Origin of the sequence: Cellulomonas fimi (assembly GCF_012952065.1) — a bacterium.
GTDB classification, from domain to species: Bacteria; Actinomycetota; Actinomycetes; order Actinomycetales; family Cellulomonadaceae; genus Pengzhenrongella; species Pengzhenrongella fimi_A.
Genome location: NZ_JABCJJ010000014.1, coordinates 1 through 85,206, shown reverse-complemented (window position 1 = coordinate 85,206; position 85,206 = coordinate 1). Strand labels below are relative to the sequence as shown.

General features: G+C 74.0%; 81 protein-coding genes and 1 pseudogene. 61 read left to right on the top strand and 21 right to left on the bottom strand.

Translation table 11 applies throughout. From position 1 onward, the window contains the following. A pseudogene (locus HIR71_RS10490) lies at positions 1 to 218 on the top strand (IS5/IS1182 family transposase); the annotation flags it as partial. A gap of 154 nt (positions 219 to 372) precedes the next feature. On the opposite strand, the gene lexA reads toward HIR71_RS10490, so the two are convergent. After that, positions 373 to 1,155 carry a transcriptional repressor LexA gene (gene lexA, locus HIR71_RS10485; protein WP_311836216.1) on the bottom strand — a complete coding sequence of 261 codons (783 nt, stop codon included), beginning with the start codon at positions 1,153 to 1,155 and terminating at the stop codon, positions 373 to 375. A gap of 225 nt (positions 1,156 to 1,380) precedes the next feature. Here lexA and HIR71_RS10480 point away from each other — a divergent pair, with 225 nt between their 5' ends. Both HIR71_RS10480 and nrdR read left to right on the top strand, forming a co-directional pair. After that, positions 1,381 to 1,725 (top strand): LysM peptidoglycan-binding domain-containing protein, encoded by a 345-nt coding sequence (locus HIR71_RS10480; protein ID WP_169325006.1) that lies wholly within the window; start codon positions 1,381 to 1,383, stop codon positions 1,723 to 1,725. Between the two features lie 166 nt (positions 1,726 to 1,891). Beyond that, entirely contained in the window at positions 1,892 to 2,398 is a 507-nt protein-coding gene (gene nrdR, locus HIR71_RS10475; protein ID WP_169325005.1) for a transcriptional regulator NrdR, read from the top strand. Between the two features lie 97 nt (positions 2,399 to 2,495). Here the strand turns inward: nrdR and HIR71_RS10470 are convergent, their stop codons facing one another. The 3 genes from HIR71_RS10470 to mgrA all read right to left on the bottom strand — a co-directional run bounded on the left by HIR71_RS10470 (position 2,496) and on the right by mgrA (position 5,496). Next, positions 2,496 to 2,732: a hypothetical protein gene (locus HIR71_RS10470; RefSeq protein WP_169325004.1), complete on the bottom strand. Its 237-nt coding sequence runs from the start codon at positions 2,730 to 2,732 to the stop codon at positions 2,496 to 2,498. Between the two features lie 133 nt (positions 2,733 to 2,865). Beyond that, complete coding sequence (locus HIR71_RS10465) at positions 2,866 to 4,326, bottom strand: serine hydrolase domain-containing protein (RefSeq protein WP_169325003.1); 1,461 nt, start codon at positions 4,324 to 4,326, stop codon at positions 2,866 to 2,868. Positions 4,327 to 4,446: 120 nt separating this feature from the next. Next, complete coding sequence (gene mgrA / locus HIR71_RS10460) at positions 4,447 to 5,496, bottom strand: L-glyceraldehyde 3-phosphate reductase (RefSeq protein WP_169325002.1); 1,050 nt, start codon at positions 5,494 to 5,496, stop codon at positions 4,447 to 4,449. A 62-nt stretch (positions 5,497 to 5,558) separates the two neighbouring features. On the opposite strand from mgrA, the gene HIR71_RS10455 reads away from it, so the two are divergent. Together HIR71_RS10455 and HIR71_RS10450 are read left to right on the top strand one after the other, a co-directional pair. Next, positions 5,559 to 6,356 (top strand): HAD hydrolase-like protein, encoded by a 798-nt coding sequence (locus HIR71_RS10455; RefSeq protein ID WP_211374028.1) that lies wholly within the window; start codon positions 5,559 to 5,561, stop codon positions 6,354 to 6,356. Then, the gene (locus HIR71_RS10450) at positions 6,353 to 6,553 is read left to right on the top strand and encodes a DUF5302 domain-containing protein (RefSeq protein WP_169325001.1); all 201 of its coding nucleotides are present in this window, start codon (positions 6,353 to 6,355) and stop codon (positions 6,551 to 6,553) included. Before HIR71_RS10455 ends, HIR71_RS10450 begins: the two co-directional genes overlap by 4 nt. A 15-nt stretch (positions 6,554 to 6,568) precedes the next feature. Here the strand turns inward: HIR71_RS10450 and serA are convergent, their stop codons facing one another. Both serA and HIR71_RS17690 read right to left on the bottom strand, forming a co-directional pair. Continuing rightward, positions 6,569 to 7,765, bottom strand: a complete 1,197-nt coding sequence (serA, locus tag HIR71_RS10445) for a phosphoglycerate dehydrogenase (RefSeq protein ID WP_169325000.1) — start codon at positions 7,763 to 7,765, stop codon at positions 6,569 to 6,571. A gap of 106 nt (positions 7,766 to 7,871) precedes the next feature. Beyond that, positions 7,872 to 10,121 (bottom strand): HelD family protein, encoded by a 2,250-nt coding sequence (locus tag HIR71_RS17690; protein ID WP_169324999.1) that lies wholly within the window; start codon positions 10,119 to 10,121, stop codon positions 7,872 to 7,874. Positions 10,122 to 10,412: 291 nt separating this feature from the next. On the opposite strand from HIR71_RS17690, the gene HIR71_RS10435 reads away from it, so the two are divergent. The 5 genes from HIR71_RS10435 (at position 10,413) to HIR71_RS10415 (ending at position 15,188) form a co-directional block, all read left to right on the top strand. Next, entirely contained in the window at positions 10,413 to 11,570 is a 1,158-nt protein-coding gene (locus tag HIR71_RS10435) for a PP2C family protein-serine/threonine phosphatase (RefSeq protein ID WP_311836215.1), read from the top strand. Beyond that, on the top strand, positions 11,570 to 13,207 hold the full coding sequence (locus HIR71_RS10430; protein WP_169324998.1) for a sensor histidine kinase: 1,638 nt from the start codon (positions 11,570 to 11,572) through the stop codon (positions 13,205 to 13,207). Before HIR71_RS10435 ends, HIR71_RS10430 begins: the two co-directional genes overlap by 1 nt. Positions 13,208 to 13,217: 10 nt before the next feature. Next, positions 13,218 to 13,658 (top strand): response regulator, encoded by a 441-nt coding sequence (locus HIR71_RS10425; protein ID WP_169324997.1) that lies wholly within the window; start codon positions 13,218 to 13,220, stop codon positions 13,656 to 13,658. 99 nt (positions 13,659 to 13,757) lie between these two features. Next, positions 13,758 to 14,699 carry a proteasome assembly chaperone family protein gene (locus HIR71_RS10420; protein ID WP_169324996.1) on the top strand — a complete coding sequence of 314 codons (942 nt, stop codon included), beginning with the start codon at positions 13,758 to 13,760 and terminating at the stop codon, positions 14,697 to 14,699. Positions 14,700 to 14,984: 285 nt separating this feature from the next. Further along, a complete protein-coding gene (locus HIR71_RS10415; RefSeq protein ID WP_169324995.1) occupies positions 14,985 to 15,188 on the top strand; it encodes a cold-shock protein in 204 nt (67 codons plus the stop codon). Positions 15,189 to 15,437: 249 nt separating this feature from the next. On the opposite strand, the gene HIR71_RS10410 is transcribed toward HIR71_RS10415, so the two are convergent. Beyond that, the gene (locus HIR71_RS10410) at positions 15,438 to 16,346 is read right to left on the bottom strand and encodes a spermidine synthase (protein ID WP_169324994.1); all 909 of its coding nucleotides are present in this window, start codon (positions 16,344 to 16,346) and stop codon (positions 15,438 to 15,440) included. Between the two features lie 94 nt (positions 16,347 to 16,440). Between HIR71_RS10410 and HIR71_RS10405 the strand changes: the two genes are divergently transcribed. The 3 genes from HIR71_RS10405 to HIR71_RS10395 are packed head-to-tail and all read left to right on the top strand — an operon-like array spanning position 16,441 to position 18,691. Beyond that, positions 16,441 to 16,923, top strand: coding sequence for an SAV_6107 family HEPN domain-containing protein (locus HIR71_RS10405; RefSeq protein ID WP_169324993.1), 483 nt, complete (start codon positions 16,441 to 16,443; stop codon positions 16,921 to 16,923). Between the two features lie 10 nt (positions 16,924 to 16,933). Then, positions 16,934 to 18,229, top strand: coding sequence for a DNA polymerase IV (locus HIR71_RS10400; protein WP_169324992.1), 1,296 nt, complete (start codon positions 16,934 to 16,936; stop codon positions 18,227 to 18,229). Positions 18,230 to 18,265: 36 nt separating this feature from the next. Next, on the top strand, positions 18,266 to 18,691 hold the full coding sequence (locus HIR71_RS10395; RefSeq protein WP_169324991.1) for a DUF3040 domain-containing protein: 426 nt from the start codon (positions 18,266 to 18,268) through the stop codon (positions 18,689 to 18,691). A 51-nt stretch (positions 18,692 to 18,742) separates the two neighbouring features. On the opposite strand, the gene HIR71_RS10390 is transcribed toward HIR71_RS10395, so the two are convergent. Genes HIR71_RS10390 through HIR71_RS10380 form a run of 3 tightly spaced genes read right to left on the bottom strand, consistent with a single transcriptional unit; the run spans position 18,743 to position 23,266 of the window. Further along, positions 18,743 to 20,923 carry a transglutaminase TgpA family protein gene (locus HIR71_RS10390; protein WP_169324990.1) on the bottom strand — a complete coding sequence of 727 codons (2,181 nt, stop codon included), beginning with the start codon at positions 20,921 to 20,923 and terminating at the stop codon, positions 18,743 to 18,745. Further along, positions 20,920 to 22,251: a DUF58 domain-containing protein gene (locus HIR71_RS10385; RefSeq protein ID WP_169324989.1), complete on the bottom strand. Its 1,332-nt coding sequence runs from the start codon at positions 22,249 to 22,251 to the stop codon at positions 20,920 to 20,922. The genes HIR71_RS10390 and HIR71_RS10385 overlap by 4 nt, the downstream gene beginning before the upstream one ends. A gap of 13 nt (positions 22,252 to 22,264) precedes the next feature. Beyond that, on the bottom strand, positions 22,265 to 23,266 hold the full coding sequence (locus HIR71_RS10380; RefSeq protein ID WP_169324988.1) for an AAA family ATPase: 1,002 nt from the start codon (positions 23,264 to 23,266) through the stop codon (positions 22,265 to 22,267). A gap of 451 nt (positions 23,267 to 23,717) precedes the next feature. On the opposite strand from HIR71_RS10380, the gene mraZ reads away from it, so the two are divergent. The 22 genes from mraZ to HIR71_RS10270 all read left to right on the top strand — a co-directional run bounded on the left by mraZ (position 23,718) and on the right by HIR71_RS10270 (position 48,849). Beyond that, entirely contained in the window at positions 23,718 to 24,152 is a 435-nt protein-coding gene (mraZ, locus tag HIR71_RS10375) for a division/cell wall cluster transcriptional repressor MraZ (protein WP_169325017.1), read from the top strand. Positions 24,153 to 24,432: 280 nt separating this feature from the next. After that, positions 24,433 to 25,428, top strand: coding sequence for a 16S rRNA (cytosine(1402)-N(4))-methyltransferase RsmH (gene rsmH / locus HIR71_RS10370; RefSeq protein WP_169324987.1), 996 nt, complete (start codon positions 24,433 to 24,435; stop codon positions 25,426 to 25,428). Then, a complete protein-coding gene (ftsL, locus tag HIR71_RS10365; RefSeq protein ID WP_169324986.1) occupies positions 25,425 to 25,847 on the top strand; it encodes a cell division protein FtsL in 423 nt (140 codons plus the stop codon). The genes rsmH and ftsL overlap by 4 nt, the downstream gene beginning before the upstream one ends. Further along, entirely contained in the window at positions 25,844 to 27,832 is a 1,989-nt protein-coding gene (locus HIR71_RS10360; protein ID WP_169324985.1) for a peptidoglycan D,D-transpeptidase FtsI family protein, read from the top strand. Before ftsL ends, HIR71_RS10360 begins: the two co-directional genes overlap by 4 nt. 44 nt (positions 27,833 to 27,876) lie before the next feature. Beyond that, on the top strand, positions 27,877 to 29,511 hold the full coding sequence (locus tag HIR71_RS10355) for a UDP-N-acetylmuramoyl-L-alanyl-D-glutamate--2,6-diaminopimelate ligase (protein ID WP_169324984.1): 1,635 nt from the start codon (positions 27,877 to 27,879) through the stop codon (positions 29,509 to 29,511). Further along, positions 29,508 to 30,995, top strand: a complete 1,488-nt coding sequence (locus tag HIR71_RS10350) for a UDP-N-acetylmuramoyl-tripeptide--D-alanyl-D-alanine ligase (protein WP_169324983.1) — start codon at positions 29,508 to 29,510, stop codon at positions 30,993 to 30,995. The genes HIR71_RS10355 and HIR71_RS10350 overlap by 4 nt, the downstream gene beginning before the upstream one ends. Next, the gene (gene mraY, locus HIR71_RS10345; RefSeq protein ID WP_169324982.1) at positions 30,992 to 32,074 is read left to right on the top strand and encodes a phospho-N-acetylmuramoyl-pentapeptide-transferase; all 1,083 of its coding nucleotides are present in this window, start codon (positions 30,992 to 30,994) and stop codon (positions 32,072 to 32,074) included. Before HIR71_RS10350 ends, mraY begins: the two co-directional genes overlap by 4 nt. After that, positions 32,074 to 33,525 carry a UDP-N-acetylmuramoyl-L-alanine--D-glutamate ligase gene (gene murD / locus HIR71_RS10340; protein ID WP_169324981.1) on the top strand — a complete coding sequence of 484 codons (1,452 nt, stop codon included), beginning with the start codon at positions 32,074 to 32,076 and terminating at the stop codon, positions 33,523 to 33,525. The genes mraY and murD overlap by 1 nt, the downstream gene beginning before the upstream one ends. Continuing rightward, positions 33,522 to 34,940: a putative lipid II flippase FtsW gene (gene ftsW / locus HIR71_RS10335; RefSeq protein ID WP_211374027.1), complete on the top strand. Its 1,419-nt coding sequence runs from the start codon at positions 33,522 to 33,524 to the stop codon at positions 34,938 to 34,940. Before murD ends, ftsW begins: the two co-directional genes overlap by 4 nt. Before the next feature lie 4 nt (positions 34,941 to 34,944). Beyond that, a complete protein-coding gene (gene murG / locus HIR71_RS10330; RefSeq protein WP_311836214.1) occupies positions 34,945 to 36,132 on the top strand; it encodes an undecaprenyldiphospho-muramoylpentapeptide beta-N-acetylglucosaminyltransferase in 1,188 nt (395 codons plus the stop codon). Then, positions 36,129 to 37,622: a UDP-N-acetylmuramate--L-alanine ligase gene (gene murC / locus HIR71_RS10325; RefSeq protein ID WP_169324980.1), complete on the top strand. Its 1,494-nt coding sequence runs from the start codon at positions 36,129 to 36,131 to the stop codon at positions 37,620 to 37,622. The genes murG and murC overlap by 4 nt, the downstream gene beginning before the upstream one ends. Before the next feature lie 137 nt (positions 37,623 to 37,759). Continuing rightward, a complete protein-coding gene (locus HIR71_RS10320; protein ID WP_311836213.1) occupies positions 37,760 to 38,632 on the top strand; it encodes a cell division protein FtsQ/DivIB in 873 nt (290 codons plus the stop codon). 163 nt (positions 38,633 to 38,795) lie between these two features. Continuing rightward, positions 38,796 to 40,079, top strand: coding sequence for a cell division protein FtsZ (ftsZ, locus tag HIR71_RS10315; protein WP_169324978.1), 1,284 nt, complete (start codon positions 38,796 to 38,798; stop codon positions 40,077 to 40,079). A gap of 31 nt (positions 40,080 to 40,110) precedes the next feature. Next, positions 40,111 to 40,902, top strand: a complete 792-nt coding sequence (gene pgeF / locus HIR71_RS10310; protein ID WP_311836211.1) for a peptidoglycan editing factor PgeF — start codon at positions 40,111 to 40,113, stop codon at positions 40,900 to 40,902. A 37-nt stretch (positions 40,903 to 40,939) separates the two neighbouring features. Further along, a complete protein-coding gene (locus tag HIR71_RS10305) occupies positions 40,940 to 41,425 on the top strand; it encodes a cell division protein SepF (protein WP_169324977.1) in 486 nt (161 codons plus the stop codon). A gap of 3 nt (positions 41,426 to 41,428) precedes the next feature. Further along, complete coding sequence (locus HIR71_RS10300) at positions 41,429 to 41,713, top strand: YggT family protein (protein WP_169324976.1); 285 nt, start codon at positions 41,429 to 41,431, stop codon at positions 41,711 to 41,713. Between the two features lie 104 nt (positions 41,714 to 41,817). Further along, entirely contained in the window at positions 41,818 to 42,477 is a 660-nt protein-coding gene (locus HIR71_RS10295) for a DivIVA domain-containing protein (RefSeq protein WP_211374026.1), read from the top strand. Positions 42,478 to 42,593: 116 nt separating this feature from the next. After that, the gene (locus HIR71_RS10290) at positions 42,594 to 43,052 is read left to right on the top strand and encodes a TraR/DksA family transcriptional regulator (RefSeq protein WP_169324974.1); all 459 of its coding nucleotides are present in this window, start codon (positions 42,594 to 42,596) and stop codon (positions 43,050 to 43,052) included. A 47-nt stretch (positions 43,053 to 43,099) separates the two neighbouring features. Further along, on the top strand, positions 43,100 to 43,780 hold the full coding sequence (locus tag HIR71_RS10285; RefSeq protein WP_169324973.1) for a signal peptidase II: 681 nt from the start codon (positions 43,100 to 43,102) through the stop codon (positions 43,778 to 43,780). Further along, positions 43,773 to 44,717 carry an RluA family pseudouridine synthase gene (locus HIR71_RS10280; protein ID WP_169324972.1) on the top strand — a complete coding sequence of 315 codons (945 nt, stop codon included), beginning with the start codon at positions 43,773 to 43,775 and terminating at the stop codon, positions 44,715 to 44,717. The genes HIR71_RS10285 and HIR71_RS10280 overlap by 8 nt, the downstream gene beginning before the upstream one ends. A 108-nt stretch (positions 44,718 to 44,825) precedes the next feature. Next, complete coding sequence (gene dnaE, locus HIR71_RS10275; protein WP_169324971.1) at positions 44,826 to 48,368, top strand: DNA polymerase III subunit alpha; 3,543 nt, start codon at positions 44,826 to 44,828, stop codon at positions 48,366 to 48,368. A gap of 82 nt (positions 48,369 to 48,450) precedes the next feature. After that, positions 48,451 to 48,849: a pyridoxamine 5'-phosphate oxidase family protein gene (locus HIR71_RS10270; protein WP_169324970.1), complete on the top strand. Its 399-nt coding sequence runs from the start codon at positions 48,451 to 48,453 to the stop codon at positions 48,847 to 48,849. Between the two features lie 75 nt (positions 48,850 to 48,924). On the opposite strand, the gene HIR71_RS10265 is transcribed toward HIR71_RS10270, so the two are convergent. Continuing rightward, positions 48,925 to 49,158, bottom strand: coding sequence for an RNA-binding S4 domain-containing protein (locus HIR71_RS10265; protein ID WP_169324969.1), 234 nt, complete (start codon positions 49,156 to 49,158; stop codon positions 48,925 to 48,927). An 84-nt stretch (positions 49,159 to 49,242) separates the two neighbouring features. Here HIR71_RS10265 and hisD point away from each other — a divergent pair, with 84 nt between their 5' ends. Continuing rightward, a complete protein-coding gene (gene hisD / locus HIR71_RS10260; RefSeq protein ID WP_169324968.1) occupies positions 49,243 to 50,565 on the top strand; it encodes a histidinol dehydrogenase in 1,323 nt (440 codons plus the stop codon). A 101-nt stretch (positions 50,566 to 50,666) separates the two neighbouring features. Here hisD and HIR71_RS10255 read toward each other — a convergent pair whose 3' ends face one another. Continuing rightward, entirely contained in the window at positions 50,667 to 52,934 is a 2,268-nt protein-coding gene (locus tag HIR71_RS10255) for a RecQ family ATP-dependent DNA helicase (protein WP_169324967.1), read from the bottom strand. Between the two features lie 82 nt (positions 52,935 to 53,016). Then, the gene (locus tag HIR71_RS10250; protein ID WP_249051759.1) at positions 53,017 to 54,033 is read right to left on the bottom strand and encodes a zinc-binding dehydrogenase; all 1,017 of its coding nucleotides are present in this window, start codon (positions 54,031 to 54,033) and stop codon (positions 53,017 to 53,019) included. A 119-nt stretch (positions 54,034 to 54,152) separates the two neighbouring features. Between HIR71_RS10250 and HIR71_RS10245 the strand changes: the two genes are divergently transcribed. Genes HIR71_RS10245 through HIR71_RS10220 form a run of 6 tightly spaced genes read left to right on the top strand, consistent with a single transcriptional unit; the run spans position 54,153 to position 58,688 of the window. Beyond that, the gene (locus HIR71_RS10245; protein WP_169324965.1) at positions 54,153 to 55,265 is read left to right on the top strand and encodes a histidinol-phosphate transaminase; all 1,113 of its coding nucleotides are present in this window, start codon (positions 54,153 to 54,155) and stop codon (positions 55,263 to 55,265) included. Between the two features lie 44 nt (positions 55,266 to 55,309). Continuing rightward, complete coding sequence (gene hisB / locus HIR71_RS10240; protein ID WP_169325013.1) at positions 55,310 to 55,909, top strand: imidazoleglycerol-phosphate dehydratase HisB; 600 nt, start codon at positions 55,310 to 55,312, stop codon at positions 55,907 to 55,909. Continuing rightward, positions 55,906 to 56,391: a hypothetical protein gene (locus tag HIR71_RS10235; RefSeq protein ID WP_169324964.1), complete on the top strand. Its 486-nt coding sequence runs from the start codon at positions 55,906 to 55,908 to the stop codon at positions 56,389 to 56,391. The genes hisB and HIR71_RS10235 overlap by 4 nt, the downstream gene beginning before the upstream one ends. Positions 56,392 to 56,428: 37 nt before the next feature. Beyond that, complete coding sequence (gene hisH, locus HIR71_RS10230; RefSeq protein WP_169324963.1) at positions 56,429 to 57,067, top strand: imidazole glycerol phosphate synthase subunit HisH; 639 nt, start codon at positions 56,429 to 56,431, stop codon at positions 57,065 to 57,067. Between the two features lie 60 nt (positions 57,068 to 57,127). Next, entirely contained in the window at positions 57,128 to 57,925 is a 798-nt protein-coding gene (gene priA / locus HIR71_RS10225; protein ID WP_169324962.1) for a bifunctional 1-(5-phosphoribosyl)-5-((5-phosphoribosylamino)methylideneamino)imidazole-4-carboxamide isomerase/phosphoribosylanthranilate isomerase PriA, read from the top strand. 10 nt (positions 57,926 to 57,935) lie between these two features. Beyond that, positions 57,936 to 58,688 (top strand): SseB family protein, encoded by a 753-nt coding sequence (locus HIR71_RS10220; protein ID WP_169324961.1) that lies wholly within the window; start codon positions 57,936 to 57,938, stop codon positions 58,686 to 58,688. 118 nt (positions 58,689 to 58,806) lie between these two features. Here the strand turns inward: HIR71_RS10220 and HIR71_RS10215 are convergent, their stop codons facing one another. Genes HIR71_RS10215 through HIR71_RS10205 form a run of 3 tightly spaced genes read right to left on the bottom strand, consistent with a single transcriptional unit; the run spans position 58,807 to position 60,719 of the window. Next, positions 58,807 to 59,262, bottom strand: coding sequence for a spore germination protein GerW family protein (locus HIR71_RS10215; RefSeq protein WP_169324960.1), 456 nt, complete (start codon positions 59,260 to 59,262; stop codon positions 58,807 to 58,809). Positions 59,263 to 59,298: 36 nt separating this feature from the next. Further along, positions 59,299 to 60,048, bottom strand: coding sequence for a S1 family peptidase (locus HIR71_RS10210; RefSeq protein ID WP_169324959.1), 750 nt, complete (start codon positions 60,046 to 60,048; stop codon positions 59,299 to 59,301). Beyond that, a complete protein-coding gene (locus HIR71_RS10205) occupies positions 60,045 to 60,719 on the bottom strand; it encodes a hypothetical protein (RefSeq protein WP_249051753.1) in 675 nt (224 codons plus the stop codon). The genes HIR71_RS10210 and HIR71_RS10205 overlap by 4 nt, the downstream gene beginning before the upstream one ends. Positions 60,720 to 60,793: 74 nt before the next feature. Here HIR71_RS10205 and HIR71_RS10200 point away from each other — a divergent pair, with 74 nt between their 5' ends. Continuing rightward, positions 60,794 to 60,970, top strand: a complete 177-nt coding sequence (locus tag HIR71_RS10200) for a hypothetical protein (protein WP_169324958.1) — start codon at positions 60,794 to 60,796, stop codon at positions 60,968 to 60,970. A 40-nt stretch (positions 60,971 to 61,010) separates the two neighbouring features. Here the strand turns inward: HIR71_RS10200 and HIR71_RS10195 are convergent, their stop codons facing one another. From HIR71_RS10195 to HIR71_RS10185, 3 genes are all read right to left on the bottom strand, one after another. After that, positions 61,011 to 61,400 (bottom strand): DUF1844 domain-containing protein, encoded by a 390-nt coding sequence (locus HIR71_RS10195; RefSeq protein WP_169324957.1) that lies wholly within the window; start codon positions 61,398 to 61,400, stop codon positions 61,011 to 61,013. 159 nt (positions 61,401 to 61,559) lie between these two features. Beyond that, complete coding sequence (locus HIR71_RS10190) at positions 61,560 to 63,065, bottom strand: catalase (protein ID WP_169324956.1); 1,506 nt, start codon at positions 63,063 to 63,065, stop codon at positions 61,560 to 61,562. A 94-nt stretch (positions 63,066 to 63,159) separates the two neighbouring features. Then, entirely contained in the window at positions 63,160 to 63,573 is a 414-nt protein-coding gene (locus tag HIR71_RS10185; protein ID WP_169324955.1) for a Fur family transcriptional regulator, read from the bottom strand. A gap of 406 nt (positions 63,574 to 63,979) precedes the next feature. Here HIR71_RS10185 and infC point away from each other — a divergent pair, with 406 nt between their 5' ends. The 7 genes from infC to pheT all read left to right on the top strand — a co-directional run bounded on the left by infC (position 63,980) and on the right by pheT (position 71,397). Beyond that, positions 63,980 to 65,053: a translation initiation factor IF-3 gene (gene infC, locus HIR71_RS10180; protein ID WP_169325011.1), complete on the top strand. Its 1,074-nt coding sequence runs from the start codon at positions 63,980 to 63,982 to the stop codon at positions 65,051 to 65,053. A 126-nt stretch (positions 65,054 to 65,179) separates the two neighbouring features. Beyond that, the gene (gene rpmI, locus HIR71_RS10175; protein ID WP_169324954.1) at positions 65,180 to 65,374 is read left to right on the top strand and encodes a 50S ribosomal protein L35; all 195 of its coding nucleotides are present in this window, start codon (positions 65,180 to 65,182) and stop codon (positions 65,372 to 65,374) included. A gap of 64 nt (positions 65,375 to 65,438) precedes the next feature. Beyond that, positions 65,439 to 65,825 carry a 50S ribosomal protein L20 gene (gene rplT, locus HIR71_RS10170; RefSeq protein WP_169324953.1) on the top strand — a complete coding sequence of 129 codons (387 nt, stop codon included), beginning with the start codon at positions 65,439 to 65,441 and terminating at the stop codon, positions 65,823 to 65,825. A 173-nt stretch (positions 65,826 to 65,998) separates the two neighbouring features. Beyond that, a complete protein-coding gene (locus HIR71_RS10165; RefSeq protein ID WP_169324952.1) occupies positions 65,999 to 66,874 on the top strand; it encodes a TrmH family RNA methyltransferase in 876 nt (291 codons plus the stop codon). Positions 66,875 to 66,904: 30 nt separating this feature from the next. Next, on the top strand, positions 66,905 to 67,564 hold the full coding sequence (gene thpR / locus HIR71_RS10160; RefSeq protein ID WP_169324951.1) for an RNA 2',3'-cyclic phosphodiesterase: 660 nt from the start codon (positions 66,905 to 66,907) through the stop codon (positions 67,562 to 67,564). 186 nt (positions 67,565 to 67,750) lie between these two features. After that, positions 67,751 to 68,824 carry a phenylalanine--tRNA ligase subunit alpha gene (gene pheS / locus HIR71_RS10155; RefSeq protein ID WP_169324950.1) on the top strand — a complete coding sequence of 358 codons (1,074 nt, stop codon included), beginning with the start codon at positions 67,751 to 67,753 and terminating at the stop codon, positions 68,822 to 68,824. Next, positions 68,824 to 71,397: a phenylalanine--tRNA ligase subunit beta gene (pheT, locus tag HIR71_RS10150; RefSeq protein WP_169324949.1), complete on the top strand. Its 2,574-nt coding sequence runs from the start codon at positions 68,824 to 68,826 to the stop codon at positions 71,395 to 71,397. Before pheS ends, pheT begins: the two co-directional genes overlap by 1 nt. Before the next feature lie 45 nt (positions 71,398 to 71,442). Here the strand turns inward: pheT and HIR71_RS10145 are convergent, their stop codons facing one another. Beyond that, positions 71,443 to 72,000 (bottom strand): GNAT family N-acetyltransferase, encoded by a 558-nt coding sequence (locus tag HIR71_RS10145; protein ID WP_169324948.1) that lies wholly within the window; start codon positions 71,998 to 72,000, stop codon positions 71,443 to 71,445. Further along, positions 71,997 to 72,980: a quinone oxidoreductase family protein gene (locus HIR71_RS10140; protein WP_169324947.1), complete on the bottom strand. Its 984-nt coding sequence runs from the start codon at positions 72,978 to 72,980 to the stop codon at positions 71,997 to 71,999. The genes HIR71_RS10145 and HIR71_RS10140 overlap by 4 nt, the downstream gene beginning before the upstream one ends. A 91-nt stretch (positions 72,981 to 73,071) precedes the next feature. On the opposite strand from HIR71_RS10140, the gene argC reads away from it, so the two are divergent. The 11 genes from argC (at position 73,072) to tyrS (ending at position 84,701) form a co-directional block, all read left to right on the top strand. After that, positions 73,072 to 74,142 (top strand): N-acetyl-gamma-glutamyl-phosphate reductase, encoded by a 1,071-nt coding sequence (gene argC / locus HIR71_RS10135; protein ID WP_211374025.1) that lies wholly within the window; start codon positions 73,072 to 73,074, stop codon positions 74,140 to 74,142. Then, complete coding sequence (argJ, locus tag HIR71_RS10130) at positions 74,139 to 75,302, top strand: bifunctional glutamate N-acetyltransferase/amino-acid acetyltransferase ArgJ (protein ID WP_169324945.1); 1,164 nt, start codon at positions 74,139 to 74,141, stop codon at positions 75,300 to 75,302. Before argC ends, argJ begins: the two co-directional genes overlap by 4 nt. After that, entirely contained in the window at positions 75,299 to 76,309 is a 1,011-nt protein-coding gene (gene argB, locus HIR71_RS10125; RefSeq protein WP_169324944.1) for an acetylglutamate kinase, read from the top strand. The genes argJ and argB overlap by 4 nt, the downstream gene beginning before the upstream one ends. Further along, a complete protein-coding gene (locus HIR71_RS10120; RefSeq protein ID WP_169324943.1) occupies positions 76,306 to 77,610 on the top strand; it encodes an acetylornithine transaminase in 1,305 nt (434 codons plus the stop codon). The genes argB and HIR71_RS10120 overlap by 4 nt, the downstream gene beginning before the upstream one ends. A 20-nt stretch (positions 77,611 to 77,630) precedes the next feature. Then, positions 77,631 to 78,572, top strand: a complete 942-nt coding sequence (gene argF / locus HIR71_RS10115; RefSeq protein WP_169325010.1) for an ornithine carbamoyltransferase — start codon at positions 77,631 to 77,633, stop codon at positions 78,570 to 78,572. After that, positions 78,569 to 79,186: an arginine repressor gene (locus HIR71_RS10110; protein WP_249051751.1), complete on the top strand. Its 618-nt coding sequence runs from the start codon at positions 78,569 to 78,571 to the stop codon at positions 79,184 to 79,186. Before argF ends, HIR71_RS10110 begins: the two co-directional genes overlap by 4 nt. Continuing rightward, the gene (locus HIR71_RS10105) at positions 79,186 to 80,442 is read left to right on the top strand and encodes an argininosuccinate synthase (RefSeq protein ID WP_169324942.1); all 1,257 of its coding nucleotides are present in this window, start codon (positions 79,186 to 79,188) and stop codon (positions 80,440 to 80,442) included. Before HIR71_RS10110 ends, HIR71_RS10105 begins: the two co-directional genes overlap by 1 nt. After that, a complete protein-coding gene (gene argH / locus HIR71_RS10100) occupies positions 80,432 to 81,910 on the top strand; it encodes an argininosuccinate lyase (protein ID WP_169324941.1) in 1,479 nt (492 codons plus the stop codon). Before HIR71_RS10105 ends, argH begins: the two co-directional genes overlap by 11 nt. Then, positions 81,883 to 82,656 carry a uridine kinase family protein gene (locus tag HIR71_RS10095; protein ID WP_311836210.1) on the top strand — a complete coding sequence of 258 codons (774 nt, stop codon included), beginning with the start codon at positions 81,883 to 81,885 and terminating at the stop codon, positions 82,654 to 82,656. The genes argH and HIR71_RS10095 overlap by 28 nt, the downstream gene beginning before the upstream one ends. Beyond that, the gene (locus HIR71_RS10090) at positions 82,653 to 83,342 is read left to right on the top strand and encodes a DNA-3-methyladenine glycosylase (protein ID WP_169324940.1); all 690 of its coding nucleotides are present in this window, start codon (positions 82,653 to 82,655) and stop codon (positions 83,340 to 83,342) included. The genes HIR71_RS10095 and HIR71_RS10090 overlap by 4 nt, the downstream gene beginning before the upstream one ends. Before the next feature lie 96 nt (positions 83,343 to 83,438). Then, positions 83,439 to 84,701 (top strand): tyrosine--tRNA ligase, encoded by a 1,263-nt coding sequence (gene tyrS, locus HIR71_RS10085; RefSeq protein ID WP_169324939.1) that lies wholly within the window; start codon positions 83,439 to 83,441, stop codon positions 84,699 to 84,701. The last annotated feature ends 505 nt before the right edge of the window (positions 84,702 to 85,206 follow it).

Sequence of the window (85,206 nt, the reverse complement as noted above, 5' to 3'; positions counted from 1 at the left end):
AGAAGAGCGACCAGATCGCGGCTCGAAAACGCCGCGGCGCCAAGGGCGGACGCCCACCGACGTTCGACAAGAACGCCTACCGCGGCCGCAACGTCGTCGAACGCTCCTTCGTCCACGCCAAGCAGTGGCGCGCCCTGGCCACCCGCTACGACAAGCTCGCCATCACCTACCGCGCCGGCGCCACCCTCAGCGCCTGCCTCACCTGGCTACGCGCATAAGGGAGACACGCCCTAGTCCCGCACGAGCGTCGGGGGACGCTCCACCGGCACCCGTGTGCCGCGGCGCCGGCCGGGCCGTGCGCGGGCGGCCCGCGGCTGACCGGCGATCGCAGCGGTTCGGTGGTCCGCCCGCCCACCCGACGGTGCGCTCGGGTCAGAGGCTGCGCAGCACCGTGACGACGCGGCCGAGGATCTGTGCCTGGTCACCCGGGATGGGCGAGAAGGCGGCGTTGTGCGGCAGGAGCCAGACGTGGCCGTCCGTGCGCTTGAACGTCTTCACGGTGGCCTCGCCGTCGATCATCGCCGCGACGATCTCGCCGTTCTCCGCGACCGGCTGACGGCGGACCACGACCCAGTCGCCGTCGCAGATGGCTGCGTCGATCATCGAGTCGCCCGCGACCTTGAGGAGGAAGAGCTCGCCGTCGCCCACGAGCTGCCGGGGGAGCGGGAAGACGTCTTCGACGACCTGCTCCGCGAGGATCGGCCCACCGGCCGCGATCCGGCCGACGACGGGCACGTAGGACGGGGTCGGAGCGCCGTCACCCGCCGCGAGGTGCTCTTCGCCGAAGCCCGACGTCGCCGCAGCGGCGTCGTCATCGGAGCGGGCCCGCCAGCGCTGGATCGCGCGGGAGTCGTCAGGGTGCACGACCTCGATCGCGCGCGGCCTGTGGGGGTCCCGGCGCAGGTAGCCCTTGCGCTCGAGGGCGGTCAGCTGGTGCTTGACGCTCGACGGGCTCGTGAGGCCGACGGCCTCGCCGATCTCCCGCATGCTGGGCGGGTAGCCACGCTGCTCGACGGCTGACCGGATCGTCTCGAGCACGAGGCGCTGGCGCGCGGTCAGGCCGTCGCCGTCAGGAGCGCCGTCGGGCAAGGAGTGCACCGACGCGAGCGACGCCGCGTCCTGGGATCCCCGCGGGGTGTTCCCCTCAGCTGCCACCGTTCCTCCTCCTCGTCGGCCGGCCGCCCGAGACCACCGTGTCAGTGGCTCGTGGTGCGCTGTGCCTCGTCCCTGCAGCGTAGGAGCAGCAGGGCCGCGATTCAAACATCTGTTCGAGCGTGTCTCGACAGACCGCGCAAGGCGTGCTAGAAATCGTACAGGCGTTTGACGAACACCTGTTCGACCTTTCGCCAGGGACGGCACGCACGAGGGAAGGAGCAGGACATGAGTGCAGCGGTGATCCACCCCGAGGGCATCCGGTTTGGTTCTGCCGGCGCGGGCCCGCTGACCCTGACGGCGCGCGGTCGCCGGGTGCTGAGCCTCGTGGCCGTGCTCCTCGCCCTGGCCGTCGTCCTCTTCGGCGGGCGCGCCGTCGCCAGTGCGCCGGCCGGGCCCGTGGCCGTCGACACCTACACGGTCGGGGCCGGTGAGACGCTCTGGTCGATCGCGGGTGGGTACACCGCACCGGGTGAGGACGTCCGCGACACCGTCGCCGAGCTCGTCCGGCTCAACGGCATGGACGACGGGGGGCTGCGCGCCGGCGCGCAGATCCTCGTCCCGGCGGGGTGACGCGGCACTTCTGGCGCGCGTGGCGGCGCGGCTCTCGGTTCTCCAGATCTCTAGGTTTCCCAGATATAGTGCGCGCGCGGCGAGGCGCTCCCCAGATCTCGTCGTCCTCGGACCTGGTCCTCTTCGGGTGCGGGCGCCTACGCCGGGAAGCTGAGAGGGGATCGCCGTGCATTGTCCGTTCTGCCGCCACTCCGACTCGCGCGTCGTCGATTCCCGGACCTCTGACGACGGCGCCTCAATCCGGCGCCGGAGGCAGTGCCCGCAGTGCAACCGACGGTTCACGACGGTCGAGACGGCAAGCCTCTCCGTCGTCAAGCGATCGGGTGCGACCGAGCCGTTCAGCCGCGAGAAGATCATCAACGGGGTGCGCAAGGCGTGTCAGGGGCGGCCGGTCAGCGAGGACGACCTCGCCCTTCTCGCGCAGCGGGTCGAGGAGAGCATCCGCAGCACGGGCAGCGCCGAGCTGGACGCGTACGAGATCGGTCTGACGATCCTGGGGCCGCTCCGGGACCTCGACGAGGTCGCCTACCTGCGGTTCGCGAGCGTCTACCAGGCCTTCAGCTCGCTCGAGGACTTCGAGGCCGCGATCACGGTCCTCCGCGCCGAACGGGACTCGGCGGAGGACCACACCGACCAGGAGCTCACCGAGTCGGCGGAGTCCGCACAGTCATGAGCCGGTCCTGCCGTGGGCAGGTGACGGCAGATCGGGACCCGCAGGACGTGACGTGAGGGTGATGCGCGGTCTGGATCCGGCCCGGGTCAGGACCTCGTCAGAGCACCTCGAGCTTCGCGCTGTCGAGTGCGACGCGACGGCGGTCGCCGCCTCCGAAGTCGACGATGACGGCGCGGTCGCCGTCGAGGGCGACGACTCGACCGAGCCCGTGGCGCTCGTGCGAGACACGCGCTCCCACGGGGATCGGCTCGATCGCCGCATCGGCTGCTTCACGGGCGGCGTTGAACGGACTGTTGGGCAGGTGCCGGCGGAGACCGGTGGGTTGAGAAGGCATCGCCCCCATCATCCACCCCTGGAGGCGGAAGCGGAACCGGTTCGCGTTCCGGCTCGCCCGGTCGGCCCTGCTCCGGTCGATCCGGACGGGGGACCGGACCGCACAGCGACGTCGGGGGAGAGGCTCTCGGGCCTCAGGCCCGCACGCCGCCCCGGGAGACGCGCGGTTCGCGTCCGAGCGCAGCGAGGTACGCCTGCGCCGGGTACATCGTCTGGCCGCTGTCGGCACGGATGGAGGTGACGGTCCCGTCGGGTGCCCGCGTGTAGCGGAACGCCTCTCCGTAGCTGCCGTATCCCGTGCCGCCACCGATGCGGAGCCTCGAGTCGTCCTCGACGGTCAGGTGGACCGGGTGCTCGGTCGGCTCGGGGGATCCGGGGTCGAGCGCGTAGAGCCGCCCGCCCAGCCGGACGACATCGAGCCTTCCCCAGAGGTTCGCGAAGTGACCGGTGAACCGGTCGAGGTCGGGCGCGTCGTCGTCGGCGGGGACCTCGGCGGCGAGATTCACCAGGCGGACCACACCGGTGGCGAGGGCCGACGCCGGGCCGTCGATCGCGTTGGTGAGCACACTGACGGCGAACCTGTCGACGGGATCGACCATCGTGCGGGAGATGTGCCCCGGGAACCCCCCGCTGTGCCCGACCGTGCGTCGACCGCCGACCGCCGTGATGATGAGGCCGAGCCCGTAGTCCTCGCGATCGCGGCCGCTGGGCCACTCGGCCCGCTGCATCCGGCGCTTGGACGCGTCGCTGAGCAGTCGCTCGTCGCCCAGGTAGTGCGCCGCGGCGAAGCAAACCAGGTCCTCTGCGGTCGAGTACACGCCGGTCGCGGGCGCGAGCGCGCCCGTCTCCACGGGGTGGATCGTGAGCGGACCGGCGCCGTCCGCCGACGTCGCCCAGCCGGTGTGGCCCGTCGCGTACTCGGCCGCGCGCGCCGCGTCCCACTCGCCGCCGGTGTCGGCGAGCCCGAGGGGCTCCGCGATGCGCGTCGCGAGGTAGCGCGCGAACGACATCCCGCTCGCCTGCTCCACGACCAGGCCCAGGAGTCCGTAGCCGAGGTTCGAGTACTTGAAGCGCTCGGCGACGGGTCGCACGCCCGCCCCCGAGCCGAGGCCGGTCATCCGACGCAGCTCGCCGGCATCCGGGAACGGGTCGAACAGCTGCCAGAAGTCGCCGTCGTCCGAGTCCCGGCTCACCCCTGCACCGTGCGCAAGGAGGTCACGGAGGGTCGCCGTGCCGAGCTCCGTGCCGACGAGGTGGTCGAGCCACGCGTCGACGCGGTCGTCGAGTCGCAGGTGACCGCTCTCGACGAGCTGCAGCACCGCCGTCGCTGCGAACCACTTCGAGTGCGACGCGACCCGGAACAGGTGCTGAGGCGTCAGCGGGGTTCGGGAGCCGGCGTCGGCCACCCCGTAGGCCCGGGAGAGCACGAGCTCGCCGTCGTGCTCGACCGCGAGCTGGACCCCGGGCACGCGCTGGAGGCCGCGCTGCACCTCGACCCAGTGCGCGGCGTACCGCGCGGCGTCCGTGACCGCCGCGCCGATCGACGGGTCACGCCCGGTGGTCGCGCGGGCTGCGGGATCGGGCCGGGAGGTCATCGCAGCACGCTAGCCGGTCGGCTCGGCGTGCGGGGCGGCAGTGCCCAGGGTCGCCCGACCCCGTCGCAGCACCGGCGGGCCCGTCCGCGATCGCTCGCCTGCCGGAGGTCGCCCGACGCGTCAGAGGTCGCTGGATCGTGCGGCCCAGAGGTTCACCCCCGCGTCGACCGCGTGCTGGTCGATCAGAGCAAGCTCGTCATCCGAGAACTCGAGGTTCTCGAGGGCTGTCAGGTTCTCGTCGAGCTGGGCGACGCTGCTCGCCCCGAGCAGGGCCGAGGTCACGCGCGGGTCGCGCAGGGCCCAGGAGATCGCCATCTGCGCGAGCGACTGGCCGCGCGACGACGCGATCGCGGCCAGGGCACGGACGCGTGCGAGGTTGTCCTCGGTGAGGAACTCCTGGCGGAGCGACCCGCCGCGCGCCGCACGCGAGTCGGCCGGGACCCCGTCGAGGTACTTGGACGTGAGCATCCCCTGGGCGAGCGGCGAGAACACGATCGTCCCGAGCCCGTTCTCGCCGAGGACGTCGAGCAGCGAGCTGCCGTCCGCCCGCTCGTCGGGGCGCTCGACCCACCGGTTGAGCATCGAGTAGGACGGCTGGTGGATCGTCAGCGTCAGCCCGATCGTCCGCGCGACCTCGAGCGCCTCGAGCGTGCGGTGGGCGTTGTACGACGAGATGCCCGCGTAGAGGGCACGCCCGGAGTCCACTGCGGTCTTGAGCGCGCCGAGCGTCTCCTCGAGAGGCGTCGTCGGGTCGAACCGGTGGCTGTAGAAGATGTCGACGTAGTCGAGCCCCATGCGTGCGAGCGACTGGTCGAGCGAGGCGAGGAGGTACTTGCGGGACCCGCCGACGCCGTACGGACCCGGCCACATGTCGTACCCCGCCTTGGTGGAGATCACGAGCTCGTCCCGGTACGGCCGCAGGTCGGAGGTCACGATGCGGCCGAAGTTCTCCTCCGTGGAGCCGGGCGGCGGCCCGTAGTTGTTGGCCAGGTCGAGGTGCGTGACCCCCCGGTCGAACGCATGCAGGACGATCTCGCGCTGACGGTCGAGCGGGTCGCCCCCGCCGAAGTTCTGCCAGAGCCCGAGCGAGACGGCGGGCAGGTCGAGGCCGCTGCGACCGGTCCGGCGGTAGGGGAGGACGTCGTAGCGGTCAGGGTTCGCGAGGTGCATGGGTCGACGCTAACCCGCGGAGCCGTCGTGGCGGCAGTCGGGCGCCCCGGTACGCTCGCCGGGTGGCTGATCCGACTCGCACCCTCTTGTCGGACCCCTCCGACGCAACGGAGGGGTCCCGGTCCGCCGACGCACCGCCGTTCGACGTCGTGCTCTTCGATCTCGACGGCACGCTCACCGACCCGGCGATCGGCATCACGTCGTCCTACCGGCACGCGCTCGCCGCCGTGGGCCGCCACGCGGCCGACGACGCCGACCTCACCTGGGTGATCGGCCCACCGATCCAGGAGAACCTCGCGCTGCTGGGCGTGACCGCCGAGGAGCTGCCTCTCGCCGTCGGCGCCTATCGCGGGCGGCACGGCGAGGTGGGGCTCTACGAGGCCGAGGTGGTCCCCGGGATCCCCGAGCTGCTGGGTCGGCTGCGCTCGGCCGGCGTCCGGCTCGCGCTCGCCACCGCGAAGCCCACGGGTGAGGGAGCACGCACTCTCGAGCACTTCGGGCTGTCGGAGCACTTCGCCGTCGTGTCCGGGAACCGGCCGGACGGCTCGCTCACCAAGGCCGACGTCGTCGCGGCGGCGCTGCGCGAGCTCGGCGGGCCCGACCCGGGGCGAGCCGCGATGGTGGGCGACCGCCGCCACGACGTGCACGGCGCCGCCACGCACGGGCTGACCTCGGTCGGCGTGCGCTGGGGCTTCGCCTCGGTGGACGAGCTCGAGGAGGCCGGCGCCCAGCACGTCGTGACGACGGTTGACGAGCTCGGCGCGGTGCTCGGCCTCGCCGGCGAGCACCCCCCGAGCAGCAGCGCGCACCGCCCTGGTCCGCGCAGGACAGGGCACGACCGAGCGGGAGGACCACCATGACGCAGCAGGACCACGACGAGCCGGCCGAGGCAGGCGTGAGCGACGACGCCAAGGCGAGGTTCCGTGAGGCGCTCGACCGCAAGAAGGCCGCGCAGCACCGGACCGCCAAGGGACAGGCGAACACCGGCAACGTCCACGGGTCGGAGACGGCCGGACCGACGCAGCGGACGTTCCGCCGCCGCTCGGGCTCGTCCTGACCAGGACAGGTCGCGTCAGGACAGGACGCGCAGCCGGATGGTCTGCGGCATCTCGCGCAGCGCCTCGACGGACTCCCGGTCCAGCCCCGAGCCGATGTCGCTCACGACGTATCCCGTCTCCCCGCGCGTGGCGAGCAGCTGGCCCTCGATGTTGACGCCGTGCTCCGCGAGCGTCGCGTTCACCGCCGCGAGCACGCCGGGCGTGTTGCGGTGCAGGTGGGCGAGACGGTGGCTGCCGGTGGACTGGACGAGGGCGAGGTTGGGCAGGTTGACGCTGAGCGTCGTCGTGCCCGTGGTCAGGTAGTCGCGCAGCTTGTGCGAGACGAACTGGCCGATCGCCTCCTGCGCCTCCTCGGTCGACCCGCCGACGTGCGGCGTGAGGATGACGTTGGGCAGCCCGCGGAGCTCGGACTCGAACGCGTCCCCACGCCGCTTGGGCTCGACCGGGAAGACGTCGACGGCGGCGCCCGCGACGTGTCCGGCCAGGATCGACTCGCGCAGCGCGGCGTAGTCGACGACGAAGCCGCGCGACAGGTTGAGGAAGATCGAGCCGGGCCGCATGCGGGCGAGCTGCTTGGCGCCGAACAGGCCCGCGTTGCCGCTGCGGCCGTCCACGTGCAGCGTGACGACGTCCGCCGTCTCGAGCAGCTCGTCGAGCGTCTCCATCCGGCGCGCGTTGCCGAGCGCGAGCTTCTCGGCGGTGTCGTAGAACACCACCGACATCCCGAGGTTCTCGGCGAGCACCGACAGCTGGGTCCCGATGTTGCCGTAGCCGATGATCCCCAGCGTCCGCCCGCGGATCTCGTGCGAACCCTCGGACGTCTTCTCCCAGGTCCCGTCGTGCATCGCGCGGTCGAGCACGGTGAGCCGTCGGGTCAGCGCGATGATCTCCCCGAGGGCGATCTCGACGACCGAGCGCGTGTTCGAGAACGGCGCGTTGAACGCCGCGACGCCGCGCTTGGCCGCTGCCGCGAGGTCGATCTGGTTCGTCCCGATGCAGTACGCGCCGATCGCGAGCAGGTCGGGCGCGTTCGCGACCACCTTCTCCGTGACCTGGGTCTTGGACCGGATCCCGAGCAGGTGCACGCCGTCGAGCGCCTCGACGAGCTCGGACTCGTCGAGCGCACCCGCGCGCGTGGTCACCTCGATCCCGTGGGCCGCGAGGATCGACGCGGCGAGCGGATGGAGGTTCTCGAGGAGGAGGGCGCGCACGCCCCTATGGTGCGCCCCGGTCGACGTGCGCCCAAAGCGGTCCCGCCCCTCGGACGCGGGGGGGGGGGCGTCGCTGTGGCCTGGCGCCGGTCGCCCACCGGCGGTCTCAGACCTCGAAGCCGTCCGGGAGCGGCGCGTGGTGCACCACGCGGAGCTGCTGCGTCGGCCGGGTCATGGCCACGTACAGGTCACCCGCGCTCCCGGCCCCCACCTCGGCAGGTTCGACCAGGACCACGACGTCGAACTCGAGCCCCTTCGTCTCGCGGGGGGTGAGGAGCGTGAGCGGGGCGTCGAGCGCCGTCGGGCCCGCTCCGAGCGCCCCGGCCACGCCGGTCGACTCGACGGCCGCGCGGAGCGCGCGCACCCGGCCCGACGCCGCGACGACGGCCACGCGGCCGCCGTCGCCCCCTGCGAGCGACTCGAGCGCGACGGCGGCGTGCCCCGCCGCGGACGCCACGAGCGCCGGGTCGTCGTGCACCCGGTCGACCACGAGCGAGTCGGCCACGTCGCGTGCGGAGGTCAGCGGGCTCACGGGCAGGCCGGCCGCACGGGCGACGCGCTGCGCGGCGTCCGCGACCGCGGCGGGCGTCCGGTAGTTCACCGTGAGCTCCGCGAGCCGCCAGCTCGAGCCCAGCACCGGGTCGAGCGTCGGGTGCCACGACCGGGCGCCGCCACGGGCGCTCGTCTGGGCGACGTCACCCACGATCGTCATCGAGCGCGTCGGGACCCGCCGGAGCAGCATGCGCCACGCCATCGGCGAGAGCTCCTGGGCCTCGTCCACCACGACGTGCGCGTACGTCCACGTCCGGTCGGCGGCGGCACGCTCCGCCGTCGTCAGGCGCGGCCCGCCGCTCGCGAAGCGGTCCGCGAGGAGCTCGGCCGAGACGAGGCCCTCGTTGCCCGACGACTGCAGCACGCGGCGCGCGTAGTCGAGCTCGGCCGCCCGGTTCTCCGCGTCGACGCGCTGCTGCGCCCGCGCGGCCTGGTCGTCCTCGCCGAGCAGCTCGGCCGCCTCGTCGAGCAGCGGCACGTCGGCCGGGGTCCACGGGGCGCCGGGCTCGCGCGCGAGGAGGCGCCGCTCGGCGGGGGTGAGCTCGGGTGCGGCCGCCTCGAGGCGCGCCGGCCTGGCGTAGAGGTCCTCGAGCAGCTTCTGCGGCGTCGTCGGCATCCACGCGAGGTTGAGCGCGATCCGTACCTCGCGGTGCGAGCGCAGCTCCTCGTGGATCTCGCCGCGCTCGTCGGGCGGCAGCGGGTACCCGAGCTGCTCGACGTACTGGTCCCCGAGGCGCGCGAGCATCTCGCGGACGAACGTGACCCGAGCGAGGTTGTGCGGCCGGTGGTTGCGGCGTGCGCGCGCGATCGACTCGCCGACGTCGTGCGGTGTGACGACGACGGTCCGGCCCTCGACGCGGATCTCCTGGGGACGTGCCGGCACCCGCTGCCGCTGCCGCACCGCGCGGGCGACCACCCCGGCGAGGGCGGGGCGGCCCTTGAGCTCCGCGACGGCGTCGTCCTCGGCGCCGGTCGCCACGAGGCGCGGGTAGAGCTCGGCGATCGTCGTGGTCACGACGCCCGTCTCGCCCAGGGAGGGGAGCACCTGGTCGATGTAGCGCAGGAACACCCTGCTCGGGCCGACCAGGAGGACGCCCGACCGCTCGAGCAGCCGACGGTGCGCGTAGAGCAGGTAGGCGGCGCGGTGCAGCGCGACGGCCGTCTTCCCGGTCCCGGGGCCGCCCTGGACCACGAGGGCGCCCGACAGCTCGGAGCGGATGATCGCGTCCTGCTCCGCCTGGATGGTCGCGACGATGTCCCCCATCCGGCCCGTCCGGCCGGCGGCGAGCGCGGCGAGCAGCGCGCCCTCTCCCGTGAGGCCGGCGGCGACGTCCGCCCCGCCCGGCGTCCCGGCACCGATCGCGTCGAGGTCGAGCACCTCGTCCTCGAGGCCGGTGACCGACCGGCCGCGGGTCACGAGGTGCCGACGACGCACGACGCCGTCGGGGTGCGCGGCTGTCGCGCGGTAGAACGCCTGCGCCGCCGGGGCGCGCCAGTCCGTGAGCATCGTCGAGTGGTCGGCGTCCGTGAGGCCGATCCGGCCCACGTACCGGCGGTCGCCGTCGCGCAGGTCCAGGCGCCCGAAGGCGAGCCGGTCCTCGACCGCCTCGAGCTGCGCGACCCGGTCCTCGTAGAGCGTCGCGAACGCGTCCCGCTCGCTCCGGTTCTGCGGCGACCCGGACGGACCGTCACGGCGGACGTCCCGCAGGCGTTCTCGGGTCTGCGCCCGGAGAGCGTCGAGCCGGTCGTAGAGCGCGTCGACGACCTTCTGCTCGCCGCTCAGCTCTGACTCGCGCCCCGCCATCGTGTGCTCCCGCCCCAGACCTCCCGGCCGTGCGGCCGGTCGCCGCCCGTGCGGGCGGCCGTCCATTATCCGCACTGCGGGGGACGCGTGCACGCCCCGTCCGGAGAGGCGCGCCGGGCGTGCCTGCGTGCGGGTGATCTTCGCCGGGCGGACGGGCTCGCGGTTCCGCACGTTCGGCGACGTGCTCGGCCGGGCACCTAGGATCCAGGTCGGCGCCTGCGATCCGTGCGGGGGCCGGGCACCGGCAGACCGTGTCCGTCGAGGGGACGGCCGAGGAGGAGGGGGACCCCTGTGACGGGCAGCATGACCCGGGTGTCGACGATGCGGGTCCTCCTGGTGGAGGACGACGACGGCGACGCGATCCTGGTGGAGGCGCTCTTCGAGGACGCGGGGCTCGAGGTCGAGCTCGTCCGGGTGCGGACGATCGACGAGGCCGTGCACGCGCTCGACGTCGACTGCGTCCTGCTGGACCTGGGGCTGCCCGACGCCGTGGGCCTCGACGCGCTCAACCACCTGCTCGAGGCGGGCGCGCCGGCCGTCGTCGTCCTGACGGGGCTCAGCGGAGCGGACGTCGGTCTCCAGGCCGTCGCGGCCGGCGCCCAGGACTACCTGGTGAAGGGTGAGGCCGACGCCGAGCTCCTCGGTCGCGCGGTCCGGTACGCGATCCAGCGTCGGCGGTCCGAGGCGACCGAGCGCGAGCTCTACCGCAGCCAGGTACAGGCCGTGGAGAACGCCCGTCTCGAGCGTGCCCTGCTGCCGACCCCCGTGGTCGTGGACGCGCGGCTGGAGGTCGGGGTGGGGTACCGCGCGGGACGCGAGGGCGTTCTCGGCGGGGACTTCTACGACGTGGTCGAGCGGCCCGACGGCACGGTCCTCGCCCTTGTGGGCGACGTCTGCGGCCACGGCGCCGACGCCGCCGCGCTCGGTGCCACCCTCAGGACCGCCTGGCGCACGCTCGTGCTCGCGGACACCGAGGTCGGCGCGATCCTCCCGCTCCTCGAGCGTGTGCTGTACTCGGAGCGCTGGGCGCCCGAGATCTTCACGACCGTGAGCCAGCTCGCCGTCGCACCCGACCGGGTCCACGCCGACCTCTACGTCGCGGGCCACCCGCTCCCGCTCCTGCTCGGCCGGCCGAGTCACGTCCTGCCCACGCAGGCGCGCGGGAGAGCGCTCGGCGTGCCGGTGCCCGGGGAGTGGGAGCCGCAGCGGCTCGAGCTGGGCGACTCCTGGCGGGTGCTGATGTACACGGACGGACTCATCGAGGCGACGGTCGGCGGCGGCCGTGAGCGGCTCGGCAAGGGCGGGCTGATCGAGGTGGTCGACGCCGCCCGCGAGGGCCGCGCCTCGAGCCTGGTCGACGAGGTGATCGGGCAGGTATGCCTCCGGCACGGCGGCCCGCTCACCGACGACGCCGCGGCGGTCGTCATCGGCTGGGACGGAGGAGCGTGATGAGCGCGCTCGAGCCGAGCTCCGTGCGCGCGGCGGCACCGGCGGGCTCGCTGCCGGGGGCGATGACCCTGAGCAAGCGGCTGACCCGCACGCTGGTGGCGACGGGGGTGCTCCTCGGCCTCGTCGGCGCGACGGCCGTCGTCGCGACCGTCCAGGTCGTGGAGCGTCAGCGCGACGTGACGACGGTCTACTTCCAGGCGCTCACGGCCGCGGAGTCGACGTTCATCCAGCTGGTCGACGCCGAGACGGCCATCCGTGGGTACGCCCAGACCGGAGACCCCGTGCTGCTCGAGAGCTATGAGCGGGTGATGGAGAGCAGCGTCGACGACCGGTGGTCGGAGGTCGAGGCCCGGGTCGGCGCAGACTCGCCGCTCGCGCGGTCACGGGAGGCCGCGATCGAGGACCTTCAGCACTGGTTCCGCACCGTCGCACTGCCCACCATCGAGAAGGTCGGCGCCGAGGGCGCGGACTCGGTCAGTCCTGCGGAGCTCGCCGCCGGCGCCGAGACGTTCGCCGTCTCGCGCGAGTCGGTCAGCGAGTACCTGGGCGAGCTGCGCGACGCCCGGCACGATGCCGTCCGGGGCCTCCAGCGCTGGACGCAGGTCCTCGTGGCCGCGATCGCGGTGCTCATCGGCGCCGCCGTGGTCGTCGGCGTGCTGATCTCCCTCGCCCTGCGTCGCTGGGTCGTGCGCCCGCTGGACTCGCTCGCGCACGACGCCCGCGTCGTCAGCTCAGGGCACCTGACCCACCCGATCACCGTGACCGGGCCGGGCGAGATCGCGGTGCTGGCCCGCGACATGGAGTCCATGCGCCGGGACCTCGTCCGGCAGGTCGACCAGCTCGCGGTGTCCTCGGCGGAGCTCGCCGCGACGCACCAGCAGCTGACCGAGCAGGCCGAGGACCTGCGTCGCTCGAACCGCGACCTCGAGCAGTTCGCGTACGTCGCGTCGCACGACCTGCAGGAGCCGCTGCGCAAGGTGGCGAGCTTCACCCAGCTGCTCCAGAAGCGGTACGGCGGACAGCTGGACGAGCGGGCGGACCAGTACATCGAGTTCGCCGTGGACGGCGCCAAACGCATGCAGCGGCTCATCCAGGACCTCCTCGGGTTCTCCCGCGTCGGCCGCGTGGGCGGGGAGACAGTCGACGTCGACATGGCCTCGGCGCTCGACGAGGCGTTGTCGAACCTCCACGAGGCCGTCACCGAGTCGGGCGCCGTCGTCACGCATGGTGAGCTCCCGGTGGTCCCCGGGGAGCGGGCGCTGCTGGTGCAGCTGCTGCAGAACCTCGTCGGGAACGGCATCAAGTTCCGCGACCCGGACCGCGCGCCCCGGGTGCACGTCGAGGCCCGGCGCGTGGGAGAATCGTGGGAGTTCGTCTGCCGGGACAACGGCATCGGCATCGATGCGCAGTACGCCGAGCGGGTGTTCGTGATCTTCCAGCGGCTCCACCCGAAGGACGTGTACGAGGGGACGGGGATCGGCCTGTCCCTCTGCAAGAGGATCGTCGAGTACCACGGCGGTCACATCTGGGTCGACGCGCACGCGGACGGGGCCCGCGGCACCAGCGTCCGCTGGGCGCTTCCCGCGGCCCGTCCGGCCGACCCCACCGAGGCGACGGTCCCCGCCGTCGCGCACTGAGAGGACACCCATGCCTGTGAGCCACAAGGTGATCGACGTGCTGCTGGTCGAGGACGACCCGGGTGACGTCCTCATGACCCAGGAGGCGTTCGCGGACAACAAGGTCGCCAACCGGCTGTCGGTCGTGAGCGACGGGGTCAGTGCGCTCGAGTACCTGCGCAAGGAGGGCCAGTACGCCGACGCCACCACGCCGGACCTCGTGCTGCTCGACCTGAACCTGCCGCGGATGGACGGGCGCGAGGTTTTGCAGGCGCTCAAGCAGGACGACGAGCTCCGCAGCATCCCGGTCGTCGTGCTGACGACCTCGGAGGCCGAGGAGGACGTGGTGCGCAGCTACTCGCTGCACGCGAACGCGTACGTCACCAAGCCGGTGGACTTCGACCGGTTCATCGACGTCGTGCGTCAGATCGACGAGTTCTTCGTCTCGGTGGTGCGGCTGCCGGGCCGCTGAGGGAAGGATCGGCGCCGCTCCCGCGTTGAACGAGTGGTCGGACGGACCGGCGGGAACCGGCGGGAGCCGGTCGGCCATCGACGGACGGAAGAGGACGACATGCTGGACCCGAGCGAGATCTACGACATCGAGCCGGACACCGCCGAGCAGCTCGACGCCGTGAGGGACGGGTCGAGCGGCTCCGGTCCGGTCCTGCTGCACGCCGTGCGCGGCTTCGTGGACGCCGGCAGCGCGGGCGCGCTCGCGGCCGAGCACCTGGCCGAGGAGCTCCCGACCACCCGCCTGGCGACGTTCGACGTCGACCAGCTCCTGGACTACCGCTCGCGCCGCCCCGCGATGACGTTCGACTCCACGACGTGGAGCGAGTACGCCGAGCCCGAGCTCGTGGTCGATCTCGTGCGCGACACCGCGGGTGTGCCCTTCCTCCTGCTCCACGGGCTCGAGCCGGACGTCCAGTGGGAGCGTTACGCGGCCGCGGTGCGCCGGCTGGTCGAGCGGTTCGACGTCCCCCTGACCATCGGGATCCACGGCATACCCATGGGCGTCCCGCACACGCGGCCGCTCACGGTGACGGCGCACGCGACGCGACCCGAGCTGGTCGCCCACCACACCTCGTGGTTCGGCGCGGTCCAGGTGCCGGGCAGCGCCAGCTCGCTGCTCGAGTACCGGCTCGGTCAGTCGGGGCACGACGCGATGGGGTTCGCGGTGCACGTCCCGCACTACCTCGCGCAGTCGCCGTTCCCGCACGCGAGCATCACGGCGCTGGAGAGCGTCGAGAAGGCGAGCGGGCTCGACCTGCGTGTCGCCGCCCTCACCGAGGCAGCCGGCGAGGCCCTGGCGGAGGTGAACCGCCAGGTCGAGTCCTCCGAAGAGGTCGCGGCGGTCGTGCGCGCGCTCGAGGAGCAGTACGACAGCTTCACGCGCTCGATCGGTCGGACGAACCTGCTGGCCGAGACGTCGGCGATCCCGACCGCCGACGAGCTCGGCGAGGAGTTCGAGCGCTTCCTCGCGCAGCAGGGCGGGGACGGTCCTCCGCGCTGAGGCCGGTCGAGTGACGGTGCCGTGACCTGGCTGTGACCGAAACGTTGCAGAACTGGCCGGGTGAGACTGGCGCAAGTCGTGGCGGAGGCCAGGGCGCCGTGAGACGATCTGCGCGTTGCAGTGGCGTACGACGCTTGACCCGGCGCCGGCGGACCTCCGTCGGCACCACCGGCCGGAAGTGACCGGTCGGTCCACCCGGAGCAAGGACGTGGACGAGGCATTGCGGCAGGACGACCGGACGCAGGGTTCGGTCGCAAGTCCCCGGATGGACAGAAGGACAGAAATATGGCACAGGGTGCTGTGAAGTGGTTCAACGCTGAGAAGGGCTTCGGGTTCATCGCCCAGGACGGCGGCGGCGCCGACGTCTTCGTCCACTACTCGGCGATCGAGACCCAGGGCTACCGCTCGCTCGACGAGGGTCAGCGCGTCGAGTTCGAGATCACCCAGGGGCCGAAGGGCCCGCAGGCCGAGCAGGTTCGACCGCTCTGAGACGTCCGGCCGGGTCTCCCGGTCGAACGACGAGGCCCCGCCCGACGTCGGGCGGGGCCTCGTCGCGGCTGGAGGCACGCGCGCCGTGCCGGGCGAGGTCCGCCGCGTCCGCGGCGCTCCGTACCGCCCGGTGCCCCGCGGACAGCGGCGGGCGGGTCTGCGTCGGGCGGGCGGGATGGTCTGCCCTCTCGCGGTCGAGCGCCGTCCCGTCCGGCCGGGTCACGTCAGGCCGGGTCACGTGAGGCCCGGTCAGCTCGGCCCGGAAGCGTCCGGCTCGGGCGGGTCCCGGCGGGCGCCGGCCGCCCCGACGAACGCGCGCAGCTCGTCCGAGCGCAGGAGCCGGGTGGGCGCGGGAAGCGACCGGACGGCGCGTTCCAGCCCGGGCGCGTCCAGCAGGTCCGTGCGCTCGGTCCCGACCAGCACGACGTTGCCGTAGCGGCGTCCGCGCAGCTGCGCCGGCTCCGCCATCGCGACGACCTCCCGGAACACGGCCCCCACGGTGGCCGCCTCGGAGCGTGCGACGTCGAGCGGTGGGCGGTCCGCGCAGTTCGCGAGGTAGACCCCACCGGGGACGAGCACGCGGGCGACCTCCGCGGTGAACTCGCGCGTGGTGACGTGGCGCGGCGTCACCGAGCCGGCGAAGACGTCGCGGATCACGACGTCGGCGCTCGCCGTCGCCAGGCGGGAGAGCTCGGCCCGCGCGTCGCCCGTCCGGATGCGCAGCAGCGGCGACCTGGGCAGCCCGAACCAGGTCCGCACCAGCTCGGCGAGCGTGGAGTCGAGCTCGATCGCGAGCTGGTGCGATCCGGGCCTGGTCGCCTGGACGTACCGGGCCATCGTGCAGCCGGCTGCGCCGAGGTGGACCACGCGGAGCGGCTCACCGGGCGGCGCGACGCGGTCGACGACCGCTGCCATCTGCTGCATGTACTCGAAGTCGAGCCTCGTCGGGTCCTGGAGGTCGAGGTGCGAGCTCGGGACGCCGTTGAGCACCAGCGTCACGCCGTTCGGGTCGTCGGGGTCACGGCGCAGCTCGACCGTCCCGGTCGCGACCGGGACCGGACCGTCGGGCAGCGTGCCGATCGTCCCGGGTCGGGCGCGTGTGGGTGGCCGGTGAGACGCTGAGCGAGCACCTCGGGACGAGCTCGCGCGACCGGCCACCGCACCACCGTAGGGGAGTCGGCGGGCGGGACGCCGAGCCCGAGGTTGACGTCGTCGAACACCTGTTCGATGATGAGGACGGGAGGTGATCCAGATGAACCCGACGGCCCACGCCGCGCCCCTGCCGCCGACGGCGGTCGATCTGCTCCGCCGAGCCGACGCGGAGCTGCTCGCCGCCCAGTTCTCCTCCGAGGCCGGAGAGCGCTTCGTCCACGCGCACCTCGCGGCGCTGCGCGCCGCTGCCGCGGTCCTCGCCGTGCACCCGGCGCCCAAGAGCCGGCGCACCCCACGGACCGTGTGGGAGCTCCTGGCGGGCGCGGCCCCCGAGCTCGAGTCGTGGTCGCTGTACTTCGCGGCCGGCGCAGGCCTGCGGCAAGCGGTCGAGGCGGGTCGCACCGACGCCGTCGACGCCGCGCGCGCGGAGGAGCTGCTGTGCGCCTCGGAGGACTTTCTCCACGAGGCGCGCGGGCTGCTCGTGCGCGGTCGGCGTGACGCCTCCGAACCGGTCGACCACCGACCCGGGGCCGCGCACGGCTCTGTCGGGCGCCGTCAGCTGTTGGCGGTGCGTGCCTCGTGAGCGGCCCGCCGTGAGCCGGGCGCCGCGGCCGTCAGGCGCCCGTCGCGACTGGGGCACGGACGAGGACGGCTGCTCGATCCTCCACGTGGACATGGACGCGTTCTTCGCATCCGTGGAGCTGGCCCGTCGCCCGCAGCTGCGAGGTCGACCCGTGATCGTCGGCGGCTCCGAGCGCGCCGTCGTCCTGGCAGCGACGTACGAGGCCCGTGCCTTCGGCGTGCACTCGGCGATGCCGATGCAGGTGGCGCGACGCATGTGCCCCCAGGCGGTGGTCATCGAACCAGACCACCAGGCGTACCGCGCGGTCTCCGCGCGCGTCATGGAGATCGTCGGAGAGGTGACCACGCTCGTCGAGCAGGTGAGCGTCGACGAGGCGTTCCTCGACGTGTCGGGGGCACGGCGCCGACTAGGCCCTCCGACGGTGATCGCCGCCATGATCCGCGAGCGGGTGCGGGTGGCGCACGGGATCACCTGCTCGGTCGGGATCGCAGGCACCAAGTTCGTGGCCAAGCTGGCGTCCGGGCTCGCCAAGCCCGACGGTGTGCTCCTGATCCCGCGCGACGCGACGGTCGAGTTCCTCCGCACCCTTCCCGTCGGGTCGTTGTGGGGCGTGGGAGAGCGGACGGAGGCGGCGCTGGCGCGGTGGGGCCTGCGAACCGTCGCGGACGTGGCAGACAGCGACGTCGCGACGATCCAGCGCGCTGTCGGCAAGGTGGCCGGCGCGCATCTTCACGACCTGGCCTGGGGCCGCGACCCCCGGCCCGTGACGCCGGGTCGGGTCGAGAAGAGCATCGGGGCGGAGACCACCTTCCCCGCCGACGTGGCCGACCTCGAGCTCGTGCAGGCCAAGGCTCAGGACCTCGCCCAGCACTGTGCGTCGCGCCTGCGGTCGGAGGGCCTCGTCACGCGAACCGTCAGCATCAAGGTGCGCACCTCGGACTTCCGGACGCTCACGCGCGCCCGTACGCTCACCACCCCGACGGACATCGGCCGGGAGATCTACCTCGTCGCCCGCGAGCTGCTCGCCGGAGTGGAGCTGGGGGGGCTGCCGGTCCGCCTCGTCGGCGTGCGCGCGGAGGGGCTCTCACCCGCCACGAGCACGGCCGTCCAGCCGACCCTCGAGCAGGCGGTGGACGAGATGTCTGAGCGCTCTCGGCGCGCGGACGCGGAGCGGGCGATGGACGTCGTCCGCGGACGATTCGGGCGCGCCGCGATCCAGTCGGCGTCGGCGCCTTCCGTCCGCGTCCGTTCGGGGAGTGGTCAGGGGACCCCAACTACCGCGAGTGCTCACGGCGATCTATCCTGAGGTCGACCAGACCCACCGGGACGTTCGGAGGTAGTGATGCCTCTCTCCGAGTACGAGCAGCGCGTACTGGAGCAGATGGAGCGACAGCTCACGTCTGACGACCCGCGCCTGGCGAGCACGCTGCAATCACGCGGACGGCGCGGCATCGGTCGATGGGTCATCGCCGGTGCTGGCCTGCTCGTCGGGCTGCTTCTTCTCGTCGCCGGAGCCGCCGGCTCGCAGCTCTGGGTCGGTGTGATCGGGTTCGTCCTCATGCTCGCCTCGGCGGTGTTCGCCTTCGCGGCACCGCGCCCGTCCGGCCCGACGGGGATCGTGGACGCCAAGGGCGGCGTCGGGCCGCGGCCCACCAGCAACCGGCCCACCGGCAACCGGCCCACCGGCAAGGCGAGGAAGCAGCGCGGCGGGTTCCTCCAGCGGTTCGAGGACCGGTGGGACCGGCGCCGCGAGGACCGCGGGCACTGAACCGTACGTGACGCACCGACCTCCGACGCCTACGGCACCTCGACCGACTCCCTACGGCACCTCGACGCGAGTCGGGCTCGTCACCTCACGGAGCACGGCGCCCACCCGGTTCTCGAGCTCACCGTGCTCCCAGTCCCGGGGGTCGGGCGCGTAGCGGTCGTCCTGCACCGCGAACGCCAGCTCCCGGAGCGCGATCTCGGCCTCGGGTCGCATCGGTGACCCGTTCCGCCGGGCGAGCTCCGCGGACACGAGTGCGACGACCTGAGCCGGAGTACGAGCATCGCTCCAGGTGATGCCTGCCGACGCGAGCCTCGTGCGCAGGTGCTGCCAGGCCACCTCGGGGCTGAGGTCTCCCGCGCGCGCCGAGCGACGGCGCCGCACGACCCACACCGCCCCGGCGAGGGCCAGGACTGAGGCTGCCGCGGCGGCTGCCATGGTCGACCCGCGGTCGGCCTGCTGCGCTCCGCCGGCGGGCGCGGACTGCGGCGCCTGCGTCGCGGCCGTGCTGGGAAGTGCACCCGGACCCTCCGGGTTCGCCTCCCGGGTCGGCGCGGCCCCGGCGCCCGCGAACGGGTCTGCCCAGCGGGGCGGCGCTCCCGACTGGACTGCCGGCGTCGGCTCGAAGCGGATCCAGCCCAGGTCGGGGTAGTACAGCTCGGGCCACGCGTGCGAGTCACGGCCGGTCACGACGTACTGGCCCGCGTCGGTGAGCGATCCGGGCAGGAACCCGACCGCGAGACGAGCGGGGATGCCGAGCGTGCGGGCCATGACGGTCATCGCGGTCGCGAACTGGACGCAGTAGCCGGTGCGGCTCCCGAGGAAGTCCCAGACGCCGTCGTCGCTGCGGGCCGCCGGGACGTCGGTGTCGTAGGTGAAGTTCTGCGAGCTCCGGAAGTAGGACTGGAGCGCGAGCGCCTGCTCGTACCGGTTGTCGGCCGAGGCGGTCACCTCCGCCGCCGTGAGCGCGACCTCGTCGGCGCGCGAGGTCTGGGGAACCGCGAGGTACCGCTCCATGTCCGCGGGGTCGTCGCCGTCGCTCGCCCGCAGCCCGTCAGCCGTCAGCTCCAGGAGCTGGACCTCCATCGTGTAGACCATCCCGGGCCGCGTCACGCCGACCCGCACGACCTCGTCCCGCGCGGCGTCGTAGGTCCACCGGCCGTCGGCCTCGACGGTGCGAGGCATCACCGGGACCGGGAGCCGCTCCTCACGGAGGCCGCCGACCTCGACGGTGACCGTGCTGACGGTCGGTACCGCCTCGCCGGCCGGGCGCTGGAGGTCCCGAGCGGGCCACAGCACGTCGTCGTCGGGGGCGACGTCGCTCGCGTCGTCGTCACGCGACCACCTCATGCCGTCGAAGTCCCGGAGCGTGAAGAGGCGGAGGGGACCGACGGGGACCGGGTCCGCCTGGTACGTGAGCACCACCTCGTCGGAGCGCGCGCCGAGGCTCTCGCTCATGTCGAGGTCGTCGGCCAGCTGGAGCGATCCTCCGGTGACGGTGCCGAGCTGGGGCAGCCGGATCGTCGACCAGCCAGGCGCGGCGCCGGCGACCGGGCCCAGCACCATGGCCGTGACCGTGACCGCGGCGGCACCCGCGAGCGCCGCACCCACACGCCGCCGGGCGTCGCCACGGCCACGCCCGCCCCGGGTGCCCGGAGCGGGTGCCGCCGCCACCGCCAGGAGGAGGAGGTAGGCGGCGGCCGTCCCGACGAACGCCCATCCGCTGCCGGGGCGGTCGAGCGCCACGCCAGGGATCCACAGCGCCAGCAGCCCGAGACCCGACCAGGCGGGCGACGCCAGGCCGAGCGCGACGAGGTCGGTCACGAGCAGGACGAGCAGCGCCCCGCCGACGACGAGGAGCTCGAGCGGCACCGTGCCGTCGACCGGCGGACGCGACCCGTTGACGTACTCCATGCCGACCCGGACGATGTCACCGAGGCGGCCGAGCGAGTCGGTCGACGGAACCAGCTGGAACCGGCCGGGCGGGCTGGCGAACACCGCGAGCACCGCGACGCCGGCGACGACGGTGCCCGCGAGCGTCGGGGCCCACCACGCGCGTGTCAGCGCGCGGACGCCGATCAGGACGGCGGCCAGGCAGAGGACCCACACCACAGCCGCGGGCAACCATCGGCCGGCAGAGATCAGCCCGGTCAGCGCGTGGAGGCTGGCCACGACCGCGGCGGCGCACAGCGCACCGGCGACCACCGTGCGGGTCCCGCGTGGCAGCTCGTTCATCGTTCCGTCCTCAGCAGCCGGAGCCAACAGGTGTGGAGGTCCTCACCGGGGGTCGCGGGGCAGGCACGCCAGCCGGCCCGCCGGAGCGCGGCGATCGTGTGCTCCGCTTCCCGCCGCGCGACGCCGGCCCCGCTCGGCACGCGCACGACGGCGAGGGCGTCGCACAGGTCACCCACCGGCGCGAGCGTGTTGCGGGCCGCCGCGGAGAGCGGTCCGAGGACCCCCAGCACGAGCGCCGACCCGGACCCGGCCGCGGTGAGCTCGTGGGCGGCGGCGAGCAGGTCGGCGTCGGCGTCGGCCGGGGTGCGGCCCGGTTCCAGGTCGACGGTCAGGTCGAGCAGCGCGGCGCGTCCCGTCTGACCCGCACCCTCGCGCAGGTGGCGGAGGCGGACGGCCGGGTCGACCGTTGCGGCGCCCTCGCCCGCACGCGCGCCGAGCAGCCGGACGGGATGCCCGGCGGTCAGCAGCGCGATGCCCATCGAGGCCGCCAGCGAGATGCTCCACTCGATCCCCGCACGGTCCTGCGGCAGGTCGAGCAGGACGCTCGCAGGCAGCATGCCGGCGCGCTCGTCGCTCCGGACGAGCAGCTGTCCGCGGCGGGCCGAGCTGGCCCAGTGCACCCGCCGGAGGTCGTCACCGACCCGGTAGTCGCGCAGCGCGGCGTCGTCAGGGGACGGCGTCCGGGCACCGAGCGCGACCCGGTCGGGCTCGCCGACGAGCGCGCCACCGGGAAGCAGGAGGTCGACCACCTCCGGCCACACGGCGACCTCGGCCTGCTGGCCGAGCGCGGCGCGGGTCCGCATCACGCCGAACGGGTCGGCACGCCGCACCACGAGCGGGCCGAGCGGCCAACGCCCACGGCGGATCGGCTGGATCGGGTAGCTCAGCGTGATCTGTCCGGGGGACCGGACGACGCGCGCACGGAGCGTCAGCCCGCCGGACAGCTGGGTCGCCGCCTGCTCGCCCAGGACCAGCTCGGCAAGGCGGGCACGTCCGGACGGGTCGCCCGCGCGGACCTCGACCCGCGCGGTGGCGGTCCCGTGCACGGGCACAGGGTTGGGGTGCACCGCGCGCACGACGCGCAGCGGGTGGCGACCGCGGGTGGGGTCCACCAGCAGCAACCAGACCGCGCCCACGAGCACGACCAGCGGTCCGACGAGGCCGAGCCGGATCAGGTCGGTCGAGCCGAGGCCCAGGCCGAGCCCCGCGAGCACGAGGCCGCCGAGGCCGGTTCCCCACCCGCGCGCCGTCGGCCGCAGCCGGCGGAGCGCGGCGAACCGTGCGGCGCGGGCGCCGGCGCCTCTGATGCGTCTGATGCGCGGTGTCATCACGGCCTTCGCGTCACCCGGTCGCGAGCCGCGGACGTGAGCCGACCTCGACCGCCGGGATCGCCGTGCGGCCGACGATCGCCTCGAGCACGTCGCCCGTGGACCGGCCGGAGAGCCGCGACTCGGTGCTTGCGAGCAGCCGATGGGCCAGCACGGGCTGGAGGAGCGCCTGCACGTCGTCGGGCAGCACGTGGTCGCGCCCCGACATCGCAGCGAGGGCCTTCGTCGCGCGGAGCAGCTGGATCGCAGCGCGGGGCGATGCCCCGAGCCGGAGCCCCGCGTCCTGCCGGCTCGCGCCCACGAGGTCGACGACGTACTGCTTGATCGCCGGGGCCGCGTAGAGTCGGCGGGCCGTGGCGACGAGCCGGGCGACCTCCACGGCGGACGTGATCGGCTCGAGCACGGCGAACGGGTCGACGACCTCCTGCCGGTCGAGCATCTCGACCTCGGACCCCGGATCGGGGTACCCGACCGTCAGCCGGGCCATGAAGCGGTCGCGCTGCGCCTCGGGGAGCGGGTACGTGCCCTCCATCTCGACGGGGTTCTGGGTCGCGATGACGAGGAACGGCCGCGGGAGGGGGTAGGTGACGCCGTCGACGGTCGCCTGCGCCTCCTGCATGCACTCGAGCAGGGCCGACTGGGTCTTCGGCGAGGCGCGGTTGATCTCGTCGCCGATGACGATGTTCGCGAACACCGGACCAGGGCGGAACTCGAACTCGTGCGTCTGGGCCCGGAAGATGTTGACGCCCGTGAGGTCGCTCGGCAGCAGGTCCGGGGTGAACTGGATGCGGCCCACCGTGCAGTCGATCGTGCGCGCGAGGGCCTTCGCCAGGGTCGTCTTGCCGACTCCGGGCACGTCCTCGAGGAGCAGGTGACCCTCGGCGAGCAGGACCGCCACCGTGATCCGCACGAGGTCGGGCCGGCCGGTGACGACCTGCTCCACGCCGGCCCGGATCTTCTCGGTCACGTCGACCAGCTCGTCGAGCTCGGTCGAGGACGGCACAGCCTGCAGCATGTCGACTCCCTCGGCGGACTGTCCTGAGCCTAGGCGACGTCGCCAGGCTCGGCGATCAACCGGGTGGCGCAAATCTCGGTCCCCGACCCGGGGCTCGGACGGTGCGTCCGGAGACCGGCCCACCTCTCGGCCCAGGCGCCCCACTTCGCTCCACCCCGGGCGGCACGCGCCCTGCCGGCGCCGGTGCTGCGCCGCGTGCAGCGGCCGGGCCTGCGCGGCACCGGCGCACCAGCCCTCGGCAGCGCCTCAGCGTCAGAGCGCGGGCGCGCGATCTCCCTCCACTCCGCTCCACCGGCTCCGACCTGCGCCGACGGTCCGCTGCACGGGTGAATGCGCGCAGGGAACCGTTGACGGTGGAGGGAAGTGGAGTACCGTGGAGGCACTTGGTGATATCTGGCGCGCGAGGGGAGGGCGACCGGACATGAGCGACCTCCTCGGGGGCGGGCACGCGATGTTCCTGGGCACCTACACGCCGCGCCTCGACGACAAGGGGCGGCTGATCCTCCCGGCGAAGTTCCGCGGACAGCTCGCGCCGGGGCTCGTGATGACGCGCGGGCAGGAGCGCTGCCTCTTCCTCCTGCCGCTCGACGAGTTCCGCCGGATGCACGACCAGATCCGGCAGGCCCCCGTGACCAGCAAGCAGGCGCGCGACTACCTCCGCGTCTTCCTCTCGGGCGCCACGGACGAGCTTCCCGACAAGCAGGGCCGGATCTCGATCCCCGCACCCCTGCGGACCTACGCGGGTCTGGACCGGGACGTCGCCGTGATCGGCGCCGGCACCCGGGTCGAGATCTGGGACCTCGCGGCCTGGGAGGCCTATCTGGCCGAGCAGGAGGCCGGGTACGCCGACACCGCCGAGGAGGTGTTCCCGAACGGACCGTTCTGAGCGGGGCTGAGCGTGGTTCCGCACCACGCCGTCCGACGAGGTCTCCTCCCGCCCGCTCTGGCGCACTTCCCCGGTGCCAGAGGGTCGGAGGGGGACCTGGTCGGACGGCGGAGTGGCTGCCCGGCCAGCCACTCACCTCTACCTCATCGATCACGAGCCATCAGCCCACCAGCCCGCCAGCCACCGCCCCGCGAGTCACCAGCCCGCACGCCCACCAGCCCCACGCCCATCAGCCCGCACGCCCGCCAGGCAGCACGCGCCGGCACAGCAAGGAGTACCGATGACCGAACCGCGCGACGCGGCGGAGCGGCACACCCCGGTGATGCTCGCGCGCTGCGTGGAGCTGCTCGCGCCCGCGCTGACCTCTCCCGGGGCCGTGCTGGTCGACTCGACGCTCGGCATGGGGGGGCATTCCGAGGCGGTGCTGCGCGCGTTCCCCGAGGTGCGTGTCGTGGGCATCGACCGGGACGAGCAGGCGCTGGAGATCGCGGGCCGGCGACTCGGCGCGTTCGGCGACCGCTTCACGCCGGTCCACGCCGTGTACGACGAGATCGAGGACATCGTGCACGACCGCCTCGGGCTCGCCGCGGTCCAGGGCGTCCTCATGGACCTCGGCGTCTCCTCGCTCCAGCTCGACGAGGTCGAGCGCGGCTTCTCGTACGCGCAGGACGCGCCGCTCGACATGCGCATGGACCGCGCGACGGGCCGCACCGCCGCGGACGTGCTCAACACGTACGAGGAGCGCGAGCTGGTCCGGATCCTGCGTGAGTACGGCGAGGAGCGCTTCGCCCAGCGGATCGCACGGAACGTCGTCGCGCAGCGCGAACGCGTCCCCCTGACGCGGACCGGCGAGCTGGTCCAGCTCCTGCGTGCCAGCATCCCGGCCGCGACCCGGAAGACGGGCGGTCACCCCGGCAAGCGCACGTTCCAGGCGCTGCGGATCGAGGTCAACGGCGAGCTCGAGGTCCTCGAGCGCGCGGTCCCGGCCTCGATCGAGGTGCTCGCCGTGGGCGGCCGGATCGTCGTCGAGTCCTACCACTCGCTCGAGGACCGCCTGGTGAAGCGCGCGTTCGCCGCCGGGGCGACGTCGAGCGCTCCGGCCGGCCTCCCGGTCGAGCCCGAGACCCACAAGCCCTACCTCCGGCTGCTCACGCGGGGCGCCGAGGAGGCGTCCGCCGAGGAACGCGAGACGAACCCCCGATCGCAGTCCGTGCGGCTCCGTGCCGCCGAGCGCCTGCGTCGCACACCCGACCACCTGCGAAGGAGGGCCGCATGAGCGCGCTGCCGCAGTCCTACGTCCCCACGCCGCGTCACGCTCCGGCGGGCGCTCCCGACCGCTCGCGGGACGCCGAACCGCGACTCCTCCTCGTCCGGGCCCCCCAGCACACCCGGACCCGTGCGCCGTTCGTGCTGCTGTGCATCGCGATCCTCGCGTCGTCGCTGCTCGGCGCGCTGCTGCTCAACACGTCGATGGCGCGGGGCTCGTACGAGGCGCACGACCTCCAGATCGAGGCCGCGCAGCTCGCGCGCGTCGAGCAGCAGCTGAGCACCGACCTGCTCGCGAACAAGGCCCCCGGGCAGCTCGCCGGCGTCGCGCGGGCACTCGGGATGGTGCCCGCGCCCGAGCTGGCCTTCCTCCGGCTGTCCGACGGCGCGGTCCTCGGTTCACCGACCCCCGCAGGGGCCGAGGGATGACCGGGCGCACCCCGCCGCGCGCGGGCTCGTCGCGCATCCCCACGACGACCGCACGCACCACCCGGCCTCGCGCCGCCCGGCCGCGCGCTGCCCAGCCGCGCGCCGCCCAGCAACGCTCCACCGAGCGGCGCGCCGCCGAGCCGCGCCACGGTGCCCTGTCAGCCCTGAGCGGTGGGGGCCGTGCGGGCCGCGGGACCGGCCCGGGCCGGATCGTCCGCCCGCCTGCCGCACGGGCAGCCGCCGTCGGGCACACCGGCCGGCGGCACGACGCCGCCCTGGCCCTCGTGCTGGTCCTGCTCGTGGTCTTCGCGGGCCGGCTCGTCTACGTCCAGGGCCTGCGCGGCGAGGCGGTCGCCGCGGTCGCGCTCGAGGAGCGCATGAGCACGGCCCGGCTCACCGCCGACCGCGGCGACATCACGGACGCCAACGGCGTCGTGCTCGCCACCTCGGTCGAGCGTTACACGATCTGGGCCGATCAGGCCCAGGTCGCGACCTGGAAGCGCACGTCCGGCGGCGCGGTCGTGGCGCAGGGCGCGGCCGACGCCGCCCAGGAGATCGCACCCCTGCTCGAGCTGGACCCCGCCGAGCTGGGCGCGCAGCTGAACGGCGACACGACCTACGTGGTGCTCAAGCGCGAGGTGCTGCCCGAGGTCTGGCGGGCGATCCGCGACCTGCGCATCGCGGGCATCAACGGTGACATGGTGCCGCAGCGGGTCTACCCCGCCGGCAACGTGGGCGGCAACGTCATCGGCTTCGTCAACCGCGACGGCGTGGGCCAGGAGGGGCTCGAGGGCGCGCTCGACGAGTCGCTCACCGGCACCGACGGCCTCTACCGCTACGAGCGCGGCCTCGGCGGGCAGGAGATCCCGGGCGGCCAGCGCGAGGAGACCCCCGCCGTGCCGGGCGAGGACGTCCGGCTCACCATCCTGCGGGACCTGCAGTGGAAGGCCCAGGACGAGCTGGACAAGACGGTCGCCGCGACGGGTGCGGACTCGGGTGCGCTCGTCGCCATCGACATCCCGACCGGGGAGATCCTCGCGCTCGCCGACTCCGGGACCGTCGACCCGAACGACCCGGGCGCGTCCCCGGCCGACTCGCGGGGCTCCAGCGCCATCTCCGACGTGTTCGAGCCCGGGTCGACCGCCAAGGTCATCACGATGGCGGCGGCGATCGAGACGGGCGTCACGACGCCGCTCGGCCGCTGGGAGGTGCCTTACCAGTACACGACCGAGAACGGGCAGACCTTCAAGGACTCGTCCGTGCACGGCGGGCTGCAGCTGACCACGACGGGCGTGCTCGCCAAGTCGTCCAACACCGGCACCGTCATGATCGGCCAGAACATCCCGCAGCAGGTCCGGTACGACTACCTCAGGAAGTTCGGCTTCGGCGCGCGCACGGGACTCGAGCTGGCGGGTGAGTCCCCGGGCATCCTCCATCCCGCCGAGGCCTGGGACGGGCGCACGAAGTACGCCGTCCTGTTCGGACAGGGCGTCTCGGTCAACGCCGTCCAGGCGACCCAGGTGTTCGCGACGATCGCGAACGGGGGGCTTCAGGTGCAGCCGCACCTCATCAAGGGACGGACCGACGCCGCCGGGACGTTCCGGCCCGCCGAGCTCACGCCGCCGACCCAGGTGGTCTCGCCCGAGACCGCGGCGACCGTGCTCACCATGATGGAGAGCGCCGTGGACGAGGGCACCGGGTCCAACGCAGCCATCCCCGGCTACCGCGTCGCGGGCAAGACCGGCACGTCCCAGATCTGGGCGTCCGACGGCTCGGTGGGCATCACGGCGTCGTTCATCGGCGTCGCGCCGGCCGACGACCCCCGCATCGCGGTGAGCGTGATCGTGAACAACCCGCGCACCTCCGAGTGGGGCGGCACGGTCGCGGCGCCCGTCTTCAGCGAGGTCACCGGGTACGCGCTCCAGATGCTCAAGGTCGCCCCGAGCGGCTCCGAGCCGCAGCTCTTCCCGACGACGTACGAGTGAGCGGCGAGCGGGCGACAGGTCCGGTCCGCGGTAGATTCTCCTCCATGACGTCCCCGCAGGGTCGGATGCGCCCGACGCATCCCACCGCCCACGGGATCGCCGACCTCATCCGCACCTTCGGTCTACGCACGGCCGGTCCCGACGCGTCCCGCGCGGACCAGGAGGTCGCCGCACCGCGCACCCCGGCGCCGTCGGGCACGGCGGTCACGGGCGTGACCGTCGCGAGCTCGGCGGTCGAGCCGGGTGACCTTTTCGTCGCGCTGCACGGTCTCACGGCGCACGGTGCCCGGTTCGCCCGCGACGCCGTCGCCGCCGGCGCGGTCGCCGTGCTCACCGACGACGACGGCGCGCGCCTGTGCGCGGACGTGACCCCGCCGCTCGGGGTGCCGGTCCTCGTGGCGGACGACCCGCGCGCGCTGGTCGGCGACGTGGCGGCGTGGGTGTACGACCACCCGACGCGCGAGCTGCTGACCGTGGGGATCACCGGGACGAACGGCAAGACCACCACGACCTACCTCGTCGACGCCGCCCTCGCCGCCGCCCACCCGGTGCGGGCCGTCCTCGGCACGGTCGAGCTGCGGATCGGCGACGACGCCATCGAGAGCCCGCGCACGACGGTCGAGGCACCCGCGCTGCACGCGCTCCTCGCGCTCGCCCGGGAGCGCGGCGCGACCGCCGCGACCATGGAGGCGTCGAGCCACGCGCTCGCGCTGGGTCGGCTGCACGGGCTCACGTTCGACGTCGTCGGTTTCACGAACCTCCAGCGCGACCACCTGGACTTCCACGGCGACATGGACGGCTACTTCGCGGACAAGGCACGCCTGTTCGCGCCCGCCCAGGCGAAGCGCGGCGTCGTCGTGGTCGACGACGCGTGGGGACGCCGGCTGGTCGCCGAGGCCCCGATCCCCGTGGAGTCGGTCTCGACGCACCTCGACGGGCCGGCCGCCGGGACGGCCGACTGGGCCGTGGTCGAGGCGGACGTCGGCCTCGACGGCGTCGGGTCGACGTTCACGCTCCGCGGGCCCGACGGTGCGCACCACCGGGCCGTGAGCCCGCTGCCGGGCCTCGTCAACGTGTCGAACGCCGCCCTGGCGATCGTCCTGGCGCACCGTGCCGGGATCGCGATGGGTGCGGCGATCGAACGCATCGGTGCGGCGCCCGCCATCCCGGGCCGTATGGAGCGCGTGATCGAGCGGGGCGGCGGCCGGCCGCTCGCCCTGGTGGACTACGCCCACACGCCGGACGCGCTCGTGCTCGCGCTCGAGTCGGTCCGGCCCATCACGCCCGGTCGTCTGATCCTGGTCTTCGGCTCCGACGGCGACCGCGACCAGGGCAAGCGCCCGATCATGGGCGAGATCGCCGCCCACCTGGCCGACGTCGTCGTGGTCACGGACGAGAACCCGCGCTCCGAGGTGCCCGAGCAGATCCGCGCCGCGATCCTCGCGGGCGTGCGCTCGGTGCGCCCCGACGGCGGCGACGTCCACGAGGCGACCTCCCGCGCCGCCGCCATCCGTACCGCACTCACGCTCGCCGACCCCGAGGACACGATCATCATCACCGGCAAGGGCCACGAACCGACCCAGGAGATCGCCGGGGTGTTCCACCGGTACAACGACCGGGACGTGCTGCGTGCGGCCGTCGCCGAGGCCACCCTCGCGGGACCGGGGTCCGCGGAGTGATCGCGCTCACGGCGGCCGAGGTGCTGGCCGCGACCGGTGGTCGCCTGCACCCGGCCGACCTCGACCCGGCGCGCGTCGTGCACGGGCCGGTGGTCGTCGACTCGCGCCGGGTCGCACCCGGCTCGCTCTTCGTCGCGCTCCCCGGGGAACGCTCGGACGGGCACGACCACGCCGCCGCGGCGGTCGACGCCGGGGCGTCGCTCGTGCTCGCCGCGCGCGAGGTGCAGGGGCCCGACGGTCCCGTGCCGTCCGTGGTCGTGCCCGACGTCGAGCGGGCCCTGGGCGATCTCGCGCGCACGGTGCTCCTCCGGCTGCGGACCGACGACGAGCCGGGGGCCACGCGGCTCAACGTGATCGGGGTGACCGGGTCGGTCGGCAAGACGACGACCAAGGACCTGCTCGCGCAGGTGCTCACCCCGTCGGGACCGACGGTCGCGCCGGTCGCCTCGTTCAACAACGAGATCGGCCTCCCGCTCACCGTGCTGCGCGCCGACGAGAGCACCCGCTTCCTCGTCCTCGAGATGGGGGCGAGCGGGCTGGGCCACCTCACCTACCTCACCGACATCGCGCCGCCCGACGTCGCGGCCGTGCTCGTGGTGGGGAGCGCGCACCTGGGCGAGTTCGGCGGCATCGAGGCGGTCGCGCGCGCGAAGTCGGAGATCGTCGAGGGGCTCGCGCCGGGCGGGGTCGCGGTGCTCAACGCCGACGACCCGCGCGTCGCGGCGATGGCGAGCAAGGCCCCCGGTGACGTCGTGACGTTCGGCAGCACCACGGGGGCCGACGTGCGTTCGACCGACGTCCGGGTCGACCGCGCCGGGCGGGCCTCCTTCACGCTCGCGACCGCAGGGCAGAGCCATCCGGTGACGCTGCGGCTCGTCGGTGAGCACCACGTGCACAACGCGCTCGCCGCGGCCACGGTCGCGCTCCGGCTCGGGATCGAGCCGGCCGAGGTCGCCGAGCGGCTGTCGGTGGCCGACGCGCTGAGCCCGCACCGCATGCACGTGGTCGACCGCCCCGACGGCGTCACCGTGATCGACGACTCCTACAACGCCAACCCGGACTCGATGCGCGCCGCGCTCAAGGCGCTCGCCACCGTCGCGGGCCGGGACCGACGCTCGATCGCGGTGCTCGGCGAGATGCTCGAGCTGGGACCGGACTCGCGCGCCGCGCACGAGGCTCTCGGCCTGATGGTCGTCCGGCTCAACGTGGCGCTCACGGTGGTGGTCGGTGCCGGTGCCCACGCGATCGCGGACGGCGCCAACCGCGAGGGCTCGTGGGGCGACGAGGTGGTCGTCGCCGACGACGTCGACGCCGCGGGCGACTTCCTCGAGTCCGAGCTCGCGTCCGGCGACGTCGTGCTGGTGAAGTCCTCGTACGGTGCGGGCCTGTGGCGGCTGGGCGACCGCCTGGTCGCCGCCGAGGCGCCGCCGGCGAGGCGGCACCTGGACGACCCGAGGGGACCCGGAGCGGAGCCGCTCACGTGAGGGCGGTCCTGATCTCGGGCGGCATCTCGCTGCTGCTCGCGCTGCTCGGCACGCCGCTGTTCATCCGCTTCCTCGTGCACCGGCAGTACGGCCAGTTCATCCGGCAGGACGGCCCGACGGCGCACTTCACCAAGCGTGGGACGCCCACCATGGGCGGCGTCGTCATCATCCTCGCGACCCTGCTGGGGTGGGCCGCGGCGAGCCTCGTCACGGGATACGTGCCCAGCGCGTCCGCGGTCCTGGTGCTGTTCCTCATGACGGGGCTGGGGGTCGTCGGGTTCCTCGACGACTTCATCAAGATCTCGCGCCAGCGCAGCCTCGGGCTCAGCGCCCGCTCCAAGATCATCGGGCAGGGGCTCGTGGGCGTGACCTTCGCGGTCGCGGCCCTGCAGTTCCCCAACAGCAACTTCCGGACGCCGGCCTCGACCCGGATCTCGTTCATCCGCGACACGGGGCTCGACCTCGCGTTCGCGGGTGCCACCCTCGGGCTGATCCTGTTCGTGCTCTGGGCCAACTTCCTCATCACCGCCTGGTCGAACGCGGTGAACCTGACCGACGGGTTGGACGGGCTCGCGACCGGCGCGTCGCTGATCGTCTTCGGCGCCTACGTCATCGTCTGCGTCTGGCAGTCCAACCAGACCTGCCAGTCGATCGTCTCCGCGGGGCCCCGGTGCTACGAGACGCGGGACCCGCTCGACCTCGCCGTGGTGGCGGCCGCGATCACGGGCGCGTGCTTCGGCTTCCTGTGGTGGAACGCCAGCCCGGCCAAGATCTTCATGGGGGACACCGGCTCTCTGGCGCTCGGCGGCGCGCTCGCGGGCCTGTCGATCCTCTCGCGCACGGAGATCCTCGGCGCGATCATCGGCGGGCTCTTCGTCGTGATCGTGCTCTCGGACGTCATCCAGATCGGCTTCTTCAAGATGACCCGGAGACGGGTGTTCAAGATGGCGCCGCTGCACCACCATTTCGAGCTCTCCGGCTGGGGCGAGGTCACCATCGTGATCCGGTTCTGGATCATCGCCGGCCTCTTCGTCGCGGTCGGGGTCGGGGTCTTCTACGCCGAGTGGGTCGTGGGCTAGTGGACGCCGCCACCGACCTTGCGGGTCGACGCGTCGTCGTCGCAGGCCTCGGTGTCTCCGGCCGGGCCGCCGCGGAGGCGCTCGCCGAGCGGGGCGCCCGGCTCGAGACGGTCGATGCCGCGGACCCCGCCGCCGACGCCGCCGACGCCGGTGCCTTCGTGGCCGCCCGTGGGCTGGACGGCGTCGCGCTGGTCGTGGCGTCGCCCGGCTGGGCTCCGGCAAACCCGCTGCTCGCGGGTGCCGTCGCGCGGGGCGTGCCGGTGTGGAGCGAGGTCGAGCTCGCGTGGCGGCTGCGCGCCGAGCGGGCGGACGGCTCGGGGCCCGCGCCGTGGCTGGCCGTCACCGGCACCAACGGCAAGACGACGACCGTCGGGATGCTCGAGTCGATCCTGCGGGCCGACGGGGCGCACACGCTCGCGGTCGGCAACGTCGGCACGCCGGTGCTGCAGGCGGCGACCGACCCGACTCTCGACGTGCTGGCCGTCGAGCTCTCGAGCTTCCAGCTGCACTTCACGCACTCGATGTCCGCGCAGGCGGCGGCGGTCCTCAACGTGGCCCCGGACCACCTCGACTGGCACGGCACCTTCGAGGCCTACGCGGCCGACAAGGGGCGCATCTACGAGCGGGCGCAGGTGGCGTGCGTCTACAACGCCGCCGACCCGCGCACCGAGCGGCTCGTCCGGGACGCGGACGTGGTCGACGGCGCGCTCGCTGTCGGCTTCACCCTGGCGATGCCGACCGTGGGACAGCTCGGGCTCGTCGAGGACGTCCTCGTCGACCGCGGGTTCATGACGCGACGGCACACGCACGCGGCCGAGCTGGCGACGCTGGCCGACCTCGCGCACCTGGGCAGCGCCGACGCGGCCGACCCACGGACCGGTTCGGTCCCGCCGCACGTGGTGGCGGACGCGTTGGCCGCGGCCGCGCTGGCCCTCGCCCACGGCGTCCGCCCGGCCGCCGTCGCCCCCGGCCTGCGGGCCTACGCCCCCGGCGCGCACCGGATCACCACCGTCGCGCAGCTCGGCGGGGTCTCGTACGTGGACGACTCCAAGGCGACCAACGCGCACGCCGCGGCGGCGTCGCTCGGGGCCTTCGGCCCCGGTTCGGTCGTGTGGGTCGCCGGCGGGCTCGCGAAGGGCGCACAGTTCGACGACCTCGTGCAGGCCCGCCGGGACCGGCTGCGCGCCGTCGTGCTCATCGGGGTCGACCAGGAGCCGTTGCGCGAGGCGCTCACCCGACACGCGCCGGAGGTTCCCGTCGCCGCGGTCGATCCCGGTGACACTGGGTCGGTGATGACCCGCGCCCTGATCGCCGCGCGCCGCCTCGCCCGCCCGGGTGACACGGTGCTGCTGGCTCCCGCGTGCGCGTCGATGGACCAGTTCGCCTCGTACGCCGAGCGCGGCGACGCCTTCGCCGCAGCCGCCCGCTCGCTCGCGGAGGCCGGTCGATGACCCAGACCACCGGGTCCGGCCGCACGACCGGCCGCAGCTCCACCAGCCGCAGCTCCACCACCCGCAGCTCCACCCGACCCGGCGCGGTGCCCCAGCCACGCCCGGCCGGCCCGCCCTCGCGTGCGGCGGCCTCTGCGCGGCCGGCCCTCCCGGGCACGTCCACGGCCACGCCGGCCACGCACCCGGCGCCCGGGCCGGGGGCGCGCCTGGGGCAGTGGAACAGCGCCGTCACGAGCTACTACCTGCTCGCGGGTGCGACCGCGATCCTCGTCGTGCTCGGGCTCGTGATGGTGCTGTCGAGCTCGAGCGTCGAGTCGCTGGCCGGCGGCCAGTCGCCGTACGTGGAGTTCGTGTCGCAGGCGCAGTTCGCGCTCATCGGCCTGCCGGTGCTGCTGGTCGCGTCGCGGCTGCCGGTCCGGTTCTACCGTGCGGTCGCGTGGCCCGGGCTCGGCGTGGCGGCGCTGCTCCAGCTCCTCGTGTTCACCCCGCTCGGGATCGAGGTCAACGGCAACCGCAACTGGCTGGCTGTCGGGTCCGTCGTCGTGCAGCCCTCCGAGGTGGTGAAGGTCGCGCTGGCACTCTGGCTCGGCGCGGTCCTCGCGCGCAAGCGTCCGCTGCTGCACGAGTGGAAGCACGCGCTCGTCCCGGTCGTCCCGGTCGCGGGCGTGGTGATCGGCCTGGTGCTGCTCGGGCGCGACCTCGGCACGGCGCTCGTGCTGATGCTGATCGTCGCCGGCGCGATGTTCCTGGCCGGCGTCCCGGGGCGGATCTTCGCGGTGGCGGGGCTCGCCGCGGCACTCGGTGTGGCCGTCCTGGCCAAGGCGAGCGACAACCGGATGACGCGCATCTTCTCGTGGCTCAGCGGCGACTGCGACGTCACCAAGGAGTGCTACCAGCCGCTGCACGGCACCTGGGCGCTCGCGACGGGAGGCTGGTGGGGGCTGGGCCTGGGGGAGAGCCGCGAGAAGTGGTCCTACCTGCCCGAGGCGCAGAACGACTTCATCTTCGCGATCCTCGGCGAGGAGCTCGGCCTCGTCGGCACGCTGCTCGTGCTCGTCCTGTTCGGGCTCGTCGCGCTCGCCATGAGCCGGGTCGTCCGCCGGCACACCGACCCGTTCATCACGATCACGACGGCGGCGATCGCGGTCTGGGTGATCGGCCAGGCGCTCGTCAACATCGCGGTGGTCATCGGGCTCGCACCGGTGATCGGCATCCCTCTCCCGCTCGTGTCGGCGGGCGGGTCGGCGCTCATCATGACGATGGCGGCGCTCGGCGTCGTCATCTCGTTCGCGCGCGCCGAGCCGGGCGCGGCTGAGGCGCTCAGGGCGCGCGGCGGCGTCGTGCGCCGGTCGCTCGCCGTCGTCGGCCGGTCGCGTGGCGCGGCGCGTGCCCCTCGTCCCGTCGCGCGGCGATGACCCGGTGAACGCGTCCACCGGACCTCGGAGCCCTGCGCCGGGCAGCGTCGGCGGCCCGAGCCCCCTCGGCTCGGTGCTGCTCGCGGGCGGCGGCACGGCCGGCCACGTCAACCCGCTGCTCGCCGTGGCCGAGGAGCTCGCGCGGCGGGACGGCGCGACCCGGCTGACCGTCCTCGGCACGGCGACCGGCCTCGAGGCGGAGCTCGTGCCGGCGCGCGGGCTGCCGCTCGTCCTCGTCCCGCGCGTGCCGCTCCCGCGTCGCCCCACCCCCGACTGGTTCCGACTGCCGGGCCGGCTCCTCGCCGCGGTCCGTGCGGCCGAGCAGGCCATCGAGTCCTCGGGGGCCCGCGTCGTCGTCGGCTTCGGGGGCTACGTCGCGACGCCCGCGTACCTGGCGGCCCGGCGCCGGGGCATCCCTGTCGTCGTGCACGAGGCGAACGCGCGGCCCGGGCTGGCGAACCGAGCGGGAGCCCGTTGGGCGGCCGCCGTCGGGGTGACGTTCCCGGGGACGCCGCTGCCGCGCGCGCAGGTGGTCGGCATGCCCTTGCGGGCCGCGATCGCGGGCCTCGTGGACCGTCTGGTGACCGAGCCGGCCGCGACCCGGAGCTCGGCGCTGGTCGCGCTGGGGCTGGCACCCGACCGCCCGGTCGTGCTCGTCACGGGTGGCAGCCTCGGCGCCCTGCGGCTCAACTCCGCGGTCGCCGACGTGGGTGGGGACCTCGTGGCCGCCGGTGCCCAGGTGCTGCACCTCACCGGTGCGGGCAAGGCGGGCCCGGTCCGCGCGTTCGTCGACGCGCAGCCCGCCGACGTCCGCGCCCACTACCACGTCCGCGAGTACCTGACCGAGATGGAGCAGGCGTACGCGGCCGCGGCGCTCGTCGTGTGCCGGTCGGGCGCGGCGACGGTGAGCGAGCTCGCCGCGCTCGGCCTGCCGGCGGTGTACGTCCCGCTGCCGATCGGGAACGGCGAGCAGCGGCTCAACGCGGCGCCCGTGGTGAGCGCCGGCGGTGGGCTGCTGGTCGACGACGCGGACCTGACCCCCGGCTGGCTGCGCACCTACCTGCTGCCGCTCCTGGCCGACGGCGTCGCGCTCGCGACGATGGGGCGCGCGGCCGCGTCGGTCGGGGTGCGCGACGGCGCCGCGCGGGTCGCGGACCTCGTCGAGGACGCCGCGCGAGGAGTGCCCCGATGAGCGCGCTCGCCTCGTTCGGCCGCACGCACCTGATCGGCGTCGGTGGCGCGGGGATGTCGGCCGTGGCGCTGCTCCTCGCGGCGCGCGGACTCGAGGTGACCGGGTCCGACGCGCGCGACGGCGTCGTGCTCGACGGGCTGCGGTCGGCGGGCGTGACCGTGTGGGTCGGGCACGACGCGGCGCACGTCGAGGGGGCGCGGACGGTCGTCGTCTCGACCGCCGTGCGCGCGTCCAACCCCGAGCTGGCGCGGGCTCGTGAGCTGGGCCTCACGGTGCTCCACCGCTCGCAGGCGCTCGCCGCCCTCATGTCCGACCGTCGGGCGATCGCGGTCGCCGGCGCCCACGGCAAGACCACGACCTCCGCGATGGTGGCGGCCGCGCTCGCCGCGGCAGGCCTGGACCCCTCGTACGCGATCGGCGGGACCGTGCTCGCGCAGCCGGAGGCCGTGGGCGGTGCCCATGACGGGTCGGGCGACGTCTTCGTCGCGGAGGCCGACGAGTCCGACGGCTCGTTCCTCGCCTACGCGCCGACCGTCGCGGTCGTGACGAACGTCGAGCCCGACCACCTCGACCACTACGGGTCGCAGGAGGCGTTCGAGCGCGCGTTCGAGGAGTTCGTCGGCCGCGTCGTCGACGGCGGGGCGCTCGTCGCGTGCGCGGACGACGACGGCGCCCGCCGTCTGGTCGAGGCGGTGGGCCCGGACCTCGGGGCACGCGGTGCGCGCGTCCTCACCTACGGCCGGACCCCGGGAGCCGACGTCGTGGTGAGCGGGTACCGGGCGCAGGACGGCGGCTCGACGTGCACGCTGCGCACGGCGCATCCGGCCCTGCACGACGCCGCGGGTGCCGCACCGCTCGAGCTGCACCTCGCGCTGACGGTACCCGGGTCGCACAACGCCCTGAACGCCGCCGCGGCGTGGGTGGCCGCCCGACTGGTCGGAGCCGGGGCGCAGGCCGCGGCCGACGGGCTGGCGGGGTTCCGGGGGACCGGCCGCCGGTTCGAGGATCGCGGGACCGTCGCCGGGGTCCGCGTCGTGGACGACTACGCGCACCACCCGACCGAGGTCGCGGCGCTGCTGCGGGCCGCGCGCCCGGTCGCGCGCGGGGGGCGCCTGCTCGTGCTGTTCCAGCCGCACCTGTACTCGCGGACGCGCGCGTTCGCGGCGCAGTTCGCCGCGGCACTCGACCTCGCGGACGCCGTCGTGGTGACCGACGTCTACGCGGCTCGTGAGGATCCCGACCCGTCGGTCACGGGCGCGCTCGTGACCGAGCGCGTCCGGACGCCCGGCAAGGCCGAGCTCGTGCCGGACCGCGTCGAGGCGGCCCGGCGGATCGCCGCACGCGCCCGGCCCGGGGACCTCCTGCTCACCGTGGGGGCGGGTGACGTCACCGAGCTCGGCGCCGTCGTGCTCGAGACGCTCGCCGCGGCCGCCACCGGCGGGGTCGACGGGGCGGAGGCCACCGGGACGCCGCCGAGGTCTGCGCGATGACCCCGGCACGACCCCCGCAGCCCGTCCCGCCGCGCCGCCCGCCGCGACCCGGGCGCGCGAGCGGTGGGAGCGGTGGGAGCGGAGACGGCCGGGGGACCGCGACGCCTCCACCGGCGCGGCCGACGGTCGACCCCGACGTGCGCCGGCAGCCCGACCCCGCGGCGGTCGACGGCTCGGCCGTGACGACGTACACGACCGGCCGTCGGGCGCTCGGGCTGCCGGCCCGACCGTCGGTGGTCTCCACGGGTTCGGCGGAGCGGTTCGCCGAGCGGGCCGCCGCCCGTCGCCGGGTCCTGCGTCAGAAGGTCTACCTGACCGTGGCCGGTGTCGCTCTGGTGCTCGGCCTGGCCTGGCTCCTGCTCGTGTCGCCGGTGCTGGCGCTGGACGCCGCCGAGGTCGAGGTCACCGGCGCAGGGACGGTCGTGGCCGTGGACGACGTGCTCGGCGTGGTCCACGAGGTGGCCGGCACCCCGATGCCGAGGCTCGACACGATCGGGCTGCGTGACCGGATCCTCGAGGTGCCCGGCGTGCGCGAGGCCAAGGTGACGAGGCTGTGGCCGCGCGGGCTGGCGGTGTCGCTGGTCTCCCGCGAGCCCGTCGCCGCCGTGCCAGAGAACCGGGCCCTCGCGGGCCCGTCGACCGACGGTGCACCGACGGGCTTCACGCTGCTCGACACGGAGGGGTACCAGGTCGGCTGGAGCGAGGTGCCGCCCGAGGGGCTGCCGGTCGTCTCGGTGCCCGTGGACGGGGACAACACGCGCACGCTCACCGCGGTGCTCACCGTGCTCGACGCGTTGCCGGAGCCGTTGCGCGCCGAGGTGGCGACCGTCTCGGCGTCGACCCAGGACACCGTGGAGATGGGACTGCGCGACGGGACGACGGTGCGCTGGGGGAGCGCGAACGACGCGACCCTCAAGGTCGCCGTCCTGCAGGCGTTGCGCGCCGCACCCGCGACCGCGGGTGCCACGCAGATCGACGTCTCGGCACCGACCTTGCCCGTCACGCGCTGACGACATCGGGGAAGTCCGCGACACGCGCGGCGTGGTCGTTGCCCGGGGGACCTCGCCCGCCTAGCGTCACGGCTCAGAACTACTTGACATAACTCTAACCTTCTACCTCAAGGTGAAGGTTTCTACGCAGCACGGCACCGAACGCAGAACGAGAGGCAACGACGTGGCAGCTCCGCAGAACTACCTGGCGGTCATCAAGGTGGTCGGGATCGGCGGCGGTGGCGTCAACGCCGTCAACCGGATGATCGAGGTCGGGCTCAAGGGCGTCGAGTTCATCGCGATCAACACCGACGCCCAGGCACTCCTCATGTCGGACGCCGACGTCAAGCTCGACGTGGGCCGTGAGCTCACGCGCGGGCTCGGCGCCGGCGCGGACCCCGAGGTCGGCAAGAAGGCCGCGGAGGACCACGCGGAGGAGATCGAGGACGTCCTGCGCGGCGCCGACATGGTGTTCGTGACCGCGGGCGAGGGCGGCGGGACCGGCACCGGCGGCGCGCCGGTCGTCGCCCGCATCGCCCGGTCGCTCGGCGCGCTGACGATCGGCGTCGTGACGCGCCCGTTCACCTTCGAGGGTCGGCGCCGGTCGGTCCAGGCCGACTCGGGCATCGACAACCTGCGTGCCGAGGTCGACACGCTGATCGTCATCCCGAACGACCGGCTGCTGTCGATCTCCGACCGCTCGGTCTCCGTGCTCGACGCCTTCCACTCGGCGGACCAGGTCCTGCTGTCCGGCGTGCAGGGCATCACCGACCTGATCACGACCCCAGGTCTGATCAACCTCGACTTCGCGGACGTCAAGTCCGTGATGCAGGGGGCGGGGAGCGCCCTCATGGGCATCGGGTCCGCCCGGGGCGAGGACCGCGCGGTCCAGGCGGCCGAGCTGGCGATCTCCTCCCCGCTGCTCGAGGCGAGCATCGACGGCGCGCACGGGGTGCTGCTCAGCATCCAGGGTGGCAGCGACCTCGGGCTGTTCGAGATCAACGAGGCGGCCCGCCTGGTCCAGGAGGCCGCGCATGCCGAGGCGAACATCATCTTCGGTGCTGTGATCGACGACGCGCTGGGAGACGAGGTCCGCGTCACGGTGATCGCCGCGGGCTTCGACAGCGGCTCGCCGCACCAGCGTCGGGACGCCCGTGCGCTCGGGCAGGTGTCGGGGTCGAGCCGGCCCGCGCCCGCCCCGGTGCAGGCGCGCGAGGATGCCGACGACCAGGACGCGTCCCACCGTGCGGTCGCGCCGGCGTACGTGCCGAGCCAGCCCGCCGCGCCCAGCCGGACCCCGGTGGCCGAGCCGAGCGAGGCGCGCCTGCCGGCATTCATCGCGACCGACCCGGGGTTCGCTCCGGTGCCAGCGCCGGTGACAGGTCAGCTCGAGGTCCCCCGGATCTTCGAGGAGGAGGTCGCCCGGCGACGCGAGGACGACCTCGACATCCCGGACTTCCTCAAGTAGCCGGGCCCGAGGCGCCCCGACGGAGCGTCGAGTGACCGAGCCCGTCCTGGCGCAGCACGCCGACGTCCCCCTGATCGAGGTCGACCTGGGGGACGGCGTGCGGGCGGCGTTCACCGCGGCACCTCTGAACCTGGGGCTCCACGTCGGCGACGACCCCGGCCGGGTCCGGGAGAACCGGCGCCTGGTCGAGCGTTGGCTCGGAGGCCCGGTGGCGTTCGCGACCCAGGTCCACGGGGCCGACGTCGCCGTCGTGGTGCCGCAGACGGGGTCCGTGCCGGACTCGGTCGGCGCGGCGGACGCCATCGTCACGTCGGGACCGACCGGAGTCGGCGTCATGGTGGCCGACTGCGTCCCCGTCCTGCTCGCGGATGCCGACGCCGGTGTCGTGGCGGCTGTCCACGCGGGCAGGCGGGGTCTGGCGGGGGGCGTCGTGCAGGCCGCCCTGCGGAGCATGGTGGCAGCCGGGGCCGCGCCGGAACGCGTGCGAGCCGCCATCGGACCGGCGATCTGCGGAGCGTGCTACGAGGTGCCGGCTGCGATGCGCGACGAGATCGCCGCCGTCGTGCCCGCGGCCCGGTCCACCACGTCGTGGGGGACCCCTGCGCTCGACCTCCCGCGTGGCGTCGAGGCGGTGCTGGCGGGAGCGGGCGTGCGGCACGTGCGTCGGCTGGACTGCTGCACCGCGACCGACGAGCGCTTCTTCTCGCACCGCCGCAGCGTGGCCACGGGTGCCACGGACGGGCGCTCCGCCGGCGTGGTCCGCAGAACCCGTGGGGAACCGGGCGTGTCGGAGGGGATCGGTGAGGGGCCCTTGCTAGCGTGAATCTGCAGGACACAGGTGTACGGAGAGGAACTGGGCGATGGCCGGAGCGCTACGCAAGACGATGCTGTACCTCGGTCTCGCCGACGAGCGAGGGGACCACCACGGCGAGGAGTACGCCGACGAGTACGAGGAACCGGAGACCGCCGTGGCGCACGACTACGAGGCCCAGGTGACGCCGATCCGCTCGGCCGCCTCCCGCACCCCGGTCGCGCCGGTCCCGGCACCGCCGGTCGGCGACCTGCGCCGGATCACGACCGTGCATCCGCGGTCGTACAACGACGCACGCAAGATCGGCGAGGCGTTCCGGGACGGCACGCCGGTGATCATGAACCTCTCGGACATGGACGACGCCGACGCGAAGCGCCTGGTGGACTTCTCGGCCGGGCTGAGCTTCGGCCTGCACGGGGCCATCGAGCGCGTCACGAGCAAGGTCTTCCTGCTGTCGCCTGCGCACGTCGAGGTCACGGCCGAGGAGCAGGCGGTTCCCGGCGAGGTCCGCGCCGGGTTCTACAACCAGAGCTGACCGGTGCGTGTCCTGGCGGACCTCGCCTACCTCGTCGTCCTCGTCTTCTTCCTGATCCTGCTCGTCCGGCTGATCCTCGAGTGGGTCCAGTACTTCGCCCGGGACTGGCGGCCGCGCGGCATCGCCGTGGTGGTCGCCGAGATCGTCTACACCGTGACGGACCCACCCCTGCGCGCGCTCCGGCGCGTCATCCCACCGCTGAACATCCTCGGGGCTCGGGTCGACCTCGCGTTCATGGTGCTGACCCTGATCTCCTGGCTCCTGCTGGGGCTTCTCGCCAGCGTCTGATTCATGCGCTCCGCTCAAACTCCGCTACCGTGATCGCAGGTGGTCGGTGGACTACCGCCTGACCAGCTCGACCGCGAGCGGCACGACTTACTGAGGTGACACCGATGGCACTGCTGACCGCAGACGACGTCCTGAACAAGAAGTTCCAGGCGACGAAGTTCCGTGAGGGCTACGACCAGGACGAGGTCGACGACTTCCTCGACGAGGTGGTCAACACCCTCCGCGCGGTCCAGGGTGAGAACGACGAGCTCAAGAACAAGCTCGCCGCCGCAGAGCGGCGGATCGCCGAGCTGAGTCGGACCGGCTCGCAGGCCGCGCCCGCCCCTCAGCCCCAGGTCGAGGCCCCGCCCGCTCCCCAGCCGGCTCCCGTCGTCGCGCCGGCGGCGCCGATCTCGCCCGCCGTGTCGGCCCGCGCGAGCGAGCCCGAGTCGGCCACCGGCATGCTCGCGCTGGCCCAGAAGCTGCACGACGACTACGTCCGCAGCGGCCAGGAGGAGGGCGACCGGATCGTCGGCGAGGCGAAGTCCCAGGCCCAGCGGATCGTCCGCGAGGCGGAGGAGACGTCGCACCGGACCCTGAGCCAGCTGGAGCAGGAGCGCAGCCTCCTCGAGCGCAAGATCGACGAGCTGCGGGTCTTCGAGCGCGACTACCGCACCCGGCTCAAGAGCTACCTCGAGAACCTGCTCGGCGACCTCGACAACCGGGGCAGCGCGCTGCCACCGCGCGGTGGCCAGGCGGCAGCCGCCGAGGCCGGCGGCCTGTAGCGGCGCCGCCGCAGCGCGCTCTGCGACGCACCACGCGGGACTCGTCTCGCGTGGTGTGTTGTGCCTCCCGGCAGTGGCGTCTACCTTTGCCTGACTTCGAACCCAAGGGGGCGCCCGTGGCCATCCACGACGCGATCAGGACGACGACCGCCGCCGACCTGCCGGACCTGGCCAAGGCGGTGCACACCTTCCCGGTGCGGGAGGGCGAGTCACCGTGGACGGTCGAGGAGGTCCGCGAGATCGCGGCCGAGCTCACCGACGAGGTCGAGCGTCTTCGCACGGAGGTCTCGGCAGCCGACGCGGAGCTCTCCGAGCTGCTGCGGAACTCGGGCGACGGGGCAGGCGACGACCAGGCGGACTCGGGCTCGAGCGCGCTGGAGCGCGAGCAGGAGCTCACGCTCGTCAACAACACCCGGGACCTCCTCGAGCAGGCCAACCGCTCCCTCGCGCGGATCGCGGCCGGGACGTTCGGCACGTGCGAGTCGTGCGGCAAGGCGATCGGGAAGGCGCGCGTCCAGGCCTTCCCGCGCGCGACGCTCTGCGTCGCCTGCAAGCAGCGTGAGGAGCGTCGCTGACGCCACGTGCCGTCGCGCCGTCGGGGCCCGTGGGAGACTGCTCGGCGATGTCCACGACTCCTGACGAGCCTGCCGCGCCACCGCAGGCCCCGGCCGCCACCGCCGATCCCCGCCGACGGCGTCGCCTCCTGCTGACCATCACCGTTCTGACGGTGATGGTGCTCGCGGTGGACCAGCTCACCAAGCTGTGGGCGCAGCGGTCGTTGGTCCCGGGCGACCGGACGCCGCTCCTGGGCGACCTCCTCGGGCTCACCCTCGTCTACAACCCCGGCGCCGCGCTCTCGATCGCCACCGGCATGACGTGGGTGCTGACCGTCGTGGCCACCGTCGTCGTGGTCGTCGTGATCCGAGCCTCCCGTCGCATCGGGTCCCGTGGCTGGGCCGTCGCGCTCGGCCTGCTGCTCGGCGGCGCGCTCGGCAACCTCGTGGACCGGTTCGCGCGCGAACCGGGCTTCGCGCGCGGGCACGTCGTGGACTTCCTCGCCTACGGCGACCTGTTCGTCGGCAACGTCGCGGACGTCGCGATCGTCGGCGCCGCCGGGTTGATCATCCTCCTGGCGCTGCGGGGCATCGGTCTCGACGGGACGCGCGAGCACGCGGCCCCGGCGCACGCCAGGCCCGCCCCGGGTCGCGAGCCGAGCGACGGCGACGAGGCACACGAGGCCGCGGCGCAGGAGCCCGCGGCGCAGGAGCCCGCGGCGCGCGACGCAGGACCGCACCGTGGCTGAGCTGCGCGCGCTCCCCGTCCCGGACGGGCTCGCGGGCGAGCGCGTCGACGCGGGGATCGCGCGGCTGCTGGGGCTGTCCCGGACGCGTGCCGCGGAGCTGGCCGCGACCGGCGGCGTGCGGCTCGACGGACGGGCCGTGGGCAAGTCCGACCGACTGCTGCCGGGCGGCTGGCTCGAGGTCGAGCTGCCCGACGCGCCCGGCGCGGCCGCCGCGACGATCGAGGTCGTCGCCGAGCCGGTCCCGGGCATGCGCATCGTGCATGACGACGACGACGTGGTGGTCGTGGACAAGCCCGTCGGCGTCGCGGCTCATCCCTCGCCGGGGTGGACCGGGCCCACGGTCGTCGGGGCGCTGCAGGCGGCCGGCTACCGGATCTCGACGTCGGGGGCCGCCGAGCGCCAGGGCATCGTCCACCGGCTCGACGTCGGGACGTCGGGGCTCATGGTGGTCGCGAAGAGCGAGCACGCCTACACGGTGCTCAAGCGCGGCTTCAAGGAGCGCACGGTCGAGAAGGTCTACCACGCGCTGGTGCAGGGGCACCCCGAACCCACGACCGGCACCATCGACGCCCCGATCGGCCGGCACCCGACCGCGGACTACAGGTTCGCCGTCGTCGCCGAGGGGAAGCCGTCGGTGACGCACTACGAGGTGCTCGAGATGCTGCCGGGCGCCTCGCTCGTCGAGGTGCACCTGGAGACCGGGCGCACGCACCAGATCCGGGTCCACTTCGCAGCGCTGCGCCACCCGTGCGTCGGCGACCTGACGTACGGTGCCGACCCGACGCTCGCGAAGCGGACCGGGCTCAGGCGGCAGTGGCTGCACGCCGTCCGGCTCGGGTTCGAGCACCCGGCGACCGGCCGGCCGCTCGTCGTGACGAGCCCCTACCCGGACGACCTCGCGACGGGGCTCGAGCGGCTGCGCGACTCGTACCGCTGAGACGGCGGAGGCGGGTCCTTCGCGTGTCGCGGACGACCCGCGCGGCGCGCGTCACAGTCCGCGCGTGGCTCGCCGGGACCGTCGGTGGGGCCGCCTAGAATCCGTCCCATGCCGTCCTCTGCCGCCACGGACTTCGTGCACCTGCACGTCCACACCGAGTACTCGATGCTCGACGGCGCGGCTCGTCTGGACGACCTGTTCACCGAGGCCGAGCGGCTCGGCCAGACCGCGATCGCGACGACCGACCACGGGTTCGTCTTCGGCGCGTTCGACTTCTGGTCCAAGGCGCGCGCGCACGGGATCAAGCCGATCATCGGGGTCGAGGCGTACCTGACGCCCGGCACGAGCCGGCACGACCGCACGCGCGTGCGCTGGGGCGACCAGCACCAGTCCGGCGACGACGTCTCGGGCGGTGGCGCGTACACGCACCTGACGATGTGGGCGAAGAACACCTCGGGCATGCACAACCTGTTCCGCATGTCCTCGCTCGCGTCGCTCGAGGGCCACTTCTACAAGCCGCGCATGGACCGCGACCTGCTCCAGCGGTACGCGACCGGCCTCATCGCGACGACCGGCTGCCCGTCGGGCGAGGTGCAGACCCGGCTCCGGCTCGGGCAGTTCGACGAGGCCGTGCGCGCCGCCGGCGAGTTCCAGGACATCTTCGGCCGGGACAGCTACTACGTCGAGCTGATGGACCACGGGCTGGAGATCGAGACCCGCGTCACCAAGGACCTGCTGCGGGTGGCCGAGGCGATCGGCGCCCCGCTCGTGGCGACGAACGACCTGCACTACACGACCAAGGCGGACCACCATGCGCACGAGGTGCTGCTGAGCGTCCAGTCCGGTTCGACGCTCGCGGACCCCAAGCGGTTCAAGTTCGACGCCGAGGACTTCTACCTCAAGTCCGCCGAGGAGATGCGTCGCACGTGGGCCGAGCTGCCCGAGGCCTGCGACAACACGCTCCGCATCGCGGAGCAGTGCGAGGTCACGTTCAACACCGACGCGAACTACATGCCGAACTTCCCGGTCCCGGCCGGGGAGGACGAGGACTCGTGGTTCGTCAAGGAGGTCGAGACGGGTCTGCACCGCAGGTACCCGAACGGCATCCCCGCCGACGTCCGCAAGCAGGCGGACTACGAGACGAAGGTCATCACCGACCTCGGGTTCCCCGGGTACTTCCTCGTCGTCGCCGACTTCATCAACTGGGCGAAGGCACAGGGGATCCGGGTGGGTCCCGGCCGTGGCTCGGCCGCCGGGTCGATGGCGTCGTTCGCCATGGGCATCACCGAGCTCGACCCGCTCGAGCACGGGCTCATCTTCGAGCGGTTCCTCAACCCCGAGCGCGTCTCGTGGCCCGACGTCGACGTCGACTTCGACGAGCGCCGTCGCGGCGAGGTGATCCGGTACGTCACGGAGAAGTACGGCGAGGAGAAGGTCGCCCAGATCGTCACCTTCGGGACGATCAAGGCCAAGCAGGCGCTCAAGGACGCGTCGCGGGTGCTCGGCTTCCCCTTCGCGATGGGGGAGAAGCTCACCAAGGCCATGCCCCCCGGCGTCATGGGCAAGGACATCCCGCTGTCGGGCATCTACGACCCGTCGCACCCGCGCTACACCGAGGCGGAGGAGTTCCGTCAGGTCGTGGCGGCCGACCCCGAGGCGCAGCGCGTCGTGGAGACGGCCAGGGGGCTGGAGAACCTCAAGCGGCAGTGGGGCGTCCACGCGGCCGGCGTGATCATGTCGAGCGAGCCGCTCATCGACATCGTGCCGATCATGCGTCGCGAGCAGGACGGCGCGATCATCACGCAGTTCGACCAGCCGACGAGCGAGGCGCTCGGGCTGATCAAGATGGACTTCCTCGGGCTGCGGAACCTCACGATCCTCGACGACGCGCTCGACAACATCGTCGCGAACGGCAAGGAGGCCATCCGCGTCGAGGAGCTCACGCTCGACGACCCCGCGGCCTACGAGCTGCTCGGGCGCGGCGACACGCTCGGTGTCTTCCAGCTCGACGGCGGACCCATGCGCTCCCTGCTGCGGCAGATGCGACCCGACAACTTCGAGGACATCTCAGCCGTCATCGCGCTGTACCGCCCCGGCCCGATGGGGATGAACTCGCACGTCAACTACGCGCTGCGCAAGAACGGGCTGCAGCCGGTCGTGCCGATCCACCCGGAGCTCGAGGAGCCGCTCGAGGAGATCGTGGGCCTGACCCACGGCCTGATCGTCTACCAGGAGCAGGTCCAGCGCGCCGCGCAGAAGCTGGCCGGCTACTCCCTGGGCCAGGCCGACCTGCTGCGGCGCGCGATGGGCAAGAAGAAGAAGGAGGTGCTCGACAAGGAGTTCGTGCCGTTCCAGGCCGGGATGCGCGAGCGCGGGTACTCCGACGAGGCGATCCAGGCCGTGTGGGACGTGCTCGTGCCGTTCGCCGGGTACGCCTTCAACAAGGCCCACTCCGCGGCGTACGGCGTCGTCTCCTACTGGACGGCGTACCTCAAGGCCAACTACCCGACCGAGTACATGGCGGCGCTCCTCACCTCGGTCCGCGACGACAAGGACAAGTCGGCGCTGTACCTGGGCGAGTGCCGCCGCATGGGCATCACGGTGCTTCCGCCCGACGTCAACTCGTCGTCGGCCAACTTCACGGCCGTGGGTACCGACATCCGGTTCGGGCTCACGGCGGTCCGGAACGTCGGTGCGAACGTGGTCGACGCGATCGTCGCGGCGCGGGACAGCAAGGGCGAGTTCACCTCGTTCACCGACTTCCTCGACAAGGTGCCCGCGGTCGTCTGCAACAAGCGGACGATCGAGTCGCTCATCAAGGCCGGCGCGTTCGACTCGCTCGGTCACACCCGTCGCGCGCTCCTGCTCGTGCACGAGCAGGCGGTCGACTCGGTCATCGGCGTCAAGCGCAAGGAGGCCGAGGGGCAGTTCGACCTCTTCGCCGGCTTCGGCGGTGGCGCCGACGACGACGAGGCGCTCTCGTTCAGCGTCGAGGTGCCCGACCTGCCTGACTGGGACAAGAAGCAGCGGCTCGCGTTCGAGCGCGAGATGCTCGGCCTGTACGTCTCGGACCATCCCCTCTCGGGTCTCGAGCACGTGCTCTCGGCGGCGGCCGACGTCTCCATCGCGACCCTCATCGCGGACGAGGCGCGTCCCGACGGCTCGACGGTCGTGATCGCGGGACTGATCACGTCGCTCCAGCGGAAGATGTCGAAGCAGGGCAACCCGTGGGGGGCCGTGACGGTCGAGGACATGGAGGGCTCGGTCGAGATCATGTTCTTCGGCGAGACGTACCTCGCGTACTCGACCGTGCTGGCCGAGGACCAGGTGGTCGTGATCCGCGGTCGCGTCCGGCGACGCGACGAGGCGATGCAGCTGCAGGCCATGGAGGTGTCGCTCCCGGACGTCTCGGCCGTCGCGGACGCCCCGGTGACCGTCTCGATGCCCGTCGCGCGATGCACCCCTCCGGTGGTCGAGCGGCTGCGTGAGGTGCTCGCCACCCACCCGGGCGTCACCGAGGTGCATCTGCGCCTGACGAGCCCGGGTCGAGCCACGGTGATGCGGCTCGAGGAGAGCCTTCGCGTCGAGCGCTCGTCCGCCTTGTTCGGGGACCTCAAGGCGCTGCTCGGACCGAGCTGTCTCGCGTCGTAACGCGTCGCGTGACGTCGGGGGCAGCAGTCCGTGGGCGGCGGGCTTGCGCCGGTGGCTGGTGCAGCCGATCTAGTCTTCGACGGTGATCCTCCTCTCGCCCGACCAGCTCGGCTTCGTGACCGTGCGACACCTGGCGACGTTCACGACCGTGCCGCCCGGCGGCCGTCCGCACGTGGTGCCGGTCGCCTTCACGTGGGACGCCCAGCACGGCCACGCCCGCATCACGACGCGGGTCACCTCGGTCAAGGCGCGCGCGATCGCGGCCGGTGGTGCGGACGGTTCCCCCCTGCGTGCCGCGCTGTGCCAGGTGGACGGGCGCAGATGGCTGACCCTCGAGGGAACGGTCACGCTGTCGCGCGACCCGCGCGACGTCGAGGTGGCGGTGGAGGCCTATGCACGGCGCTACCGCGCGCTGGCCGAGAACCCCGAGCGCGTCGTCGTGCACCTCACGGTCGACCGCGTCATGGGAACCGTCCGATGAGGTCGGCATGCCCACCGGTGCACGCGGGCACCCGTGCACGCGGGCACCCGCGGGCGCCGCGCGGTCCGCCCGGTGTCAGCCGACGGTCGCCCGCATCGGCCCGGCGGGTGCGTCGAGCTCGACGCGATCACCCCGGCGGAGCTGACGCCCGCGCCGCGCCTCGTCCTCGCCGTTGACCCGCACCGCGCCGTCCTCCAAAAGCTCGCGCGCGTGCGCGCCCGAGTCGGCCAGCCCGGCGAGCTTGAGGAACTGGCCGAGCCGGATCGTGTCGTCGCTGATCTGCACCGTGCTGTCCGTGCCCTCGTCCATGCCCCCATCATGCCGGTCGCCTCACCGGCGACCACGACGCGGGACCACCCGCTGCCGGCCCCTGGGCCGACCTAGAATCGAGCGGTGATCTCCCGACTCGACCTGCGCGGTCGCACCCTGTCCACCCGCGAGCTCGTCGCGGCGCTGCCGCGCGCCGAGGTCGACGTGAGCGCCGCCGCGCACCTGGTCGAGCCGATCCTGGCGGCGGTCCGGAACGAGGGTGCCGCTGCGCTGCGTGCGCTGAGCGAGCAGCTCGACGGGGTGCGGCCCCGGCACCTGCGCGTACCGGCCGGCGCGATCGCCGGGGCGCTCGAGTCGCTCGACGCCGCAGTCCGTGCCGCGCTCGAGGAGACGATCGTCCGGGTCCGGGCGGTCCACGCCGCACAGCGTCCCGCCGACTTCACCGTCGACGTCGCGCCCGGCGCCCGCGTACGCCAGCGGTGGGTCCCGGTCGGCCGCGTCGGCCTCTACGTGCCCGGCGGGCTCGCGGTCTACCCGTCGTCCGTCGTCATGAACGTGGTGCCGGCGCAGGAGGCCGGTGTCCGCTCGCTCGTGGTCGCGTCGCCGCCCCAGCGCGACAACGACGGGCTGCCGAACGCCACCGTGCTCGCGGCGTGCGCCCTGCTCGGTGTCGAGGAGGTCTACGCCGTCGGCGGCGCGCAGGCCGTCGCGATGCTCGCGTACGGAGCCGCCGGGTCCGAACCCCAGGACGGCGAGTGGTTGTGCGAGCCGGTCGACGTGATCACCGGGCCCGGCAACGTGTACGTGGCCGCGGCCAAGCGCCTCGTGCGCGGCGTCGTCGGCATCGACGCCGAGGCGGGACCGACCGAGATCGCGGTCCTCGCGGACGGGACCGCCGACGCCGACCACGTCGCCGCCGACCTCGTCAGCCAGGCCGAGCACGACCCGATGGCCGCGTCGGTGCTCGTGACCGACTCGGTCGAGCTCGCCGGCGCGGTCGAGGCCAAGGTCGCGGACCGCGCCGCCAGCACCCGGCACGCCGCCCGGGTGCAGACCGCGCTCGCGGGACCGCAGTCCGCCATCGTGCTCGTGGACGACCTCGAGCAGGGGCTCGCCGTCGTCGACGCGTACGGCGCGGAGCACCTCGAGATCCAGACCCGGGACGCGTCCGCGATCGCCGAGCGGGTCCGGAGCGCGGGTGCCATCTTCGTGGGACCGTACTCGCCGGTCTCCCTGGGCGACTACATGGCCGGGTCCAACCACGTCCTGCCCACCGGCGGCTGCGCCCACTTCGCGAGCGGTCTCGGTGTCCACAGCTTCCTCAAGGCCGTGCAGGTCGTCGAGTACGACGACTCGGCGCTGGCCGAGGTCGCGGACCGCATCGTCGCCCTGGCCGACGCCGAGGACCTGCCCGCGCACGGCGAGGCGGTCCGAGCTCGCTTCTGAGGGGCACGAGCGCGACCCGCGAGCCGGACCCGGGAGCCCGCCGTGTCGCTCGACGAGGGGTTCGCGCGCCTTGCTGCTGCGTACGGCCATACGCGCGAGCGCTAGCCGACCCCCAGCACGAACGGGTGGACGGCGGACGCGCCGGCCTGGCGCAGCAGCCGCGCCGCGACGGTGACGGTCCAGCCCGAGTCCGTGCGGTCGTCCACGAGCAGCACGGCCCGGCCCGGGAGGCCGGCGCGCCCGGCGTCCGACAGGTCGAGCTCGAGCCGCCGGGCGACGCCGGCGAGACGTTGCGCGGAGTTGACGTCGTGACGCCCCGGCGCGGTCGTCGGGTCGGGGCGGACGGACCCGACGATCGGGACCCCGAGCGTCCGAGCGACGCCCTCGGCGAGGTGACGGACGAGCTCGGGTCTGGTCACCGACTCGACGACGACGACGCCGGCGGGGGCGGGATCGGGTCGCCAGGCCTCGAGCACCTCGAGCACCGGGCGGCGCAGCGCCACGGGGAGACCGCCGTCCTGGCTCGGCCGCTCGTGCGCCGACGCGGTGCTCGAGGCTGTCGCCGCGTGCTCGTCCTCCGGGTCGGCCCGAGCGGCGAACAGGTCGCGCAGCAGACCGCCCCACCCGATCCCGTCGAGGCGGGCGACGGCCCGGCCCGGCGCCGCCTGCTCGGCGCCGGAGATGCGCCCGGACACCTCGACGCCCAGTGCCGCCATGCCGGTGGGCCACTGGCGCCGAGGCTCGATCTCGACGCCGGGCACGGCCAGACGCTCGCGCGCGGCCTCGACCTCGACCTCGTCCGGAGCTGCGCCCGCGGTAGCGCCGCCGCACGTGTCGCACCGCCCGCACCGCCACCCCGGCTCGAGCGCCGGGTCGTCGAGCGCACCGCGCAGGAACGCCATGCGGCACCCGTCCCCGCGCGCGTAGTCCAGCATCGCGTCCTGCTCCGCCCGCCGGGTCGCGGCCACGCGGGCGTAGCGGTCGCCGTCGTAGCTCCATGGCCGCCCCGTCGCCTCCCAGCCGCCACGGACCCGCCGGACGGCACCGTCGACGTCGAGCACCTTAAGCATGAGCTCGAGCCGGTTGCGCCGCAGCGACACCCGGGTCTCGAGCGCCGCGGTCGAGAGCATCCCGGCGGTCTCGAGCGCCGCGAGCGTCGCGCGCACCTCGTGCTCCGGCGGGAACGCCATCGACGCGAAGTAGTCCCAGATGGCCCGGTCCTCGCGGCCCGGCAGGAGGACGACCTCCGCCCGCTCGGTCGCCCGGCCGGCACGACCGACCTGCTGGTAGTACGCGATCGGCGACGCCGGTGCGCCGAGGTGCACGACGAACGCCAGGTCCCCCTTGTCGAACCCCATCCCGAGGGCCGAGGTCGCGACCAGGGCCTTGACGCGGTTCGCGAGGAGGTCCTGCTCGGCCGCCTCGCGTCCGGCCGGGTCGGTCTGACCGGTGTAGGCACGCACGGCCAGCCCGCAGTCGCGCAGGTGCTCGGCCACCTGCTGGGCGGCAGCGACCGTGAGGCAGTAGACGATCCCCGACCCGTCGATCCGCGGGAGGTTGTGCGCGAGCCAGGCCAGCTGGGCCGGCGTGCTGGGCAGCTCGCGAACCGCGAGGTGCAGGCTCTCGCGGTCGAGCGAGCCGCGCAGCACGAGCACGTCGCCGAGCGCGTGCCCCACGTCCCGACCGCCCGTGACCGCGAGCTGCTCCGCGACGTCGGCCGTCACGCGAGCGTTGGCGGTGGCGGTGGTCGCCAGCACGGGGATCCCGGCCGGTAGCTCCGCGAGCAGCGTGCGGATCCGGCGGTAGTCGGGCCGGAAGTCGTGCCCCCAGTCGGAGATGCAGTGCGCCTCGTCGACCACGACGAGCCCCGCGGACGCCGCCAGGCGGGGGAGGACCTCCTCGCGGAACCCCGGGTTGTTCAGCCGCTCGGGTGACACGAGCAGGACGTCCACCTCGCCCGCGGCGACGCGCTCGTGCACCGTCGCCCAGTCCTGCACGTTGGCCGAGTTGATCGTCTCGGCGCGGATCCCGGCTCGCTGGGCGGCGTCCACCTGGTTGCGCATGAGGGCGAGCAGGGGCGAGATGATCACGGTCGGGCCGGCGCCGGCCGCCCGCAGGAGGGCCGTGGCGACGAAGTACACCGCAGACTTGCCCCACCCCGTGCGCTGGACGACGAGCGCGCGCCGGCGGTCCGCGACGAGCGCCTCGATCGCCGTCCACTGGTCGGCCCGGAGCACCGCGTCGTCGCGACCGACGAGCGCGACGAGAGCGGCCTGCGCCCGACGGCGCAGCTCGTCGCGGCCGGCAGCGTCCGGGATCGCCTCGGTCGTCGTCGCGGCCAGCGCCGTCTGCTCGGGGGGTGGGGTCATGCGTCGATCGTAGGCAGCGCCGGTGACAGCGCCGGTGACAGAAGACCGGTGACGGCGCCGTTCACCAGGCGACGAGGCGCCCTCAGTCGCTGAGGTCCAGGACGAGGCTGCCCTCGACCGCTCCCGCCTCGAGGTCCGCGAGCGCGGACTCCACCGCGTCGAACGGGCGGACCGTGACCGTCGGCTCGACGACGCCGCGCGCGAGCAGGTCGAGCGCCTCGACCGCGTCGCGTCGGTCGCCCGGGGTCGCGCCGCGCACCGTGAGCCCCCGGCCGACGAGCGCGGGCACGCCGAGCGGCAGCGTGCCGGCGGGCACCCCCGTGAGCGTGAGGGTGCCGCCCGGGCGCACCAGGGCGAGCGCGTCGCGGACGTCGGGCGCTGCACCGGTGAGCAGTGCGGCGTGCGCGCCGCCGTCCGTCCGCGTGCGCACCTCGCGGCTCGCGTCCTGGGCGGCCGCGTTGACGGTCAGCTCGGCGCCGTGCTTCCGGGCCAGCGCGAGCCGACCCTCGTCGTCGTCCACCGCGACGACCCGCACGCCCCGCGCGACCGCGTGCTGCACCGCCTGGTGCCCGACGTCGCCGATCCCGGACACCACGAGCCACTGCCCCGCCTGCGCGCCTGTCGAGCGCAGCGCCCGAACGGCGCTGACGCCCCCGGACAGGACCGCGGCGGCCGCGACCGGGTCGCACCCGCCGGGGACCCGCGCGGCGTAGCGGGTGTCGACGAGCATGAGGTCGGCCCAGCTGCCGTGCACCGTGACCCCGGTGACGGCCACCGCGGGACAGAGCGACTCGTGCCCGGTCAGGCAGAGCGCGCACGTCCCGCACGCGCTCGCGACCCAGGTCGAGCCCAGCTCGTCGCCGATGCGCACGCCGGTGACGCCGGGGCCCAGCGCGACCACCGGGCCGTGCCCGCCGTGGCCGGGGACCAGGGGGAACGCGCGCGGTCCCTCGGGTCGTGCGGCGGCGGCACGGACGGCGCTCGCGCACGCCGCGGTGCGGGTCACCCGCACGAGCGCCTGGTGGGGCCCGGGGACAGGCGCCGGGACGCGACCGCGTCGCGGTCGCTCGCCCGCAGCGAGCACGACGACGGCGCGCATCGTGTCCACGGTCGCCTCCTGCCGCACGCCCTCGGCCGGGTCCCGGCCGGTGACCTCCCACGCTAGGCGCGCGGTACGCCGTCGGAGCGGGACCAAAGGCCGGTCGGTACGATCACCGGGTGCCCTCGCCGTCCCGTCCTGTCCTCCCCCTGCGTCCCGAGCTCGCGGGTCTCGAGCCCTACGGAGCCCCGCAGCTCGACGTCCCCGTGCTCCTCAACGTCAACGAGAACCCCTACCCGCCGTCCGACGACGTCGTGGCGGACATCGCGGCCGACGTCGCCGTCGCGGCGCGTGGGCTCAACCGCTACCCGGACCGTGACTTCCGTGCGTTGCGAGTCGACCTCGTGGACTACCTCGCGCGCGAGTCGGGCGTGCGTCTGGTGCCCGAGCAGGTCTGGGCGGCGAACGGCTCCAACGAGGTGATGCTGCACCTGCTGCAGGCCTTCGGCGGGCCGGGCCGCACCGTGCTGTCCTTCGCGCCGACGTACTCGATGTACCCGGAGTACGCGCGCGACACCGCGACGGCGTGGGTCGCGGGGCGCCGGGAGGACGACTTCACGCTCGACGCCGCTGCCGCAGCGGCGGCGATCAAGGAGCACACGCCGTCGGTCGTCCTGCTGGCGAGCCCGAACAACCCGACCGGCACCGCGTTGCCGCTCGCCACGGTCGAGGCGGTGCTGGCCGCGGCGGCCGCGGTCGAGGGCGGCTGCGTCGTCGTCGTCGACGAGGCGTACGGCGAGTTCCGCCGTGCCGGCGTGCCGTCCGCGCTCGAGCTGCTGGACGGGCACCCGAACCTCGCGGTCTCGCGCACGATGTCCAAGGCGTTCGGCCTGGCGGGAGCGCGGGTCGGCTACCTCGCGGCCGCACCGGCGCTGGTCGACGCGCTGCGCGTCGTCCGGCTGCCCTACCACCTGTCCGCGGTCACGCAGGCGGTCGCGCGTGCGGCGCTGCGGCACGCCCCGGCGCTGATGGCGCAGGTCGGCTCGCTGCGCGCCGAGCGCGACGCCACGGTGGCGTGGCTGCGCGCGCAGGGGTTCACGGTCGCGGACTCCGACGCCAACTTCGCGCTGTTCGGCCCGTTCGACGACCGGCACGCCGTCTGGCAGGGTCTGCTGGATCGAGGGGTCCTGATCCGTGAGGTCGGTCCCGACGGCTGGCTCCGCGTGTCGATCGGCACGCCGGAGGAGATGACGGCGTTTCGGGACGCCCTCGTGGAGGTGGCAGGACTGTGAGCGCACGCACCGAGCTCGACGTGACGGACGAGCCCCAGGGCGTCGTGGCACGCACGGCGCGCCTCGAGCGCACGACGTCGGAGTCGACCGTGCTGGTCGAGCTCGACCTCGACGGCACGGGCCGGACCGAGATCTCGACCACCGTCCCGTTCTACGACCACATGCTCACGGCGCTCGGCAAGCACTCGCTCATCGACCTCACCGTGCGGGCGCACGGCGACACGCACATCGACGTGCACCACACGGTCGAGGACGTCGCGATCGTGCTGGGCGAAGCGCTGCGCGTGGCACTGGGCGACAAGACGGGGATCGCGCGCTTCGGGGACGCGCTCGTGCCGCTCGACGAGGCGCTCGCGCAGGCGGTCGTCGACGTGTCCGGCCGGCCGTACCTCGTGCACAGCGGCGAGCCGGTCGGGCAGGAGTACCACCTCATCGGCGGCCACTTCACGGGGTCGCTGACGCGGCACGTCCTCGAGTCGATCGCGCACCACGCCGGCATCTGCCTGCACATGCGCGTGCTCGCGGGCCGCGACCCGCACCACGTCGTCGAGGCGCAGTTCAAGGCGCTGGCCCGCGCGCTGCGCGCGGCCGTCGCACGCGACCCCCGCGTCCAGGGCGTGCCGTCGACCAAGGGTGCGCTGTGAGCGAGGACGTCCCCACGGACGTGCCCGACGACGTCTCGTCGCTCGTCGGTGACGCGGCGGTGGCGCTGCTCGTCACCCCGGTCGCCTCGGCCGCGGCCCTCGCCGCGACGTGCGCGCTCGCCGGGGTCGCCGTCGACGTCGTGCCGTCACCGGTGGGCGCGCTCGCGGTCTGCCGCGACCGGTCCGGCGACGCCCCCACCGGGGCGGCCAGGTCGGTCTCTCAGCTCCTCAAGGGCGTCCCGGTCGTGCTGCTGGTGCGTCGCGAGGCGCAGCTCGAGGCGTCGCGCTGGCTCGACGGAGCCCGCGGTGACGACCTGGCGCCGGGTCTCGTGCTGAGCGACGCGCCCGAGATCCTCGAGGACCTCGCGATCGGGACGGTGACGCCCGACGAGGTCGAGGGCGTGGAGTCCAGCGTCGGCATGTCGCGCCTGCGCGCCATGCGGCTGCTGGCGTCCTCGGCCCGCAAGAACCGCAAGGCGTGACCGCGGCGCCCGCCGCGGCCACGTAAACTCGACGGCCGTGAGCACCCCCCCGAGCGTCGTCGTCCTCGACTACGGATTCGGCAACGTCCGCTCCGCCGTGCGCGCCCTCGAGCGGGTCGGCGCCGCCGTCACCCTGACCGCCGACCGTCGCCACGCGCAGGAGGCGGACGGCCTCGTCGTCCCTGGCGTCGGCGCCTTCGCCGCGGTCATGCGTGGCCTGCACGAGGTGCGGGGCGGGGAGGTCGTCGGCCGACGCCTCGCCGGTGGACGGCCGGTCCTCGGGATCTGCGTCGGCATGCAGGTGATGTTCGAGGCGGGTGACGAGCACGGCGTGCGGACCGAGGGGCTGGGCGAGTGGCCCGGCGTCGTCGACCGGCTCGAGGCCGACGTGGTGCCGCACATGGGATGGGCGACCGTCGAGGCGCCCGAGGGCACGCGGCTCTTCGCCGGGGTCGAGACCGAGCGGTTCTACTTCGTCCACTCCTACGCCGCCCGCAGCTTCCCGCAGCTGGGCAACGCGCGGATGGCGGCGCCCGAGGTCACCTGGGCCGAGCACGGCGGACCGTTCGTCGCCGCCGTCGAGAACGGCCCGCTCGCCGCGACCCAGTTCCACCCCGAGAAGTCCGGCGACGCCGGCGCCCAGCTGCTCGCGAACTGGGTGGACGGGCTCCGCTGACACCGGGGAGCACCGCACCCACCGACCCGGCGCCGCGCGTGCGCCGACCGAGAGGACACCATGACCGAGTCACCCCAGCCTGCGCCCGACGAGCGGGGAGGCACGGCGGAGCCGGTCCCCGGCCGTCGCCTCGAGCTGCTGCCCGCGGTCGACGTCGCGGACGGTCAGGCGGTCCGCCTCGTCCAGGGCGAGGCCGGCTCCGAGACCTCCTACGGCGCGCCGCTCGCCGCCGCGCTGGACTGGCAGGCCGGGGGAGCGGAGTGGGTGCACCTGGTCGACCTCGACGCCGCCTTCGGCCGCGGGTCCAACGCGCCGGTGCTCGCCGAGGTCGCGCGCGAGCTCGGTGAGCGCGGCGTCAAGGTCGAGATGTCGGGCGGCATCCGTGACGACGCGTCGCTCGAGCGGGCGCTCGGCACCGGCGCGGTGCGTGTCAACCTCGGGACCGCGGCGCTCGAGGACCCGGAGTGGACGGCCCGCGCGATCGAGCGGTACGGCGACGCGATCGCCGTCGGGCTCGACGTGCGCGGCACGACGCTCGCGGCCCGCGGCTGGACCCAGGAGGGCGGGGACCTCTGGGAGGTCCTGTCCCGCCTCGACGACGCGGGCTGCGCCCGGTACGTCGTGACCGACGTGACGAAGGACGGCACGCTGCGCGGTCCCAACCTCGAGCTGCTGCGCGAGGTCTGCGCGCGCACCGAGGCACCGGTCGTCGCCTCGGGTGGCGTCGCGACCCTCGACGACCTCGTCGCGCTGCGCGGCCTCGTCCCGCTCGGGCTCGAGGGCGCCATCGTCGGCAAGGCGCTCTACGCGGGGGCGTTCACGCTGCCGCAGGCGCTGGACGTCGCGGGGCGCCCGTGACGGTACGGCCGTGACCGGACGCGCGCTGCCACCGTCGTCCCCCTTCGCGGGGGACGACGGGAGCGCCGACCCGGCGCTCGCCGCGGCCCTGGAGTCGGTCTCCCGCGGAACCGGGTCGCTCGCCGACGTCGTCGGCGCCCTCGCGCGCACCTCCCGGGTGCTGGTCCCGGTGCTGGCGGAGCTGGACGTGGCCGACGTTGTCGTCCACGAGGGCCACGAGGGCCACGAGGGCCACGGGCTCACGGTCGACAAGGAGGCGTCCGCGGGGATCGTGGCGCTCCAGGCACCCGACGGCCGCACCGCGTTGCCGGTGTTCTCCTCGGTGGACGCGATGTCGGCCTGGCGGGCGCAGGCGCGTCCGGTCCCGACGACGGTGCCGCGCGCGGCGCTCTCGGCCGTGGCCGAGGGCTGGGAGGTGATGGTCGTCGACCCCGGGGGGCCGGCGAGCGTGCTCGTGCCGCGCACGGCGGTGTGGGCGCTCGCGCGTGCGGAGCCGTGGCGACCCGCGGTGGCCGACGGCGCGGTGGGCGTCGACGTGCGGCGTGCGGTCGCAGGGGCGCTCGCCGACGTGACCGAGGTCGTCCGGACCGACGTCGAGCCGGGGCGCCGTGCCGAGGTCGCCGTGGTGCTCGCCCTGGTGCCCGGCCTGGACCGGCGCGCGCTCGACGCCGTGCTGGCCCGGGTGAACGCGGCGCTCGCCGCGGACGGGACGGTCGCCGCACGGGTCGACTCGCTCGAGCTGCGGCTGCGCGCCGCCGTCTGAGCCGGCGACGACGGCGCCCCGCCCGTGGGACGCCGTCGTCGGCCGCGCGCGCTCCTGAGGGTTGTGGTGGTATGACCATGACGAGCGTGGCGCGACGCGCGCTCGGGCTTGCCCGGGGTCAGCGCCGACGACGCCGCAGCGCCCACGCCAGGCAGACCGCGAGAACCGCGCCGACCGCCTGCCCACCGAGGATGACGCGGTTGAGGTCGAGCGCGGGCCGCCAGTGCACGCCGGCGTCGTCCACGACGTAGACGCCGAGCGGCTTCACGCGCACCCCGAACCCGCCGCCCCCCCCGGTGCCCTCTCCCTGTCCCTGCGGTCCGGTCCGCGCGCCGGTCCGCCCGGCGCGGTCGTCCCCGGCGCCGGTCCGGGGCCCCTCGCCGCCCATCGCGCCACCCGCCACCCCGGCGCCGGTGCCGCCCATGACCTTGGCCACGGGGATCACCCAGGTCGCGCCGCGCTCGTAGGCGTCACCGAACACCCGGCGGACGTCGAGGGCGTCCCTCGTCGCCCGCGTCAGGTCGGCGGCGTCGAACGGAGGGAGGTTGCTGCGGGGCGACGAGCGCTCGGTCACGAATGACCTCCGGCTGGGAGGGGCCGACGGGACGGGTCAGTCGGTGCACGTGGGCGACGGGACGAACGCCCCCTCGTCCGCGAGCATCTGCCGCAGCGTACTCACCGGCACGATGAAGCTCATGCCCGCGGCGTTCTTGGCGTAGACGACGCCGATCACCCGTCCGTCCGCGTCGAGGACGGCGGACCCCGAGCTCCCGGGCTCGACCGGGGCGTCCGTGACCAGCACCTCGCCGAGGTTCTCGTTGAGGGGGTCCGTGGTGACCCCCATGACCCGGCCGGAGGTCACGGTGAGCCGCCCGCCCAGCGGGTAACCCACGATGGTCACGGTGTCGCCCGACGCCGGGTCCGCCTCGGCGAGCTCGGGGAACGCGGGCAGCTCGTCGACCGTCCGCACGATGGCGAGGTCGGCGAGAGCCGCGGTGCTCGCCGCCGTCGCGCCGATGTCCCGCCCGTCGTAGGTGCTCAGCTGGAGGTCCGCCGAGTCGGCCACGACGTGCCGGTTGGTGATCAGGGTGGTGGCGTCGATCGCGAACCCGGAGCCCGTCGAGAGCGACCTGCACCCCACGTTCCGGATCCGGACCGCCATGCGCTGCGCGGCATCGAAGCCGTCGGGGGAGAGGTTGCCGGTCGCGGTCGGGACCGCCCGCGGGACTTCGGACGGCACGAGGTCGGTCGGCGCCGGGCCCGGCAGCTCGGGCAGCGCGCCGCAGCCGGACACCCCGAGCACGGCCGTCAGCACCACGGCAGCGGTCCGTGCCCGACGCGGCCCCGACGTGCGACTCATCGCGACAGCTCCTCCTGGAGCGACTGGTTCGCCTCGGTGGCCGACCGGCACAGCGACTCGACCTGCGTGCCGAACCGGGCGAGCTCGGCGGGGTCGTACGCCGCGGCGTTCCCGAGGTAGGCGATGAGCTGGTCCTGCCCCTCGACGCAGCGGGTCAGGGCCGAGGCGACGACGCCGGCGGCCTCACTGACTCGCTGCTGGTAGTCGACGAGCTGACGCTGCGCCTCGCGGTCGTCACCGACCTGGGCCTTCTCGTCGGCGAGCGCGGTGATCCGCGCCTGCGCCGTGTCGAGCTGGCTCCGGACGGCCTCGAGCTCGGCCGTCGCACCGGCCAGCTCGGCGCGCGTGGTCGTCAGCTGCGTCCCGATCTCACGCGCCTGCTCCTCGATCCCCGCGGCCCGCTCCTGGTACGCGCGGGTCGTGGTCCAGAGGTAGCCCGCGAGCGCGAGCGCGAGCACGAGGAGCACCGCCAGCACGACGACGGGCCACCGCCGGCGCCGGCCGGGCTCCACGACGGGCGTCGCGGCGGGCTGGTCCGGCGAGCGCCGGGCAGTCGGCACGCCCGGCTGGTCCGTGCTCGCCAGGGCGGGCTGCGGTTCCCCCGCCGGTGCGGGTACCCACGTGCGGGGCGTCGGTCCGGGCCCGACGTGCCCGGTCGGCTCGGTCGTCACCCGCACAGGATAGGTCGGCGGCGGGGCGGGAAGATCACGACGCGGCCCGGGTGGCGTCCTGCGACCCTGTCCGCATGTCCCTCGTGACGGCGATCGGCGGACCCTGGCGCGGGCGGCGGATCGACCGGCTCGGCCTGCGCCGCGCGTCGGTGGCGACGCAGTGGTCGACGACGACGGATCTCGTCTCCGTCTGCGTGGGCGGCGTGGGCGCGGGTCTGCTGCTCATGTGGTTCGACCCGCCGCGCTCGTGACCTTCGCGCCCGAGCACCACGGTGGCTGGTCCGCGGGCGGCTAGCTCACGTACCCGGTGAACTTCTCGCCCGGGCCCTCGCCCGGCGCGTCGGGGAAGGGCGACGCCTCACGGAAGGCGAGCTGCAGGGAGCGCAGCCCGTCCCGCAGCGAGCGCGCGTGCTGGTTCCCGATGTCGGGGGCCGACGCCGTGACCAGCGCCGCGAGCGCGGTGATGAGCTTGCGCGCCTCGTCGAGGTCGAGGTAGTCGGCACCCGAGCCGTCGGCGGTGTCCTCGCTCAGGCCGCACTTCACCGCGGCGGCGCTCATCAGATGGACGGCCGCGGTGGTGATGACCTCGACGGCGGCGACGTCGGCGATGTCGCGCGTCGCGCTCGGGGCGGGGTCGGTGCTGGCGTCGGGCGCGGCCGGGGGCGGGGAGGTGTCGGACATGGCCCGATCCTCTCACCGCGACGCGACCGCGACGTCACTGCGACACTACTGCGACACCAGTGCGACTCCACGGCGACGCCACCCCGACGTACCGCCCGTGGAGACGGACGAGGGCCCGCCCCGCGATGCGGAACGGACCCTCGTGCGGCTCGCGGTCGATCAGGCGACGGGCAGGCTCGCCGTCGCGGGGGTGCCGGTCTCGATCGGCGCGGTCCCGGCGAGGTTGGCGCGCAGCGCGGCGCCGAGCCCGGCGTCGACGTGCGTCCAGTACTGGATCGCGCGCTCGCGGATGTCCTCGGCCCTCACGCCACCGACGTGCCCCGTGATCGTCTCGAGGAAGCGCGCGCGCGCGGCGTCGTCGAACACCTCGCGGTAGAGCGTCCCGGCCTGGCCGAAGTCGTCGTCCTCGGGGTGGAGCGTCGCGGCCGAGCGCACCAGGGCGCCGTCGGACTCCCAGCCGGGCGAGTCCGCGGCGCGAGCCGGCTCGGCGTGCGCGCCACCGCGCGAGCTCGGCGCGTAGACGGGGACGTCCGGGGCGTCGAACGTGTACCGCGCGGCGCCGTCCTTGGAGTACGAGTGGACCGGCGCCGCGTGCGGCGCGTTGACCGGCAGCTGCGCGTGGTTCGTGCCGACCCGGTACCGCTGGGCGTCCGCGTAGGAGAAGATCCGCGCGAGCAGCATCTTGTCCGGGCTCGTCGCGATGCCCGGCACGAAGTTCGAGGGGGCGAACGTCGCCTGCTCGATCTGCGCGAAGTAGTTCTCGGGGTTCCGGTTGAGCTGCATGGTGCCGACCTTGAGGAGCGGGTAGTCGGCGTGCGGCCAGACCTTCGTCAGGTCGAACGGGTTGAAGCGGTACTCCTCGGCGTCGGCGTACGGCATGACCTGGACGGACAGCGTCCAGCTCGGGAAGTCGCCGCCCGCGATCGCCTCGTAGAGGTCCCGGATGTGCACGTCGGAATCCGACCCGGCGAGCTGCGACGCCTCGTCGTTGCTGAGGTTCTTGATGCCCTGGTCGGTCCTGAAGTGGTACTTGACCCAGAAGCGCTCACCCGCGGCGTTGATCCACTGGTACGTGTGCGAGCCGAAGCCGTCCATGTGGCGCCACGACGCCGGGATGCCGCGGTCCCCCATGAGCCACGTGACCTGGTGCGCGGACTCCGGCGAGAGCGTCCAGAAGTCCCACTGCATGTCGTTGTCACGCAGGTGCGAGCCGGGCAGGCGCTTCTGCGAGCGGATGAAGTCGGGGAACTTGATGCCGTCCCGGATGAAGAAGACCGGCGTGTTGTTCCCGACGAGGTCGTAGTTGCCCTCGGTCGTGTAGAACTTCAGCGAGAACCCACGGGGGTCACGCCACGTGTCGGGCGAGCCCAGCTCGCCGGCCACGGTCGAGAACCGCGCCAGCATCTCGGTCGCGACACCCGGTTGGAAGATCGCCGCACGCGTGTACCTGCTGACGTCCTCGGTCGTGGTGAAGGTGCCGAACGCGCCGCCGCCCTTGGCATGCACCACGCGCTCCGGCACCCGCTCGCGGTTGAACTGCGCGAGCTTCTCGACCAGGTAGTGGTCGTGCAGGACGATCGGGCCGTCGGCGCCGACGGACTGCGAGTGCGCGTCGGAGGCGACGGGGGCCCCGGCGTCGGTCGTGGTGAACGGGCTGTTCTGCACGGTGTTCCTCTCGGTTCGGTGGTGCCCGGGCGGTGGCGCGGGCGAGCGGGGGAGCGCACGACCGCCGTGGCGGCGTCGTGCGGCAAAGGGAGGGTCAGGCGGGCGGGCGGCAGGTGGGGCACAGGCCCCAGTAGGTGACCTCGGCCGTCTCGACCGCGAAACCGCTCGTCGAGCTCGGCGTCAGGCAGGGCGCGTGGCCCACCGAGCAGTCGACGTCGTCGAGGGCTCCGCACACGCGGCAGACGACGTGGTGGTGGTTGTCCCCGACGCGCCGCTCGTAGCGCGCGGGGTGGCCCGCCGGCTCGATGCGACGGACGAGTCCTGCGACGGTGAGCGCACGCAGCACGTCGTAGACCGCCTGGACCGACACCGTGGGCAGCGAGCGGCGCACGTCGGTCAGCACGTCGTCGGCGTCCGCGTGGGGCGCTCGCGCGAGCGACTCGAGCACCGCGACGCGGGGGGCGGTCACGCGCAGCCCGTTCGCGCGCAGCAGCTCGGAGTTGGTCACTCGTCCAGGTAACCAGGTAATCTGGAATCGTTCAAGTGTGAGGATGGCGCCGGGCGCCTCGGGGCCAGGTCGGGCCGGGCCCGGCACGGGTCGGGCAGGCTCGGGCGAGCGGGTGCTACCCTTGTCGAGACCGACCGGTGCCCGGCACCTGCGCCCACATCCCGTGGCGTGCGGGGTGGGACATCGGTGCACAAGTGGAGCTGATCCCACCCGAGTGCCGACCGTCCGCACGGACGACAGGTGCCGGGTCCGGTCCGAGAGAGCGCGTTGCGGTCGCCGCAGCGGGCCCTTCGCGTCATGGCCGCACGTCGCGCCGTGGTGCTCGGACTCCCAGGCCCCCACCTGTGCTCAGGACGGGGGCCTTCCTCGTTCCTGGTGGACCACCTGCAAGAACGAGGAGCATCACATCAGCGAGCCCCGCATCAACGATCGGATCCGCGTCCCCGAGGTCCGGCTCGTCGGCCCGAACGGGGAGCAGGTCGGCATCGTGCGCGTGGAGGACGCTCTGCGTCTGGCGCAGGAGGCTGACCTCGACCTGGTCGAGGTGGCACCCGACGCCCGCCCGCCCGTCTGCAAGCTCATGGACTTCGGCAAGTTCAAGTACGAAGCCGACATGAAGGCGCGCGAGGCCCGGCGGAACCAGACCAACACGATCCTCAAGGAGATCCGCTTCCGGCTGAAGATCGACCCGCACGACTACGGCACGAAGAAGGGCCACGTCGAGCGGTTCCTCAAGGCCGGCGACAAGGTCAAGGTCATGATCATGTTCCGTGGTCGCGAGCAGTCGCGCCCGGAGATGGGCATCCGCCTGCTCCAGCGGCTCGCCGACGACGTCGCCGAGCTCGGCTTCGTCGAGAGCTCGCCCAAGCAGGACGGGCGCAACATGATCATGGTGCTCGGCCCCACGAAGAAGAAGGCCGAGCAGAAGCAGGAGCAGCGTCGGGCTGCCCGCACGACCGACGCGGCCCCGCGCCGGGAGGCGGCGGCCGCTCCGGCTCCCGCGGCGCAGGCTCCGGCGGGCGAGGCTCCGGCGACCGAGGCCCCTGCAGTGCCCGCACCTGCTGGAGCGCCCGCACCTGCTGCAGTGCCCGCACCTGCTGCAGCGGCTGCGACGGCTGCACCGGCTTCGACGCCCGCACCGGCCCCGAAGGCCGTGGCGGCTCCGACGCAGGCAGCGACCCCGAAGGCCCCACCGGCGGCGGCTCCCAAGGCCCCGGCGGCGACTCCGAGTCCGACGGTGGCCGAGCCGACCGACGGTGCCGAGCCTGCCAAGCCCAGTGCTGCCAAGCCGGGCGGTGCCAAGCCCGGCGCTGCCAAGCCCGGCGCTGCCAACCCGGCCGCCAAGCCCGCCCCTGCCAAGCCGAGCCCGGCCAGGCCGAGCGCCACTGCGAAGCCTGCCGCGAAGCCGGCGCCCGTGAAGCCTGCCGCGAAGCCGACGCCCGTGAAGCCTGCGGCACCCAAGCCTCCGGCGGCGGGGTGATCGGACTGACCCACCGCACTGGATCCTCGAACTGAGAAACCGAAGAACTGAGCGGTTGCCCACCGGCGCCGCCCGAACCGAGTCGCGCGTCGTGCGCGCGATCCGACAAGAGGAGAAACGGCAGCCATGCCGAAGAACAAGACGCACTCCGGGGCGAAGAAGCGCTTCCGGGTCACGGGGACCGGCAAGCTCATGCGCGAGCAGGCGGGCGCCCGTCACCTGTTCGAGCACAAGTCGAGCCGCCGTACGCGCCGCCTCGCGAGCGACCAGCTCGTCGCTCCCGCCGACGTCCCCAAGATCAAGAAGCTGCTCGGCAAGTGAGCTCCTCGGCGTGCCCTGCACGCCGCGGCCTCACCTGCGAGCCCCGAGACGCAAGGAGCATCACGTGGCACGCGTGAAGCGGGCGGTCAACGCCCACAAGAAGCGCCGTACGACCCTCGAGCGCGCCAGCGGTTACCGCGGCCAGCGTTCGCGCCTCTACCGGAAGGCGAAGGAGCAGGTCACCCACTCCCTCGTCTACTCCTACCGCGACCGCAAGGCGCGCAAGGGAGACTTCCGCAAGCTCTGGATCCAGCGCATCAACGCTGCGTCCCGCGCGAACGGCATGACGTACAACCGCCTCATCCAGGGCCTCAAGGCCGCGGGTGTCGAGGTCGACCGTCGTGTGCTGGCCGACCTGGCCGTCAACGACGCCGCCGCCTTCGCCACGCTGGTGAAGGTCGCGAAGGACGCACTTCCGGAGGACGTCAACGCCCCGGTCGCCGCGGCCTGACCTCCCACCCGGTCGAAACGACCGCACGTCCCGGAGCCCCCGTGATCCCACCGGATCACGGGGGCTTCGTCGTCGAACCCGTCGCGTGGCAGGCTGCGCGCCATGCCCGAGAGGACACCCGTGCCCGAGCTGAGCCCCGCGCCCGAGAGAGCTCCCGCGTCGAGCAGGTGGTCATGAGCACCGAGTCAGCACGCCCCGGTGCGCCGCACCCGCTCCTGGAGAGCACGCGCGCCGAGCGGGTGCGGGCAGTGAAGGCCCTCGCGGGGCGCTCCGCGCGGACCCGGGCGGGCCGGTTCCTCGCGGAGGGTCCCCAGGCGGCGCGCGAGGCCGTGCGGTTCGGTGCGGTCCGCGAGCTCTACCTCACGCCCGCGGCTGCCGACCGGTACACCGAGATCGTCACGGAGGCGACGGAGCGCGGGGTCCGGATCCAGCTCGGCACGGCCGCCGTGCTCGACGCGATGTCGCCCGACGGCCAGGGGATCGTGGCGGTCGCCGACCACCTGGGCGCGACGCTCGACGACGTGCTCGCCGCTCGCCCTTCCCTCGTCGCGGTGCTCTCGCACGTCCGGGACCCCGGCAACGCCGGCACCGTCATCCGGGCAGCCGACGCGGCCGGTGCTGACGCGGTCGTGCTCACCGCCGAGAGCGTGGACGTCCACAGCCCCAAGACGGTCAGGTCGACCGCAGGCTCGCTGTTCCACCTGCCCGTCGTCACGGGGACGACTCTCGCCACGACGGTCGACGCGCTGCGCGCGGCCGGCCTGGTGGTGCTCGCAGCCGACGGCGAGGGGGAGCACGACCTGGACGACCTCCTGGACGAGCACGAGCGCAGCCGACGCGGCATCGAACCGCGCGACCGGTCGTCGCCCCCGGACCTGGCCCGACCGACCGCGTGGGTCTTCGGCAACGAGGCGTGGGGTCTGGCGCCCGAGGAGCGGGACCTGGCCGACGCCGTCGTCCGCGTCCCCATTCGCGGCCGGGCCGAGTCGCTCAACCTGGCCACGGCTGCCACGGTGTGCCTGTACGCCTCGGCGCGGGCTCAGCGCTGAGCGGCCCGGGGTCGAGGCCTGGAGGGAAACGTGCGGCTCTTCGTCGCGGTGGTGCCACCCCGGCCCGTGCGCGAGCACCTGGAGCTCGCGCTCGGCTCCGTGCGCGCGGATGCCGGCGGGGACCAGGCGCGCGGGCCGCTCCGCTGGGCGCCGGCGGAGGACCGGCACGTCACCCTCGCGTTCTACGGCGAGGTGTCGGCGGGTGCCGGCGAGGAGCTGGAGGACGGCCTCGCGCGCGTGGCGGCGGCCCGTCGCCCGTTCGAGCTCCGCCTGCGCGGCGCCGGCGTCTTCGACCGGCGGGTGTTCTGGATCGGGTGCGGCGGCGACACGGCTGCGCTGGGGGATCTCACGGCGGCCTGCGTCGCCCTCGGCGCCGACGTCACAGGCCGAACCGACGACCGCGTGCGCTCGCGCTCGCACCTGACGGTCGCGCGCGTGCGCGCGCAGAGCCGCCGGCGCCGCGCTGGTCCCGAGCGGCGGGGCGGTCCCCGTAGGGGCGCGGCGCGGCACGACGACGGGCCCGACGACGTCACCTCCCTCGCGCGGGCGCTGGCCGTGTACGAGGGGCCGACGTGGACGGTCGACGAGATCACGCTGATCCGCTCCCGCCCGGGTGAGGGTCGCGCGGGCGGTCCGGCGTACGACCCGGTCGCGGGCTTCGGACTCGCCGCGGCCGACGTGGCAGGATGACCCACGTGCGCGACATCCTCGCGACGGCCGGTGGTCGTCGATTTCCGTGGCCCGCTCGAGGGCCGCGCGGCTGAGTCTCGCGCACGAGGACGGTCCGGACCCGGACGGTCCGTGAGGTCCTCCAGCGGGCGCCCGACGGGGCGCACCCCGCACGCACGACCGCTCGTCACCGCCCGGAAGGTTCGGATGTCCACGCCTGACCACGACCCCACGTCGACCTCGCCCGTGCTGTCCCCGCTCGACGCCGACGGCGTGCGTGCTGCACTGACGGCCGCCCTCGACGCGGTCACCGCAGCCACGGACCTCGACGCCCTCAAGACGGCGCGTCTGGCGCACGCCGGCGACCGCAGCCCGCTCTCGCTCGCGAACCGCGAGATCGGCGCCCTCGCCCCCAGCGAGAAGGCCGTGGCCGGCAAGCTGCTCGGCTCGACCCGGGGGCGGTTGAACCAGGCGATCGCGGCGCGGCAGGCCGAGCTCGAGGCCGAGCGGGACGCCCGCGTGCTGCGGACCGAGAGCGTCGACGTCACGCTCCCCGCCGTCCGGCACCCCCAGGGCGCCCGCCACCCGCTCGAGTCGCTCCAGGAGCGGATCGGCGACGTGTTCGTCGCGATGGGCTGGGAGATCGCGGAGGGGCCCGAGGTCGAGGCCGAGTGGTTCAACTTCGACGCCCTCAACTTCGACCCCGACCACCCGGCCCGCCAGATGCAGGACACGTTCTTCGTGGACCCTCCCGAGGACGGGCTCGTGCTGCGCACCCACACGTCGCCCGTCCAGGCGCGCGCGATGCTCGAGCGCGACCTACCGCTCTACGTCGTCGTGCCGGGCAAGGTCTTCCGGACGGACGAGCTCGACGCGACGCACACGCCGGTGTTCCACCAGGTCGAGGGTCTGGCGATCGACAAGGGCCTGACGATGGCCCACCTCAAGGGCACGCTCGACCACCTGGCCAAGGCGGTCCTCGGTCCCGAGGCGAGGATCCGGTTCCGCCCGTCGTACTTCCCGTTCACCGAGCCCTCGGCCGAGCCCGACGTGTGGTTCGAGAACAAGAAGGGCGGTGCGGGCTGGATCGAGTGGGGCGGCTGCGGCATGGTCCACCCGAACGTGCTGCGTGCGGCGGGGATCGACCCCGACGTCTACACGGGCTTCGCGTTCGGCATGGGCATCGAGCGCACGCTCATGTTCCGCCACGACATCGCTGACATGCACGACATGGTCGAGGGAGACGTGCGGTTCTCCCTGCAGTACGGGATGGAGATCTGATGCCCCGGGTGCCACTGCCCTGGCTCGCCGAGTGGGTCGACCTGCCGGCGGGTGCGACGACGTCCGCCGAGGGTGCGATGCAGGTCGCGGCAGACCTGGCGCGGGTCGGTCTCGAGGACGAGGAGCTGCACGGGTCCGACCTGACCGGACCGCTCGTCGTCGGCCGCGTGCTGACCGCCCGGCCGGAGCCGCAGAGGAACGGCAAGACGATCAACTGGTGCACGGTCGACGTCGGCGCCTTCAACACCACCGACGACGACGGTGCAGCACGCGTCCCGCGCGGCATCGTGTGCGGCGCGCACAACTTCGGTCCGGGGGACCACGTCGTGGTCGCGCTGCCCGGGGCCGTCCTTCCCGGCCCGTTCCCCATCGCGGCGCGCAAGACCTACGGCCACGTCTCCGACGGGATGATCTGCTCCGCGCGCGAGCTGGGGCTCGGGGACGACCACGCAGGCATCATCGTGCTCGAGGACTCGCCCGAGCCGGGCAGCGACGCGATCGAGCTCCTCGGGCTCGGCGAGCGCACGCTCGAGGTCAACGTGACGCCCGACCGGGGCTACTGCTTCTCGGTGCGCGGCGTCGCGCGCGAGTACGGGCACGCGACCGGCGCGACCTTCCGTGACCCTGCGGCCGCGGTCGACGTCCCCGCAGCGACCGCCTCCGGGTTCGGTGTCGAGCTGGCCGACGCCGCGCCGCTGCGCGGCACGCCGGGCTGCGACCGGTTCGTGGCGCGAGTCGTGCGCGGGGTCGCGGCGGCGGGACCGTCACCGGTGTGGATGCAGCGCCGTCTCACGCAGGCCGGGATGCGGCCGATCTCGCTCGCGGTCGACGTGACGAACTACGTGATGCTCGAGCTGGGGCAGCCGCTGCACGCGTACGACCTCGCGACCCTCACGGGGCCGATCGTCGTGCGCCGCGCCCGGGCCGGCGAGACGCTCGTCACCCTGGACGACGTCGAGCGCCGGCTCGACCCCGAGGACCTGCTCATCACCGACGGCGCGGACGGCACTCGCGTGCTCGGCCTGGCCGGGGTCATGGGCGGGGCCTCGAGCGAGGTGACGCCGTCGACGACGGACGTCCTCGTGGAGGGTGCTCACTTCGACCCCGTGTCGATCGCTCGCACGTCGCGCCGGCACAAGCTGTCGTCCGAGGCGTCGCGGCGGTTCGAGCGCGGGGTGGACCCCGAGCTGGCGGCCGTCGCCGTCCAGCGCGTCGTGGACCTGCTCGTCGCCCACGGGGGAGGCGTCGCGGACGCGGCCCTGACCGACGTCGACCAGCGGGCCGACCGTGAGCCGATCGTGCTCCCGACCGACCTCCCGACGCGCGTCGTCGGGGTCGAGTACACGCCCGACGTGGTCCGCGACGTCCTGGAGACGATCGGCTGCGCCGTGTCGGGCACGGGCGACGTGGTCGACGGCGTGCCGAGCCTGACGGTCGTGCCGCCGAGCTGGCGGCCGGACCTCGCCACGCCGATCGACCTGGTCGAGGAGGTCGCGCGCCTGCGTGGCTACGACGAGATCCCGTCCGTGCTGCCCGAGGCGCCTGCCGGTCGGGGGCTCACCCCCGCGCAGCGCGCCCGTCGATCCGTGGCGCGGACGCTCGCCGAGGCGGGGTTCGTCGAGGTCCTCACCTACCCGTTCGTCTCGCCGCGCATCCACGACGCGTTCGGGCTCGCGCCGGACGACCCGCGCCGGCACGCGGCCCGGCTGGTGAACCCGTTGTCCGACGAGCATCCCGAGCTCCGCACGAGCCTGCTCGCGACGCTCGTGGAGGCAGCCCGCACGAACGTCGGTCGGGGGCTCGGCGACCTCGCGATCTTCGAGATCGGCATGGTCACCCTCCCCGTCCCCGGGGCGGGGCCCGCCGGGCGTCCCGGTGTCGAGGCCAGGCCGGGCGACGAGGAGCTGGACCGGCTGCGCGCCGCCGTGCCGCCTCAGCCGCGGCGGGCAGCCGGGCTCCTCGCGGGGAACGTCGAGCCGGCCGGCTGGTGGGGACAGGGCCGCCGTGCCGACCACACCGACGCGATCGCCGCCGTCCAGAGCGTGGCCGGGGTCGTCGGCGTCGAGCTCGCCGTGGCGGCGGATCCGGACCACGCACCCTGGCACCCCGGCCGCTGCGCCCGCGTGACCCTCGCCGACGGCACGCTCGTGGGCCACGCCGGTGAGCTCAGCCCCAAGGCCGTCGCCGGGCTCGAGCTGCCGCCGCGGACCGTGGCGTTCGAGATCGACCTCGACGTGCTGCTCGCGGCCGCGCCGACCGAGCCGCGACAGGGTACCCCGCTGTCGACCTTCCCGGTGGCGAAGGAGGACATCGCGCTCGTCGTCGACGCCGACGTGCCCGCCGGTGACGTGTTCGCCGCCGTGCGTGACGGCGCCGGCGAGCTGCTCGAGGACCTGCGGCTCTTCGACGTCTTCACCGGGTCGCAGGTCGGCGAGGGCAAGAAGTCGCTCGCGTTCTCGCTCCGGCTCCGCGCGGCGGACCGCACGCTCACCGCCGACGACGCCGCAGCGGTCCGCGAGCAGGCCGTCGCCGAGGCGGGCCGTCGGGTCGGGGCGGTCCTGCGGGGTTCGTGAGCCCGCGCGGCCGGGGGGTCAGCGCCGGGGGTCAGCGCCGGGGGATCAGCGCGGGAGCGGCCGGGCGAGCAGCGCGACCCGCACGGAGCCGCCCTTGGTCGACTGCTCGCCGACCTGCGTGAACCCGAGCCGCGAGTGGAACGCGAGCGAGCCCGGGTTGGGCGGCTCGAGGTTCACCTCGCACGTGATCTCGCCCAGCCCGAGCGCGGCGGCGCACTCGTCGGCGGCGGCGTAGAGCGCGCGCCCGAGCCCCTGCCCGTGCGTGTCGGGCGCCACGACGATGCGGTCGACGTAGAGCGATCCCGGTCGGTGCGAGGAGAACCACCGGTAGTTCTCGCTGTCGTAGTCCGCGCCCGGGGCGAGCGCGAGGAGGAAGCCCGCGGGCGAGCCGCCGTCGTCGTCGATCACGACGGCGAGGTCGCAGCGCGGGACGTGGACCGCGAGCCCGTCCAGGCCGAGCCTGTTCACCGCGGGTGCGGCGGCGTCGTTCATGGCGGCGAGGGCTGGCAGGTCCGCGGGCTCGACGGGGCGCGGGCGGGCCCGCGCAGGACCGGCGGGCGGCTCGGTCGTCGCGCGCCCGGTCGGGACAGGATCGGTCGTCACGGGATCAGCAGGACCTTCCCGGTGGTGGCGCGGCCCTCGAGCGCGCGGTGCGCCTCGGCCGCCGCGGCGAGCGGGAACGTCGCACCGACGCGCACGTCCAGCGTGCCGGCGACGACCGCGTCGAACAGCTCACCCGCCCGCCACGTCAGCTCCTCGCGCGTCGCGACGTAGTGCGCCAGCGTCGGCCGCGTCAGGTAGACCGAGCCGGCGGCGTTGAGCCGCTGGGGGTCCACCCGTGGCACCTGCCCCGAGGACCCGCCGAAGAGGGCGAGCCCGCCCCGGGGGCGGAGCGACGCGAGCGACGCGTCGAAGGTCGAGCGGCCCACGCCGTCGAACACGGTGTGCACCCCGAGGCCGCCCGTGAGCCCACGCACGAGCCGCGGGAGGTCGCGCGTGACGTCGTCGAGCTCGGTGTAGCGCACGACGTCGCTCGCCCCGGCCGCGCGCGCGAGCTCCTCCTTGGCGGGCGTCGACACCGTCGAGATGACGCGACCCCCGTGCGCGACGGCGAGCTGCGTCAGGAGCAGGCCGACGCCCCCGGCCCCGGCATGCACGAGGACGTCCTGACCCGGCGAGACGGGGAAGGTCGAGCGGGCGAGGTAGTGCGCCGTCAGGCCCTGGAGCGGCAGCGCCGCGGCGACCTCGTCGGCCACGTCCGCCGGCACGGCGAGCGCGCGGGCGGCGTCGACCACGGCGAGCTCCGCGTACGAGCCGGGCGCCTCGTGCCACGCGACGCGGTCACCGACGGCGACGTCGTCGACTCCGTCGCCGAGCGCGACCACGGTCCCGGCGCCCTCGCTGCCCATCGCGTGCGGGTACGGCACCGGGTAGACGCCCGACCGGCGGTAGGTGTCGATGAAGTTGATCCCGGCGGCCGCGACCCGGACCAGCAGCTGGCCGGGGCCGGGCGCGGGATCGGCTCGCTCGACGAGCTCGAGAACCTCTGGACCGCCCGCTCGGGTTGCTTCGATGGCACGCATGCGGCCAACGTAGCGACGAGCGGTCGGGTCGCGCGCGCCGCGCCGGTCTACGGCGATGCATCATCGTGCGTGACCGTGTATGTTCATGCACATGTCTTTCACCGTCGCCGTCGCGGGCGCGAGCGGCTACGCGGGGGGCGAGGCCCTCCGCCTCCTGCTCGCGCACCCCGAGGCGCGGATCGGTGCCCTGACCGCGCACGCCAACGCGGGGTCGAGGCTCGGTGAGCACCACCCGCACCTCTTCGCGCTCGCGGACCGCGTCCTCGAGCCGACGACCGCCGACGTGCTCGGTGGCCACGACGTCGTCGTGCTCGGGCTCCCGCACGGCGCCTCGGGCGAGATCGCCGCGCAGCTGCCGGACGGCGTCCTCGTGCTCGACCTCGGGGCCGACCACCGGTTGACCGACGCCGCCGCGTGGGGCCACTTCTACGGCGGCGCGCACGCCGGCAGCTGGCCCTACGGGTTGCCCGAGCTCCTCCACGCGGGGGAGACCACGGCGGCGGCGCAGCGTGAGACGCTCGCCGGAGCCACCCGCGTCGCCGTGCCCGGCTGCAACGTCACGGCGGTCACGCTCGGGCTCCAGCCGGGGATCGCCGCGGGCGTCCTCGAGCCGCTCGACCTCGTCGCCGTCCTCGCCAACGGGTACTCGGGCGCGGGCAAGTCGCTCAAGCCGCACCTGCTCGCGGCCGAGGGGCTGGGCGCCGCCCAGGCGTACGGCGTCGGCGGCGTGCACCGGCACATCCCCGAGATCGAGCAGAACCTGCGGGTCGCGGGCGCTGCGGACGTGTCGATCTCGTTCACGCCGACGCTCGTCCCGATGGCACGCGGCATCCTCGCGACCGCCACGGCCCGGCTCGCGCCCGGCGTCGACCCGCGCGACGTCCGCGCGGCCTGGGAGGCGGCGTACGCGGACGAGCCCTTCGTGCGGCTGCTCCCCGCGGCGGGTGACGGGTTGTCGCGCTGGCCGACGACGGCGGCCACGCTGGGCGCGAACACGGCCCTCGTCCAGGTGGGTGTGGACGAGCGGGCCGGTCGGGTCGTCACGGTCACGGCGCTCGACAACCTCGTGAAGGGCACCGCGGGCGCCGCGGTGCAGTCCCTCAACCTGGCGCTCGGGCTCCCCGAGACGCTCGGCCTCACGACGAACGGGATCGCCCCATGAGCGTCACCGCCCCCCTCGGCTTCCGCGCCGCCGGCGTGACCGCCGGGCTCAAGTCGTCCGGAGCGCCGGACCTCGCGCTCGTGGTGAACGACGGGCCCGAGCGCGTGGTCGCCGGTGTGTTCACGACGAACCGCGTGGTCGCCGCGCCCGTGGTCTGGTCGCGTCAGGTGGTCGCCGACGGCCGGGCCGACGCCGTGGTGCTCAACTCGGGCGGCGCGAACGCGTGCACGGGCCCCGACGGCTTCGCGGACACGCACCGCACCGCGGAGCACGTCGCCGACGTGCTGGGCGTCTCGGCGGGGGACGTGGTCGTGTGCTCCACGGGACTGATCGGCGAGCGGCTGCCCATGGACCGCCTGCTCGCGGGGATCGACGACGCCGCGGCGCAGCTCGCTGCCGACGGCGGACCGGCCGCGGCGACCGCCATCATGACGACGGACTCGGTCGCCAAGACGGTGCACATCGAGCGTGACGGCTGGTCCGTCGGCGGGATGGCGAAGGGCGCGGGCATGCTGGCGCCCGGGCTGGCGACGATGCTGTGCGTGCTCACGTCGGACGCGGTCACGAGCCCCGACGAGGCCCACGCCGCGCTCCGGGCCGCCACGGTCGTGACCTTCGACCGGGTGGACTCCGACGGCTGCATGTCGACCAACGACACCGTCGTGCTGCTGACCTCGGGCGCGAGCGGGATCCGGGTGAGCGAGGCGGAGCTCGCCGACGCCGTCACCGCGGCGTGCGCTGCCTTGGCCCGCGCGCTCGTGGCCGACGCCGAGGGGGCGACGCACGACGTCGCCGTCACGGTCGTGGGCGCGCAGACCGAGGCGGCGGCGGTCGCGGTCGCGCGCGCCGTGACCCGCTCGAACCTGTTCAAGGCGGCGGTGTTCGGCAACGATCCCAACTGGGGTCGCGTGCTCTCGGCGGTCGGCACGGTGCCCGAGGAGGTCGCCGCGTTCGACGCCGCGCAGCTCGACGTCCGCATCAACGGCGTGCAGGTCTGCCGGGCCAGCGGGGTGGGGGAGGACCGCACGCTGGTCGACCTCGCCGGGTCGCGCGAGGTGCACGTCGAGGTCGACCTCCACGCCGGTGACGCGCGTGCCACCGTGTGGACCAACGACCTCACGCACGACTACGTCCACGAGAACAGCGCGTACTCGACATGAGCAGATCCATGGACGGGACGACCGACCAGTCCGTCGCCCCGGACGACGACGCGTTCGACCCGCGCGCCCACCTCTTCGCGCACCAGAAGGCCGAGGTGCTCGTCGAGGCGCTGCCGTGGCTGCAGCGGTTCTCGGGCGCGCTCGTGGTCGTGAAGCTCGGCGGCAACGCGATGGTCGACGACGCGCTCAAGCGGGCCTTCGCCCAGGACATGGTGTTCCTGCGTCAGGTGGGCCTGCGTCCGGTCGTGGTGCACGGCGGCGGCCCCCAGATCAGCACGATGCTCGACCGGCTCGGGATCGCGAGCGAGTTCCGTGGGGGGCTGCGCGTGACGACTCCCGAGGCCATGGACGTCGTGCGCATGGTGCTCACCGGGCAGGTCTCGCGCGAGCTCGTCGGGCTGCTCAACGCCCACGGGCCGTACGCCGTGGGTCTCTCGGGCGAGGACGGCGCGCTGCTCCAGGCGCGCCGCCGCACGGCGGTCGTCGGCGGCGAGCACGTCGACGTGGGCCTCGTGGGGGACGTCGTCGGCGTGAACCCCGGTGCGGTGCTCGACCTGCTCGACGCCGGCCGCATCCCGGTCGTCTCGACGGTCGCCCCCGACATCGAGGACCCGACCCAGGTGCTCAACGTCAACGCCGACACGGCGGCCGCGGCGCTCGCCGTCGCGCTCGGCGCGCGCAAGCTCATCGTGCTCACCGACGTCGAGGGCCTGTACACGAGCTGGCCCGACCGGACCTCCCTGGTCCGGCGCATCACGGCGGGCGAGCTCGCGGACCTGCTGCCCGGGCTCGACTCGGGCATGCGCCCCAAGATGGAGGCCTGCTGGCGGGCGGTCGAGGGCGGCGTCGGGCGCGCGCACGTCATCGACGGCCGCCAGCCGCACTCGATCCTCGTCGAGGTGTTCACGTCCGAGGGGGTCGGCACGATGGTCCTGCCCGACGACGAGCCCACGCCGTCGCTCTTCACCGGGCCGATCCCGCGGGTCCAGCCGGGAGGCCACGCATGAGCGGCACGAGCGCAACCCCCGGCCCGGACGGGCTCGACGTGACCGCCTCGTCGACGCGCGGCGACGTCGTCGCGCCCGACTCCGTCGCCCGCTGGACCGAGCGCTACACCCACGCGGTGATGGACACGTTCGGCCCGCCGCAGCGCGTGCTCGTGCGCGGCGAGGGCGCGTACGTCTGGGACGCCGACGGCCGGCGCTACCTCGACCTGCTCGCGGGCATCGCGGTCAACGCGCTGGGCCACGCGCACCCGACGCTGACCGCGGCGATCTCCGCGCAGCTCGGGACGCTGGGCCACGTCTCGAACTTCTTCGGCACGCCGACGCAGATCGCGCTCGCCGAACGGCTGCTCGAGCTGGCCCAGGCGCCTGGTGGCTCCCGCGTGTTCTTCTCGAACTCGGGCACCGAGGCGAACGAGGCCGTGTTCAAGATGGCCCGGCGGACCGGCCGCCCGCGGATCCTCGCGCTCGAGGGCGCGTTCCACGGCCGGACGATGGGGGCCCTCGCCCTCACGCACAAGGCCGCCTACCGCGAGCCGTTCGAGCCGCTCCCGGGCGGCGTCGAGTTCCTGCCGTTCGGCGACACCGTGGCGCTCGAGGCCGCGCTGTCCGACGACGTCGCGGCGCTCGTCGTCGAGCCCGTCCAGGGGGAGTCCGGCGTGCGTCCGCTGCCTCCCGGCTACCTGGCCCGGGCGCGTGAGCTGACCGCCGCGCACGGCGCCCTGCTGGTCCTCGACGAGGTGCAGTGCGGCATGGGCCGCACGGGCTCGTGGTTCGCCTACCAGCAGCCCCATCTCGGCGGTGGCGTCGTGCCCGACGCCGTCACGCTCGCCAAGGGGCTGGGCGGCGGCTTCCCGATCGGTGCGGTCATCGCGTACGGCGAGCGGGCCGCGACCCTGCTCGGCCGCGGTCAGCACGGCACGACGTTCGGCGGGAACCCCGTCGCGGCGGCCGCGGCGCTCGCCACGATCGGCGTGATCGAGCGCGACGGCCTGCTCGCGCACGCGACCGAGCTCGGCGGGCAGCTGCGGGCCGCGGTCGCCGCCACCGGGCACCCGCTCGTCGCGAGCGTGCGCGGGGAGGGGCTGCTCGTCGCGATCGAGCTCAACGAGCCCGTGGCGGCCGCGATCGCCGCGCGGGCGCTCGACGCCGGCTTCATCGTCAACCCGGTGCGCCCGACGACGCTCCGGCTCGCCCCGCCGCTGATCCTCACGCGCGAGCAGGCCCAGGACTTCGTCGCCTTCCTCGCGGACGTCCCCGACGACCGCCAGACCGGTGCGGACGACGCGGGAGGTGCGCGGTGACCCTCTCGAGCGAGCCCGCCGTGGTCCGGCACTTCCTGCGCGACGACGACCTGACCCCGTCCGAGCAGCGCGAGGTGCTCGCGCTCGCGCTCGCGATGCGGACCGACCGGTTCGCCCGTCGCCCGCTCGACGGCCCGCGCTCGGTCGCGGTGATCTTCGACAAGCCGTCGACGCGCACGCGCGTGTCGTTCCAGGTGGGGATCGCCGAGCTCGGGGGCTTCCCGCTCGTGATCGACGCCGGCTCGTCGCAGCTCGGTCGCGGCGAGCCGATCGAGGACACCGCGCGGGTGCTCGACCGTCAGGTCGCGGCGATCGTCTGGCGCACCGCGGGCCAGGAGCGGGTCGAGGCCATGGCGGCCGCCGCGCGCGTCCCGGTGGTGAACGCGCTGACCGACCAGTTCCACCCCTGCCAGGTGCTGGCCGACCTCCTGACGGTCGCGCAGCACCGGGAAGCCGCGGGCGGCGTCGACGCCCTGCCGGGAATGACGCTCGCCTACCTCGGCGACGGCGCGAACAACATGGCGGCGTCGTACCTCCTCGGCGGCGCGACGGCGGGCCTGCACGTGCGGGTCGCGACGCCCGCGGCGTACGTCCCCGCGCCGTCGGTCGTGGCCGACGCCGAGGCGATCGCCGCGCGCACCGGTGGCTCGGTGCTCGTGACGCACGACGCCGTCGAGGCCGCCTCGGGCGTCGACGTGCTGGCGACCGACACCTGGGTGTCGATGGGGCAGGAGGGCGAAGGCTCCGCGCGCGAGGCCGTGTTCGCGCCGTTCCGGGTCGATGCGGCCGTCCTGGCGCTCGCGGCTCCGGACGCGCTCGTGCTCCACTGCCTGCCGGCCTACCGCGGCAAGGAGATCACCGCCGAGGTGCTCGACGGCCCCCGGTCGGTCGTGTGGGACGAGGCGGAGAACCGGCTGCACGCGCAGAAGGCGCTCCTCACGTGGTTGCTGGAACGGTCATGATGGCACTCACGACCACGGCCACTGCTACGGCTACGGCCACGTCCACCGCCCCGTCCCCTGCCACGGTCCCGCCGACCAAGGCCGCTCGGCACGCGCTGATCACGACGCTGCTCGCGCAGCGACCCGTGCACTCGCAGCCCGAGCTCGCGGAGGCGCTCGCCGAGGCCGGCGTCTCGGTCACGCAGGCCACGCTCTCGCGCGACCTGGTCGAGCTGCGCGCCGTCAAGATCCGCAGTACAGGCGGTGCGCTGGTCTACGCCATCCCGGCCGACGGCGGCACCCGCGGTCCGCAGCCCGCGCCCGACGCCGAGTACCTCGCCGCCCGGCTCGCGCGCCTGTGCGCCGAGCTGCTCGTGTCCGCCGAGGCGTCGGGCAACCTGGTCGTGCTGCGCACGCCGCCCGGCGCCGCCCAGTTCTTCGCCTCGGCGATCGACCACTCGGTCATGCCCGGCGTGCTCGGCACCATCGCCGGGGACGACACCGTGCTGGTGATCGCCCGCGAGCCCGCCGACAGCGGCGGCTCGAGCGGCAGCGTGCTCGCCGCGCGGTTCCTCGAGCTCGCCTCCACCGCGACCCCACACCACCCCGCACCATCCGATGAAAGAGAACCGTGATGACTGAACGCGTCGTGCTCGCCTACTCCGGCGGCCTGGACACCTCCGTGGGCATCGGCTGGATCGCCGAGGCCACCGGTGCCGAGGTGATCGCCGTCGCCGTCGACGTCGGCCAGGGTGGCGAGGACCTGGAGGTGATCCGCCGGCGCGCGCTCGACTGCGGTGCCGTCGAGGCCTACGTCGCCGACGCCCGCGACGAGTTCGCGACCGAGTACTGCATGCCGGCGCTGCGCGCGAACGCGCTCTACCTCGACCGGTACCCGCTGGTCTCCGCGCTGTCCCGGCCGGTGATCGTCAAGCACCTCGTGCGCGCGGCGCGCCAGTTCGGTGCCGACACGGTCGCGCACGGCTGCACCGGCAAGGGCAACGACCAGGTCCGGTTCGAGGTCGGCATCACGTCGCTCGCGCCCGACCTCAAGTGCCTCGCGCCGGTCCGCGACCTCGCGCTGACGCGCGACAAGGCGATCGAGTACGCGACCCGCCACGCGCTCCCGATCGAGACCACGAAGCACAACCCGTTCTCGATCGACCAGAACGTGTGGGGCCGCGCGGTCGAGACGGGCTTCCTCGAGGACATCTGGAACGAGCCGACCAAGGACGTCTACACCTACACGGACGACCCGGGCTATCCGCCGGTCGCCGACGAGGTCGTCGTCACGTTCGAGCAGGGTGTCCCGGTGGCGCTCGACGGGGTCCGCGTGACGCCGCTGCAGGCGATCCAGGAGATGAACCGCCGGGCGGGTGCGCAGGGCGTCGGCCGGATCGACATCGTCGAGGACCGCCTCGTCGGCATCAAGTCGCGCGAGGTCTACGAGGCCCCGGGCGCGATGGCCCTCATCGCGGCGCACCAGGAGCTCGAGAACGTGACCGTCGAGCGCGAGCAGGCCCGGTTCAAGCGCGGCGTCGAGCAGCGCTGGACCGAGCTCGTGTACGACGGCATGTGGTTCTCGCCGCTCAAGCGGTCGCTCGACACGTTCATCGACGACACGCAGCGGTACGTCTCGGGCGACGTCCGCCTCGTGCTGCACGGGGGCCGCGCCACGGTGACCGGTCGGCGTAGCGACGCGAGCCTGTACGACTTCAACCTCGCCACCTACGACTCGGGCGACACGTTCGACCAGTCGTACGCCAAGGGCTTCATCGAGATCTACGGCCTGACCGCCAAGCTCGCCGCCGCACGCGACGTCAGGTTCGGCAACGGTGTCGACCTCGGCTCGGGCGAGCTCGCCGGCGTCACGAGCGGCGATGATGCCTGAGCGGCCTCGCGGCGCGGGCGGTGCTCCGGCAGGCGACGGGGGCGCGGGTGAGGGGCGCGTGAGCCTGTGGGGTGGCCGGTTCGCCGGCGGCCCTGCGGACGCCCTGGCGGCGCTCTCGCTGAGCACCCACTTCGACTGGCGCCTGGCTCGGCACGACATCGCGGGCTCGGTCGCCCACGCCCGTGTGCTGCACTCGGCCGGCCTCCTGTCCGCCGACGAGCTCGCCGGGATGGCGGACGCGCTCGGGCGCCTGCGCGACGACGTCGCGAGCGGCGCCTTCACGCCCGACCCCTCCGACGAGGACGTCCACACCGCGCTCGAGCGCGGGCTCATCGAGCGGGCCGGTGCCGAGCTCGGTGGCAAGCTTCGCGCGGGCCGGTCGCGCAACGACCAGATCGCGACGCTCGTGCGGATGTACCTGCGCGAGCAGGCGCGACTGGTCGGCGGGCTGCTGCTCGACGTCGTCGACGCGCTCGTCGAGCAGGCTGCGGCGCACGGCGAGGCGCCGATGCCGGGCCGCACGCACCTGCAGCACGCGCAGCCGGTGCTCCTCGCGCACCACCTGCTCGCGCACGCCTGGCCGATGCTGCGCGACGTCGAGCGCTGGGTCGACTGGGACGCCCGGGCGGCACGGTCGCCCTACGGGTCGGGCGCGCTCGCGGGCTCGTCGCTCGGGCTCGACCCGGCCGCGGTCGCGGCCGAGCTCGGCTTCGACGGCCCGGTCGAGAACTCCATCGACGGGACCGCCAGCCGCGACGTCGTCGCCGAGTTCGCGTTCGTGGCCGCCATGGCGGGCGTCGACCTGTCCCGGCTCGCCGAGGAGATCGTGATCTGGGCGACCAAGGAGTTCGGGTTCGTCCTTCTCGACGACGCCTACTCGACCGGGTCGAGCATCATGCCCCAGAAGAAGAACCCGGACGTCGCCGAGCTCGCGCGCGGCAAGGCCGGCCGGCTGGTCGGCGACCTCACTGGTCTGCTCACCACGCTCAAGGGCCTGCCGCTCGCGTACAACCGCGACCTGCAGGAGGACAAGGAACCCGTCTTCGACCAGATCGACACGCTCACGGTGCTGCTGCCGGCGTTCGCGGGGATGGTCGCGAGCCTCACGTTCGACGTGGGCCGCATGGCCGACCTCGCACCGCAGGGCTTCTCGCTCGCGACCGACGTCGCCGAGTGGCTCGTGCGCGAGGGCGTCCCGTTCCGGGTGGCGCACGAGCTCGCCGGCGCGTGCGTGCGCGAGTGCGAGGAGCGTGGCATCGAGCTGTGGGACCTGAGCGACGAGGACCTCGCGGAGCTCTCGCCGCGCCTGACGCCCGCGGTCCGCAGCGTGCTCACGGTCGAGGGGTCCCTGGCCTCGCGGTCCGCGCACGGCGGAACGGCTCCGGCGCGGGTCGCCGAGCAGCTCGAGCGCGCCCGCGCGCGCTCGGCGGCGCTCCGGGAGTGGACGCGCGCGTCGGCAGCGGGCTGACCGACGGCGTGGACCAGGACGCCGAGCTCGGCCCGACGGACGGTGGGGCGGACCAGCCCCTCGGCTCCGGTTCCGGCTCCGGCTCCGGCTCCGGCTCCGGCTCGGCCGGCTCCGGCTCGGCCGGCTCGGGTTCGACCGGCTCCGGCTCCGGCAGCCCGGGCTCGCCGAGCCCCGAACCGGTCAGCGACGCCCTGCTCGACCGCGTCGCGGCCGAGGTGCTCAGTCGCGACCCCCGGCTGGGCCCGGTCCGGCTGGTCTGCGTCGACGGTCCGGCCGGCTCGGGCAAGACGACGTTCGCCGGGCTCCTCGCCGAGCGGCTCGGTGCCGAGGTGGTGCACACCGACGACCTGCTCGACGGGTGGGGCGATCTCGAGGGGATGTGGCCGCGCCTCGAGGAGTGGGTGCTCGCGCCGCTCGCCGCGGGGCGGCCGGGGCGCTACCGGCGGTACGACTGGGGCATCGCCCGGTTCGCCGAGTGGCACGACGTCCCCGCCGCCCCGGTCCTCGTGCTCGAGGGCTGCGGCTCCGCGCGTCGTGCCGTGGCGCCGTCGGCCGCCCTGTGCGTGTGGGTCGAGGCGGATCCGGCGGTGCGCCGGGCGCGCGGACTGGACCGGGACGGCGAGGCCGTCCTGCCGCACTGGGCGGACTGGACGGCGGACGAGGACCGGCACTTCGCCGCGGAGCGCACGCGGGAGCGCGCGGACGTCCTGGTCGACGCGAACGACTGGGGCAGGATGGGCGCGTGACCGAGCCGGCCCCGCGTTCCCCCGAGCGCACCGCGCCGCCGCCCCGGGAGTGGTACGGCCGCGACGCGCTCTCGGTCGCGCGCGACCTGCTGGGCGCGTACCTCACGACCGACGACGACGAGGGTCGGGTGACCCTCCGGCTCACCGAGGTCGAGGCGTACCAGGGGGCGAGGGACCCGGCGTCGCACGCGTACCGCGGCCGCACCGCGCGCAACGCCGCGATGTTCGCCGAGGCCGGGCACCTCTACGTCTACCGCCACCTCGGGCTGCACCACTGCGTCAACGTCGTGTGCGGCCCGACGGGGGAGGCCGCTGCCGTCCTGCTCCGTGCCGGCGAGATCGTGGCGGGCGCCGAGCTCGCGCGCGAACGCCGGACCCGGTCGGGCGTCGCCGCCGACGACGTCCAGCTCGCGCGCGGACCGGCGCGGCTCGCGGTTGCCCTGGGTCTCGACCTGCGCCGCTACGGGGCCGACGTGACCCGGGCGGGGGGCGCCGTCGTCGTGCACCGGGGCCCGGATCCCGCGCCACCGGCCGTCGGCACCGGGCCGCGGGTCGGCGTCAGCGGGCCGGGTGCGGACGCCGAGCTCTTCCCGTGGCGGCTCTGGCTGCCCGGCGAGCCGACCGTGTCCGCCTACCGGCCGGGGTATCGCCGGCGACCGGCAGGCAGTCGCACGGCACGGACCTAGCCGGATGCACGACGCCGCCGCGCCGCACGGCACACTGGACCCGACCGGCGAACGTCGCGCACGACCGCGCGGCTGCCGTACGACGAGGAGACCGTGGTGAGCGACGTCCTGGACGACCTGCAGTGGCGTGGGCTGGTGGCCCAGTCCACGGACGTGGACGCCCTGCGCTCCGCACTGTCCGCCGGTCCGGTCACGCTGTACTGCGGCTTCGACCCCACGGCGCCGAGCCTCCACATCGGCAACCTCGTGCAGATCCTCACGGTGCGCCGGCTGCAGCTCGGCGGCCACCGCCCCCTCGCGCTCGTCGGTGGCGCGACCGGCCTGATCGGCGACCCGAAGATGACCGGCGAGCGCACGCTCAACTCGCCCGAGGTCGTGGGGGAGTGGGTCGAGCGCATCCGCCGCCAGATCGAGCCGCTCCTCGACTTCCAGGGCCCGACGGCGGCGCGCATGGTGAACAACCTCGACTGGACGGCGCCGCTCTCGGCGATCGACTTCCTGCGCGACGTCGGCAAGCACTACCGGCTCGGGACGATGCTCGCGAAGGACACCGTGGCCCGACGCCTGAACAGCGAGCACGGGATCAGCTTCACGGAGTTCAGCTACCAGATCCTGCAGGGGATGGACTACCTCGAGCTGTACCGGCGGCACGGCGTGAGCCTCCAGACCGGGGGGAACGACCAGTGGGGCAACCTGCTCTCGGGGGTCGAGCTGGTGCGCAAGGTCGAGCAGGCGCACGTGCACGCGCTGACGACGCCGCTGATCACGAAGGCCGACGGCACCAAGTTCGGCAAGACCGAGTCCGGCACCGTGTGGCTCGACCCCGTCATGACCAGCCCGTACGCGTTCTACCAGTTCTGGCTCAACGCCGACGACGCCGACGTCGTCGGCTACCTCAAGGTGTTCACGTTCCGTCTTCGCGGCGAGATCGAGGACCTCGAGCGCGCGGTGGCCGAGCGCCCGGCGGCGCGCGAGGCGCAGCGGACGCTCGCGTACGACGTGACGGCGCTCGTGCACGGCGCACCGGCCGCGGACAAGGTCGTGGCGGCGAGCCAGGCGCTCTTCGGTCGCGGCGACCTGCGCGAGCTCGACGAGGCGACCACCGCCGCGGCGGTCGCCGAGCTGCCGAGAGCCCAGGGCGCGCCGGGCGACCTCCTCGTCGACCTCTTCGCCGCGACCGGGGTGGTCGCGAGCAAGGCGGCCGCGCGGCGTGCCGTCGCCGAGGGCGGCGCCTCGGTCAACAACGTCAAGGTGACGGACGACGCCGCGGAGCTGACCGACGAGGACCTCCTGCACGGCCGCTGGGCGGTGCTGCGCCGCGGGAAGCGGACGCTCGCCGTGGTCGACGCGGGACGCTGAGCCGGCGCTCGGTCGCTCGCGGAGCAGCGGAGCAGCGGTTGGACGAGAGCCCGGCAGGCCAGCGCGCCGTGCGGAGAGGCCCTACTGAGCCGGCGCGGTGCGTCAGCGCGTGGAGAACGGCGGGAGTGGTGAGCGTGGTGAGCGGCGTCACGGGGTCGCGAGTTGACGGTGCCGACCGACCTGCGTAATCTTCTGGATGTCGCCCGGCAGGGAGGAACGGACACCACAGCGCTACGAAGCGCGCAGGGTGGCTGGTCCCGGAGGGCGAACACCCCAGCATGAAGATGGCAGACGCCTCGGCGTCTCCTCGTCACGCCGGGACGGGAAGACTCTCCTGACGGTCCGCCCAGCGGATTAGGTCAGGAGCCGAATACCAGGTAAGTTTGAACGGTTGCCTCGCGGCGGGTTGGGAGATCCAAGGCGATGCGCGTCTGTTCCTTGAGAACTCAACAGCGTGCCAAGTAGTTGATGCCATGTGGTTCATCGGTTGGTGTTGTCCGGGCTT

Excerpts from the sequence above, each read along its gene's own strand:
- HIR71_RS10480 (WP_169325006.1), top strand. The coding sequence starts at position 1,381 with ATGAGTGCAGCGGTGATCCACCCCGAGGGCATCCGGTTTGGTTCTGCC.
- HIR71_RS10470 (WP_169325004.1), bottom strand. The coding sequence starts at position 2,732 with ATGCCTTCTCAACCCACCGGTCTCCGCCGGCACCTGCCCAACAGTCCG.
- HIR71_RS10465 (WP_169325003.1), bottom strand. The coding sequence starts at position 4,326 with ATGACCTCCCGGCCCGATCCCGCAGCCCGCGCGACCACCGGGCGTGAC.
- mgrA (WP_169325002.1), bottom strand. The coding sequence starts at position 5,496 with ATGCACCTCGCGAACCCTGACCGCTACGACGTCCTCCCCTACCGCCGG.
- HIR71_RS10450 (WP_169325001.1), top strand. The coding sequence starts at position 6,353 with ATGACGCAGCAGGACCACGACGAGCCGGCCGAGGCAGGCGTGAGCGAC.
- HIR71_RS17690 (WP_169324999.1), bottom strand. The coding sequence starts at position 10,121 with ATGGCGGGGCGCGAGTCAGAGCTGAGCGGCGAGCAGAAGGTCGTCGAC.
- HIR71_RS10430 (WP_169324998.1), top strand. The coding sequence starts at position 11,570 with ATGAGCGCGCTCGAGCCGAGCTCCGTGCGCGCGGCGGCACCGGCGGGC.
- HIR71_RS10425 (WP_169324997.1), top strand. The coding sequence starts at position 13,218 with ATGCCTGTGAGCCACAAGGTGATCGACGTGCTGCTGGTCGAGGACGAC.
- HIR71_RS10420 (WP_169324996.1), top strand. The coding sequence starts at position 13,758 with ATGCTGGACCCGAGCGAGATCTACGACATCGAGCCGGACACCGCCGAG.
- HIR71_RS10415 (WP_169324995.1), top strand. The coding sequence starts at position 14,985 with ATGGCACAGGGTGCTGTGAAGTGGTTCAACGCTGAGAAGGGCTTCGGG.
- HIR71_RS10405 (WP_169324993.1), top strand. The coding sequence starts at position 16,441 with ATGAACCCGACGGCCCACGCCGCGCCCCTGCCGCCGACGGCGGTCGAT.
- HIR71_RS10395 (WP_169324991.1), top strand. The coding sequence starts at position 18,266 with ATGCCTCTCTCCGAGTACGAGCAGCGCGTACTGGAGCAGATGGAGCGA.
- HIR71_RS10390 (WP_169324990.1), bottom strand. The coding sequence starts at position 20,923 with ATGAACGAGCTGCCACGCGGGACCCGCACGGTGGTCGCCGGTGCGCTG.
- HIR71_RS10385 (WP_169324989.1), bottom strand. The coding sequence starts at position 22,251 with ATGACACCGCGCATCAGACGCATCAGAGGCGCCGGCGCCCGCGCCGCA.
- HIR71_RS10380 (WP_169324988.1), bottom strand. The coding sequence starts at position 23,266 with ATGCTGCAGGCTGTGCCGTCCTCGACCGAGCTCGACGAGCTGGTCGAC.
- mraZ (WP_169325017.1), top strand. The coding sequence starts at position 23,718 with ATGTTCCTGGGCACCTACACGCCGCGCCTCGACGACAAGGGGCGGCTG.
- rsmH (WP_169324987.1), top strand. The coding sequence starts at position 24,433 with ATGACCGAACCGCGCGACGCGGCGGAGCGGCACACCCCGGTGATGCTC.
- ftsL (WP_169324986.1), top strand. The coding sequence starts at position 25,425 with ATGAGCGCGCTGCCGCAGTCCTACGTCCCCACGCCGCGTCACGCTCCG.
- HIR71_RS10360 (WP_169324985.1), top strand. The coding sequence starts at position 25,844 with ATGACCGGGCGCACCCCGCCGCGCGCGGGCTCGTCGCGCATCCCCACG.
- HIR71_RS10355 (WP_169324984.1), top strand. The coding sequence starts at position 27,877 with ATGACGTCCCCGCAGGGTCGGATGCGCCCGACGCATCCCACCGCCCAC.
- ftsW (WP_211374027.1), top strand. The coding sequence starts at position 33,522 with ATGACCCAGACCACCGGGTCCGGCCGCACGACCGGCCGCAGCTCCACC.
- murC (WP_169324980.1), top strand. The coding sequence starts at position 36,129 with ATGAGCGCGCTCGCCTCGTTCGGCCGCACGCACCTGATCGGCGTCGGT.
- HIR71_RS10305 (WP_169324977.1), top strand. The coding sequence starts at position 40,940 with ATGGCCGGAGCGCTACGCAAGACGATGCTGTACCTCGGTCTCGCCGAC.
- HIR71_RS10295 (WP_211374026.1), top strand. The coding sequence starts at position 41,818 with ATGGCACTGCTGACCGCAGACGACGTCCTGAACAAGAAGTTCCAGGCG.
- HIR71_RS10285 (WP_169324973.1), top strand. The coding sequence starts at position 43,100 with ATGTCCACGACTCCTGACGAGCCTGCCGCGCCACCGCAGGCCCCGGCC.
- dnaE (WP_169324971.1), top strand. The coding sequence starts at position 44,826 with ATGCCGTCCTCTGCCGCCACGGACTTCGTGCACCTGCACGTCCACACC.
- HIR71_RS10265 (WP_169324969.1), bottom strand. The coding sequence starts at position 49,158 with ATGGACGAGGGCACGGACAGCACGGTGCAGATCAGCGACGACACGATC.
- HIR71_RS10255 (WP_169324967.1), bottom strand. The coding sequence starts at position 52,934 with ATGACCCCACCCCCCGAGCAGACGGCGCTGGCCGCGACGACGACCGAG.
- HIR71_RS10250 (WP_249051759.1), bottom strand. The coding sequence starts at position 54,033 with ATGCGCGCCGTCGTCGTGCTCGCTGCGGGCGAGCGACCGCGACGCGGT.
- priA (WP_169324962.1), top strand. The coding sequence starts at position 57,128 with ATGACCGAGTCACCCCAGCCTGCGCCCGACGAGCGGGGAGGCACGGCG.
- HIR71_RS10210 (WP_169324959.1), bottom strand. The coding sequence starts at position 60,048 with ATGAGTCGCACGTCGGGGCCGCGTCGGGCACGGACCGCTGCCGTGGTG.
- HIR71_RS10200 (WP_169324958.1), top strand. The coding sequence starts at position 60,794 with ATGTCCCTCGTGACGGCGATCGGCGGACCCTGGCGCGGGCGGCGGATC.
- HIR71_RS10195 (WP_169324957.1), bottom strand. The coding sequence starts at position 61,400 with ATGTCCGACACCTCCCCGCCCCCGGCCGCGCCCGACGCCAGCACCGAC.
- rpmI (WP_169324954.1), top strand. The coding sequence starts at position 65,180 with ATGCCGAAGAACAAGACGCACTCCGGGGCGAAGAAGCGCTTCCGGGTC.
- HIR71_RS10165 (WP_169324952.1), top strand. The coding sequence starts at position 65,999 with ATGAGCACCGAGTCAGCACGCCCCGGTGCGCCGCACCCGCTCCTGGAG.
- pheS (WP_169324950.1), top strand. The coding sequence starts at position 67,751 with ATGTCCACGCCTGACCACGACCCCACGTCGACCTCGCCCGTGCTGTCC.
- pheT (WP_169324949.1), top strand. The coding sequence starts at position 68,824 with ATGCCCCGGGTGCCACTGCCCTGGCTCGCCGAGTGGGTCGACCTGCCG.
- HIR71_RS10140 (WP_169324947.1), bottom strand. The coding sequence starts at position 72,980 with ATGCGTGCCATCGAAGCAACCCGAGCGGGCGGTCCAGAGGTTCTCGAG.
- argC (WP_211374025.1), top strand. The coding sequence starts at position 73,072 with ATGTCTTTCACCGTCGCCGTCGCGGGCGCGAGCGGCTACGCGGGGGGC.
- argJ (WP_169324945.1), top strand. The coding sequence starts at position 74,139 with ATGAGCGTCACCGCCCCCCTCGGCTTCCGCGCCGCCGGCGTGACCGCC.
- argB (WP_169324944.1), top strand. The coding sequence starts at position 75,299 with ATGAGCAGATCCATGGACGGGACGACCGACCAGTCCGTCGCCCCGGAC.
- HIR71_RS10120 (WP_169324943.1), top strand. The coding sequence starts at position 76,306 with ATGAGCGGCACGAGCGCAACCCCCGGCCCGGACGGGCTCGACGTGACC.
- HIR71_RS10110 (WP_249051751.1), top strand. The coding sequence starts at position 78,569 with ATGATGGCACTCACGACCACGGCCACTGCTACGGCTACGGCCACGTCC.
- HIR71_RS10105 (WP_169324942.1), top strand. The coding sequence starts at position 79,186 with ATGACTGAACGCGTCGTGCTCGCCTACTCCGGCGGCCTGGACACCTCC.
- argH (WP_169324941.1), top strand. The coding sequence starts at position 80,432 with ATGATGCCTGAGCGGCCTCGCGGCGCGGGCGGTGCTCCGGCAGGCGAC.